This is a genomic window from Pseudomonas peli (genome assembly GCF_900099645.1).
GTDB lineage: Bacteria > Pseudomonadota > Gammaproteobacteria > Pseudomonadales > Pseudomonadaceae > Aquipseudomonas > Aquipseudomonas peli.
In genome coordinates, this window is the sequence record NZ_FMTL01000002.1 from 1 (window position 1) to 113660 (window position 113660).

At 60.8% G+C, this 113660-nt stretch carries 105 protein-coding genes, 3 tRNA genes, 1 rRNA gene and 2 pseudogenes (1 of these 111 running past the window's edge); 67 read left to right on the forward strand and 44 right to left on the reverse strand.

The window, feature by feature from the left end:
* Positions 1 to 197 precede the first annotated feature (197 nt).
* The 4 genes from rrf (at position 198) to BLO50_RS08685 (ending at position 4024) form a co-directional block, all read left to right on the forward strand.
* Positions 198 to 313: ribosomal RNA gene (gene rrf, locus BLO50_RS08670) — 5S ribosomal RNA — on the forward strand.
* A 145-nt stretch (positions 314 to 458) separates the two neighbouring features.
* Positions 459 to 1118, forward strand: a complete 660-nt coding sequence (locus tag BLO50_RS08675; protein WP_090251379.1) for a paraquat-inducible protein A — start codon at positions 459 to 461, stop codon at positions 1116 to 1118.
* Positions 1105 to 1728, forward strand: a complete 624-nt coding sequence (locus tag BLO50_RS08680; protein ID WP_090251382.1) for a paraquat-inducible protein A — start codon at positions 1105 to 1107, stop codon at positions 1726 to 1728. The genes BLO50_RS08675 and BLO50_RS08680 overlap by 14 nt, the downstream gene beginning before the upstream one ends.
* Complete coding sequence (locus BLO50_RS08685) at positions 1721 to 4024, forward strand: PqiB family protein (RefSeq protein WP_090251384.1); 2304 nt, start codon at positions 1721 to 1723, stop codon at positions 4022 to 4024. The genes BLO50_RS08680 and BLO50_RS08685 overlap by 8 nt, the downstream gene beginning before the upstream one ends.
* Before the next feature lie 36 nt (positions 4025 to 4060).
* Here BLO50_RS08685 and mksF read toward each other — a convergent pair.
* The 3 genes and pseudogenes from mksF to mksB form a co-directional block, all read right to left on the reverse strand.
* Positions 4061 to 6911, reverse strand: a pseudogene (gene mksF, locus BLO50_RS08690) (Mks condensin complex protein MksF); the annotation flags it as partial.
* Positions 6908 to 7603: an Mks condensin complex protein MksE gene (gene mksE, locus BLO50_RS08695; protein WP_090251390.1), complete on the reverse strand. Its 696-nt coding sequence runs from the start codon at positions 7601 to 7603 to the stop codon at positions 6908 to 6910. The gene mksE and the pseudogene mksF, both read right to left, overlap by 4 nt.
* A complete protein-coding gene (mksB, locus tag BLO50_RS08700; protein WP_090251392.1) occupies positions 7600 to 8847 on the reverse strand; it encodes an Mks condensin complex protein MksB in 1248 nt (415 codons plus the stop codon). Before mksB ends, mksE begins: the two co-directional genes overlap by 4 nt.
* A gap of 276 nt (positions 8848 to 9123) precedes the next feature.
* Between mksB and BLO50_RS08705 the strand changes: the two genes are divergently transcribed.
* The 12 genes from BLO50_RS08705 (at position 9124) to BLO50_RS08760 (ending at position 23675) form a co-directional block, all read left to right on the forward strand.
* Complete coding sequence (locus BLO50_RS08705) at positions 9124 to 10182, forward strand: DUF6160 family protein (protein ID WP_090251395.1); 1059 nt, start codon at positions 9124 to 9126, stop codon at positions 10180 to 10182.
* A gap of 2 nt (positions 10183 to 10184) precedes the next feature.
* Positions 10185 to 11231, forward strand: a complete 1047-nt coding sequence (locus BLO50_RS08710) for a hypothetical protein (RefSeq protein WP_090251398.1) — start codon at positions 10185 to 10187, stop codon at positions 11229 to 11231.
* Positions 11221 to 11826, forward strand: a complete 606-nt coding sequence (locus tag BLO50_RS08715) for a DUF6160 family protein (RefSeq protein WP_338110957.1) — start codon at positions 11221 to 11223, stop codon at positions 11824 to 11826. Before BLO50_RS08710 ends, BLO50_RS08715 begins: the two co-directional genes overlap by 11 nt.
* A gap of 11 nt (positions 11827 to 11837) precedes the next feature.
* Positions 11838 to 14159, forward strand: a complete 2322-nt coding sequence (locus BLO50_RS08720) for a DUF6160 family protein (RefSeq protein ID WP_090251401.1) — start codon at positions 11838 to 11840, stop codon at positions 14157 to 14159.
* A gap of 251 nt (positions 14160 to 14410) precedes the next feature.
* Complete coding sequence (locus BLO50_RS08725) at positions 14411 to 15508, forward strand: carboxynorspermidine decarboxylase (protein WP_090251405.1); 1098 nt, start codon at positions 14411 to 14413, stop codon at positions 15506 to 15508.
* Between the two features lie 132 nt (positions 15509 to 15640).
* Positions 15641 to 16885, forward strand: coding sequence for a saccharopine dehydrogenase family protein (locus tag BLO50_RS08730; protein WP_090251408.1), 1245 nt, complete (start codon positions 15641 to 15643; stop codon positions 16883 to 16885).
* 219 nt (positions 16886 to 17104) lie between these two features.
* On the forward strand, positions 17105 to 18652 hold the full coding sequence (locus tag BLO50_RS08735) for a 2-isopropylmalate synthase (RefSeq protein ID WP_090251410.1): 1548 nt from the start codon (positions 17105 to 17107) through the stop codon (positions 18650 to 18652).
* Positions 18649 to 19470 (forward strand): energy transducer TonB, encoded by an 822-nt coding sequence (locus BLO50_RS08740; protein ID WP_090251413.1) that lies wholly within the window; start codon positions 18649 to 18651, stop codon positions 19468 to 19470. The genes BLO50_RS08735 and BLO50_RS08740 overlap by 4 nt, the downstream gene beginning before the upstream one ends.
* Positions 19471 to 19525: 55 nt before the next feature.
* The gene (gene rimI / locus BLO50_RS08745) at positions 19526 to 19978 is read left to right on the forward strand and encodes a ribosomal protein S18-alanine N-acetyltransferase (protein ID WP_090251416.1); all 453 of its coding nucleotides are present in this window, start codon (positions 19526 to 19528) and stop codon (positions 19976 to 19978) included.
* A gap of 128 nt (positions 19979 to 20106) precedes the next feature.
* Entirely contained in the window at positions 20107 to 22017 is a 1911-nt protein-coding gene (locus BLO50_RS08750; RefSeq protein ID WP_090251419.1) for a bifunctional metallophosphatase/5'-nucleotidase, read from the forward strand.
* Between the two features lie 101 nt (positions 22018 to 22118).
* Positions 22119 to 22763 (forward strand): carbonate dehydratase, encoded by a 645-nt coding sequence (gene can, locus BLO50_RS08755; RefSeq protein WP_090251423.1) that lies wholly within the window; start codon positions 22119 to 22121, stop codon positions 22761 to 22763.
* 3 nt (positions 22764 to 22766) lie between these two features.
* Positions 22767 to 23675: a DMT family transporter gene (locus tag BLO50_RS08760; protein ID WP_090251427.1), complete on the forward strand. Its 909-nt coding sequence runs from the start codon at positions 22767 to 22769 to the stop codon at positions 23673 to 23675.
* 255 nt (positions 23676 to 23930) lie between these two features.
* Here BLO50_RS08760 and BLO50_RS08765 read toward each other — a convergent pair.
* The 10 genes from BLO50_RS08765 to BLO50_RS08810 all read right to left on the reverse strand — a co-directional run bounded on the left by BLO50_RS08765 (position 23931) and on the right by BLO50_RS08810 (position 31048).
* Positions 23931 to 24007, reverse strand: a tRNA-Met gene (locus BLO50_RS08765).
* Positions 24008 to 24084: 77 nt separating this feature from the next.
* Positions 24085 to 25185: a redox-regulated ATPase YchF gene (ychF, locus tag BLO50_RS08770; protein ID WP_090251429.1), complete on the reverse strand. Its 1101-nt coding sequence runs from the start codon at positions 25183 to 25185 to the stop codon at positions 24085 to 24087.
* 33 nt (positions 25186 to 25218) lie between these two features.
* Positions 25219 to 25809 carry an aminoacyl-tRNA hydrolase gene (gene pth / locus BLO50_RS08775; RefSeq protein ID WP_090251432.1) on the reverse strand — a complete coding sequence of 197 codons (591 nt, stop codon included), beginning with the start codon at positions 25807 to 25809 and terminating at the stop codon, positions 25219 to 25221.
* A 69-nt stretch (positions 25810 to 25878) separates the two neighbouring features.
* On the reverse strand, positions 25879 to 26481 hold the full coding sequence (locus BLO50_RS08780; protein WP_090251434.1) for a 50S ribosomal protein L25/general stress protein Ctc: 603 nt from the start codon (positions 26479 to 26481) through the stop codon (positions 25879 to 25881).
* Between the two features lie 114 nt (positions 26482 to 26595).
* On the reverse strand, positions 26596 to 27537 hold the full coding sequence (locus BLO50_RS08785) for a ribose-phosphate pyrophosphokinase (RefSeq protein ID WP_090251437.1): 942 nt from the start codon (positions 27535 to 27537) through the stop codon (positions 26596 to 26598).
* 45 nt (positions 27538 to 27582) lie between these two features.
* Positions 27583 to 27657 (reverse strand) — tRNA-Gln (locus BLO50_RS08790).
* A gap of 52 nt (positions 27658 to 27709) precedes the next feature.
* Positions 27710 to 27784 (reverse strand) — tRNA-Gln (locus BLO50_RS08795).
* Positions 27785 to 27828: 44 nt separating this feature from the next.
* A complete protein-coding gene (gene ispE, locus BLO50_RS08800; protein WP_090251440.1) occupies positions 27829 to 28704 on the reverse strand; it encodes a 4-(cytidine 5'-diphospho)-2-C-methyl-D-erythritol kinase in 876 nt (291 codons plus the stop codon).
* The gene (gene lolB, locus BLO50_RS08805) at positions 28701 to 29318 is read right to left on the reverse strand and encodes a lipoprotein insertase outer membrane protein LolB (protein ID WP_090251442.1); all 618 of its coding nucleotides are present in this window, start codon (positions 29316 to 29318) and stop codon (positions 28701 to 28703) included. The genes ispE and lolB overlap by 4 nt, the downstream gene beginning before the upstream one ends.
* Complete coding sequence (locus BLO50_RS08810) at positions 29318 to 31048, reverse strand: tetratricopeptide repeat protein (RefSeq protein ID WP_090251445.1); 1731 nt, start codon at positions 31046 to 31048, stop codon at positions 29318 to 29320. Before BLO50_RS08810 ends, lolB begins: the two co-directional genes overlap by 1 nt.
* Before the next feature lie 183 nt (positions 31049 to 31231).
* Between BLO50_RS08810 and hemA the strand changes: the two genes are divergently transcribed.
* From hemA to BLO50_RS08840, 6 genes are all read left to right on the forward strand, one after another.
* On the forward strand, positions 31232 to 32527 hold the full coding sequence (gene hemA / locus BLO50_RS08815) for a glutamyl-tRNA reductase (protein WP_090251448.1): 1296 nt from the start codon (positions 31232 to 31234) through the stop codon (positions 32525 to 32527).
* A gap of 9 nt (positions 32528 to 32536) precedes the next feature.
* Entirely contained in the window at positions 32537 to 33619 is a 1083-nt protein-coding gene (prfA, locus tag BLO50_RS08820) for a peptide chain release factor 1 (RefSeq protein ID WP_090251450.1), read from the forward strand.
* 51 nt (positions 33620 to 33670) lie between these two features.
* Positions 33671 to 34504, forward strand: a complete 834-nt coding sequence (prmC, locus tag BLO50_RS08825; protein WP_090251453.1) for a peptide chain release factor N(5)-glutamine methyltransferase — start codon at positions 33671 to 33673, stop codon at positions 34502 to 34504.
* Positions 34505 to 34523: 19 nt separating this feature from the next.
* Positions 34524 to 35282: a molybdopterin-synthase adenylyltransferase MoeB gene (locus tag BLO50_RS08830; RefSeq protein WP_090254023.1), complete on the forward strand. Its 759-nt coding sequence runs from the start codon at positions 34524 to 34526 to the stop codon at positions 35280 to 35282.
* Positions 35275 to 36072 (forward strand): glutamate racemase, encoded by a 798-nt coding sequence (murI, locus tag BLO50_RS08835; RefSeq protein ID WP_244152871.1) that lies wholly within the window; start codon positions 35275 to 35277, stop codon positions 36070 to 36072. The genes BLO50_RS08830 and murI overlap by 8 nt, the downstream gene beginning before the upstream one ends.
* A gap of 89 nt (positions 36073 to 36161) precedes the next feature.
* Positions 36162 to 36677 carry an acyloxyacyl hydrolase gene (locus tag BLO50_RS08840; RefSeq protein ID WP_090251458.1) on the forward strand — a complete coding sequence of 172 codons (516 nt, stop codon included), beginning with the start codon at positions 36162 to 36164 and terminating at the stop codon, positions 36675 to 36677.
* A 141-nt stretch (positions 36678 to 36818) separates the two neighbouring features.
* Here the strand turns inward: BLO50_RS08840 and BLO50_RS08845 are convergent, their stop codons facing one another.
* The 12 genes from BLO50_RS08845 to BLO50_RS08900 form a co-directional block, all read right to left on the reverse strand.
* Entirely contained in the window at positions 36819 to 37130 is a 312-nt protein-coding gene (locus BLO50_RS08845) for a YkgJ family cysteine cluster protein (RefSeq protein ID WP_090251460.1), read from the reverse strand.
* An 86-nt stretch (positions 37131 to 37216) separates the two neighbouring features.
* Complete coding sequence (locus BLO50_RS08850) at positions 37217 to 37744, reverse strand: DUF2878 domain-containing protein (RefSeq protein ID WP_090251463.1); 528 nt, start codon at positions 37742 to 37744, stop codon at positions 37217 to 37219.
* A complete protein-coding gene (locus BLO50_RS08855) occupies positions 37737 to 39011 on the reverse strand; it encodes an SAM-dependent methyltransferase (protein ID WP_090251466.1) in 1275 nt (424 codons plus the stop codon). Before BLO50_RS08855 ends, BLO50_RS08850 begins: the two co-directional genes overlap by 8 nt.
* The gene (locus BLO50_RS08860) at positions 38998 to 39798 is read right to left on the reverse strand and encodes a DUF1365 domain-containing protein (protein WP_090254025.1); all 801 of its coding nucleotides are present in this window, start codon (positions 39796 to 39798) and stop codon (positions 38998 to 39000) included. Before BLO50_RS08860 ends, BLO50_RS08855 begins: the two co-directional genes overlap by 14 nt.
* Positions 39799 to 39815: 17 nt before the next feature.
* Positions 39816 to 41063 (reverse strand): NAD(P)/FAD-dependent oxidoreductase, encoded by a 1248-nt coding sequence (locus BLO50_RS08865; RefSeq protein ID WP_090251469.1) that lies wholly within the window; start codon positions 41061 to 41063, stop codon positions 39816 to 39818.
* Positions 41060 to 41839: an SDR family NAD(P)-dependent oxidoreductase gene (locus BLO50_RS08870; protein ID WP_090251471.1), complete on the reverse strand. Its 780-nt coding sequence runs from the start codon at positions 41837 to 41839 to the stop codon at positions 41060 to 41062. The genes BLO50_RS08865 and BLO50_RS08870 overlap by 4 nt, the downstream gene beginning before the upstream one ends.
* Entirely contained in the window at positions 41836 to 42258 is a 423-nt protein-coding gene (locus BLO50_RS08875; RefSeq protein ID WP_090251474.1) for a nuclear transport factor 2 family protein, read from the reverse strand. The genes BLO50_RS08870 and BLO50_RS08875 overlap by 4 nt, the downstream gene beginning before the upstream one ends.
* Entirely contained in the window at positions 42255 to 43694 is a 1440-nt protein-coding gene (phrB, locus tag BLO50_RS08880; protein ID WP_090254028.1) for a deoxyribodipyrimidine photo-lyase, read from the reverse strand. Before phrB ends, BLO50_RS08875 begins: the two co-directional genes overlap by 4 nt.
* A 14-nt stretch (positions 43695 to 43708) precedes the next feature.
* A complete protein-coding gene (locus BLO50_RS08885; protein ID WP_420875455.1) occupies positions 43709 to 44650 on the reverse strand; it encodes a MerR family transcriptional regulator in 942 nt (313 codons plus the stop codon).
* Positions 44647 to 45612, reverse strand: a complete 966-nt coding sequence (locus tag BLO50_RS08890; protein WP_090251478.1) for a YbgA family protein — start codon at positions 45610 to 45612, stop codon at positions 44647 to 44649. Before BLO50_RS08890 ends, BLO50_RS08885 begins: the two co-directional genes overlap by 4 nt.
* 125 nt (positions 45613 to 45737) lie before the next feature.
* Positions 45738 to 45983 (reverse strand): TIGR02450 family Trp-rich protein, encoded by a 246-nt coding sequence (locus BLO50_RS08895; protein ID WP_090251481.1) that lies wholly within the window; start codon positions 45981 to 45983, stop codon positions 45738 to 45740.
* Positions 45980 to 46972 carry an NAD(P)/FAD-dependent oxidoreductase gene (locus BLO50_RS08900; RefSeq protein WP_090251483.1) on the reverse strand — a complete coding sequence of 331 codons (993 nt, stop codon included), beginning with the start codon at positions 46970 to 46972 and terminating at the stop codon, positions 45980 to 45982. The genes BLO50_RS08895 and BLO50_RS08900 overlap by 4 nt, the downstream gene beginning before the upstream one ends.
* Positions 46973 to 47165: 193 nt before the next feature.
* Here BLO50_RS08900 and BLO50_RS08905 point away from each other — a divergent pair, with 193 nt between their 5' ends.
* The 3 genes from BLO50_RS08905 (at position 47166) to BLO50_RS08915 (ending at position 50591) form a co-directional block, all read left to right on the forward strand.
* The gene (locus BLO50_RS08905; RefSeq protein WP_090251486.1) at positions 47166 to 48068 is read left to right on the forward strand and encodes a TIGR01777 family oxidoreductase; all 903 of its coding nucleotides are present in this window, start codon (positions 47166 to 47168) and stop codon (positions 48066 to 48068) included.
* 12 nt (positions 48069 to 48080) lie between these two features.
* Positions 48081 to 49103, forward strand: a complete 1023-nt coding sequence (hemH, locus tag BLO50_RS08910; protein WP_090251488.1) for a ferrochelatase — start codon at positions 48081 to 48083, stop codon at positions 49101 to 49103.
* 156 nt (positions 49104 to 49259) lie between these two features.
* On the forward strand, positions 49260 to 50591 hold the full coding sequence (locus tag BLO50_RS08915) for a spinster family MFS transporter (protein ID WP_090251491.1): 1332 nt from the start codon (positions 49260 to 49262) through the stop codon (positions 50589 to 50591).
* Between the two features lie 55 nt (positions 50592 to 50646).
* On the opposite strand, the gene BLO50_RS08920 is transcribed toward BLO50_RS08915, so the two are convergent.
* On the reverse strand, positions 50647 to 51915 hold the full coding sequence (locus tag BLO50_RS08920) for a uracil-xanthine permease family protein (protein ID WP_090251493.1): 1269 nt from the start codon (positions 51913 to 51915) through the stop codon (positions 50647 to 50649).
* Positions 51916 to 51917: 2 nt separating this feature from the next.
* Positions 51918 to 52556: a uracil phosphoribosyltransferase gene (upp, locus tag BLO50_RS08925; protein WP_090251496.1), complete on the reverse strand. Its 639-nt coding sequence runs from the start codon at positions 52554 to 52556 to the stop codon at positions 51918 to 51920.
* A gap of 246 nt (positions 52557 to 52802) precedes the next feature.
* Here upp and BLO50_RS08930 point away from each other — a divergent pair, with 246 nt between their 5' ends.
* Positions 52803 to 53360: a hypoxanthine-guanine phosphoribosyltransferase gene (locus BLO50_RS08930; protein WP_090251498.1), complete on the forward strand. Its 558-nt coding sequence runs from the start codon at positions 52803 to 52805 to the stop codon at positions 53358 to 53360.
* Positions 53361 to 53365: 5 nt separating this feature from the next.
* Positions 53366 to 53839: a WbuC family cupin fold metalloprotein gene (locus tag BLO50_RS08935; RefSeq protein ID WP_090251501.1), complete on the forward strand. Its 474-nt coding sequence runs from the start codon at positions 53366 to 53368 to the stop codon at positions 53837 to 53839.
* Here BLO50_RS08935 and dauA read toward each other — a convergent pair.
* Entirely contained in the window at positions 53836 to 55575 is a 1740-nt protein-coding gene (gene dauA / locus BLO50_RS08940) for a C4-dicarboxylic acid transporter DauA (protein WP_169852836.1), read from the reverse strand. The two genes, BLO50_RS08935 and dauA, sit on opposite strands and share 4 nt — an antisense overlap.
* 183 nt (positions 55576 to 55758) lie before the next feature.
* Between dauA and BLO50_RS08945 the strand changes: the two genes are divergently transcribed.
* The 7 genes from BLO50_RS08945 (at position 55759) to BLO50_RS08975 (ending at position 62352) form a co-directional block, all read left to right on the forward strand.
* On the forward strand, positions 55759 to 56046 hold the full coding sequence (locus BLO50_RS08945; RefSeq protein WP_090251504.1) for a PA4642 family protein: 288 nt from the start codon (positions 55759 to 55761) through the stop codon (positions 56044 to 56046).
* 166 nt (positions 56047 to 56212) lie between these two features.
* Entirely contained in the window at positions 56213 to 56815 is a 603-nt protein-coding gene (locus BLO50_RS08950; protein ID WP_090251506.1) for a TetR/AcrR family transcriptional regulator, read from the forward strand.
* 36 nt (positions 56816 to 56851) lie between these two features.
* Positions 56852 to 57961: an NADH:flavin oxidoreductase gene (locus BLO50_RS08955; protein ID WP_090251509.1), complete on the forward strand. Its 1110-nt coding sequence runs from the start codon at positions 56852 to 56854 to the stop codon at positions 57959 to 57961.
* A gap of 183 nt (positions 57962 to 58144) precedes the next feature.
* A complete protein-coding gene (locus BLO50_RS08960; protein ID WP_090251511.1) occupies positions 58145 to 59092 on the forward strand; it encodes an alpha/beta fold hydrolase in 948 nt (315 codons plus the stop codon).
* Positions 59093 to 59258: 166 nt separating this feature from the next.
* Positions 59259 to 59765 carry a TRAP transporter small permease subunit gene (locus BLO50_RS08965; RefSeq protein WP_090251513.1) on the forward strand — a complete coding sequence of 169 codons (507 nt, stop codon included), beginning with the start codon at positions 59259 to 59261 and terminating at the stop codon, positions 59763 to 59765.
* Positions 59765 to 61090 carry a TRAP transporter large permease gene (locus BLO50_RS08970; protein ID WP_090251515.1) on the forward strand — a complete coding sequence of 442 codons (1326 nt, stop codon included), beginning with the start codon at positions 59765 to 59767 and terminating at the stop codon, positions 61088 to 61090. Before BLO50_RS08965 ends, BLO50_RS08970 begins: the two co-directional genes overlap by 1 nt.
* Before the next feature lie 209 nt (positions 61091 to 61299).
* Positions 61300 to 62352: a TRAP transporter substrate-binding protein gene (locus tag BLO50_RS08975; RefSeq protein WP_090251518.1), complete on the forward strand. Its 1053-nt coding sequence runs from the start codon at positions 61300 to 61302 to the stop codon at positions 62350 to 62352.
* 76 nt (positions 62353 to 62428) lie between these two features.
* Here the strand turns inward: BLO50_RS08975 and BLO50_RS08980 are convergent, their stop codons facing one another.
* Complete coding sequence (locus BLO50_RS08980; RefSeq protein ID WP_167354449.1) at positions 62429 to 63235, reverse strand: substrate-binding periplasmic protein; 807 nt, start codon at positions 63233 to 63235, stop codon at positions 62429 to 62431.
* Between the two features lie 318 nt (positions 63236 to 63553).
* Here BLO50_RS08980 and BLO50_RS08985 point away from each other — a divergent pair, with 318 nt between their 5' ends.
* The 11 genes from BLO50_RS08985 (at position 63554) to BLO50_RS09035 (ending at position 78710) form a co-directional block, all read left to right on the forward strand.
* Positions 63554 to 64927, forward strand: coding sequence for a glutamine synthetase family protein (locus BLO50_RS08985; protein ID WP_090251523.1), 1374 nt, complete (start codon positions 63554 to 63556; stop codon positions 64925 to 64927).
* Positions 64928 to 64966: 39 nt separating this feature from the next.
* Positions 64967 to 66355: an aldehyde dehydrogenase family protein gene (locus BLO50_RS08990; RefSeq protein WP_090251525.1), complete on the forward strand. Its 1389-nt coding sequence runs from the start codon at positions 64967 to 64969 to the stop codon at positions 66353 to 66355.
* Between the two features lie 8 nt (positions 66356 to 66363).
* Positions 66364 to 67533 carry an iron-containing alcohol dehydrogenase gene (locus tag BLO50_RS08995; protein WP_090251528.1) on the forward strand — a complete coding sequence of 390 codons (1170 nt, stop codon included), beginning with the start codon at positions 66364 to 66366 and terminating at the stop codon, positions 67531 to 67533.
* A 183-nt stretch (positions 67534 to 67716) separates the two neighbouring features.
* Positions 67717 to 68640: an ABC transporter ATP-binding protein gene (locus BLO50_RS09000; protein WP_090251530.1), complete on the forward strand. Its 924-nt coding sequence runs from the start codon at positions 67717 to 67719 to the stop codon at positions 68638 to 68640.
* Positions 68637 to 69371, forward strand: a complete 735-nt coding sequence (locus BLO50_RS09005; protein ID WP_090251533.1) for an ABC transporter permease subunit — start codon at positions 68637 to 68639, stop codon at positions 69369 to 69371. Before BLO50_RS09000 ends, BLO50_RS09005 begins: the two co-directional genes overlap by 4 nt.
* An 8-nt stretch (positions 69372 to 69379) precedes the next feature.
* Complete coding sequence (locus tag BLO50_RS09010) at positions 69380 to 71215, forward strand: GldG family protein (protein WP_090251535.1); 1836 nt, start codon at positions 69380 to 69382, stop codon at positions 71213 to 71215.
* Positions 71216 to 71503: 288 nt separating this feature from the next.
* Entirely contained in the window at positions 71504 to 71692 is a 189-nt protein-coding gene (locus tag BLO50_RS09015; RefSeq protein ID WP_090251538.1) for a 4-oxalocrotonate tautomerase, read from the forward strand.
* Positions 71693 to 71917: 225 nt separating this feature from the next.
* A complete protein-coding gene (locus tag BLO50_RS09020) occupies positions 71918 to 72127 on the forward strand; it encodes a cold-shock protein (RefSeq protein WP_090251540.1) in 210 nt (69 codons plus the stop codon).
* A gap of 135 nt (positions 72128 to 72262) precedes the next feature.
* Positions 72263 to 76309, forward strand: coding sequence for an ATP-dependent RNA helicase HrpA (gene hrpA, locus BLO50_RS09025; protein ID WP_090251543.1), 4047 nt, complete (start codon positions 72263 to 72265; stop codon positions 76307 to 76309).
* 94 nt (positions 76310 to 76403) lie between these two features.
* A complete protein-coding gene (locus tag BLO50_RS09030) occupies positions 76404 to 77210 on the forward strand; it encodes a substrate-binding periplasmic protein (RefSeq protein WP_090251546.1) in 807 nt (268 codons plus the stop codon).
* Positions 77211 to 77327: 117 nt separating this feature from the next.
* Positions 77328 to 78710, forward strand: a complete 1383-nt coding sequence (locus BLO50_RS09035; RefSeq protein ID WP_090251548.1) for a GntP family permease — start codon at positions 77328 to 77330, stop codon at positions 78708 to 78710.
* Between the two features lie 96 nt (positions 78711 to 78806).
* On the opposite strand, the gene BLO50_RS09040 is transcribed toward BLO50_RS09035, so the two are convergent.
* Entirely contained in the window at positions 78807 to 80078 is a 1272-nt protein-coding gene (locus tag BLO50_RS09040; protein ID WP_090251551.1) for a sensor histidine kinase, read from the reverse strand.
* A complete protein-coding gene (locus tag BLO50_RS09045) occupies positions 80068 to 80751 on the reverse strand; it encodes a response regulator transcription factor (RefSeq protein ID WP_090251554.1) in 684 nt (227 codons plus the stop codon). Before BLO50_RS09045 ends, BLO50_RS09040 begins: the two co-directional genes overlap by 11 nt.
* 107 nt (positions 80752 to 80858) lie before the next feature.
* Here BLO50_RS09045 and BLO50_RS09050 point away from each other — a divergent pair, with 107 nt between their 5' ends.
* The 5 genes and pseudogenes from BLO50_RS09050 (at position 80859) to BLO50_RS09070 (ending at position 85525) form a co-directional block, all read left to right on the forward strand.
* On the forward strand, positions 80859 to 82817 hold the full coding sequence (locus BLO50_RS09050; RefSeq protein WP_090251556.1) for an LTA synthase family protein: 1959 nt from the start codon (positions 80859 to 80861) through the stop codon (positions 82815 to 82817).
* Positions 82818 to 82858: 41 nt separating this feature from the next.
* A pseudogene (locus tag BLO50_RS09055) lies at positions 82859 to 83616 on the forward strand (phosphatase PAP2 family protein).
* 50 nt (positions 83617 to 83666) lie between these two features.
* Entirely contained in the window at positions 83667 to 84005 is a 339-nt protein-coding gene (locus tag BLO50_RS09060; RefSeq protein ID WP_090254032.1) for a hypothetical protein, read from the forward strand.
* A 184-nt stretch (positions 84006 to 84189) separates the two neighbouring features.
* Positions 84190 to 84885 carry a tRNA (adenine(22)-N(1))-methyltransferase gene (locus BLO50_RS09065; RefSeq protein ID WP_279615022.1) on the forward strand — a complete coding sequence of 232 codons (696 nt, stop codon included), beginning with the start codon at positions 84190 to 84192 and terminating at the stop codon, positions 84883 to 84885.
* A gap of 136 nt (positions 84886 to 85021) precedes the next feature.
* On the forward strand, positions 85022 to 85525 hold the full coding sequence (locus BLO50_RS09070) for a hypothetical protein (protein WP_090254033.1): 504 nt from the start codon (positions 85022 to 85024) through the stop codon (positions 85523 to 85525).
* Here BLO50_RS09070 and BLO50_RS09075 read toward each other — a convergent pair.
* Together BLO50_RS09075 and BLO50_RS09080 are read right to left on the reverse strand one after the other, a co-directional pair.
* Positions 85522 to 86295 (reverse strand): SDR family oxidoreductase, encoded by a 774-nt coding sequence (locus BLO50_RS09075; protein ID WP_090251561.1) that lies wholly within the window; start codon positions 86293 to 86295, stop codon positions 85522 to 85524. The two genes, BLO50_RS09070 and BLO50_RS09075, sit on opposite strands and share 4 nt — an antisense overlap.
* The gene (locus tag BLO50_RS09080) at positions 86292 to 86621 is read right to left on the reverse strand and encodes a nuclear transport factor 2 family protein (protein WP_090251563.1); all 330 of its coding nucleotides are present in this window, start codon (positions 86619 to 86621) and stop codon (positions 86292 to 86294) included. The genes BLO50_RS09075 and BLO50_RS09080 overlap by 4 nt, the downstream gene beginning before the upstream one ends.
* A gap of 117 nt (positions 86622 to 86738) precedes the next feature.
* Here BLO50_RS09080 and BLO50_RS09085 point away from each other — a divergent pair, with 117 nt between their 5' ends.
* The 6 genes from BLO50_RS09085 (at position 86739) to BLO50_RS09110 (ending at position 93229) form a co-directional block, all read left to right on the forward strand.
* Positions 86739 to 87656, forward strand: coding sequence for a LysR family transcriptional regulator (locus tag BLO50_RS09085; protein ID WP_090251566.1), 918 nt, complete (start codon positions 86739 to 86741; stop codon positions 87654 to 87656).
* Positions 87657 to 87780: 124 nt separating this feature from the next.
* Entirely contained in the window at positions 87781 to 88677 is an 897-nt protein-coding gene (locus BLO50_RS09090) for a LysR family transcriptional regulator (protein ID WP_169852837.1), read from the forward strand.
* Positions 88678 to 88680: 3 nt separating this feature from the next.
* Positions 88681 to 89583, forward strand: a complete 903-nt coding sequence (locus tag BLO50_RS09095; RefSeq protein WP_090251573.1) for a LysR family transcriptional regulator — start codon at positions 88681 to 88683, stop codon at positions 89581 to 89583.
* A 181-nt stretch (positions 89584 to 89764) separates the two neighbouring features.
* Positions 89765 to 90394, forward strand: coding sequence for a glutathione S-transferase (locus BLO50_RS09100; RefSeq protein ID WP_090251576.1), 630 nt, complete (start codon positions 89765 to 89767; stop codon positions 90392 to 90394).
* 51 nt (positions 90395 to 90445) lie between these two features.
* Positions 90446 to 92506 (forward strand): pyridoxamine 5'-phosphate oxidase family protein, encoded by a 2061-nt coding sequence (locus BLO50_RS09105; protein WP_090251578.1) that lies wholly within the window; start codon positions 90446 to 90448, stop codon positions 92504 to 92506.
* Positions 92507 to 92752: 246 nt separating this feature from the next.
* On the forward strand, positions 92753 to 93229 hold the full coding sequence (locus BLO50_RS09110; protein ID WP_090251581.1) for a nuclear transport factor 2 family protein: 477 nt from the start codon (positions 92753 to 92755) through the stop codon (positions 93227 to 93229).
* 181 nt (positions 93230 to 93410) lie between these two features.
* On the opposite strand, the gene BLO50_RS09115 is transcribed toward BLO50_RS09110, so the two are convergent.
* A complete protein-coding gene (locus tag BLO50_RS09115; RefSeq protein WP_090251583.1) occupies positions 93411 to 94154 on the reverse strand; it encodes an SDR family oxidoreductase in 744 nt (247 codons plus the stop codon).
* 141 nt (positions 94155 to 94295) lie between these two features.
* Between BLO50_RS09115 and BLO50_RS09120 the strand changes: the two genes are divergently transcribed.
* Positions 94296 to 95201, forward strand: a complete 906-nt coding sequence (locus BLO50_RS09120; RefSeq protein WP_090251585.1) for a LysR family transcriptional regulator — start codon at positions 94296 to 94298, stop codon at positions 95199 to 95201.
* 143 nt (positions 95202 to 95344) lie between these two features.
* Here BLO50_RS09120 and BLO50_RS09125 read toward each other — a convergent pair whose 3' ends face one another.
* Both BLO50_RS09125 and BLO50_RS09130 read right to left on the reverse strand, forming a co-directional pair.
* A complete protein-coding gene (locus tag BLO50_RS09125; protein WP_090251587.1) occupies positions 95345 to 97054 on the reverse strand; it encodes an amidase in 1710 nt (569 codons plus the stop codon).
* Between the two features lie 88 nt (positions 97055 to 97142).
* Positions 97143 to 97847, reverse strand: coding sequence for a glutathione S-transferase N-terminal domain-containing protein (locus BLO50_RS09130; protein WP_090251590.1), 705 nt, complete (start codon positions 97845 to 97847; stop codon positions 97143 to 97145).
* Between the two features lie 135 nt (positions 97848 to 97982).
* On the opposite strand from BLO50_RS09130, the gene BLO50_RS09135 reads away from it, so the two are divergent.
* From BLO50_RS09135 to BLO50_RS21820, 4 genes are all read left to right on the forward strand, one after another.
* Entirely contained in the window at positions 97983 to 98420 is a 438-nt protein-coding gene (locus tag BLO50_RS09135; RefSeq protein ID WP_090251593.1) for an HIT family protein, read from the forward strand.
* A gap of 118 nt (positions 98421 to 98538) precedes the next feature.
* Positions 98539 to 98964: a 3-isopropylmalate dehydratase gene (locus BLO50_RS09140; protein WP_090251595.1), complete on the forward strand. Its 426-nt coding sequence runs from the start codon at positions 98539 to 98541 to the stop codon at positions 98962 to 98964.
* 189 nt (positions 98965 to 99153) lie between these two features.
* Positions 99154 to 100488 (forward strand): FAD-dependent oxidoreductase, encoded by a 1335-nt coding sequence (locus BLO50_RS09145; RefSeq protein ID WP_090251598.1) that lies wholly within the window; start codon positions 99154 to 99156, stop codon positions 100486 to 100488.
* A gap of 77 nt (positions 100489 to 100565) precedes the next feature.
* Positions 100566 to 100709, forward strand: coding sequence for a hypothetical protein (locus tag BLO50_RS21820; protein ID WP_167354450.1), 144 nt, complete (start codon positions 100566 to 100568; stop codon positions 100707 to 100709).
* Positions 100710 to 100768: 59 nt separating this feature from the next.
* Here the strand turns inward: BLO50_RS21820 and BLO50_RS09150 are convergent, their stop codons facing one another.
* From BLO50_RS09150 to BLO50_RS09170, 5 genes are all read right to left on the reverse strand, one after another.
* A complete protein-coding gene (locus tag BLO50_RS09150; RefSeq protein ID WP_090251601.1) occupies positions 100769 to 102100 on the reverse strand; it encodes an MATE family efflux transporter in 1332 nt (443 codons plus the stop codon).
* A gap of 34 nt (positions 102101 to 102134) precedes the next feature.
* Positions 102135 to 102560, reverse strand: a complete 426-nt coding sequence (locus tag BLO50_RS09155; RefSeq protein ID WP_169852838.1) for a MarR family winged helix-turn-helix transcriptional regulator — start codon at positions 102558 to 102560, stop codon at positions 102135 to 102137.
* A gap of 92 nt (positions 102561 to 102652) precedes the next feature.
* A complete protein-coding gene (locus BLO50_RS09160; protein WP_244152872.1) occupies positions 102653 to 103381 on the reverse strand; it encodes a substrate-binding periplasmic protein in 729 nt (242 codons plus the stop codon).
* A 29-nt stretch (positions 103382 to 103410) separates the two neighbouring features.
* Positions 103411 to 104022 carry a LysE family translocator gene (locus BLO50_RS09165; RefSeq protein ID WP_090251605.1) on the reverse strand — a complete coding sequence of 204 codons (612 nt, stop codon included), beginning with the start codon at positions 104020 to 104022 and terminating at the stop codon, positions 103411 to 103413.
* A 136-nt stretch (positions 104023 to 104158) separates the two neighbouring features.
* Complete coding sequence (locus BLO50_RS09170; protein WP_090251608.1) at positions 104159 to 105232, reverse strand: alpha/beta hydrolase family protein; 1074 nt, start codon at positions 105230 to 105232, stop codon at positions 104159 to 104161.
* A 350-nt stretch (positions 105233 to 105582) separates the two neighbouring features.
* Between BLO50_RS09170 and BLO50_RS09175 the strand changes: the two genes are divergently transcribed.
* Genes BLO50_RS09175 through BLO50_RS09185 form a run of 3 tightly spaced genes read left to right on the forward strand, consistent with a single transcriptional unit; the run spans position 105583 to position 107542 of the window.
* The gene (locus tag BLO50_RS09175; protein ID WP_090254040.1) at positions 105583 to 106704 is read left to right on the forward strand and encodes a beta-ketoacyl-ACP synthase III; all 1122 of its coding nucleotides are present in this window, start codon (positions 105583 to 105585) and stop codon (positions 106702 to 106704) included.
* Entirely contained in the window at positions 106704 to 107315 is a 612-nt protein-coding gene (locus tag BLO50_RS09180; RefSeq protein ID WP_090251611.1) for an RNA polymerase sigma factor, read from the forward strand. Before BLO50_RS09175 ends, BLO50_RS09180 begins: the two co-directional genes overlap by 1 nt.
* Positions 107309 to 107542, forward strand: coding sequence for an anti-sigma factor family protein (locus BLO50_RS09185; RefSeq protein ID WP_090251613.1), 234 nt, complete (start codon positions 107309 to 107311; stop codon positions 107540 to 107542). The genes BLO50_RS09180 and BLO50_RS09185 overlap by 7 nt, the downstream gene beginning before the upstream one ends.
* A gap of 32 nt (positions 107543 to 107574) precedes the next feature.
* Here the strand turns inward: BLO50_RS09185 and BLO50_RS09190 are convergent, their stop codons facing one another.
* Positions 107575 to 108108 (reverse strand): hypothetical protein, encoded by a 534-nt coding sequence (locus BLO50_RS09190; protein ID WP_090251615.1) that lies wholly within the window; start codon positions 108106 to 108108, stop codon positions 107575 to 107577.
* Positions 108109 to 108357: 249 nt separating this feature from the next.
* Between BLO50_RS09190 and BLO50_RS09195 the strand changes: the two genes are divergently transcribed.
* Positions 108358 to 109062, forward strand: a complete 705-nt coding sequence (locus BLO50_RS09195; protein WP_090251619.1) for a Crp/Fnr family transcriptional regulator — start codon at positions 108358 to 108360, stop codon at positions 109060 to 109062.
* A gap of 175 nt (positions 109063 to 109237) precedes the next feature.
* Complete coding sequence (locus BLO50_RS09200) at positions 109238 to 109927, forward strand: Crp/Fnr family transcriptional regulator (RefSeq protein WP_090251621.1); 690 nt, start codon at positions 109238 to 109240, stop codon at positions 109925 to 109927.
* A gap of 11 nt (positions 109928 to 109938) precedes the next feature.
* On the opposite strand, the gene BLO50_RS09205 is transcribed toward BLO50_RS09200, so the two are convergent.
* Together BLO50_RS09205 and BLO50_RS09210 are read right to left on the reverse strand one after the other, a co-directional pair.
* Positions 109939 to 112065 carry a putative bifunctional diguanylate cyclase/phosphodiesterase gene (locus BLO50_RS09205; protein ID WP_090251624.1) on the reverse strand — a complete coding sequence of 709 codons (2127 nt, stop codon included), beginning with the start codon at positions 112063 to 112065 and terminating at the stop codon, positions 109939 to 109941.
* A 101-nt stretch (positions 112066 to 112166) separates the two neighbouring features.
* Positions 112167 to 112466: a hypothetical protein gene (locus tag BLO50_RS09210; protein WP_090251626.1), complete on the reverse strand. Its 300-nt coding sequence runs from the start codon at positions 112464 to 112466 to the stop codon at positions 112167 to 112169.
* A gap of 391 nt (positions 112467 to 112857) precedes the next feature.
* On the opposite strand from BLO50_RS09210, the gene pgm reads away from it, so the two are divergent.
* Positions 112858 to 113660 carry the 5' portion of a phosphoglucomutase (alpha-D-glucose-1,6-bisphosphate-dependent) gene (gene pgm, locus BLO50_RS09215; RefSeq protein WP_090251629.1) on the forward strand. Its footprint extends 850 nt past the window's final position, so the window shows 803 of its 1653 coding nt (coding positions 1-803); its start codon is at positions 112858 to 112860; its stop codon lies off the right edge, out of view.

The window sequence follows — 113660 nt, forward strand, 5'->3', positions numbered from 1 at the left end:
AAGCGCTGTGAGGCGTTGAGCTAACCAATACTAATTGCCCGTGAGGCTTGACCATATAACACCCAAACAATTTGATGTTTGTGTGTCTCTATGAAGACTGCAACAGCCGAAAATTTGTAAGCACTGCAAAACCATTTATCACATACCCAATTCGAGGTAGCGAGCCGCGCAAGCAGCACGACATCTCAGCTGAATCGCTTGACGACCATAGAGCATTGGAACCACCTGATCCCATCCCGAACTCAGTAGTGAAACGATGCATCGCCGATGGTAGTGTGGGGTTTCCCCATGTGAGAGTAGGTCATCGTCAAGCACCTATACCAAAACCCCCGATCGTGAAAACGGTCGGGGGTTTTACTTTGTGGCGCGAAAACAAACCATGCCCAGCTCAGCCTTTGATAGGCAACTAAACAGGGCGTGGCTATGATGCCTAAGCGCACTTATCCAAGGGTTCTTCTATGGCCGATCCGGCACTCTCTGAGCCACTGTCCGAGCGTGAGCTCAAGCAACTGATTGCCTGCCATGAGTGCGATCTATTACTGCGCAAACCTGGTGCGGCTGCAGGTGAGCGGGTTGAGTGTCCACGCTGTGGCTATGAGCTGTACACCCATCGCACGCATGTCATACGACGTAGTCTGGCATTGGTACTTGCAGCTTTATTGCTTTATGTGCCGGCTAATTTTTTGCCAATTATGCGTCTTAATCTTTTGGGGCAAACCACTGAAGACACGGTGTGGACGGGCGTACTCGGCTTGTATAACAGCGGGATGCAAAGCGTCGCCGTAGTGGTATTTCTTTGCAGCATGGCTGTGCCACTGCTGAAGTTGTTGTGTCAGCTGGCTGTGCTGCTGAGCATTCAACTGGATATGGGGCGCAGTTATGGCTTGTTGCTTTACCGTATTTATCACCATATGCGTGAGTGGGGCATGCTTGAGGTCTACTTGATGGGCATTCTGGTGGCCATCGTCAAGCTGGTGGATCTGGCCGAGTTAAGTATTGGTCTTGGGCTGCTGTGTTTTGTCGCATTGTTACTGGTGCAAGTCTGGCTGGAGGTGACGATGTCGCCGCATCAAATCTGGGAAGCCCTGTCGGGGGAGGATGAGCATGCGAGCGATTGATGCCGGTTTGTTGATTTGTCACGAGTGCCACCAACTCAATACGCGTCAGCCCGAGAGCCCTAAGCAGTTCTGTACGCGATGTGGCGGGCGCTTGCATGAACGCAGGCCCAATAGCCTTGTGCGTACCTGGGCGCTGCTGCTTACGGCGGCGGTGCTGTATATCCCCGCCAACCTGCTGCCTATCATGACGGTTAACTCGTTGGGTAAAGGACAGTCCGATACCATCATGTCGGGTGTTATTGAGTTGGTGAACTACGGCATGCTGCCGATTGCTGCGGTTGTCTTTATCGCGAGCATCCTAGTGCCGACATTCAAGTTGGTGGGCATTGCCCTGTTACTGTACTCGGTGCAACGGCATCAGCCGATGTCAGCGCGGCAGCGGATCCTGATGTACCGTTTTATCGAATGGATTGGGCGCTGGTCGATGCTCGACATCTTCGTCATCGCGATACTGGTCGCGGTGGTCAATTTCGGCAGCCTGGCCAGTATCGAACCAGGCTACGGTGCTACAGCTTTTGCCAGTGTGGTCGTGCTGACCATGCTGGCCGCATTAACTTTTGACCCTCGCCTGATATGGGACAACACGGATTCGGATGACGACCATGAATGATTTGCCGTTGGCCAAAGCACGCCCTGCTTCGAACTGGTCGGCTATTTGGGTGCTGCCGCTGATTGCATTATTGATCGGTGGCTGGCTCGGCTGGCGTGCCTATAACGAGGCGGGTATCGAAATCCAAGTGACCTTCGAGACGGGAGAGGGCTTGCAGGCCGGCAAAACGGAAGTGATCTACAAGGGCATGTCGATTGGTAAGCTGACTGCGATGGAGCTTGACGACAGCGGCGAGCGGCGCGGTGTACGTGCGACGCTGGAGATGGACAAGCGTGTGGAGCATCAGCTGCTCAGCAATACCCGCTTCTGGTTGGTCAAGCCGAGCGTCTCGCTCGCAGGTATTACCGGACTGGAAACGTTGGTATCGGGTAATTACATCGCGGCCAGCCCCGGCGACGGTGAGCCTACGCGCAAATTCACTGCACTCAATGAACCCCCGCCCTTGGCCGATACGGCGCCTGGGCTGCACCTGACGCTCAAGGCCGAGCGCTTGGGTTCCTTGAACCGTGACAGCCCGGTGTTCTACAAGCAGATCCAAGTCGGCCGGGTGAAAAGCTATGCCCTGCTTGAAGATCAGAATCAGGTTGAGGTGAAGGTATTCATTCAGCCGGAGTTTGCATCCCTGGTGCGCAAACATACGCGCTTCTGGAACGCCAGTGGTGTGTCTATCGATGCAGGGCTATCAGGTGTGAAAGTACGCACCGAATCGCTGGCCAGCATCGTGGCCGGCGGTATTGCCTTTGCGACGCCGGAGCATCGTAAGGACAGCCCGCCGACCGATCCGTCACTGCCATTCCGCCTGTATGAAGACTTCGATACGGCGCAGGCAGGGATTCGCGTCAACCTGACTCTGCATGAGTTTGATGGGCTGGAGCCTGGGCGTACACCGGTGATGTACAAGGGCATCCAAGTCGGTCATATGAAGACCTTCAAGATTGACGATGACCTCAGCGGTGCGCGCGTCGAACTGATGTTGGATCCCCGTACCGAAGACTACCTGGTAGAAGGTACGGATTTCTGGGTGGTCAAACCGTCGATTTCCCTAGCAGGGATTACCGGGCTCGAAGCGTTGGTCAAGGGCAACTACATCGCCATACGCCCGGGCGAGAAAGGCGGTGCGCCGTCGCGTGACTTTGCGGCCAGGCCCAAGGCGCCGCCGCTCGATCTGGCGGCGCCCGGTTTGCATCTGGTGTTGTTCAGTGAGGTGCGTGGCTCCTTGGAAATTGGCAGCCCGGTGCTGTTCAAGCAGCTCAAGGTCGGTTCGGTGCAAAGCTATCAGCTCTCACGCGACAACAAGCAGGTGGCATTCGGTGTGCACATTGAGCCGGAATACACGCATCTGGTGAACAACAGTACGCGCTTCTGGAATGCCAGTGGCATTACCCTCAAAGGTGGTTTATCCGGCGTTGAGGTGAAAAGCGAATCGCTACAAACACTGCTGGCTGGCGGGATCTCCTTTGAGACCCCGGATCCCAAAGCCGCCAAGAATGACAAGCGCGTGCAGCGCTTCAACCTCTACAGCAGCCAAGAACAGGCACTGGAGAAGGGCGTTGCACTGACCATCCGTGTCCCCCGTGGCGATGGGCTTAACCCCGGCACGGCAATTCGTTACAAGGGGCTGGATGTGGGTAAGGTCGAGCGCATTGAGCTGACGGATGATTTGCAGGCCGTGATTCTGCATGCGCGCGTTACTCAGGCAGCCCAGCAGATTGCCCGTGTTGGGACGCAGTTCTGGGTGGTCAAGCCCGAGGTGAGTTTGACCCGGGCCGCCAATCTGGAAACCCTGGTCACGGGCCAGTACATCGAAGTGCAGCCGGCTGCGCAGAAGGCTGCACTGAAACTGGACTTTACCGCCGCCGAGGCACCGCCCAAGGCCAGCGTGCGTGAGCAAGGCTTGCGTCTGGTGTTGAGCGCGGCGCGGCGTGGGTCGATCAAACCGGGTGTGGTGGTCAGTTACCGCGAAGTGCCGGTGGGCAAGGTCACCGACTTCGAGCTGGGGCCAACCTCTGATCGCGTGTTGATCCACGTTTTGATTGAACCGCGTTATGCGCCCTTGGTACGAACCGGCAGCCGCTTCTGGAATGCCAGCGGGATTGGCGTGGATGCTGGGCTGTTCAGTGGCGTGAAGGTGCGTACCGAGTCGCTGGAGGCTTTGCTGGAGGGTGGTATTGCCTTTGCCTCCCCGGATAACCCGCAAATGGGCGGCCCGGCACAGGTTGGGCAGACCTTTGCCCTGCACGATGAGGTCAAGGAAGAGTGGTTACGCTGGGCGCCGAAGATCGCGCTGGAGAAATAACCGACAAGGGCCGCAATCGCGGCCCTTGTGCTTTATGGCGGGTGAGCCAGCGTTAGGCTGGCTCGGTTGCTGCGGTTGTGATTTCTGCCTTGCTCTTGGTGCTGTCACGGCGCTGGATATATTTCCAATCCGCTTCATCGATATAGATGCCATTCGGCCCGCTGCCGCCTTCCAAGTCGATAGCCACATGGGCCGAGACCTGAGGCTTCACCGAGGCGAGAATCGGCACAAAGCCCAGTTGCAGGCTGGTTTCGATCAGCGCTTGCTGGTTCTTCTCATCGATATCCGCCGCCTCATCCAGGTAGTAAGGCAGCCGCACCTTGCCGGCCTGGTCGCGGTCCATCAGGTGCAGCAACAGGTACATGTTGGTCAGCGCCTTGATGGTCATGGTGGTGCCGTTGGAGGCGGCGCCATCGATATCTGTGTGGATCACCGGCTGGCCATGCACCTTGGTGATCTCGAAGGCCAGTTCAAACAGGTCCTTCAAGCCCAGCTGGTTATGGTTGGCAGCCACCAGGCGCGACAGGTAGTCCTTGGCTTCCTCGTTCTTGCTGTCCTGTTCGCTGCTCTGTTGCAGGTCGAACACCGAAAGGGTTTCACCTTCTTCGTATTGACCGGCGCTGTGGATGATCTGGTCGATGTGCTTGAGCGCATCCTTGTTCGGCGCGAGGACGATACGGAAGCTTTCCAAGTTGGACACTTGACGCTTGTTGATCTCGCGGTTGAACAGCGCCAGCTGGTGTTCCAGGTTGTCGTAGTCGCTGCGGATATTGCGCAAGGTACGGGCGATATCGGTAACCGCAGCGCGGCGCGCCTTGGCCAGGGTGAGGGCTTCGTCCTGACGGTGAGCGTAAGCGTTGACCAGCAGGTGCAGGCGGCGCTCGACGTCGTCTTCGCTGTCGAACTTGGCCACACCTTTCAGGCGTACTTGGGCGTACAGCGCCTCGATCTGCCCGTCGATGCGTTGCAGGCCTTGCCAGGCGTCCTGGTAGTCGTTGAGCAGCGGCAGCAGGTTGTCCAGGCTGTCGTCCACCGGGTCGGTAAACGGCGTGCCGAAGGGTAGGTTGGCGGGCAGCAGCTGGCGGCGGCGCAGGGCGTCTTCCAGGGTGCGTTCCTTGGCTTCCAGATCGGCTAGCTGACGGCCGACCAGTTGCAGCTTGGCGGAGAGCTGCTGCACGCGCTCGGTAAAGGCATCGGATGCACGCTTGAGTTCGTCCTGAGCGGCCTCCAGCTGCGCCAGCTGCTCCAGTTTCTGCGGCTCTTCCACAGTCAGGGTCTGGCTCTTGCGGAAGTCCTCCAGGGCCTTCTGCGCATCCAGCACGGCCTGGTAGAACTGCTCGGCCTGGGCCTTGCTCGCAGCGCGGTCGGAGGCTACCGCCTGCTGGGTTTTCAGCTGTTTGTATTCGCGGTCGAGGCGATCTTTCTGGTCGCGCAGGGCCGCGCGGTCGGCCAGGGCCTGCAGGGCCGGAGGCTCAATATGCGAAATGTCGATAGTCAGGCCGGGTACTTCGAACTGCTCGCCTTTAAAACCGTCGAGGATGGCTTCCAGGGATTTGACCCAGGCATCGCCGTCGGCGATCTGGATACCTTTCTCACCCAGCGGCAGGCTGAACAGCTGGCCGTTGAACAGGCGCATCAGGCGGTCTACGTCCTGCTGGCTGAATTCTTCGCGCAAGCGCGAGTAGCTGTTGTTGTCGGCGTGTTCGAGTTGCTGCTTGACCGATTTCAGGCGTTTTTCCAGATCGCGCAGGCGCTCATCCAGATCTTCTGCGGAGAACTGCCGTGACTGCGCAAGGGCGCCGGCCAGTTCGTCGTGAGCATCCTTGGCGGCCAGCAGCTGCTCTTCCAGTACCTTGGCGTCGTTGACCAGGGCAAAGCGGTTTTTCAGTACCGACAGCTCGCCGAGCCAGCGCTGGATCTCGCTGATTTCGCGCTCCATGCGCATCAGTTCCTGGGTGCCGCCACGTTGCTCGTGCTGCAGGCCGTCTTGCTCGCCACGGTAGTGTTCGGCCTGGATCACCAGCTCTTCGCGGCGTGCGCCAGCGTAGTCCTGCCAGGTGCCGAGCAGTGAGTCGAGCAGCGGCGAGAGGCGATGCAGCTTGCCGCGCAGCAGCTCGCGCTGGGCCACACCGGCAGCCAGGGCTTCGATCAAGGGGCCGGCGGTAACCAGCGCCTGATAGTCCTGCTCCATGCGCCGTACATCGCGGAAGGCTTCTTCGGTGGCGGCGATGTAGTCGACGCTGCCCGAGCGCAGGCTGTGCTCGAAGGCGTCGAGGAACAGCTGCTTAAGCTTTGCCGCGGTGATCTCGCGCATATGCAGCAGGTTGATAAACAGCGCGCGGAAGGTCTTCAGGCTCTGCTCGCTGGTGGAGCGCAGCGGGATTAGGGTCAGGTCCAGCGGAATCGAGGTGTGCCCGCCGACCAGCAAGCGGCGCAGCTCTTCGGGCTTCAGCTCGTAGGCCTTGATGCCCTCGCGCTCCAGCGCGTTGAACAGCTCGCGTTGACGCAGGCAGGTGCCGTTCTTCTGGTAGTGCTCCAGGTCCAGGGTGCCCTGGTAGGCGAAGAACTGGTGGCCGAAGCCGCCGCCCGGGCCGCGCCCGGCCACGCCGATGACATGGGGGCCGTGGGGCAGCACGACTTCGACGAGGATATAGCTGGTGTCGCTGGCGAAGTAGAACTTGCGCGACTGCTCCAGGCTGTACTTGCCAAAGCTCATGTCCGACATGCGCGCGAGAATCGGGAACTGCAGGGCGTTGATCGAGGCGGATTTCCCCAGGTTGTTGGCCCCGTAAACCGACAGCGGGTTTTCCAGCGGGAACAGGCCGAGGCTGTAGCCGGCGGTATTCAGTAGGGCAAAGCGGCGAATGCCGTAGCGTTCCTGGCTCATGCATCCATCTCCTGGGCGTCACGTTCTTCGGCCATGGCGCGGGCCAGGGCGTCTTCTTCGGATTCGTCGGCATCGTCCTCGGCGAGGCTGATGATCTCGTCTTCTGCCTCCTCATCCAGCAGCACCGGCGTCGGCAGCGGCAGGCTGCTGTGCAGCGTGGCGGCCAGGTCACGGTCTTGCTGCACCGAGAGGCACACATCTAGGAAGCGGTGCATGGGCGCGAGGAAGCGGTAGATGCCGTTGTCTTCGCTGGCAAAACCGAGCTGGGTCAGGCGGCGCATGACCTTTTCTTCCAACTCTTCCTGGGTGGTGACTTCGGCCTGGAGGAATAGGTCGCGATACTTTTCCAGTAGGGCGGGCAGCTCGTCACGGCCAAGGCTGCCGCCGTCGAGTACGGCCAGCGGATCACGGCCCTGATCTGCCAGGTGCTCGACCAGAATGAACGTGAACAATGCCAACCGCTGCGCGGTTTTGTTGACTTGGGCGCCCATCTGCTCGGGGACGAAATAGTAGAAACCGCGGCTGTCGCAGGTCAGCTCATAGCCCAGGGCCTTGAACAGGCCGCGGTACTGGTCCTGCTGGCTGGCCAGCTGGCTGTAGAGCTCCGGGTTGCTGCGGCTGATGTGGTAGCCCTTGAACAGCTCGCGGAAGATCGGGGCGAGCTGGGTCAGTTCTTTCAGGTCGATATTCATACGGTGGTCCCGGCCGGCTTGATCAGGGCAAAGGAGCTCAGGCTGACCTGATGCTCGCGGGTGAGGTAGTCGCGGCGCTCCAGGCGCTCGCGCTGAAAACGGCCATCGCGGGACAGACGCGAGAACCAGTAGAGCAATTCGTCGGTGGCGCCTTCGGGCTCCTGTTCCAGCAACCAGACCATCAGGTCAGGCAGCGGCAGGGCCTGCTCGCAGCGCTCGATCATTTCCCGTGCGGTGCGTGGCGCGCGCGGCGCTTCGCCTTTGCGGCTGGTATGAGCCTTGGGGAACTGCGCCGGCTTGGGCTCGAAACGGGCCAGGGCGTAAACATAGGCCTCGACCTGCGAAGCGGTGCCGAGGAAGGTGCTTTGCGGGCGACTGAACAGCGGCAGGGCCGCCTGCGGCACGGCGTCCAGGCCCTTCTTGCGGATCGCCGCCAGGGCCAGTGCTGCGCCGCGGGTTACGGCGTTATGCCGGCGCGCTTCCTCGCGCAGCGGCAACAGCAGCTCGCGCGCACGGCGCAGAGTTAGCTGGGCGGTGGTCTGCATTTCCAGAATGCGCGCGTGGGTGCGCAGCAGCAGGTCGTCATCCACCAGTTGGCCGAGACGTTGTTGTTCGCCGAGCAGGCGCAGCAGCACATGCTCTACGCGGTAGACGCCTTGCTCGAAGGCACCGTCGGCGGCCACCAGCTGGATCATCGGTTCAACGTATTCGTCCCAGGTGGCCAACACCTCGGCGTAGCGCTGACGCAGGGGGATTTGTCTATCTGAGGTCTTGGCCCGTTCGGCCACGGCGACCAGCGCCTGCTCGTCATTGGCCAGCTTCTTCAGCACATCGCGCACGCGCATATCGAGCAAACGCAGCTGGCGCGCCAGGTCGGCGGCATCGCGCACCTCGAAGGCATCCTTGATATAGCCGGCCAGGCGCTCCAGATGGCGCAGGTAGGCTTCGATCTCCAGGCACAGGCCCAGGCGGTGTTCGCGGCGCAGGTAGGCGAGGAAGTCGTGAATCTGCGCGTTCAGCTCGAAGCGATTGGGGCTCTTGGCCACCGGTACCAGGATATCCAGGCGGATCCACTGATCGAGCAGGGCGGTGACATCGGTCGGCGTGCCTTCAGGCAGTTGCGCGGCGAGCTGGTTGCGCAGCTCCACCAGGCTCAGGGTGCCGGCATCGAAACGCTCGCACAGCGGCTCCAGCAACGTCCAGTGTTCGGCAAGGGCGCGCAGTACGCGTTTGGGATCAATCATCGGGGCATCCGCTCCGCGGGCTTTTCGCAAAAACGCCGATTGTACTGCAAGCCGTGGCCAAGGCTTGAGTGTCAGTCATCGTCTATGCGCGCCGCTCGGGCAGATGTAACCCAGGGTGTGGTGATGGGTAACAGCCTGGTGGCTGTCTGCGACGGAATTCTCGGGTTTTCTCGACTATGGGTCGGCACATTCGGGCGTCGGGCTTTTTATAGTGCTAATCAAGGCGTGGAGTCCTCAGGGCTCTGCCACTCAAATAAGAACGACAGGGAATCCACCATGCGTCCGACTATTGGATTTGCCAAAAATGCGATCGCTTTGATCTGTGTGGGGCTACTCAGCTCGACGGCGCACGCCAAGATGGTTGAATTGGCGGACACCGAGTTGTCGGAAGTCACCGGGCAGGCCTTTATCAACCTGACGACGGACAGCAGTGCAGGGATCAACTACACCCGGGTCAATTTCGGGATGAATGTCGACACCCAGTTGAATATGAATAAATTGCAATTGGGTCAGTACAACGACTCGGTGACCCGTCCCGGAGAGGGGCTTGGTACGTCCGATATATTGATCAATAACTTTGCATTGGGCACGGTCAATGCTGACGACACCATCAACCCATTCAAGATTGCCAATCCCTTTTTGGAACTGGCCTATTCGGGCAACAAAGTGGTGGGTGTGCGCATTGGCTTTGGTGAGGCCAAGGGGTATTTGTCTGGCGATATTCAAAGTCTGACGGGCAATATTCCGGTCAAGATCGAGGGTACAGCTTCGCCTATTTATAAAGCGGCCAGCGTGGGCGAGCAGATTTTGCTTGGGTTTGCCGGGGTGTATCCGAGCACTCGTCTGGAGGCCGATGCAACCTTGGTCAAGAGTGACGGTACTTTCGATCCAGTGCGCGGCACCATGGCAGGTATGCTAAACGGGCAAACCCTGGGGTGCGTCTCTGGCTGTGGGCTGGGTGGGATTTCTGATGCCTTGTTAAGCCTGTTTGCCTCCAGTAACTGCAAGGTATTGTCGTTGGCGACCTGCTTCCCCCTGAGTAATTTCGGCTCGCTGCCAGTCGGTAATTTAAGCATTGCAGACAACGCCAATACCGCAGCGATTGAAGGTGCTGCGCGCGGCTTCTTTATTTCCATGCAAACCCAGGATGTCGCTTGGAAAAATCAGGACAGCGGCGAATTTATGACTGCGCTAAAGGGGGCGTTCATGAACATGCCGCAATATCGTGACGCTAATGGTCAATTAGTTGCCCCGATCAAAATCAACTTCGAACAGGCTTTCAATGGCATTCTCCGCCAGGACACCTGTCTGGGCACCGCCACAGTGGGGTGCTGAGCATGCTTAGGCTGACTGCGGTTGCTGTATTGATGCTGCTGTCTGGAGCTGCCCAGGCAGAGTTGCAAGCGCTGGATGATCAGGAGCTGTCTGCCGTTCAGGGCGCCGGCTTCGGCTTTGTGCTGGATGGCATTCTGCTGGATGCATCGGGCGCCACTATCACGGTCAATGACATCAACAATGCTTCAGGGCAGAACGTGCCGATTTCGGTGAAAGAGTTCTACCTGGGGGCGACCGGCAGTAATAAAGGTGCAAACCTGAATCCGGTAAATATTGGTCGTTTGGATCATCCCTTCGAGATCACTTTGGCCAAAGGGGAAACCCTGCGCACCCTGCGTGATGATGGACAGTGGGTGCAGACCACGCCGAGCAATGTCAGTGTGCTGGAGTTCAAGTTCCCTGAGCGCTTGACCGGTGCCGGTGGGCAGGCCTGTATCAGCGGATATGCCGCTGCCGGAAGCAACTGCTCCAGCCGTGCTTCGGAGCGAGTTGATCTGGGCATTCGCTTCGACTTCCAGGTTGCCGCCGGGCGTACTGACATCATCAATCTTGATTTCAGCGAACTGGTTATGGACGGCAGTTACCTGCGGCTATGGGGCGATGACCCGCGCGGGCAGTTGGTGGGTGAGGCGCGAGTGAATCTGTTCGCCAAGAGCCTGCAACTGATGTCCTGCGCTGCCGGTACGGCCAATTGCACCTCCGCTCAGGAGCAGACTGCCCGCACCCTGACACTGAGCAATGCCTTCGCCAATATTTCGCTGGGTTACGGCAAGAGCCAGCCGTTGCTGTTTGATGTCAGCAGTAACGGCCAGTTTGTGCTGGAGCTGCCAAATCCGGTTACCCGGGCCGCCAATGGCAGTGCGCGGCCTGCGGCAGAGCGTAATACGATTGCCAGTGACTTCTATGCCAACGCCCCACGCACCAATATCGTGATCGACAACCTCAAAGCCGGCACAGGTAGCTTTTCTACCGGTGGCTACAACTTTGGCTACAACGCCATCCAGGGGCTCAGCATCAACTACCTGAAGGTGACCAGCCGTGATCTCTAAAGTCTGGTTAGCCATCAGCGCGCTGCTCGCCATGCCGGCCTTTGCCGAGATGCAGGCATTGGACGATGACACCCTGAGCAGCATGAATGGCCAGGGAGGGGTTTATCTGTCCGGTGAATTCAGTATCAACAAGGATGGCGGTGTGTTGTGGAGCAAGCCGGTCAGCAATAATCCCAGCACTTGGACGGCCAGCCAGCGCAGCTGCGCCAATGCGGGTGCTACGACGCCGGAAAACTGTGGCATGCGTGTGGCAATTCGCTCCGAGGCCGACGGCGGCTGGTATGTGCTGGATAACCTCAAGGGCGTTTTCAGCTTTGAAGGCCTGACTCTGCGCACCCGTACCATCAACAGTGGTTTTAACGGTGATGGCGCCGCTTTTAATCAGGATGTGCTGGAGTTCGGTTTGCCCAATGAGGTGAAGTTCAAGGATGGCAGTTTTGCCTTTGGTGTCGCCAACCAGGGCGGCTGGCAGAACAAGTCCCTGAGCGTGGCCAATGGAGGGAATCCGTCCTACCAGCAAACCAATATCTTCTCGGCGAAGATCGACGGCACCATCCGTATGCAGGGCAACGTGCTGATCTTTCCGCAGAATTGAGGAGCAGGGCCATGCACCGTCATTTGCTATTGTTGCTCGCAGTTCTGAGTCCGCTGACGCAGGCCATGCAGGCACTGGATGATCAGGCGCTGTCATCCGTCAGCGGGCGTGACGGCATCAGCCTGCAAACCACTGGCGCTGGCTGGTCGGCGGGCAGTGTTGACTACAAACAGGATGGTCAGACCCTAAGCCTCAAAGGCGTCAGTGGCACGCCGCAAATAGCGGGTAGCAGTTCGACCACTACGCTGGATGTGGTAGGTGAGCAATTGCAGGTGCAGCACAGCGGCAGTGCTCAGGTGCTCAGCGTCGATAACATCGAGCTGGCCGGCAGCAGCAAAAGCTTTGGCGCCTTTCGCGCGTTTTTCACCCTGGGGGCCAGCCTCAAATTGAGCGGCGGCGGGGCCAGTGGCGTCAGCGGTTTCAGCCTGGATGACAGCCAACTGTCGTTGAGCGCGGCGACCTTCTATTACCGCGATAATGGCTTTGACCTGATCGTCAAAGGCCTGTCGTTCGATACTTACCTGAGCAACGCCTACCTGGACATCGTCAGCGGCGGCAGCGGTCAGGAGATCAAACTGGATCTGGGCACTTCGCGTTTTGTCGGCTCAATTGCCGGCATCGGCCTCGACCTGGCACATGGCGACCCAACTGCCGGCGTGGCGGTGACACCGGGCGCCCCCGATCTGCGTGACGTGGATGCACAACGCAGCTTCGGCAAACTGAACATGGATTTGCGCCTGGGCGGCAGCATCAGCATTGCGGGTGGCGGCGCCAGTGGCGAAGGCTTGCGGATCAAACCGAATATCACCATCGCCAACAGCCTGTTCCAGTATCAGGATGAAGGCGTACTGCGTGCTGAGAACTTTGCTGGCAGCCTGATCAGCAACTCTGGGCTGACAGTGGATCTGGAGCAGGACGGCGCGGGTAGCTACGCGAAGGTTGCCTTTCAGGACCTCAAGTTCAACGCCACCCTCGGCGGCCTGATCATGGGCAACCCGAGCAATCAGAAACTCGGTGGCCTGGCGGTGGATTTGAATTTTCTTGACCAGGGTACTCGGCAGAATTGGCTGAAACTGCGTCCGGGCGGCGACCCCAACTCCGGGCAGAAAGGCATCAGCGCCGACCTCAGCTGGAACATGGTCAACAGCTCGTTGGCACTCACCGATAACGGCAACACCATGTGGTTCAGCGGCCTGCGTACCCACGGCACCGGTCAGTTTACGTTTGATCTGACCAAAAGCTGCGCCGCCGGTGTGAGCACGAGCTGCAACGCCGGCACCAACAGCGATATAAACAGCGGCGGCTACAACGGTCATTTCGATGGCATGCGCCTGGGCTTCAAGAATGTGGTCGGTAGCTACAGCTTCGATGGTCTGCGAGTGGGTACGGCTGATGCGCCACTCCAGGGCGGCACCGAGTTGCTGGTGCTGATGGAAATTTTCCCGGCCTACGATTTCACCCTCAACGGTCAGGTCACTCTGCGCGCTGGTGGTGCTGTGGGTGATGGGCTGCGCTACAACGCCGACTTCTATATCACCGAGGCGAATGCGGCGATTACCGTGGATGAAAACGGTCGTGGCCTGTGGCTCTCAGGCAGCAGCTATGACATGCATTACCGCGAAGGCTCGCTGGACATCAGCACTAACGGTGTGGAGCTGCGCAAGGGTACGTACTGGTCCAAACTTGATGTGAACGACGTGCGCTGGGGGGATCGGCAAACCGGTAGCAGCATTGGCCGTCTGGTGCTTAAACGCTATGAGCAGGGCTCTACCCTGGCCATCAATTCGGGCGGTGCTGGTGCCTTGTGCGTCGGCGGTAGCGGTGGCACGTCGGCGGCATGTGTGGCCAGCGGCGGGCGCTGGGAGGACCGGGGCGACGAAGGCATCTCGGTCAAGCTGAAGAATGTATTCGTGCGTGATGGCTCCGGTAACCCGGCCAATAGCGTATCGAACAACGAGAAACGCAATCAGATCATCATTGAAACCGGGCGGGTGAATGGGGTGAACGGCACCGGCAGCCAGCTGGTGGTGGACAACTTCCACACCTCTGACGGCAACCCGAGTAACCCGAACGCCAATGCCTATGGGTTTAACGTCGACCTTAACCTCGATGTGGCGCCGACCAAGGTGTGCAGCAAGACCGCCTCTGGTTGCACCCCCGTCAGTCCTGATCCGCTGGGTTTTGCGGTTAACGGCCGGGTGCACTTCAAAGAAGTGAATATCGACCGGATTCAGCATGTTCACCCCACCGGCGGTGCGGTGACCTCGATGTATGGGGTTAAGCTGCAAAACGCTGATATCCGCGCCAACCTGACGGCCACGCCGATCAACTGAGCCCCCGCATCAGCGCCGCGCAGGCGCTGTATGTCGTCATGCCCCTGTCATCCTTGTTGGTCATTCTGCTGGCGCACGGTGGCAGGTGCAGGGCGCTTGCATTGAGCGCCCAATCGCCGCCAATGGTCGCTGAATCGAGGAAATATCCCCGTTGCCCTTTCGATATGTGCCGGTTGTCGGCACAATTCGCCTCCACTTTTTTGGGGGGAGCCTACTGGCTTCCCGTCAGCCGACCTTGCAGGGGCAGCGCCATGATCAAAACGCCTTACTACCTGATCGACAAACAGAAGCTGCTGGGCAATCTGGAGAAGATCGCCTACGTACGCGAGCACTCCGGGGCCAAGGCGCTGCTGGCGCTCAAATGCTTCGCCACCTGGTCGGTGTTCGACCTGATGCAGCAATATATGGACGGCACGACCTCATCGTCCCTCTATGAGTTGAAGCTCGGCCGGCAGAAGTTCGCCGGCGAAACCCACGCCTACAGCGTGGCCTGGGCCGATGATGAAATCGAAGAGATGGTTGCCAACTGCGACAAGATCATCTTCAACTCCATTGGCCAGCTTGAACGCTTCGCCGAGGCCACCGAGGGCACCATCCGTGGCCTGCGCGTTAACCCGCAGGTGAGCAGCTCCGATTACCTGCTGGCCGACCCGGCGCGTCCGTTCAGCCGCCTGGGCGAGTGGGACCCGGAAAAGATCGCCGCGGTGATGGATAAGATCAGCGGCTTTATGTTCCACAACAACTGCGAGAACGGCAGCTTCGAGCTGTTCGATCAGATGCTGACCACCATTGAAGAGCGCTTCGGCCATCTGCTGGAGCAGGTCGAGTGGGTCAGCCTCGGCGGCGGGATTCACTTCACCGGTGACGACTACCCGCTGGATCAGTTCTGCGCGCGTCTTAAGGCCTTCTCCGAGCGTTTCGGGGTGCAGGTCTATCTGGAGCCGGGCGAAGCGGCGATCACCCTAAGCTCCTCATTGGAAGTCACGGTGCTCGACACCCTTTACAACGGCAAGCACCTGGCCGTAGTCGACAGCTCGATCGAAGCACACATGCTCGACCTGCTGATCTACCGCCTCAACGCCAAGATGGAACCCTGCAGCGGTGAATACACCTACATGGTGTGCGGCAAGTCTTGCCTGGCCGGTGACATCTTTGGTGAATATCAGTTCGACAAACCTCTGGCCATCGGCGATCGCCTGTCGTTTATCGACGCCGCCGGTTACACCATGGTCAAAAAGAACTGGTTCAACGGCCTGAAAATGCCGTCCATCGCGGTCAAGCAACTCGACGGCAGCGTCGAAGTGGTGCGCGAATTTGGCTTTGACGATTACCTGTCCAGCCTGAGCTGATCCGTAGTGTGGACGGCATTTTTCGTCCACCGCTCTGAAATCACAAAGGTGGATGCAAAAGCGTCATCCACCCGACGTGCTGTAAACCCGCTCCAACTCTCTCAATAACGCAGTACCCAGGAGGTGAAACAATTGAAGAAGAATGTTCTGATCATTGGTGCAGGAGGTGTCGCCAAGGTGGTGGCCCACAAGTGCGCGCAGCACAACGACGAATTGGGTCGCATTGCTATCGCGTCGCGCAACATCTCCAAATGCCAGGCCATCATCGACAGCGTAAAGGCCAAAGGCAGCTTGAAGCAGCCGGCCGAAATCCAGGCCTATGCCCTGAATGCGCTGGATATTGAAGCAACCAAGACGCTGATTCGCGAAACCGAATCGCAGATCGTTATCAACGTGGGTTCGGCCTTCCTCAATATGTCGGTGCTGCGCGCCTGCATCGATACCGGCGCCGCCTACCTCGACACCGCCATCCACGAAGAGCCGGGCAAGGTCTGCGAAACGCCGCCTTGGTACGGTAACTACGAGTGGAAGCACCTGGCCGAATGCCAGGACAAGGGCGTGACTGCCATCCTCGGCGTCGGTTTCGACCCGGGCGTGGTCAATGCCTATGCCGCATTGGCGCAGCAGCAGTACTTCGACAGCATCGAGTCGATCGACATCCTCGACGTCAACGCCGGTTCCCACGGCAAGTACTTCGCTACCAATTTCGACCCGGAAATCAATTTCCGTGAATTCACTGGCCAAGTCTGGAGCTGGCAGAACAGCCAGTGGACCAGCAACAGCATGTTTGAAGTCAAACGCACCGACGACCTGCCAGTGGTCGGTGAGCAGAATCTGTACCTGACCGGGCATGACGAAGTTCATTCCCTGTCCAAGCACCTGAACGTACCCAATGTGCGTTTCTGGATGAGCTTCGGTGAGCACTACATCAATGTGTTTACCGTGCTGAAGAACCTCGGCCTGCTTTCCGAGCAACCGGTGAAAACCGCCGAAGGCCTCGAAGTGGTGCCGCTGAAAGTGGTCAAGGCCGTACTGCCGGACCCAGCCTCGCTGGCACCGGGCTACAGCGGCAAGACCTGCATCGGTGATCTGGTCAAAGGCACCAAGGATGGCAAGCCGGCCGAGCTATTTATCTACAACGTCGCCGACCACAAGGATGCCTATGTGGAGACCGACAGCCAGGGTATTTCCTATACCGCAGGCGTACCGCCGGTCGCAGCTGCACTGCTGGTCGCTCGTGGCGATTGGGATGTGGCGCGCATGGCCAACGTTGAGCAGCTGCCGGCCGAGCCGTTCCTCAAGCTGCTGGACGTAATGGGCCTGCCGACTCGCATCAAAGACAAGGACGGTGATCGTCCCTGGGATCAGGCGCTTTGATCGGCTGTCTCTAGCCGGACCCTAGCTCGCTCAGTTAGCTCAACGCCCGCCATTTTGGTGGGCGTTTTGCTTTCTGGCCCGTGGGAGGGGCTTTAGCCGCGACGTGGCATCGATGTGCGCCGCGCTTCCCGCCCGTGGCATTTCACGCGACAATCAACCCTTATCGACACGCGCCCCAACGTCGGGTGCGTGCTACGGCGACTCCGTGAGGAAACCAGCATGAGCAGCAACGATCGCGTCATTATTTTCGATACCACCCTGCGTGACGGCGAGCAGAGTCCCGGCGCGTCTATGACCGGTGAAGAAAAGCTGCGCATCGCCAAGGCTCTGGAGCGTTTGCGCGTCGACGTGATCGAGGCTGGTTTTGCCATCGCCAGTCCCGGTGACTTCGCCGCGGTCAAGGCGATTGCCGATAGCATCAAGGACAGCACCGTGTGCAGCCTGTCGCGGGCGCTGGATGCCGATATCGACCGCGCCGCCGAAGCGCTCAAGGGCGCCAACTCCGGGCGCATCCACACCTTTATCGCCACCAGCCCGATTCATATGCAATACAAGCTGCGCATGCAGCCGGATCAGGTGGTCGAACAGGCCGTGCACGCGGTCAAGCGCGCGCGCAACCTGTGCAGCGATGTCGAATTTTCCTGCGAAGATGCCGGCCGTTCGGAGATCGACTTCCTCTGCCGCATTATCGAAGCGGCCATCGATGCTGGTGCGCGCACCATCAATATCCCCGATACCGTTGGCTATGCGATTCCGCACCAGTACGCCGAGACCATCCGTCAGCTTCTCAACCGCGTGCCCAACGCAGACAAGGCCGTATTCTCGGTGCATTGCCACAACGACCTGGGTCTGGCCGTGGCCAACTCCCTGGCTGCCGTAGTGGCCGGCGCACGTCAGGTCGAGTGCACCATCAACGGCCTCGGTGAGCGTGCCGGTAACGCCGCGCTGGAAGAGATCGTCATGGCGATCAAGACCCGCGAAGACCTGCTCGGCGTGCACACCCGCATCGACACCCCGCATATCCTCAGCACTTCGCGCATGGTTTCCGGCATCACCGGTTTCCCGGTGCAGCCGAACAAGGCCATCGTCGGCGCCAACGCCTTCGCCCACGAGTCGGGCATTCACCAGGATGGCGTGCTCAAGCACCGCGAAACCTACGAGATTATGTCCGCGCAGTCGGTCGGCTGGAATGCCAACAAGATGGTGATGGGCAAGCACTCCGGGCGCGCCGCCTTCCGCTCGCGTCTGGACGAGCTGGGTATCGCTCTGGCCGGCGAAGCCGAACTGAATGCGGCCTTTGCTCGCTTCAAGGATTTGGCTGACAAAAAACACGAGATTTTCGATGAAGACCTGCAGGCCCTGGTGTCCGATACATTGGCCGAAGAGGCACCGGAGCACTTCAAGCTGATTACCCTGGACGTGGCCAGCAAAACGGGCGAAGTACCGCAGGCGCAGGTCGTGGTCAGCGTGGAAGGTGCCGAGCACAGTGGTAATGCCCAGGGTTCGGGGCCGGTGGATGCCACCTTCAAGGCCATCGAATCGATTGCCCGCGCCGAGGCCAATCTGCAGTTGTATTCGGTCAACGCCATCACCCAGGGCACCGACTCGCAAGGTGAAGTGACGGTTCGTCTGGAAAAGGGCGGGCGCATCGTCAACGGCAATGGCGCTGACACCGATATCCTGGTGGCCTCAGCCAAGGCCTATGTCAATGCCTTGAACCTGATGCAGGCCGGGCAGAAGGCGCATCCTCAGGCGGCTGACGTTTGATTGCAGAACTGCGCCGTCGTGCCTACCTGAGCGCCATGCAGGTGGCCAGTTGGCTGCCGCGTGTGGAGTTGCCGTTTGCTGCGCCCTCGCGCCCGGAGTTGCTGCAGCCGCTGGTTGAGGCCGAGCCTGAGCAGGAGGTAGCCGCTGCCGTGCCACAGGCGGTGGCTGAAGCTGTGCCGGCCTATGAGCCGCCGCGTGCCGAAACCGCCGTTGTCGCCCCAGTTACCCGCCCCAAGATCGAAGTGCCGCGTCCGGCGCCTCATGGGCGTATGGCTAAGGTGGAACCGGCTACAGTCGACGCCGAAACCCAGGTCACGTCCCTGCCAACGCCCGTCGCACCACCGCGTTTTGCCCTGCAATTGCTGCGTGCTGGCGCCTGTGCAGTACTGGTCGAATTGCCCACCGGTGAGCCACTGCAAGGGCGCGATCCGGCGTATCTGCTGCTCAAGGATCTGTTGCGTGCCGCCGGTCTGCCGGACAGTCCGCAGCTGATTGGCGAGCCGGTGCGCTGGCCGCTGCTGGTGCGCGGGCAGATCGACCAGGGTCCGCAAGCGGCGCTGGAATATGTGCAGAGTTTTGTCGGCGCGCGGCTGGAAGAGCAGGAGCCGTGCAGTTGCCTATGGCTGGTGGGGCTGCCGGCGATTCGTTTTGCCGGGGAAGCCACTGCCGACGCCTACAACCGCGAGCTGCAGGTCGAGGGGCTGGGCGCTGCCTGGGCGCTGCCGGGCCTGGAACTGCTGATGGATGAGCCAGAACGCAAGCGTGAGCTGTGGCAAGCCATGCGCCGCGTGCGTCAGCGCTGGTTGGCTGCCAATTGAAGACATCTTTCCCGGCCGCTTGGCTGGGTTTCTACCGTTTGCCGAGTCAACCTGAATGAGTGATGCAATCAGCTTCCGCCCGATGACAGCGGCGGACATCGATGCGGTGCTGAAAATCGAATATGCCGCCTTCAGCCACCCTTGGACGCGCGGCATCTTTACCGACAGCCTGACCGCTTACAACTGCTGGGTGATGTTTGAAGGCCAGCAGCAGGTCGGCCACGGCGTGATCCAGATCATCATGGACGAGGCACACTTGCTCAATATCACCGTCAAGGCGGAAAGCCAGGGGCGTGGTCTGGGTTTAAAACTGCTCGAACACCTGATGCAGGAGGCCCAGAAGCAGGGTGCCAATGACTGTTTTCTGGAGGTGCGCGCGAGTAATCAGGTGGCCTACCGCCTGTATGAGCGCTACGGCTTTAACGAGGTTGGCCGGCGCCGCGATTACTACCCAGCCGTCGGTGGCCGTGAGGATGCCTTGGTGATGGTCTGCCCGCTGTTTGACTAGATCCCTGTTCGGCCATGCACTGACACGATTGGCTACCGTCGGCGGCGCTATTCGCCGCTGACCTGGCTCCGGGCTTGTCGCATACTCCCGGCAGCCGCGTTTATCGCCCATTGCCCTAAGGATCTGTCATGCGCCTGTCTGCTTCGTTGCTTGCAGTGTTCTGCTTATTCGCCACCGCTCAGGCCACCAGTGCCGAGCGCAGTTTTACCATCCTGCACACCAACGACTGGCAATCACGCCTGCTCGGTTTTGGCCCGAACAACGAATATTCCCCCGCGACCACCGGCGATGACGATACCGTCGGCGGCGTCGCTCGCCTGGCCACCTTACTGGAGCAGCGCCGTGCCGCTGCCGGTGAGCAGCCAGTGCTGCTGCTTGATGGGGGCGACTTCAGCATGGGCACGCTGTTTCACACCGTGACCCGCGAAACCGGTGGCGAGCTGCGCCTGATGACCGAGCTGGGCTATGACGCAGCGACCCTGGGCAACCACGAATTCGATTTTCGTCCGGCCGGGTTGGCCGCGATGATCAGCTCGGCGCACAAGATCAAGGGCGATGCGCTGATGCCGCTGCTGTCGAGCAACCTCGGCTTCGATCCCGCGCGCAAGGAAGACGACAGCCTGCAGGCCCACTTTGAGGCCGGACGTATTGCGCCGTACAAGCTGATCGACAAGGGCGGCATTCGTTTTGGCCTGTTCGGCCTGCTCGGCAACAACGCCGTGGCGGTCAGTCCGATGATCAAACCGGCGGTGTTTGCCGATCCGGTCGCGACTGCCCAAGCCATGGTCGCCAAGCTGCGCGAGGAGGGTGCCGAGGTGGTGATTCTGCTTTCGCACATGGGGGTGGTGCAGCAGGAAGACGGCAGCTGGCGCGGTGAAGAGGTCGAGCTGGTCGAGCAGGTGCCGGGCATCGATATCGTCGTTGGCGGTCACTCGCACACGGCTCTGGCGCAGCCTGTGCTGGTCAATGGGCGCACGCCTGTGATGCAGGCCGGCTCCGAGATTCAGCACTTGGGTGAGCTGCGTATGCGGCTGCCGGCGGATGGCAAACCGCAGGTGGTCGATTACCAGCTGCACCCGATCAATGATCAGATTGCCGGCAACGCTGCGGTAACTGCCAAGGTTGAGGACTTTAAGCAGGTGGTCAGCGCGCAGATGCTCGCGCCCAAGGGGTATACCTTCGACCAGCCGCTGGCCAAGGTCGACAAAACCCTGACCCGCGCCCATGACGATCCGATTCTCGGCAATCTGGTTACTGACGCGCTGCGTCAGGCGACGGGCAGTGATGTGTCTTTTACTGGTAACGGCACTATCCGCGACAACCTGATCATGGGCCGGTATGGCGTGCAGGCGGTGTCTGACCTGTTTCGCATCGCTCCGCTGGGTGTTGGCGAGCTGGATGATGCGCCGGGTTATCCGCTGATCAAGGTGTACGTCAGTGGCCAGGAGCTGAAGAACCTGCTCGAAGTACTGCTGCTGGCCTATCAGGTGCGCGAAAGCAAAAGCTATTACCCGCGTGTGTCCGGCCTGCGCTTCAGCTACAACCCTTGGCGTGTGCCGTTTGATCGGGTCAGCCGGATTGAACTGGGCGACCCGATCAAGGGGTACACGCCGCTGGACCTGGCCGATCAACGGCTCTACAGCATCGGCGCCACCAGCTATGTCGGCAGCTTTACCTGGCTGGTCAGCGACCTGACCAAGGGCCTGCTCAGCGTGCAGCCCAAGGATGCCGAGGGGCGGCCATTGGCGGCGATCAAGGATGCAATCATTGATGCTGATCCGCAGCAGCCCGGCGTGCAGGAATATAAAGAATGGCAGGGGCTACTGGACCATATTCGCAGCCTGCAGGATCTGGATGGCGATGGCCTGGCTGATATCCCGACCCAGGGCGCGGCCGCTGAGCAACGCATGCTGCGTGTGCCCAGTCTGAAACCTGTTGAGCTTTACCGTTACGCCGGGCCGCTGCAATGGGGCGTGAGCCTGGTGCTGTTGGCGGGTGTGTTGCTGATTCTCTGGTTGTTGCGTCGCCGTCGCGCTTGATCATGCCCGCTGCCGTCTGTTTGCGGTGACGGAAGCCACTCGCGCTTGTCAAAAGTCGGTGGCGCTCCTATGGTGCGCATCGACGAATCCGGGAGTGACGCATGAGCGATTTACAGCACCTCTTCGACAACAACGTGCGTTGGGCCGAAGCGATCAAGGAAGAAGATCCCGAGTTCTTCGCCAAGCTGGCCCAGCAGCAGGTGCCCGAGTACCTGTGGATCGGCTGCTCCGATGCGCGGGTGCCGGCTAACGAGATTGTCGGCCTGCTGCCGGGCGATCTGTTCGTGCACCGCAACGTCGCCAACGTGGTGCTACACACCGACCTCAACTGCCTGTCGGTGATCCAGTACGCGGTCGATGTGCTCAAGGTCAAACATATCCTGGTTACCGGGCACTACGGTTGTGGCGGCGTACGCGCATCGATGCAGGACACCCAGTTCGGCCTGATCGACGGTTGGCTGCGCAGCATTCGCGACCTCTACTACGAGCACCGCGAACACCTGGCGCAGTTGCCCGGCGAAGAAGAGCAGGTCGATCGCCTCTGTGAGCTCAACGTGATCCAGCAGGTGGCCAACGTCAGCCACACCACCATCGTGCAGAACGCCTGGCATCGTGGGCAGCCGCTGGCGGTGCATGGCTGCATCTACGGCATCAAGGACGGCCGCTGGAAGAACCTTAACGTCACCGTCAGTGGCATGGAGCAGCTGCCGCCGCAATACCGCCTGCGCCCGCTCGGTCAGCGCTGAGGTATGTCGTCTTCCGTGCGTATCGCGCTGGCCGGCCTGCTGCTGGCGACGCTGTGTTGGTCCGGCAATGCCCTGGTGGCGCGAGCGTTTGCCGGTGAGATTCCTCCGTTTGCCTTGTCATTCTGGCGCTGGAGCCTGGCGCTGGTGCTGCTGTTGCCCTTCGTGGCCAAGCCGCTGTGGCAACACCGCGCTGCACTGCGTGCGGCCAGCTGGCGCTTGCTGGTGCTCGCCGGTGTCGGCATCGCCGGGTACAACAGCCTGCTGTATGCCGCTGCGCAAACCACCGCTGCAATCAATATCACCCTGGTCAACACCTGTCTGCCACTGATGACCTTTATCGGCGCGGGCCTGCTGCTTGGCGAGTGGCCGCATCGGCGCGCGTGGTGGGGTATGGCTGTGGCCGCAGGCGGATTGCTGGTGTTGATCAGCAAAGGCAGTTGGGCCAGCCTCAGCGGTCTGGCCTTCAATAAAGGCGATCTGATTATGCTGCTGGCGGTGGCTGACTGGGCGCTCTATTCATTGCTGCTGCGGCGTTGGGCCAGCTACCTGCTGCCTATCCCACCGCTGGCCCTGCTTGGCGTACTGATGCTGCTGGGCGTGCCGCTGATTCTGCCGTTCTATCTCTACGAGCTGGCTCACGGCGCAAATTTCAGCGTGACGCCACATAACCTGGCTGCCATCTGCTACACCGCGATCTTTGCCTCACTACTTGCTTACCTTGCCTGGAACCACGCTATCCGCATTCTCGGTGCGGCCAAGGCCGCACTCTCCAACTACTTGATGCCAGTATTTACTGCACTACTGGGCTGGCTGCTGCTAGGGGAGGGGTTGCAAAGCTACCACTGGATCGGGGCTGCGTTGATCTTCGCTGGTCTGTTGCTGGGCACGCAGGTGCTCGCAAAAAATCGCTGAGTGATCACGTAGAGGTCCTCAGGCAAGCAAATACGCGCGGTTGCTAGAGGTGTGGTGGCTGCGGGGCAAAGACAGACACTGGACGTTTTAATTGTCGGGATGCCCGAGCACCAAGATACGAGCCGCTAGAAGTACGTCGCTTCTACGCAAGATGAATATCAGCAAGGGCGGGGGAGAGTAGTTGGAATGTAGTCTGTTTGTAGTCTGCCCGGAAAACAAAAAAGGGCTTAGCTTTCGCTAAACCCTTGTTTTGTTTGGTGGCTACGCAGGGACTTGAACCCCGGACCCCAGCATTATGAATGCTATGCTCTAACCAGCTGAGCTACGTAGCCGAGTGGCGCGCATTATTCGCGTCTTGGGGTTGGGTGTCAACCCTGTTCTGCGAAAATTTCTGCGCGCGATCAATCGCTTACACGTTAAAGCGGAAATGCATGACATCGCCGTCTTTCACGATGTAGTCCTTGCCTTCCAAGCGCCACTTGCCGGCTTCTTTGGTGCCAGCTTCGCCTTTGTATTGGATGAAGTCGTTGTAGGCGATGACTTCGGCGCGGATAAAGCCTTTTTCGAAGTCTGTGTGGATCACGCCAGCAGCCTGCGGAGCGGTGGCGCCGACGCGGACGGTCCAGGCGCGGACTTCCTCGACGCCGGCGGTGAAGTAGGTCTGCAGGTTGAGCAGTTCGTAGCCCGCGCGGATTACTCGGTTCAGGCCGGGTTCTTCGAGGCCCAGGGCTTCGAGGAACATGTCTTTTTCTTCGCCATCATCCAGCTCGGCGATTTCTGCTTCGATCTTGTTGCATACCGGCACCACGGGAGCGCCTTCGGCGTCGGCAATGGCCTGGACGATGTCGAGCAGTGGGTTGTTCTCAAAGCCGTCTTCAGCGACGTTGGCGATGTACATCACCGGCTTGCTGGTGAGCAGGTGGAAGCCACGTACCAGTTGCTTCTCGTCATCACCCAGGGTCTTCATCAGGGTGCGCGCTGGCTTACCTTCGCTGAAGTGGGGGATGAGCTTTTCCAGCAGGGCTTTCTGTGCCACAGCTTCTTTGTCGCCGCCCTTGGCATTGCGCGTGGTCTTCTGCAGTTGCTTTTCGCAGCTGTCGAGGTCGGCGAAGATCAGTTCGAGGTCGATGATTTCGATATCGCGCTTGGGGTCGACGCTGTTTGCAACGTGAATCACGTTGTCGTCTTCAAAGCAGCGTACTACGTGGGCGATGGCGTCGGTCTCACGGATGTTGGCGAGGAACTTGTTGCCCAGGCCTTCACCCTTTGATGCTCCCTCTACCAGGCCGGCGATATCGACGAATTCCATGGTGGTGGGCAGGATGCGCTTGGGGTTGACGATGGCTGCCAGCTCCGCAAGGCGTGGGTCAGGCATCGGCACGATGCCGCTGTTGGGCTCGATGGTGCAGAACGGAAAGTTCTCGGCCGCAATACCGGATTTGGTGAGGGCGTTAAACAGGGTGGACTTGCCGACGTTGGGCAGGCCGACGATGCCGCAGTTGAATCCCATGGTGTTGTCCCTCGCGCGAATGGCGGTAAAGAGTTAGGAGGTGGCTTTCTGGCTGTGCAGCTTGTGCATGGCTTTGCTCCAGTCGCCTGCGAGTATTTCCGGCAGGGTGCCCAGGGCAAAGTCGATGCTGGTGTCCAGCAGTTCCTGTTCGCTGCGTGGTGCGCGGCCGAGGACGAAGTTGGAAACCATGCTGCTGTGCCCGGGATGGCCGATGCCAAGCCGCAGGCGGTAAAAATTATTCTGATTACCGAGCTGGGCGATGATGTCGCGCAGCCCGTTATGTCCGCCGTGCCCGCCACCCAGTTTGAGTTTGGCGACGCCGGGGGGCATATCGAGTTCGTCGTGGGCCACCAGAATGGCTTCCGGCGGGATGCGGAAGAAATTCGCCAATGCCGCTACGGCCTGGCCGCTGCGATTCATAAAGGTGGTGGGGATCAGCAGGCGAACATCGCGGCCCTGATGGCTAAATTTGCCAACCAGGCCAAAATACTTTTTTTCGAGGCTCAGGTTGATGCGCTGGCTGTCAGCCAGGCGCTCAACGAAAAGGGCTCCTGCATTATGCCGAGTCTGGTCGTATTCAGGGCCGGGGTTACCCAGGCCAACGATCAGTTGTACGGCAGTCATGTCAGGAGCCCTTTTGTGGAAATAGCTCGGCAGAATCGCATACCGAGCTGGTTTCCGACACTGCGAGGATTACTCGGCAGCGCCTTCGTCTTTAGCAACGCGGGAGGCGTGGATGTTAGCCACTGCCAGGTCGTTACCGTGAGCCAGTGCAACCAGCTCAACGCCTTTCGGCAGTTTCAGGTCGGCCAAGTGAACAATCTGACCCACTTCAACGGCAGCCATGTCGACTTCGATGAATTCAGGCAGGTCTTTCGGCAGGCAGGAAACTTCTACTTCAGCCAGGACGTGGGACACTTCGCCGCCTTGCTGCTTAACGCCAACCGAAGTTTCTTGGTTGATGAAGTGCAGGGGAACGATAGCGGTCAGTTTCTGGCCAGCGACTACGCGAACGAAGTCAGCGTGCAGCACGTAGCCTTTGGCTGGATGGCGCTGCAGGGCTTTGATGATCACGCTTTCGTTGCTGCCGGCTACGTTCAGGCTCAGCACGTGGCTGTAGGCTGCTTCGTTTTCCAGCAGTTTGGCCAGTTCTTTGGCCAGCAGGCTGATCGATTGTGGAGCTTTTTCGCCACCGTAAATTACGGCAGGAACCATGGCTACGTTACGACGCAGGCGGCGGCTCGCACCTTTCCCCAGGTCGGAACGCACTTCGGCATTCAGGGCAAATTCAGTCATTTCACTTCTCCAAAATAACCAAACCGTCCGTTACGCTTGCGACCAGCGACGGGACGGTTGGTTGAAAAGCCTTGCCGTCAGGGCAGGGCGTTTGCGCTCAGGGCGTGTACCGAATTAACGGAACATCGCGCTGATCGATTCTTCATTGCTGATGCGGCGAACCGCTTCAGCGACTACCGGGGCGATGTCCAGCTGGCGAATACGCGAGCAGGATTGCGCAGCGGCGGACAGCGGAATGGTGTTAGTCACCACCAGCTCGTCGAGTACGGATTTTTCAATGTTTTCGATTGCGCGGCCAGACAGTACAGCGTGTGTGGCGTACGCGAAGACTTTCGAGGCGCCGTGTTCTTTCAGCGCTTTGGCGGCGTGGCACAGCGTGCCAGCGGTATCCACCATGTCGTCGACCAGGATGCAGGTACGACCTTCAACATCACCGATGATGTGCATCACTTCGGAGTGGTTGGCTTTTTCGCGGCGCTTGTCGATGATCGCCAGGTCAACACCCAGGGACTTGGCAACAGCGCGTGCACGCACTACGCCGCCGATGTCCGGGGAGACAATCATCAGGTTTTCAAAACGCTGGTCTTCGATGTCGTCCACCAGTACTGGGGAGCCGTAGATGTTATCTACCGGAATATCGAAGAAACCCTGGATCTGATCAGCGTGCAGGTCGACGGTGAGAACCCGGTCGATCCCTACAACGGTGAGCATGTCAGCCACAACTTTGGCGCTGATTGCCACGCGAGCGGAGCGCGGGCGGCGATCCTGGCGGGCATAGCCGAAGTAGGGGATAACTGCAGTAATTCGGGTCGCTGATGAGCGGCGGAAGGCATCGGCCATCACTACCAGTTCCATCAGGTTATCGTTGGTTGGCGCGCACGTCGGTTGAATCAGGAAGACGTCTTTACCGCGGACGTTTTCGTTGATTTCAATCATGATCTCGCCGTCGGAAAACTTACCGACAGAAGCATCACCTAGGGGAATGTGCAGCTGACGTACGATACGTCGCGCCAGATCGGGGTTAGCGTTCCCCGTAAAAACCATCATCTTGGACACGCGCAGTACCTGCCGGCTCGGGGTATACCTGGATGAGTACAGAAATGGCAGGGGCGGCTGGATTCGAACCAACGCATGCCAGGATCAAAACCTGGTGCCTTACCGCTTGGCGACGCCCCTGTATCCTGTGTAACCGAATGCTTTGAGTTGTGTATCCGCTCCAGGGCGGAAATGGCAGGGGCGGCTGGATTCGAACCAACGCATGCCAGGATCAAAACCTGGTGCCTTACCGCTTGGCGACGCCCCTATTACCGTACAACTCTGTGCTCTTAAATTACTAAGAGCGAACATTCACTTCCTGACCAATGTTTCGAGCTTGCGGTGCAACATCGAAATGTTACGGCCTTTGGCAATAAAACTTGGCAATGTGGCTGGAAGTTGGCGGGCGACTTTATCAGCATCGTCCTGGTTTGGGAAGCTCCCAAACACACAAGCTCCAGTACCGGTTAATCTAGTTGGAACAAATTTGTTCAACAAGATCAGAGCGTTACGAACTTCTGAATAACGCTTCGTGACCACCGGCTGGCAGTCATTACGACCACCCCCCTCAAGAAGGCTGCGAACTTTAATGGGCGGCGTATCCCGTGTCAACTCAGGGTCGGAGAAAATTTCCGCTGTGCTGACAAGTACTTGCGGAATGGCGACAAGAAACCAGGGTTCGCTCAGGGTCACCGGTTGCAGCTTTTCACCGACGCCTTCGGCAAATGCCGCGTGACCGCGCACGAATACCGGTACGTCGGCGCCCAGGCTGAGGCCCAGGGAAGCCAGTTGGTCTTCGCTGTAGTTCAGCTGCCACAGATGGTTGAGGCCGAGTAGGGTAGTCGCGGCATCCGAGCTACCGCCGCCAATGCCGCCGCCCATGGGCAGGCGCTTGTCCAGCCAGATGTCGGCACCCAGTGTGCAGTTTGCGTGCTGTTGCAGTAGGCGCGCGGCACGAACGATCAGGTTGCTGTCGTGGGGTACGCCGTCGATGGTCGTATGTAGGTGAATTTCACCGTCGCGGCGCAGGGCAAAGCCCAGCTCGTCACCGAAGTCGAGAAACTGAAATAGGGTTTGCAGCTCGTGATAGCCGTCGGCGCGGCGACCGAGGATATGCAGCATCAGGTTGAGCTTGGCCGGTGCCGGCAGAATCAGTTCGGCAGCGGCGGGTATGGCCGGTGTGGTCATTGGCCGAGCTGGCGCGGTTGCCAGTCCTTGATTACCAGGGTGACTTGCAGGTCAAAGCCGCTGAGCTTGATGCGCTCCGGCAGCCAGAAACCATTCTGCTCGGCATAGCTGAGGTACTCGACATGCCAGCCATCTTGGCTCAACTGCGCCAAGTGGCTTTGGCTGTCGAGGTTCAGGCGGCTTTTGCTGTCTGGCGAAGGCAGGCCGCGAATCCACCAGAACAGGTGTGAAACGGGCAGGTTCAGGCCCAGTTGGTCGCGCAGCAGTTGTTCTGGTGATTCAGCCTGGTAGCGGCCCTGGTTGGCCACTTCCAGTTGAATGGCGCCTGGGCGCCCGGTCAGGCGAGCGGCGCCGCGACCCAATGGGCCGGACAGGCGGATGTCGTAATAGTCCTGGCGTTGTAGCCAGAAAAGAGTGCCGCTGCCGGAGTCTTTCGGTGCACGGATACCGACTTTGCCATTGATCTGCCAGGCATCCAGGCCGCTGATCTGTTGCTTGTGCGCTTGCCAGCTTTGCGCGTTGCCCTGGCCTTCAAGGGCTTCGCGGGAGGTCAGGCCGGCGCAGCCTGCCAGTAATGTAATCAGGCTGAAAACTATCAGGTGGCGCGCAAGCATCAAAGCGTCTCTGCTCCGGTCAGGCGCAGCAGGGTGCTGCGCAGGATTGGGCTGTCGGGTTGTTGTTTCAGGGCTTCACGCCAGAGTTTGCGCGCTTCTTTCTGTTTCCCTTGTGCCCACAGTACTTCACCCAGGTGGGCGGCGACTTCGTGGTCGGGAAATTCCTGCAGAGCTCTGCGCAGTAGGCGTTCAGCTTCATCCAAATTGCCCAGGCGGTAATTCACCCAGCCGAGGCTGTCGAGTACTGCAGGGTCTTCAGGGTTGAGTTGGTGCGCCTGCTCGATCAACTGTTTGGCTTCGGCGTAGCGCGTGGTGCGGTCGGCCAGGGTGTAGCCCAGTGCATTGAGTGCCATGGCGTTGTCTGGTTCGCGCTCGAGTATAAAGCGCAGATCACGCTCCAGCAGGGCGAGGTCATCGCGCTTTTCCGCGAGCATGGCGCGGGTGTAGAGCAGGTTGAGGTCTTCGGGGAACTGTTCCAATGCTTGTTGGATCAGCTGCCAGGCGCGTTCGGTGTCCTGCTGCTTGGACCAGGCTTCGGCTTCGATCAGGTACAGCTGGATGGCATAGTCAGGCTGGCTTTCGCGAGCTTGACGCAGGCGCTCGGCGGCCTCTTCAGCACGCTGTGCCTTGAACAGCAGTTCGCTTTGCCGGGCTTGGGCCGGCAGGTAATCGTTGCCGGGGCCGACCAGGGCGTACTCGATCAATGCGCTGGCGGTATCACCGAGTTCTTCATAGGCGCGGGCCAGGTTGTAATGCGCGGCTTCACTGTGGCTGCCGCGTTCGACCAGTTCTTCGAGGTAGACGATGGCCTCTTTCCAGGCTTTGGCTTCCAGGCAGACCAGTGCTAGCGAAAAGCGCAGGTCATCATCATCAGGGTTCTGTTGCAGCAGTGAGGCAAACTCGCCTTTGGCTTCGTCCAGGCGGTCTTCGGCCACCAGCAGACGTGCATAGGTGAGGCGCAGGCGCTTGTCGTCTGGGTATTGCTCGATGCCTTTTTCCAGCAGCGGCAGGGCTTCATCGTTGCGCTCAAGGCTTTGCAGCAGGCGGGCATGCAACAGGATTGAGGCAATGGGGCGGTCTTTGCTGGGTTGCTGCTCCAGTAGCTCCAGGGCCTCCAGCGGTTGGCCATTCTGTTGCAGCAGCAGGGCTTTGCCAAATTGCAGCTGGCTGTTGTCCGGGTACTTTGCCTGCAGGCGGTTGAAGCTTTGTAGCAGGCCGGCACGGGTGTCCGGGTCAGTTTCAGCTGCGGACAGGGCAAGGAAATCGAAGTGCGTATCACCCTGACGCTGCAGCACCTGCTCCATAAAGGTCATGGATTCGTCGTAGCGGCCGGCACGCGCCAGCTGCACGGCGGCGGCCCGCTGCGCATCGATATTCTCGGGTGCGGTCTTGGCCCACAGCAGGCTGGTTTCCAGCGCGGGCTGCTCGGCCCCCAGGTACTCGGCTATGCGAAAGCCGCGCTCAGCGACGCCAGCATCCTGGGTGGCATTGGCCTGCTCTACATAGTTTTCCAGGGCAATGTCGAAGCGGTTGCGCTGACCTGCCAGTTCCGCGACCAGCAGCGACAGCAGGGTTTCCTGGCTGAAGTTGCGGTAAACCTGCGGTTGCGTTTCGGGGGCGACAACAGCCGGATCTTCCACCGGTGGCGTGCCATCCGGGGCAGAGGGAGCAAAGGTCTGACAGCCACTTAAAAATGCAGCGGCAGTCAGCAACGCGAAGGATCTATTCATAGGAAGAGTATGTGGCCAACCTGCGGTTTGGGCATCATGACACAAGCGCTGGGGCAAGCCCATGGGCTGCAATGATGCGGATTAAGAGATAAACCTGGCTATTGGGACAATCGGCCGCAGTGGTTGTTCTCGCTTTGCCGAAGTAGGACAATTGCCGGCTTACACTCCCTGTCAGCGACGTGCATGGCCTTTATTGCCCTCGGTATCAACCACAAAACCGCCTCGGTGGACGTCCGCGAACGCGTGGCTTTCACTCCTGAGCAGTTGGTTGAGGCGTTGCAGCAGCTCTGTCAGCGCACCAGCAGCCGGGAGGCGGCGATTCTTTCGACCTGCAATCGCAGTGAGCTGTATCTCGAGCAGGATGAGCTGAGCGCTGACGAAGTGCTGGCCTGGTTGGCCAACTACCATCGTTTGAGCCTCGAAGAACTGCGTGCCTGCGCCTATATCCATGCCGATGATGAAGCCGTGCGTCATATGATGCGCGTGGCCTCGGGGCTGGACTCCATGGTGCTTGGCGAACCGCAGATTCTCGGCCAGATGAAGTCGGCATTTGCCGTGGCCCGTGAAGCCGGCACCCTCGGCCCGCTGCTGGGTCGCTTGTTTCAGGCCACCTTCAGCACCGCCAAGACCGTACGCACCGACACGGCGATCGGCGAAAACCCGGTATCCGTGGCCTTTGCCGCGGTCAGCCTGGCCAAGCAGATTTTCGCTGACCTGCACCGCAGTCAGGCGCTGCTGATCGGCGCCGGTGAAACCATCAGCCTGGTTGCCCGCCATCTGCACGATCAGGGCATCAAGCGCATCGTCGTCGCTAACCGTACCCTTGAGCGCGCCAGCAGCCTAGCCGAACAATTTGGCGCGCATGCCGTGCTGCTTTCGGAAATCCCTGATGAACTGGTCAACAGCGATATCGTGATCAGTTCCACTGCCAGCCAGCTGCCGATTCTCGGCAAGGGCGCGGTCGAGCGCGCGCTGAAGCAGCGCAAGCACAAGCCGATCTTTATGGTCGACATCGCCGTACCGCGCGATATCGAGCCGGAAGTCGGCGAATTGGACGACGTTTACCTCTACACCGTCGATGACCTGCATGAGGTGATCGCGGAAAACCTCAAAAGCCGCCAGGGCGCGGCCCAGGCCGCCGAAGAGCTGGTCAGTGTCGGCGCCCGCGACTTCATGCAGCGCCTGCGCGAGCTGGCTGCAGTGGATGTGCTCAAAGCCTATCGTCAGCAGGCCGAGCGCCTGCGCGACGAGGAGCTGAACAAGGCCCTGCGTCTGCTCAACAATGGCAGTTCTGCCGAGGATGTATTGGCGCTGCTGGCCCGCGGCCTCACCAACAAGCTGCTGCATGCGCCCAGCGTGCAGCTGAAAAAATTCTCTGCTGACGGCCGCGTCGATGCGCTGGGCGTGGCCCAAGAACTGTTTGCCCTCGACGAGGGCGCGCCGCCTGCTTCTACCCATAGCAGTTCGGCTAATAAATAAAGGTCTGCAATGAAAGCGTCACTGATCAATAAACTCGACCTGTTGCAGGATCGTTTCGAAGAGCTGACCGCGTTGCTCGGCGATGCCGAAGTGATTAGCAACCAGCCGCAGTTTCGCGCCTATTCCAAGGAATACGCCGAACTTGAGCCGGTGTACCAAGCGTTCAGTGCATTCCGTAAAGTCCAGTCCGACCTTGAAGGCGCCCAGGCGCTGCTCAAAGATAGCGATCCTGACATGCGTGAAATGGCCGAAGAGGAAGTCGCCGAGGCCAAGGAGCAGCTGATCGAGCTGGAGGCCATGCTGCAGCGCATGCTGCTGCCAAAGGACCCCAACGACGGCCGTAACGTGTTCCTTGAAGTACGCGCCGGCACTGGTGGCGACGAGGCGGCGATCTTCTCCGGTGATTTGTTCCGTATGTACTCGCGTTATGCCGAGAAGCAGGGCTGGCGTGTGGAAGTGCTGTCGGCCAGCGAAGGCGAGCATGGCGGCTACAAAGAGGTCATTGCCCGGGTCGAGGGCGACAACGTTTACGGCAAACTCAAATTCGAGTCCGGTGCGCACCGCGTGCAGCGCGTGCCGGAAACTGAATCCCAGGGTCGCATCCACACCTCGGCGTGCACCGTCGCCGTGCTGCCCGAGCCGGATGAGCAGATGGCCATCGACATCAACCCAGCCGATCTGCGTGTGGACACCTACCGCAGCTCCGGTGCCGGCGGCCAGCACGTTAACACCACCGACTCGGCGATCCGCATCACCCACATTCCCACCGGCACCGTGGTGGAATGTCAGGAAGAGCGCTCGCAGCACAAGAACCGCGCCAAGGCCATGGCCTGGCTTGCGGCCAAGTTGAAGGACCAGCAGGAAGCCGCCGCGCACAAGGAAATTTCCGACTCGCGCAAATTGCTGGTGGGCTCAGGTGACCGCTCCGAGCGCATTCGCACCTATAACTTCCCGCAAGGTCGGGTCACAGATCACCGTATCAACCTGACCCTGTATTCGCTCAACGAAGTGATTGCCGGCGGCGTCGAGGCGATTATCGAGCCGCTGCTGGTCGAATATCAGGCCGATCAGCTGGCCGCGCTGGGCGATTGATGCGGGTTTGAGCATGCCCCGGAGTGCATCCGGGCTACGGAAATAAAGCCCATGGCCACTATCGAATCCCTGCTCAACCACGCCGAACTACCCGACTCGCCGACCCCGCGGCTGGACGCCGAGCTATTGCTCGCCCACGCCCTAGGTAAGTCGCGCAGCTATCTGCATACCTGGCCGGAGCGCGAACTTGAGGCCGAGCAGCTTGAGCGTTATCAGGCCGCAATCGTTCGGCGTCAGGCCGGCGAGCCGGTGGCCTATATCCTCGGTCAGCAAGGTTTCTGGAGCCTGGATCTGGAAGTTGCCTCACATACCCTGATTCCGCGGCCGGATACCGAACTGTTGGTGGAAACCGTGCTCGCGCTGCTGCCAGCCACGCCTGCTGCGCTGCTTGATCTCGGCACCGGCACCGGTGCGATTGCTCTGGCCTTGGCCAGCGAGCGCCCGGCCTGGCGACTAACCGGGGTTGATCGCGTGGCGGAGGCGGTGGCCCTGGCCGAACGCAACCGCGCGCGGCTCAGCCTGAACAATGCCAGCTTTATTGCAAGCCACTGGTTTAGCGCCCTTGCTGGCCAGCGTTATCAGCTGATTGTCAGCAACCCGCCGTATATCGCCGCCGATGATCGCCACCTGGCCGAAGGCGATGTGCGCTTCGAGCCGAGCAGCGCGCTGGTAGCCGGTGCGGATGGGCTGGACGATATCCGACTGATCATCCAGCAGGCTCCGAACTATCTTCAAGCGGGTGGCTGGTTGCTGCTGGAACATGGCTTCGATCAGGCGGCGGCAGTGCGCGAGCTGCTCAGCGCGCGCGGTTTTAGCGCGGTGGAAAGCCGGCGTGACCTGGGCGGCCATCAGCGCATCAGTCTGGGACGCTTCGATAATGAGTGACGCCATGAGTGCGCAGGACATGCTGAATGACGAGGAACTGCTGCGCTATAGCCGGCAGATTCTACTGCAACAGATCGATATCGCCGGCCAGCTGCGCCTGAAAAACAGCCGTGCGCTGATTATCGGCCTCGGCGGCCTGGGTTCGCCGGTGGCGCTTTACCTGGCCGCCGCTGGGGTCGGTGAGTTGCATCTGGCGGACTTTGATACGGTCGACCTGACCAACCTGCAACGGCAGATCGTCCACGACACCGCCAGCATCGGCCTGAGCAAGGTCGACTCGGCGAGCAAGCGCCTGCTGGCGATCAACCCCCAGCTGCGCCTGCAAGCGCACCGCCAGGGCTTGGACAGCGACTCCCTTGCTACCGCAGTGGCGGCAGTCGATCTGGTGCTGGATTGCTCGGACAACTTCAGCACCCGCGAGGCGGTCAACGCCGCGTGTGTGGCGGCCAAGGTGCCGCTGGTCAGTGGTGCGGCGATCCGCCTGGAAGGCCAGCTGTCGGTATTCGACCCGCGCCGCGATGACAGCCCCTGCTACCACTGCATCTACGGTCACGGCAGCGAGGCCGAGCTGACCTGTAGCGAAGCCGGTGTGGTCGGCCCATTGGTTGGCCTGGTCGGTAGTTTGCAGGCGCTGGAAGCCTTGAAGCTGCTGGCGCAATTTGGCGAGCCGCTGGTAGGGCGTCTGCTGCTGATCGATGCGCTTGGTAGCCGTTTCCGCGAGCTGCGGGTCAAACGCGATCCGGGCTGCAGCGTGTGTGGAGTGGCCAGCGGTGAGTAACGCGCCGATTGGTGTGTTCGACTCCGGCGTCGGCGGCTTGTCGGTGCTGGGCGAGATTCGCGCGTTGCTGCCGAATGAGTCGCTGCTCTATGTGGCCGACAGCGGCCATGTGCCCTACGGCGAGAAGAGCCCGGAATTTATTCGCGAGCGCTGCCGGGTGCTGGCCGAGTTTCTGCTTGCCCAGGGCGCCAAGGCGCTGGTGCTGGCCTGCAACACCGCCACGGTGGCGGGAGTGGCCGAGTTGCGTGAGCTGTATCCGCAGCTGCCGTTGGTGGGCATGGAGCCGGCGGTCAAACCTGCAGCTGCCGCCACGCAGAGTGGCGTGGTCGGTGTGCTGGCCACCACAGGCACGCTAAAAAGCGCCAAGTTCGCCGCCTTGCTCGACCGTTTTGCCAGCGATGTGCGGGTGATTACCCAGCCTTGTCCGGGGTTGGTCGAGCGTATCGAGGCCGGCGAGCTGGATAGCCTTGCCACCCGCGAGCTGCTGCAGGGCTTTGTCGCACCGCTACTGGCCGAGGGCTGCGACACTCTGATTCTCGGCTGTACCCATTACCCCTTTATCAAACCGTTGCTGCGCAGTTTGGTGCCGGACTCGATCAGCCTGATCGACACGGGCGCGGCGGTGGCGCGGCAAGTCCAGCGCCTGCTGACCAGCCATGATCTGCTCGCCAGCGGTCCGGCTCTGCCAGCACAGTTCTGGTCGAGTGGTGATCCCGCAGCCATGCAGCGTGTGTTGCCTTTGCTGTGGGGCGAGGCGGCGCTAGTCAGTGGCCTGCCTGGCACGGTTTAGCCATAAGTCGGCTTTCTCGGTAGCTAAAGATTTCTATACTCTCAAGCAGTGTCAGCAAGCTTCTACTTGGGCGGATAAGGATTATTACCATGAGAAAAGTCATGACTCTGGCTGCGTTGGCAGTCTTGGCTTGGGGGCAAGTCAGTGCAGTGCAGGCGATGGATCTAAGCGTGGCGGTCGGCCAAACGGGCGACTCGACCATGACCTACCGCCTGGGCACCCAGTTCGATTTCAACCAGAGCTGGTTTGTCAGTGATGTCGGTCACTTGACTGGCTATTGGGATGCTGCTTACACCTACTGGGACGGTGACGAAACCTCTAGCAACCACAGCCTCTCGCTCAGCCCGGTGTTCGTCTACGAGTTTGCTGGCGAGCGCGTCAAACCCTATATCGAAGCCGGTATCGGCATTGCCGCTTTTAGCAGCACCGAGCTGGAAGACAACGACCTGGGCTCGTCTTTCCAGTTTGAAGACCGCATCGGTTTCGGCGTACGTTTCGCCGGGCAGGAAGTCGGCTTGCGCGCCCTGCATTACTCCAACGCCGGGCTTAAACAACCTAACGACGGCGTTGAGAGTTATAGCCTGCATTACCGCATGAGTTTCTAGCGGTTTGAGCTGTTAAAAAGCCGGATTGTTATCCGGCTTTTTTCTGGCCTGCCGTCCATGGCGGTCACCCCTACGGAGTCATCGCTGTGCGACGTTAAAAACGTTCCTGGCGATATTGTGTGCCTGCAGTAAACCGCGCACTCAGCGGTAGATGCTGCTCATGCCCTTGCGCTCGTCCAGGCATTCGGGGGAGGCGGTTTCGAATTCGCGGCAGATCAGTGGGCGCACTTCGTAAATGGTGCAACGCATGGTGTCGCGGTCCAGTGCGGCGCACCAGCCGTCGTCCAGGCGCAGCATGACTTCGCCGCCCCAATCATCGGTGTCGATATAGCGGGGCGGCACGCCAGTGTCGGTGATCAGCATGACTTCGAGCTGGCAGCAGCAGGCGGCGCAGTTGCTGCAGCTGACTGCGGGTTCGTCGGCGAGTTGGGTATGCGGGATGTGTTGACTCATGCCGCGCAGTGTACGCCATCAGCATTACGCCGGCGCTTAAGGCCGACGTAGGGCGTTGTCCATCGGCGTTGTGTGGCGCTTGCCGGCTACGCCGACTGGCGTGTGCGCAAGCGTTGCTCGTACTGGCTGCGATAAAGTTTGGCGAAGCCATGCAGCACGGGCATCACCACGGCCCAGATCGCGCCGATCAGCAGCAAGCTTTGCCAGGTGCCGTAGGGCAGGCCGACGCCTGCGATCTGCGCGCCGCCGTAATAGGACAGCGGTGCGCCAATCGCACCGAGCAGGCTGCCGCGCCACCAGGGTTGCGCGGTCCAGGCCAGGCAGTGGTTGAGCGTGGTGGCCATCAGCAGCCACAGGCTGGCCAGCCACAGCGGGATCAATGTGCGTGGCTCGCCGAAATCGAACACGCCGAGGTTGAGCAGGAAGCTGTCCAGCGCGCTGCCAGCGAGAAACACCGTGATCAGCAGCTTGCCTTCTGCCGCCCAGCTGCTGGTCCACAGCAGGTGCACCGCCAGCATCGCTGCCACACTCAGCAGCCATAGGCTGTCGCCGCCGAAGACGCAGGCAAACCAGCCAAGCTGAAATAGCAGGGTGTTGACGATCAATTTAGGCATTGAAGTTTCCCAGTAGCGGAGCTGGACGTGCCGCCGGCTTGGCCAGCAACAGCTGTGCGGTGCCGATGGTGCGCTCGATAAAGCCGCCCTCGCAGTAGCACAGGTAGAACTCCCACAGGCGGAAGAAGTAGTCGTCATAACCCTGCTGCTCCAGCTTGTGCCGTGCCTGGCGCAGGTTGTCGTGCCAGATGCGCAGGGTGCGCGCATAGTGCAGGCCGAAATCTTCCATGTGGTGCAGGTTCATGTCGGTTTTGGCGCTGATGATTTCCAGCATTTTATTCACCGACGGCAAGGCGCCACCGGGGAAGATGTAGCGTTGAATGAAGTCCACCGCGTTTTTCGCCTGCTCATAGCGCTGGTCACGGATGGTGATGGCCTGCAGCAGCATCAGGCCGTCGGGCTTGAGCAGGTTGGCGCATTGCTGGAAGTAGGTGGGCAGAAAACGATGGCCAACGGCCTCAATCATCTCGATTGACACCAGCTTATCGAACTGCCCGCTCAGGTCGCGGTAATCCTCTAGTAGCAGGGTGATCTGCCCTTGCAGGCCTTGCTCCTGAATGCGTCGTTCGGTGTAGGCGTACTGCTCACGCGATAAGGTGGTGGTGGTCACCTTGCAGCCGTAATGGGTCGCGGCGTAGATCGCCATGCTGCCCCAGCCCGTGCCGATTTCCAGCAGGTGGTCGCTGGGCTTGAGGGCAAGCTTCTGGCAGATACGCTCTAGCTTGTTCAGTTGCGCCTGCTCAAGGCTGTCATCGGCGCTGCGAAACATGGCCGCCGAATACATCATGGTCGCGTCGAGGAACTGCTCGAACAGGTCGTTACCCAGGTCGTAATGCGCCGAGATGTTCTTGCGCGAGCCCTTGCGGGTATTGCGATTGAGCCAGTGCAGGCCCTGGATCAGCGGACGACCCAGCTGAGCCAGGCCGCTTTCCATGGCGTCGAGGACGTCGAGATTGCTGACGAATACGCGGATCACCGCGGTCAGGTCCGGAGTGGTCCAGTAACCGTGGATATAAGCCTCACCTGAGCCGATCGAGCCATTGCCGGCCACCAGCCCCCAGACCGCACCATCCTGCACCTGGATCTCGGCACTGAGGCTGGAATGGGCATCGCCGAACTCCATGCGTTCATCACCTTCAACGATCACCAGCTGGCCATGGCGCAGTTGTTTCAGCTGGCGCAGTACCGCACGGCGCAGCAGGCTGGCACCAATGCCGCTGCCGGCACGCACCACATGTTTGGCGGAGGTCAGGCTAGAGCTTTTCATGGAGGGCGTCCTTTGATGCGGGGCGGGCGACGCGGAAATCACCTTCAGCGGCCCGGTGGGTGAACAGGGGAATACGTTTGAGCAGCAGACGCAGGGCTTGCCAGTAAATGGCGGCCACGGTCTTGCCAGTCATCCAGGGAAATTGCAGCAAATAGCGGTGTAGGCTGGCGCGGTTGAGTTCAGTGCGTTGCAGGCTGAGGCTGGCGTCGAAGAGTTTGTCTTCGCCTTGCCAGTCGGCCATATGAATGCCCAGACGCTCACCGGCCGGGCTGAAACTCATGCGGTATTCCAGCTCGCGCGGCAGAAAGGGTGAGACGTGAAACGCCTTGGCCACAGCAACATGCAGGTGCCCCTCACCTTCGGCCGGCAGCACGTAGTGATAACGCTCACGGAAGGGCGTGTTGCTCACTTCGCAGAGAATCGCTGCCAGGCGGCCATCGGCTTCATGGCAGTAGAAAAAACTCGCCGGGTTGAAACTCAACCCCCAACTGCGCGGCTGGGTTAGCAGGCAAATGCGGCCCAGGGGCGTGCGGCCCAGCGCTTCAGTGACGCGTTGGCGCACGGCGTCGATGAGGCTGGTACCAGCACCGGTGAACTGCGGCAAGTAGTCGGTTTCGCGAAAGGCAAAAGGCGCAAAGCGGCCACGCCCGGCTAGGGGCGACAGCGCGAGCACGGCGTCCTGCTCGCTCAGGTCGAGGTAGAGCAGGCCCATGCGATAGCGGAAGTTATGCAGCCGCGGGGCAAAACGCCGGTGCTGCACCCAGCCGCTGTACAGGGCGCTGTTCAGTGCCGTGGTGCTGTTCACTAGAGTGCTTCGCCGAATTCACGAGCCACGCGCAGCGCGCTGACCACGCCATCTTCGTGGAAACCATTGGCCCAGTAAGCACCACAAAAGTAGCTGTGGTTGGCACCGAGCAGCTCTTCCCAACGCGCCTGTGCGGCCATGCCGGCCAGGCTGTATTGCGGGTGGGCGTAGGTGTAGCGCGCCAGGATTTTGCTTGGGTCGATGGCGGCGGTCTGGTTCAGGCTGACGCAGAAAGTCGTGTCGCTCTGAATGCCTTGCAGGATGTTCATGTCGTAGGTGACGGCGGCCGGCTGATCCACTGGGCCGCCGAGGCGGTAGTTCCAGCTGGCCCAGGCCAGTGGCCGTTTCGGCAACAGGCGGGTGTCGGTGTGCAGCACCACGTCGTTATCGGCATAGGGCAGTGCACCGAGGATGGCCTGTTCGGTTGAAGTCGGCGCAGCCAGCAACGCCAGGGCCTGGTCGCTGTGGCAGGCAAACACCACTTTGTCGAAGCGCTCGCTGCCGGCAGCGCTGTGCACGGTCACACCGTCGCCATCGCGTTCAACCCGGGTGACTGCGCAGTTCAGGCGGATATGTTGCTTGAACGATTCGGTCAACGGCGCCACATAGCTGCTGGAGCCGCCTTCGATCACGCACCACTGCGGGCGGTCGCTGACCGACAGCAAACCATGGTTTTTGAAGAACCGCACAAAGAACTGCAGCGGGAAACCGAGCATGTCATTCAGCGACATTGACCAGATTGCTGCACCCATCGGCACGATGTAATGCTGGATAAAACGCTCGCTGTAGCCATTGGCCTTGAGGTAATCGCCCAGGGTCATGTCACTGGCGATGCGTTGCTGATTAAGGTCGTTCAGCGCCTCGCGGTTGAAGCGCAGGATGTCACGCACCATGCCCCAGAATTTCGGCGACAGCAGGTTACGACGTTGAGCGAACAGGCTGTTGAGGTTGTGGCCGTTGTATTCCACGCCGCTGATGGGGTCGCTGACCGAGAAGCTCATCTCGGTAGCCTTGAAGCCCACGCCGAGCTGACTCAGTAGGCGGATGAAGTTGGGGTAGGTCCAGTCGTTAAACACGATAAAACCAGTGTCCACGGCATAGCTCTGGCCATCGACTTGTACGTCCACGGTATGGGTGTGACCGCCAATCCAGTCACTGGCTTCAAACACCGTGATGGCGTGGTTACGGTTGAGCAGGTAGGCGCTGGTCAAACCGGCGATACCGCTGCCGATAATGGCGATCTTCATTGGCTGTCCTTAGTCTTGGCTTCAGTGCGGGCCATACGGGCGCCGATGGCCACCTGCAAACTCTTGGGCAAATGGCCCAGCAGTTTGAGCATGGCGATAAACGTGCCCGGGAAATTGATTTCAAACGGCTGCTGGTGCAGGCGCTCGGCGATATAGCGCGCGGCTTTTTCAACCGGCCAGCGCATCGGCATGGGGAAGTCATTTTTCTGCGTCAGCGGGGTGTCGACAAACCCGGGGCTGACTAGGGTGACGGCTATATTCTCGGCGTGCAGGTCGATGCGCAACGCTTCCATCAGGTAGCGCATGGCGGCCTTGGAGGCACCGTAGGCTTCTGCACGTGGCAGTGGCATGAACGTCACCGAGCTGCCCACCCCTACCAGCTGAGCGCGGTTACCCAGGCGCAACAAGGGCAGGGCGGCTTCGATGCAGTAACTGGCCGAAAGCAGGTTGGCGCGCATCACGCGTTCGACCATCGCCGCCTCGAAGGCGCTGACCTCGACATATTCGCAGGTGCCGGCATTAAGGATGGCGCAGTCCAGCGCCCCCCATACCTGGGCAATGTGCTCGCCGATGGCGCGTACTTGGGCGGCATCGCTGAGGTCGCCGGCCACCACCAGTACTTGCTGCGGATAGCGCTTGGCCAGTGCCTGCAAAGGCTCAAGGCTGCGCGCACTGAGGGCCAGGCGATGACCCTGTTCGAGTAGCTGTTCTGCCAGTGCGGCGCCGATGCCACTGCTGGCGCCGGTGAGCCAGATGCGCCGTGCGTTCGCGTTCATGCCAACCTCCGTTTCAGCCAGCGAATTGCCGAGCCGAGTAAGGGCAGATGCTCGTAGAGCAGGCTGCCGGCGTCGAAATAGTCACGGTGACGATAGACCTTGTCCTGCCACAGCAGGTGCGAGCAACCTTCCACGCGGATCAGTTGGCCGCCAGCGAGGCGTGGGTGGCGGTAACTCATGGTCCAGCGCAGGTAGCCTTCACCGTCGCGCACCTGGTCAAAACCGTAGAAGTCAAAGCGCAGTTCGCTGACGTTAGCGTACATGTCGCCGAAGTAACGCTGCATATTGGCCAGGCCGCGCACCTCATGCAGCGGGTCGCAGAACAGCGCGTCGTCGCTGTACAGCTGGCCCAGGCGATCGAGATTGTCTTTGTTCAGCCCGGCAAAGTCTTGGGCGAACTGACGTAGAAAGTCGCTCACAGGGCCTCCTCGCCGGCAAAGTGCGGCAGGCTTTTGAATGCGGCCAGCGCGCGCGCGCGGCTCTTGCTCAGATCGACAATTGGCGTCGAATAGTCGGCGATACCAAACAAACCACCCATCCCAGCAGGGTTGTGGATATTGGTTTTGTTCAGCCCCACCAGTTCAGGCAGCCATTGGCGGATAAAACGGCCATCTGGGTCGAATTTCTGTGACTGGCTCAGCGGGTTGAAGATGCGGAAATACGGCGCCGAATCGGTGCCGGTGGAGGAACTCCATTGCCAGCCGCCGTTATTGGCCGCCAGGTCGCCGTCAATCAGGTGGCGCATAAAGAATCGCTCGCCCTCGCGCCAGTCGATCAGCAGGTTTTTGGTGAGAAACATGGCCACGATCATACGCAGGCGGTTGTGCATCCAGCCAGTAGCCAATAGTTGGCGCATGGCCGCATCAATGATCGGAAAGCCGGTACGCCCTTCCTGCCAGGCTTTCAGCTCCAGCGGTGCATCACGCCAGGCTACGGCCTCGGTTTCCGGGCGGAAGGCTCGGTGCATGGACACGCGCGGGTAGCCCACCAGGATATGCTTGTAGAACTCGCGCCAGAGCAGTTCGTTGATCCAGGTAATCACCCCCACGTTGCCGCTGTCGAACTCGCCCTGATTGACCTGCAAGGCTGCATGCAGGCATTGGCGTGGCGAGATTACGCCAGCAGCCAGGTAGGCGGACAGCTGGCTGGTGCCGGGCTGTGCGGGGAAGTCGCGGGCGCTTTGGTAGAAGTCGATCTGCTGCGCGGCAAACGCATCCAGACGCCGCGCGGCCTCGGCTTCTCCGGCGGGCCACAGGTCACGCAAGTCCGTCGGGGGCAGGGCGAAGCCGGTAACGTGCTCAGGGATCGCATCCTGTTGGATCGCCAGCGGCGCCTGCGCCTTGGGCGTGGCGACCAGTGCCGGCAGGGCCGTGTGCAGGCGTTGATAGCAGACCTTGCGGAACTGGCTGTACACCTGGAAGTAGCCACCGGATTTGGTCAGTACACTGCCAGGCTTAAAGAACAGTTGATCCAGGTGGCTGCGGAAATTTATACCCAAGCCATCAAGCGTCTTCGCTACGGCCTGATCGCGGCGGCTTTCATGCACGCCATACTCTTCATTGACCTGCACGCTGCCAATTTGCAGCTGTTGGCACAATTCGCCAATCACTTGAGGCGCAGCGCTCCAATCGTCGGCCTCACGCACCAGCAATGGCACGTTGAGTTTGCTCAGCTCGGTGGCCAGTTCGTTTAGGTTGCGCAGCCAGAAGTCGACTTTGCTCGGCGCGTCATCGTGCGCCAGCCATTGGCTGGGGCTGATCAGGAACAGCGCCACGGTTGGCCCACTGCTCATGGCGGCGGCCAGGGCGCTGTTGTCCTGCACGCGCAGGTCGGTACGAAACCACATCAGTTGCAGCATGGTATTTCCCATCAGCTGTGCAGCAGGTTGAGATCGGTAAGGCTGTGCAGTGCAGCCAGAGGGTCCGCTGCCAGGCTCAGCTCAGCATTCTGCGCGGTGATCGCCACCAGCTCCTCGGCGTGAATCTGTACCACCTGGCCGACCAGCAGGCAGGGGCAGTCGTAACCGCCGAGCAGGCGTTGCAGGTGGGTGCTGTTCAGCGCCTGACTGGAATACAGCAACACCGCACGCGGTTGAATGTGCTCAACCGCCAGGGCGAGTTCGGTGGGTGGCAGTGGCCAGTCAAAGACCTCCACTGGGCAGCCGGCGCTGCTTGCCAGCCAGGCGGTCAGCCACAGGCCAGGGGCCATCGGTAGGTCGGAGACGTTGATCAGCAACAGCGACGCGCCGTTGTACTGGCGGTTGTTGTGGTACAGGCGCGCGCCAAGTTTGCTGCGCAGCCAGGAATAGAAAAACACCCGCTCAGCCTGTGCGCCGAACTGGTTGCGCCAACGCAGTTCCAGTTCCTCAAACAACGGCAGAAGCAGCTGTTGGCATAGGGTATGGGGCGGATACAGCGCCAACTCGCTGTTGAAACAGTCGTCCAGGCGGCGCTCGTTGAGGTTGCAGATCGCTTCCTGCAGCTGCTGGCGCCGCGCGTCCCATTGCGAGCTGGCTTCGGCAAACGCCGGTTGGCCAGCGCGTAGCAAGCCTTTGACTTGGCTAACCGACACGCCACGATTCAGCCAAGTCAGAATCGCCTGGATGCGTGTGACGTGCTCATCGGCATACAGGCGATGCCCTTTGGGGGTGCGGTGCGGCACGATCAGGCCATAGCGCCGCTCCCAGGCACGTAAGGTAACGGCGTTAACGCCGGTAATACGCGCCACATCGCGGATCGGCATAAAGCCTTGGGCAATGGCCGCCTGGTAGTCGTCGGCGGCTGCGCCGTCATTCATGGGTTCAAGGCTCATAGCGCATTACGCAGGCTGAGGTTTTCCGGGTGGGGCTGCAGGTACACCTGCTGCGCAATATAGGTATCAGGATGGCGACGGAAGTGGTGCTTGAGCAGGGTCATGGGCACCACTAGCGGCACTACACCATGACGGTATTGACCGATCAGCTGCTGCATTTCCTGCTTTTCGTCGCTGCTCAGTGATTGCTTGAGGTAGCCACTGAGATGCTGCAACACGTTGCTGTGGGTGCGACGGGTGGCGCAGCTTTTCAGGGCGCTCATCAAATCGCTGAAGTAGCGCGGTGCCAGTTCGTTGAGATCTTGCTGGCCAAGGTTGCCGAGCATGCGACCCAGGTGTTTGTACTGCACCGGGTTGGTGGCCATAAGCAGGTATTTGTAGCGCGAGTGGAAGTCGATCAGGCTTTTGCGCGTCAGGCCATCGCGTAACAGCTGTTGCCATTCGGAGTAAGCAAACACGCGGGTGATGAAATTCTCGCGCAGGATTGGATCATTCAGGCGACCATCTTCTTCCACGGGCAGGTTAGGGTGCCGCGCACAAAATGCCTGGGCAAAGATGCCGCGCCCGGGTTCGCTGGGGCGACCGTTTTCCTGGTAAACCTTGACCCGGTGCAAGCCGCAAGACGGCGACTGCTGCATAAAGATGTAGCCGCAGATATCGGTCAACTCACCGGCCATGCGTTCACCGTAGGCGGCCAGCGGTGCGGTGACATCCACCTCACGACTGACCGTGCCTACGGCGCGTGGCGCCTGAGGATCACCGACCAGGCGGATGGGCTCGCGGGGTACGCCCATGCCGATCGCCACTTCTGGGCAGAGCGGGGCAAAGTCAAAGTACTCACTGAGCGTGCGGCTGCACAGGCGTGATTCCTTGTGGCCGCCGTTGTAGCGTACCTCGGTGCCGAGCAGGCAAGCGCTAATGCCCAGTTTGGGTTTGCCAGTGGCGTGTGGTGATGGGCTCATGGGCAACCTCTGATGTGCGACTTGTACAGATCCTGTTGGATGTACAACTTGTCTTCATCATAGGTTTGTAATTGTACAAGTCAATATCTTTGTACAACTACTGTAGGGTTTTGTGTGTAAGGCTGTTACGTCCAGCCCATGCGCCAGTGCTCGGGGTTTTCCAACACACGCCAGTCCAGCCGCTGACAGCGTTGATTGAGCACCGCTTGCAGTTCGATCTGCAGCACCGTGCCTTCCTCGTCGCAGAACAGCTCGGTGACAAGAAAGTGCTTCTCACGGTTCTGCGGCAGCACCGCTGTCCATTTCGACAACAGCAACTTGCGCGGGTTGAGCCGGTGCTTCGCCGGTGCGTTGTGCGCGCGAGCGGTCATTGCAGGTGCTCAATCAGGCGGCGAGCAGCTTCCTGGCCGCTGAGCCAGGCGCCTTCAACCCGGCCGGACAGGCACCAGTCACCGCAGGCGTAAATGCCCAGGTCGGCATCGGCCAGTACGCCCCACTGGTGCGCGCTGGCGGGGCGCGCATAAAGCCAGCGGTGCGCCAGGCTAAAGGCGGGGGCGGGCACGGCGCAGCCGATCAACTCGGCGAAGGCGCCTAGCAAGTGTTCGGTGACGGCTTCCTTGGGCAGATCCAGGTGCTGTTTGGTCCACTGGCTGGTGGCGTGCAGCACCCAGGTGTCGAGATGGGTGTCGCGGCTGGGTTTGCTGCGGTTACGTGCCAACCAGTCGAGCGGGCTGTCTTGCACGAAGCAGCCTTCGACGCGGGTTTCCAGCGGGGTGTCGAAGGCCAAGGCCACTGCCCAAGTTGGGTCCATGGCCACGCTCGCTGCCGCGCCGGCCAGCTTTGGGGCGCTGGAGAGCAGTGCTGTGGCTTGCGGCGCGGGGGTGGCGACGATTACATGGCTGAACGGCCCATGGCTGTTGCCTTCGGCGTCCTGCAGGTGCCAATGCTGTTCGCCGCGGAATACTTCGGTGATGCGGCAGGAGAAGGCTACTGGCAAGGCGCCAAGCATCGCGCGAGTAATTGCACTCATGCGCGGGCTGCCGACCCAGCGCACTTGTTCATCCGGCGAGGCGCTGAGCTGGCCGTTGTTGAAGTTGTAGAGGCTGGGGGTCCACTCGGCGACCCAGCCACGCGCTTGCCACTGCTGCACCACCTCGACAAAACGACGGTCGCGGGCGGTGAAGTACTGCGCGCCCAAATCCAATGCGCCGGCATCGCTACGCTTACTGGCCATACGGCCACCGCTGCCGCGGCTCTTGTCGAACAGTTGTACGGGGTGCCCGGCGGCATGCAGCGCCTGCGCGGCAGACAGCCCGGCGATGCCGGTGCCGATGATGGCGATGGGGTGAAGAGCGGTCATGGTCTACCTCGTGTTTTCAAGCGTTAGGCTACGCTTTAGACAAAAGCTATACAATATCGTTTTTGTGTATAAGCTATGCCGGAGTCGATCCTGCCTTTCTATAGTTAAGACAACCTGCAGCCGGATTGAAGCCACAAACGCGATTAATCCGTCGGTGGTCACCTATTGAGCACGGTCATACGAGGGCATTTCTATGCACATTCTTCTGACGGGCGGAACCGGTTTGATCGGGCAAGCGCTGTGCCGACACTGGTTGCAGCAAGGCCACCAGCTGACGGTGTGGAGCCGAAGGCCCGAACAGGTCGCGGCGCTCTGCGGGAGCGCGGTGCGCAGTATTGGTCGGCTCGAAGAGCTGGGTGAAGAACCGCTGGATGCCGTGATCAACCTGGCCGGCGCACCGATTGCCGACCGGCCTTGGACGCGTAAACGCAAGGCACTGCTATGGGCCAGCCGGATTGGCCTGACCGAACAATTGCTGGCCTGGCTGGAAAGCCGCGCGCACAAGCCGCAGGTGTTGTTGTCCGGTTCGGCAGTTGGCTGGTATGGCGACGGTGGCGAGCGTGAATTGCATGAAGATTCGCCGCCGGTCAGCAAGGATTTCGCCGCCCAACTGTGCGGTGCCTGGGAAGAAACCGCCCTGCGCGCTGAGGACTTAGGCATCCGTGTGGTGTTGCTGCGCACGGGGCTGGTGCTGGCTGCTGACGGCGGGCTGCTCAAGCGCCTGCTGTTGCCGTTCAAGCTTGGCCTGGGTGGCCCGCTCGGCAATGGCCGGCAGTGGATGCCGTGGATTCATCTCAGCGACCAAATCGCCCTGATTGATTTTCTCCTGCAGCAGGACTCTGCGCGCGGTCCTTATAATGCCTGCGCGCCGACGCCGGAGCGTAACCGCGCCTTCAGCCAGGCCCTGGGCCGCGAGCTGCATCGCCCGGCCTTTATGCCGGCCCCTGCGTTTGCTCTGCGCATGCTGCTGGGTGAGCTGTCGGTGCTGCTGCTCGGTGGCCAGCGTGCGATGCCGACGCGCTTGCAGGAGGCTGGCTTCAGTTTTCGTTTTACTCATTTGGATGTGGCCCTGGCAGATTTGCTCGGCCACCACTGATTAGGACTTTGCATGACCGATCACGCCTTGCTGTTGGTAAACCTGGGCTCGCCGGCCTCCACTGATGTGGCCGACGTGCGCCGTTACCTCAACCAGTTTCTGATGGACCCCTATGTCATTGACTTGCCTTGGCCGCTACGGCGTTTGCTGGTTTCGCTGATTCTGATCAAGCGTCCGGCTGCCTCTGCACATGCCTATGCCTCGATCTGGTGGGAAGACGGCTCGCCGTTAGTGGTGCTGAGCAAGCGCCTGCATCAGGCGATGAAGGCGTCCTGGACCCACGGTCCGGTGGAGCTGGCCATGCGTTATGGCGAGCCTTCGCTGCAAACCGTGCTGACTCGCCTGGCTGCTCAGGGCATCAAGCAGGTCACGTTGGCGCCGCTGTACCCGCAGTTTGCTGACAGCACCACCACTACGGTGATCGAAGAAGCCAAGCGCGTGGTGCGTGAGCAGCAGCTGCCGATTCGCTTTTCCATCCTGCCGCCGTTCTACGATCAGCCGGAATACCTGGATGCCTTGGTGGATAGTGCCAAGCCCTATCTGGAGCAGGATTTTGACCATTTGCTCCTAAGCTTTCACGGCCTGCCGGAGCGTCACTTGCACAAGCTCGACGCCACTGGTCATTGTCTGAAGGGCGATGATTGCTGCCGTACGGCCTCACCTGAGGTGTTGGCCAATTGTTACCGCGCTCAGTGCTTGCGCAGCGCCGAGCTGTTTGCCCAGCGCATGGGGCTTAAACCCGAACAGTGGTCGGTGTCGTTCCAGTCGCGGTTGGGCCGCGCCAAATGGATCGAACCTTACACTGAGGCGCGTCTCGATGAGTTGGCCAAGCAGGGCGTGAAGAAGTTGCTGGTGATGTGCCCAGCCTTTGTCGCCGACTGCATCGAAACCCTGGAGGAGATCGGCGATCGTGGCCGTGAGCAGTTTGTTGAGGCTGGCGGCGAGAGCCTGCAGCTGGTGCCGTGTCTGAATGATCATCCCAGCTGGGTCACTGCCCTTAAAACCCTCAGCGAGCGTGCGCCGCTACAGCTCTAGAGAAATATGCTGTGACGGTTATTCGCCCGAAAGGATGCCGCGCATTCGCCTGGCTAATAACACCTACGAGCGATACTCAGCGCCCTGCAACTCAGCCTAAGCTGGCAGTTCTTTCAACCGTCGTGCACCGCACCAACGGTGCCGAGGAGACTGCCAGTGCTCAACAACAATAACGGCTATCCCTCTTCCACCCGTGGCTGGGTGACTGTCGCCATCCTGATGGTGGCGTACGTGCTGTCGTTTATCGACCGGCAGATTCTCAATCTGCTGGTCGGCCCGATCCGCCGTGACCTGATGATCAGCGACACGCAGATGAGCCTGTTGATGGGCCTGTCCTTTGCGTTGTTCTACACCGTTTGCGGGATTCCCCTGGGCCGTCTGGCCGATACCAAGAGCCGTCGTGGCTTGATTGCCTTTGGCGTGCTGTTCTGGAGTGCCGCCACTGCTGCCTGCGGCATGGCCAAGCTGTACTGGCAATTTCTGCTCTGCCGCATTGGCGTGGGCGTTGGCGAGGCGGCGTTGTCGCCAGCGGCCTACTCGCTGATTGCCGACAGTTTTCCGGCTGAACGCCGCGCTACCGCCATCAGCGTATATTCCATGGGGGTTTACCTCGGTTCCGGGCTGGCCTTTCTGCTCGGTGGCCTGGTGATTCAGTTCGCCTCGGCTCAAGGCGATGTGGTGCTGCCGATATTGGGTGAAGTACGGCCCTGGCAATTGATCTTTCTGATTCTTGGCGGCGCGGGGATTCTTTTCACCCTGCTCCTGCTGGCGGTCAAGGAGCCTGCACGTCGGGGCGTCGGGGCTGGTGTCGCGGTACCGCTGGCCGATGTTGGCCGGTATATCCGCGCCAACCGGCGTACCGTGCTCTGCCACAACTTCGGCTTTGCCGGCCTGGCGTTTGCCGGTTATGGCAGCGCCGCCTGGATTCCGACTTTCTTTATTCGTACGTACGGTTGGGATGCCGGCCAGGTCGGTATTGTTTACGGCAGCATCGTGGCGGTGTTCGGTTGTTTGGGCATTGTTTTCGGTGGCCGTCTGGCGGATTGGATGGCTAAGCGCGGCAGCAGCGACGCCAATATGCGTGTCGGCCTGTATGCGGCCGTTGGCGCGGTGCCTTTTGTGCTGGCCTTCCCGCTGATGGAAACGGCGCTATGGGCGGCGATTCTGACTGCGCCGACGGTGTTCTTCCTGAGCATGCCATTTGGCGTCGCACCAGCTGCGATTCAGGAAATCATGCCCAACTCGATGCGCGGCCAAGCCTCGGCAATCTACCTGTTTGTGATCACCCTGATCGGCTTGGGCATCGGTCCGACGGCGGTGGCGCTGGTGACCGACTATGTGTTTGCCGATGACATGGCGCTGCGTTACTCGCTGCTGATCGTCACCAGCATTGCCGTGTTCAGTTCGATTGTGCTGCTGAGCATGAGCCTCAAGCCTTACCGCGAGAGCGTGGTGCGGTTGCAGCAGTGGTCAGCTCAGTCCGCCTGACGTACCCCAAAAATAAAAAAGCCCCGCAGTTGCGAGGCTTTTTAGTGGGTGCGAGTTACAGGTCTGGCTCTTCCAGCACGGTCTTGCTGCGCCAGCCTTGGCCGCCTGGCAGCACCAGGTTAAGCACCAGGGCGCAGATGGCGCACAGCGAGATGCCGGAGAGGGCGAAGTCGCTGTTGCCGATCACCATGCCGCCGATGCCGAACACCAGAGTCACCGAGACGATGATCAGGTTGCGCGCCTCTGACAGGTCGACCTGATGGCGGATTAGAGTGTTCAGACCCACCACCGCGATAGAGCCGAACAGCAGGCAGAGGATGCCGCCCATCACCGGTACCGGAATGCTTTGCAGCGCGGTGCCGAACTTGCCGACGAAGGCCAGGCCGATGGCGAAGCAGGCCGCCCAGGTCATGATCTTCGGGTTGTAGTTCTTGGTCAGCATTACCGCGCCAGTAACTTCTGCATAGGTGGTGTTCGGTGGGCCGCCGAACAGCCCGGCCGCCGAAGTGGCCAGGCCGTCGCCGAGCAGGGTGCGGTGCAGGCCGGGTTTCTTGATAAAGTTCTTGCCGGTTACGCTGCCGATCGCCACTACCCCGCCGATGTGCTCGATGGCCGGAGCCAGCGCCACCGGGACGATGTAGAGGATCGCGCCCCAATGCAGCTCAGGCGTCACGAACGCCGGAATCGCCAGCCAGGGTGCGGCCGCGATATTGCTGGCGTCTATCACCCCGCAGAACGCCGCGACGATGCAGCCGACGATGATCCCCGCGAGGATCGGCACCAGGCGCAGCAGGCCACGGCCCATGGCCGCGACCAGCACGGTGGTGATGAGCGCCGACATGGAAATCAGCATGGCGGTTTCATACGGCACCAACTGCGCGCTGCCGTCTCCAGCTTTGCCCATGGCCATGTTCACCGCCACCGGCGACAACGCCAGGCCGATAGAAATGATCACCGGCGCGATGACTACCGGCGGCAACAGGCGGTCGATAAAGCCCGCGCCTTTAACCCGCACCACGGCGCTGAGCAGGATATACACCAGGCCCGATGCGACGATGCCGCCGAGCACGGCCGGCAGGCCAAACTCGCCTTTAGCCGCGAGAATCGGGGCGATAAAGGCAAAGCTGGAGGCCAGAAAAACCGGCACCTGGCGTCCAGTCACCAGTTGGAACAGCAGGGTGCCGATACCCGCGGTGAATAGCGCTACGTTGGGGTCCATACCGGTGATCAACGGCATCAGCACCAGGGCGCCAAAAGCCACAAACAGCATCTGCGCGCCGGAAATGCCCTGGCGCCAGAGTGGATCGTTGTATTCGTCCTGCATGCTTACGCGTCCTTCTGTTTGGTGCCGAAGATCTTGTCGCCGGCATCACCGAGGCCGGGAATGATGTAGCCGTGCTCGTTCAAACGCTGATCGATGGACGCGGTGTAAATGGTCACGTCAGGATGCGCATCGTTGACCACCTTGATGCCTTCTGGTGCAGCCACCAGGACCATGGCGCGTATTTCCTTGCAGCCGGCTTTTTTCAGCAGGTCGATGGTGGCGACCATCGAGCCGCCGGTGGCGAGCATCGGGTCGATGATCATCGCCAGGCGCTCGTCGATTTCCGAGGCGAGTTTTTCCAGGTAGGTGTGCGCTTGCAGGGTTTCCTCGTTGCGCGCCACGCCCACGGCGCTGACCTTGGCACCTGGAATCAGGCTGAGCACGCCTTCGAGCATGCCGATGCCGGCGCGCAGGATCGGCACCACAGTGATTTTTTTGCCGGAGATTTTTTCCACCTGCACGGTGCCGCACCAGCCCTCGATCTCGTAGTTTTCCAGGGGCAGATCCTTGGTCGCTTCATAGGTCAGCAGCGCACCGACTTCCTGAGCCAGCTCCCGAAAATTCTTCGTGCTGATATCGGCGCGGCGCATCAGGCCGAGTTTGTGACGGATCAGCGGGTGGCGGATCTCGAGGATGGGCATGGCGGGGTCTCCGGCAGGACGGGTAAAAAACTGGCCTAGATTAAAGCATTGGCTATGCCAAGTGCTGAGCCAAGATGGCCTAATGTCGCTAAATAGCGCCTAACGTGTCGTGGCTTGCGGGTAATTGCCGCAGTTGGTCTGCCGGGGCTTGCTCTGCATGACGCAGATGCGTACCTTTGCCGGCTTTTATTTTGACGCATTGATCAGCTTTCTGGTCTGGCCGTCCCGCTCCCAAGAGGAAACAGCATGTCCGTCGATCTCGCGCATATCCGCCAAGTTATGGCTGAAGCCGATTGCCTGCACAGCAATGCCGAGGTCGAGGTGGCCATCGACGCCATGGCGGCGGCCATCAACAATGAGATGGCCGACAGCAACCCTGTGGTGTTCTGCGTGATGAACGGCGGGCTGATCTTCTCCGGCAAGCTGCTGCCCAAGCTCAACTTCCCGCTGGAATTGTCCTATCTGCACGCCACCCGCTACCGTAATGAAACCAGTGGCGGCGAGCTGTTCTGGAAGGCCAAGCCGGAAATCTCCTTTATTGACCGTGACGTGCTGATCATCGACGACATCCTCGATGAAGGGCATACCCTCGGTGCAATCATCGATTTTTGCCGTCACGCCGGCGCCAAGAACGTGCGCATCGCCGTGCTGGTAGATAAAACCCACGACCGTAAAGCACGCCCGGACCTCAAAGCCGATTACGTCGGTATGTCCTGCGTTGATCGCTATGTTTTTGGCTATGGCATGGACTACAAAGGCTACTGGCGCAATGCGCCGGGTATCTACGCGGTTAAAGGGCTGTAAGACGTATGAGTGGGCCGCGCTTTCTTGATCAGACCCTGTTCGGCGCACTGGCCGAGCAAGCGGCGGCCAGCCCACGGCAACGCCAGCACCATAATTTTCACCAGATGGACGAGCCTTGCCATCGCATGGCGGTCGGGCTACAGCCGAATACCTATATCCCGCCGCACCGTCATCTCTCGGCGGACAAGGCCGAAGCGCTGCTGGTGCTTAAAGGTCGCCTTGGCTTGCTGATTTTCAATGACGCCGGTGAGGTGCTGGATAAGCGCGTGCTGGAGGCGGGCGGTGCCTGTGTTGGCGTTGACCTGCCGCCTGGGGTGTTTCACGCCCTGGTGGTGCTGGAAGCCGATAGCATTCTGTTCGAGTGCAAAGCCGGGCCCTACAAACCAGTGGGCGAGGGCGAGCAGGCCAGCTGGGCGCCGCGTGAAGGCGAGCCTGGTGTGGCCGAATACCAGGCCTGGATGCACGCGCAATTTATCTAGCCCGCTGATTCCCCATCGACCTTTGGTGCCAGCCAGCGCAGCGCCTTTTCCCTGGCCTGGGCCAGATCGCGTACATAGGCCAGCTGTCCTTCAACGCGTACTATCCCGGCGCGGCGCAATTGCAGGCGCACCTGCGGCGTCGGTCCGCTCAGCACCAACGCGACGTGCTGCTCGCGATAGTCGCGCAGCACATTGTCCAGTGCGGCAATGGCGGTCATGTCCAGCAGCGGTACGGCGCTGATATCGACGATCACCACCTTCACTCCAGGGGTAAAGCGCCTGAGTACGCTCAGGGCCTTTTCCGCTGCGCCGAAGAACAGCGGCCCGCGAATGGCATAGGCCAGCACATGCTCGGGTAGGTCATTAAGCGCCTGGTGGAAGTGCTTGGGCAGCGCTTCGGTGTCGGTCAGGTCACTCATGCGTTTGATAAACAGCCCGGCGGCCAACAGCAGGCCGACGCCCACGGCCAGCACCATATCGAACAGCACGGTGAGAATCAGGCAGGTCAGCAGCACCAGCACATCACTGCGCGGGGCGATGCGCAGGGTGTGGTGCACATGCCGCGGCTCGCTCATATTCCACGCCACCACCAGCAGCAAGGCCGCCAGCGCCGCCATTGGCAGGTAGCTGAACAGGGGCGCGAGAAACAGGATGGCTATCAGTACTACGCCGGCGTGGGCGATAGCGGCCAGCGGCGAGTAAGCCCCGGCGCGCACGTTGGCGGCGCTACGGGCTATCGCGGCGGTGGCGGTGATGCCGCCGAGCAGCGGTGCTACCAGATTGCCGATGCCCTGGCCGATCAGCTCGCCATTGGGGTCGTGCTTGCTACCGGTCATGCCATCGGCAACCACCGCGCAGAGCAGCGATTCAATCGCCCCGAGCATGGCGATGGCAAAGGCCGGGGCGAGCAGTCGGCGGAACAGCTCAAAGCTCACCACCAGCGGTTGGCCATCGGCCCCCGGTAAGTGCCAGGGCCAGATAAAGCTCGGCAGAAACGGTGGAATACCCGGATGCTCAACGCCATCCAGGCTGTAGCTGAAGCGCTCGCCAAGGGTCGCCACGGGAATCTGCAGGCTTTCCAGCAGCAGCCCAAGCAATGCGCCGACTGTCAGCGCCACCAGATGCCCGGGTATTTTCGGCACCCAGCGTGGCCAGATCAGCAGAGTCGCCAGGCAGACCAGCGCCACCAGGCTGTCGCCCAGTTGCAGGCTGGGCAGGGCGTGTAGCAGGCCATTGAGCTGTTCCATGTAGTTGTTCGGCTGGCTGCTGAGCTGCAGGCCGAACAGGTCTTTGATCTGCAGGGTGGCGATGACGATACCGATGCCGGCGGTAAAACCCAGCGTAACCGGGTAAGGGATAAACTCGATCAAGCGTCCGGCGCGCATCAGTCCGAGGGCAATCAGGATCAGTCCGGCCATCAGTGTGCACAGCAGCAGGCCGCCGATGCCGAATTGCTGAGTGACCGGCAGTAGAATCACTACGAAGGCGGCGGTCGGCCCGGAGACGTTAAAGCGCGAACCACCAAACAGAGCGATCAGCGTGCCGGCCACCAGCACCGTATACAGACCATGCTGCGGCGCCACACCGACGGCAATTGCCAGGGCCATGGCCAGCGGAATGGCGATGATTCCCACCGTTAAACCGGCGCTCAGGTCGCTGCGCAGGTTTTTCCAGCCATAGCCGGCGCGCAGGGTCTGGCGCCAGGCGGAGAACAGCGGCGGTAAGGGCAGCGACATAATGACTCCCAACTCGATAGGCGCAGTATAGGGTTTGAGTGCGGTGGGCTGTGTTGACCTAAGTCGGCTGTGCGCCAGCCTCAACGCGTGTTAAACCCTGTGGTTGCCCGGCATCCGTTGAGCCCTTGCCCGCCCCAGAGGTACACTGCCGCCCCCGTGTGGCCTGGTTAGCTGGAGTGAGTGATGCGTAAAGACAAGAAACAGGTGATTGGCGAAGAGATTGGTGACGAGCCGATCAAGCTGTTCCTCAGTGTGGAACCGGCCGATGCCACGCCACCGTCGCTGCACAAGCTGGTCAAGGCCTACCGCGGCCTGCGTATCGATGACTTCGAGCGCTTTGTCGGCTTCTTTGTCGCCGCTGGCTACGACCTGAATGCCAAGGATGCCCAAGGCAATGACTTTATCGCGCTGATCCAGGATCAACGCTTTGCCGAACCCTATATTGAAGTGATCAAGGCTGCTCGCGGCTAATAAGCCAAGTCAGCGCTTGCAGCGCTGATTAAGGCTCACGCCTGCCCACAAAGCCGCGATCTGTTCGCGGCTTTGTCGTTTCTAAAACCCGCTCTGCTTCTTACTGATAATCACGCAAATCAATAGTGCTGGGCGAGGCGAGACGACCGGTCATATTCTTGCCGGCATGAACTCCAGCATTCGACTCGACAAGCGTGACCTGATCCTCGCCAAAGGCGCCGAGGTGATGACCCGTCGTGGTTATCACGGCGCCGGCGTGCAGGAAATCGTGCAGGCGGCGGGGGTGCCGAAAGGCTCCTTTTATCACTACTTCGCCAGCAAAGAAGACTTTGCCCTGCAGGCCTTGCAGCAGGTCTATCAGCCACGCCTGGCGCGTTATGCCGAAGCCCTGGCCAATCCTGCCTTGAGTCCGCGCGAGCGCATCCTCGGTTATTACGCCGAACTGGTGGAGCACTTCGCTCGCCAGGAACGTCTGGAATACCACTGCTTTATTGGCAGCCTGAGCTTCGAGATGGCCGAGCTGTCGCCGACTCTAGGCGCGCAGGTCGATGCGATTCTGCAGGCCTCGGCGGACACCCTGCAGGCCTGTCTGGAACAGGCGCAGGCGGTTGGTGAGCTAGCTGCCGATGAGGATTGCCGCAACCTGGCGAGCTTTATCGCCAATGCCTGGCAAGGCGCGTTGACCCGACTCAAGGTGGCGAACAATACCCGCGCCCTGACTGACTTTATCCAACGCCTGCAGCTGTTGTTGCAGGCCTCACCCCTTTAACCAGTAGCGGCGCTCTGGCCGCCCCGAGGAATGATGATGACCGATCCCGTTAAAGCGCTGTTCCAACCCTTTACCCTGGGCAACCTGGAGCTGCCGACCCGCGTGGTCATGGCGCCGATGACCCGTTCCTTCTCCCCGGGCGGCGTACCCAACAGCAAGGTCATCGAGTACTACCGTCGCCGCGCGGCTGCCGGCGTTGGCCTGATCGTCACCGAAGGCACCACGGTTGGTCACAAGGCTGCCAACGGTTACCCGAATGTGCCGCGTTTCTACGGTGAAGACGCCCTGGCCGGTTGGAAAAAAGTTGTTGAGGCGGTGCACGCTGAAGGCGGCAAGATCGTTCCGCAGCTGTGGCACGTGGGCAATGTGCGCAAGCTGGGCACCGAGCCGGACGCCGGCGTGCCAGGTTACGGCCCGAGCGAGAAAATCAAAGAAGGCAATGTGGTTGTGCACGGCATGACCCAGGACGATATCAACGAGGTGATTGCCGCCTTCGCCCAAGCCGCCAAAGATGCCAAGGCTATCGGCATGGATGGCGTGGAAATCCACGGTGCCCACGGCTACCTGGTCGACCAGTTCTTCTGGGCCGGCAGCAACCAGCGCACCGATGAATACGGCGGTGACCTAGCGCAGCGTTCGCGTTTTGCCATTGAGCTGATCAAGGCGGTACGCGCCGCAGTAGGCCCAGAGTTCCCGATCATCTTCCGTTTCTCGCAGTGGAAGCAGCAGGATTACAGCGCTCGTCTGGTGGAAACCCCGGAAGCCTTGGAAGCCTTCCTCAGGCCACTGTCTGACGCCGGCGTGGATATCTTCCACTGCTCGACTCGGCGTTTCTGGGAGCCAGAGTTCGACGGTTCCGAGCTGAACCTGGCGGGTTGGACGCGCAAGCTGACTGGCAAGCCAACCATCACCGTCGGCAGCGTCGGCCTGGACGGCGAGTTCCTGCAGTTTATGGTCAACACCGACAAGGTCGCCGAGCCGGCCAGCCTGGAAAACCTGCTGGAGCGTTTGAACAAGCAGGAATTCGACTTGGTGGCCGTGGGCCGCGCTCTGCTGGTCGACCCGGATTGGGCGGTCAAGGTGCGTGATGGCCGCGAGCAGGACATTCTGCCGTTTAGTCGTGATGCGCTGACCAGCCTGGTCTAATACCCCATTTTATCGTGTGCGCCGCAAAACGGCGCAACACTCCTCAAGCCCCGGCACATCGGGGCTTTTTTTCGTCTGCGCTTTGGCTGGTACGCGGGCACCCCACATTGATGCAGAGCACTCAGCAGGCAAGCGCCGCGTCGTTGGCTAGTATTGCCAGTGCCCCGCCATCAGGTACCGACTATGAAACGTGTTGTGCAGATATCCGTATCCCTTGTTCTGCTGTTGCTGATCAGCCTGGCCGCTGCGGTTGCCTGGAACTGGGCGCCGGATCGCTCCCTTGCCGACCTCAAGCCACGCTGGGCCTTGCCGCCATCCGAGTTTCTGGCCATCGATGGCATGCTCGTGCATCTGCGTGATCAGGGCCCACGGGATGACCCCGCGCCGATTGTTTTGCTGCACGGCACCTCGGCCAGCTTGCACACCTGGGAAGGCTGGGTAGCAGCGCTGCAGACTAAGCGTCGGGTGATCAGTCTCGATCTACCGGGTTTTGGCCTGACCGGACCGTTCCCCGATGGCGATTACCGTATGTCCCACTACAGCGCCTTCCTTACCCATGTGCTGGACCAGTTGCAGGTGCCGCGAGCGGTGGTGGCGGGCAACAGTTTTGGCGGGCAACTGGCCTGGCAGTTTGCCCTGGACCATCCGCAGCGGGTCGAACGGTTGGTATTGGTGGATGCTGCCGGTTACCCGCGCAATGCCACCTCCATTCCCATCGGTTTTCGCCTGGCGCAGACCCCCGCGCTGGCGCCGCTAATGGCCAACCTGCTGCCCCGGCAGATGATCGAGGCGAGCATTCGCAACGTCTATGGCGACCCGAGCAAGGTCAGTGATGAACTGATCGACCGCTACTACGAACTGACCTTGCGTGCCGGCAACCGTGAAGCCTTGCGTCAGCGTTTTATCCAGGCCGAAGCCGGGCAGGGCTTCACGCGCATCGCTGAGCTCAAGGTGCCGACCTTGATTATCTGGGGCGGCCGCGATGAATTGATTCCGCCGGACAACGCCGAGCGCTTCAAACGCGATATCCAGGGCAGCCGCCTGGTGCTGTTCGACGACCTGGGGCATGTGCCCCAAGAAGAGGACCCCGCGCGCACCGTCGCGGTGCTGATGGGCTTTCTAGAGGGCTAGCCGGAGTTTTCCGCAGTTTTTGACTGCACACTAAGCTGCTGATATTTCGAGAGAGATTGGCTGCATAAAAGAGCTGGCGTGCTTTGTGCTAACGCTGTCGGTGCCAGTTGGCTTTACGCCATCTTGGTCTAGGCTCTCGGAATAACAATTATTCGGCAGGTGCGGTATGCCCAAGGCCATCAGGCTGTTTGTGCACGCAGTGGAGGCGCTCAACCGCGTTGTCGGGCGCTTCGCCATGTACCTGATCTTCGCCATTCTCGGCGTGCTGCTGTACTCCTCCATCAGCAAGACCTTCTTTGTGCCGGCCGCCTGGACGCTGGAGTCGGCGCAGTTTCTGATGGTCGCCTACTTCCTGCTTGGCGGCGCCTATTCGATGCAGCTCGATGCCCATGTGCGCATGGACCTGTTCTATTGCAACTGGTCGCCACGTACTCGTGCAGTCGTCGATGTGATCACCATAGGCTTTCTGATTTTCTACCTAGTGTTCTTGCTCTATGGCGGTATTTCTTCAACTCAGTACGCCCTTGAGTACAACGAAACCAGCTACTCGTCGTGGTCGCCACCCATGGCGCCGATCAAGATTCTGATGTGCATCGGTATCGCCCTGATGCTGCTACAGGCCATCGCTACCCTGTTCAAGGACATCGCCGCCGCGCGGGGGGAAACGCTGTAATGGATTACGAGCTGATCGCCCTGCTGATGTTCTCCTCGATGATGTTGCTGCTGCTTACCGGCAAGCGTGTATTCGGTGCCATTGGTTTTGTTGCCGTGGCCGCCGCCCTGTTGTTGTGGGGTGATGGCGGTTCGGAAATGGCCTTCAGTGCGGCCATGAAACTGATGAAGTGGTATCCGTTGCTGACCCTGCCGTTGTTCGTGTTTATGGGCTATATGCTCTCCGAATCTGGGCTGGCCGAAGACCTCTACAAGATGTTCCATGTCTGGATGGGCCCGCTCAATGGCGGCCTGGCCATCGGTACCATCGGCCTGATGGTGGCGATCTCGGCCATGAACGGCCTGAGTGTGGCCGGCATGGCCATCGGCGCCAGTATCGCGCTGCCGGAGCTGCTGCGCCGCGGTTACGACAAGATCATGGTCACCGGGGTGATTCAGGCTGGCAGCTCGCTGGGCATCCTTATTCCACCGAGCGTGGTGCTGGTGCTGTACGGCATGATCGCCCGCCAGCCGGTCGGCCAGCTGTGGCTGGCTGGGGTGTTTCCCGGCTTGCTGATGGCGGGGCTGTTTATTCTCTATATCGCCATCCGTTGCCGCTTGCAGCCCGAGCTGGGGCCGGCTTTATCCGAAGAGGAACGTGGGCAGATCAGCCGGCGCGAGAAGCTGCTGCTGCTCAGGGCCGGCATTGCGCCGTTATTTATCTTCTTCTGCATGACCGGGCTGTTCCTCATGGGCATCACCAGCCTGGTGGAGAGCTCGGCGGTTGGCGCTGCGGCAGCCACCCTGATGGCGCTGGTCAAGGGCCGTTTAACCCGCAGCGTGATGGAGGAAACCCTGCGCAAGACGCTAGGTATCAGCTGCATGTTTATGTGGATCATCCTCGCCGCGCTGTGCTTCGGCGCGGTGTTCGACGGCCTCGGTGCGGTCAAAGCGATTGAAGCGCTGTTTCTCGAAGACCTCGGCCTGGGGCCTTGGGAAGTGCTGATCCTGATGCAGGTGTCGTTCATCCTGATGGGCATGTTCCTTGATGACACCGCCATGCTGGTAATCGTCGCTCCTTTGTATATCCCGCTGGTCGGTGCACTGGGCTTTGATCTGGTTTGGTATGGCGTGCTTTACACCATCACCTGCCAGATCGCTTATATGACCCCGCCCTTCGGTTACAACCTGTTCCTGATGCGCGCCATGGCTCCGCCGGAAGTCTCGCTGCGCGACATCTACGTTTCGGTGACTCCATTCGTGCTGATCATGATCCTGGCCTTGGTGCTGGTCATGGTCTTTCCGCAGATCGCCCTGTGGTTGCCGCAGTGGCATTACGGCGGATAAGCACATGAATTTCAGCTGTAGGCCAGCGCAGTCGTACCGATAAAGCCAGTGAGGATTGCTACGGTGCCGTTCCGCTGATGCCGTGCGCAATCCTCAAGGGCTTGTGAGTCATCAGGTACAGGTTGCCCCTCTGAAAACCCTGCCAGCGCCCCGTGGGTCAGGCAGTGCGGTTGTATGCCATCTGAATCGACAAGCCTGGAGATAACAGCATGAGTACGAGACGCAGTTTTCTGAAAACCGCCGCGGTAGCAACCGGGGCAGCAGGGGCAACGGCATTGGGGTCGGCGCATATCTACGCCGCCGAGCCAAAGAAAATCGTCTGGCGCCTGCAAACCTATGCCGGCGCTGCCTTGGGCGAACATGTGATCAAACCGTCCATTGATGCCTTCAACAAGGCCGCCAATGGCGAGATGGAAATCCAGCTGTATTACGCCGACCAACTGGTGCCCACCGGCGAGCTATTCCGCGCTATGCAGAAGGGCACCATCGATGCGGTACAAAGCGATGACGACTCCATCGCCGCGCCCGTGGATATCTCGGTTTTTGGCGGCTACTTCCCGTTTGCCACCCGTTACAGCCTGGATATTCCGGTGTTGTTCAACCAATACGGGCTCAATGAAATCTGGGCCGAAGCCTATGGCGAGGTCAAAGGCGTGACCTGGCTCGGGGCAGGCGCCTGGGACCCGTGCCACTTCGCCACGGTCGAGCCGATCACCAAGCTTGAGCACCTCAAGGGCAAGCGCATTTTCACCTTTCCCACTGCGGGTAAATTCCTCACCCGCTTTGGCGTGATCCCGGTGACCCTGCCTTGGGAAGATGTCGAGGTAGCGATCCAGACCGGAGAGCTGGACGGCATTGCCTGGTCCGGCATCACCGAGGACTACACCGTCGGTTGGGCCAACGTGACCAAGTACTTCCTCACCAACAACATCTCGGGCGCCTGGTGCGGCTCCTACTTCGCCAACTCGGACAAATGGGCCGAGGTTCCCGAGCACCTGAAAACCCTGTTCAAACTGTGCATGGACAGCTCCAACTACTACCGCCAGCACTGGTACTGGGGCGGTGAAGCGCAACTGCGGGTTGAGGGCGGCAAGCTACAGCTGACCTCAATCCCGGCCGATGAGTGGGCCACCGTTGAGGCCGAAGCTCAGGTGTTCTGGGATGAAATCGCCAAGACCAGCCCACGCTGCGCCCGTGTGGTGGAAATCTTCAAGAAGTACAACGCACTCATGGCCAAGGCCGGCGCGCCCTATCGCGGCTAGTGCTGTGTTGCTTGCAACTTACGCCTGCAGCGCAAGATGCGGGCGTATTTTTTTGCGTGGCAGGCAGGCGGCTCAGTCAGTGCGCGTAGCGATTGTGCAGGGCCTGGAAGCGACCATCCTGCTGCACACGTTGCAAAGCAGCGCGCCAGCGCGCGATGTCCTGCTCCGGCATGCCACGGGACAGGGCGATAAAGCCTTCATCGCGGCCCAGTTGCACGGCGCTTGGGCGCACCTTGTCGGCCGCGACGCCCGCCTCGCGCAGCCTCTGCGCCAGCTCTGAGTCAGCCGAGGCAACCAGCGCGATCCGGCCGGCTGCGAGCATGCTGAAGCAGGTGTTGTAAGTGTTGTTGCGCTTTAGTTGGGTGAACGCCATGGCTGTCAGGCGTTCGTCATGGGAGCTGCCGTTGAGTACGCACACCGGCAGGTTCTTGGCATCCTCCAGGTTGTGGATACCGGTGGGCCGTTGGCTGTTTTCGTAGAGCCAGTCCGTCTCTTCCCAGATGGGCCCGACCCAGTGCGCCAGCGGCAGGCGTTCCGGGGTTTTGGCAAGGTTGAAGAGCACCACATCGTCACGCTGTTGCAGTTGCGCCAGACCACGCGCCAAGGGCACTTCCTGGATTGGCAGCGGTTCGGCCATATCAGTCAGCAACTCGCGCACCAGCTCCAGAAAGAACGCCCGCTTGCCGGCATGTTCGCGTCCGCGTAACTGGCCGTCGATCAGTACGGCTTGGCTATCCAGGCTGTGGGTGTAGATCAGCCAGTCACGTGCCAAGCAGGCCGTAGGCGCAAGCCAGGCAGCGAGTACCAGCGCAACTGCGGCGGCAACTGCTGTGCGATGCCGAGTCTGGCCGGGCGCTGGCAGGGTGCGGGGCATCGGGTTCAAACAATCTCCGGTATGGCTTCTGGCGGCCACCTGGCGCATGCAGCCAAGTGTTCGGCGGACGGTGATCTGTGCTTTTACAGCAGAGCAGTGCCTGCCGTCATCTGTGATGCAACGCGTGCGAGTTGTTTTGCCTAATTGACCAGCCAACTTGGCAAACCTGTACCACACTGATGGAGCTTTTTGCCGGGTGTTCTAACAGGCGTTGTGTAGTCGTCAGGGCGCGTTGTGTAGTGGTTGTGGGGATGCGCTTGAGACGCTGTTGTTGCCTGCAGGACTGACACCGGATGTCGGCCATAACAACAATAGACAGGTGCATTTATGCTCAATCCGCGAGACGTGAAAACCGTTCAGGATGCCAAGCGTATTGTCGAAGAGCGCGGCCTCAGCCATATCAAGGTTGGGGTGTTCGATAACGATGGCGTGATGCGCGGCAAATACCTCAGCCGCAGCAAATTCTTCTCTGCCCTCGACAGCGGCTTTGCCTTCTGTGATGTGGTGCTCGGCTGGGACGTGAAGGACCAGCTCTATGACAACGCTCAATACACCGGCTGGCACACCGGCTACCCGGATGCGCCGGTGCGGGTGCTGCCTCATACCTGCCGCGACTTACCCTTCGAGAACGGTATGCTGCTTTTTATCTGCGAGTTTGCCGAGGCAGCGGAAAAGGTCTGCCCACGCGGCACCCTGCGCCGGGTGATTGAGCGCTGCAAAGCCATGGGTTTCGATGCCTTTGCTGCGCTGGAATATGAGTTCTTCATGTTCGATGAAACCCCGGAGTCGGCCCGCGAGAAGGGTTTTCGCAATCTCAAACCGTTCACGCCGGACTGGTTTGGCTACTCGATGATTCGCAACTCGGTGCATGCCGAGTTGTACCACGAGATCCTGGAAATGGCCGAGCGCATGGACTTCCCCATCGAAGGCCTGCACACCGAAACCGGCCCCGGCGTGCTGGAGGCGGCGATTGCCTATGACCGTGCCGAAGCCGCAGCCGACAAGGGCGCGCTGTTCAAGACTTTTATGAAGGTGCTTGCCCAGCGCAACGGCCTGATGGCCACCTTTATGGCCAAGTGGTCGGGCAAATATCCGGGGCAGAGCGGGCATATCCATGTGTCGCTGCGTGATCTGGCCAGCGGCAAGTCGGCGTTCTATGACCCGAGCCAGGCGCACAACATGAGCAAGATCCAGCGTCACTTTCTTGCTGGCCAGCAGCGCCTGATGCCGGAATTCCTCTGCATGGTCGCGCCAACGCTGAACAGCTACCGGCGGCTGATTCCCGGTTTCTGGGCGCCCACCGATGCCACCTGGGGTGTTGAAAACCGTACTGCTGCGTTGCGGGTAATCCCCGGGAGCGATAAATCCCAGCGTCAGGAATATCGCCTCGGCGCGGCGGACGGCAATCCGTTTCTGGCCCTATCGGTGGCGCTCGGCTCCGGTCTGTATGGCGTGATGCAGCAGTGGGAGCCGACCGAGCCGGTGGTAGGCAACGCCTACGCCATGAAGCACCCGGAAGAGCTGGCCCTGCCGCGCACCCTGTGGGATGCGGCGCAACGGCTGAAGGCTTCGACGGCGGCGCGGGAGTTGTTTGGCGATGAGTTCGTCGAGCATTTCGCCGCCAGCCGCGAGTGGGAAGAGCGCGAATACCGCCGTCATGTCAGCGACTGGGAACTGGATCGCTACTTCGAAATTATCTAGCGCGCGGCCCCGGCTGATTGGGCTTATGGAGTCTTTTCAATGAGCAAACTGCAATGCATTTCCCCCATCGATGGCTCTGTGTATGTCGAGCGTCATCTGGCCTCCAACCCCGAAATTCAGGCGGCTCTAGCCAGGGCCGAGCTGGCGCAGCAGGCCTGGAAGACCACCCCGTTGGCCGAGCGCATCGCCATCGGCCGCAGGGCTATTGCGGCCTTCGCCGCCAAGGAAACCCAGCTGGCTGAAGAGCTGTGCTGGATGATGGGCCGGCCGATCCGCTATGCCGCAGGCGAAGTGCGCGGCTTTGTCGAGCGGGCCAGCTATATGGCGGACATTGCCGAGAGCGCCCTGGCCGATATTCAGGTGCCAGAAAAGCCCGGTTTTATCCGTTTTATCCGCCGTGAACCGCTGGGTGTGGCGCTGGTGATCGCCCCCTGGAACTACCCCTATCTGACTGCAGTGAACGCGGTGATGCCGGCGCTGCTGGCGGGCAATGCAGTGCTGCTCAAGCATTCAGCGCAAACCCCGCTGTGCGCCGAGCGTATGGTCGAAGCCTTCAGCGAAGCTGGCTTGCCGGACGGAGTATTCCAGTACCTGCACTTGAGCCACGGTGAAACCGAGGCGCTGATCCAGGCGCCGACTATCGCCCACGTCGCCTTCACCGGTTCGGTGCCCGGCGGCACCATGGTCGAACGGGTGGCGGTGGGGCGCTTTCTCAGCATCGGCCTGGAACTGGGCGGTAAGGATCCAGCTTATGTTCGTGCTGACGCCGATCTGGCCCACGCGGTGGAAACCACCATTGATGGGGCGTTCTTCAACTCCGGGCAATCCTGCTGCGGCATCGAGCGCATTTATGTGCACGAATCGCTCTACGACGCCTTCGTCGAGCAGGCGGTGGCGTTGGTCAAACAGTACAAACTCGGCCGCTCCGATGACCCGGACACCACGTTAGGCCCACTGGTGCGCGCCGAGGCGGCGGATTTCGTCCGTGGGCAGATTCACGATGCCATTGAGCAGGGCGCCACTGCCCATCTGGTGCCGGCCGACTTTGCTATGGACCATCCAGGCTCGCAGTATCTGGCGCCGCAGGTGCTGACCAACGTGAATCACGGCATGCGGGTGATGACCGAAGAATCCTTCGGCCCAGTGGTAGGCATCCAGAAGGTCAAGGATGACGAGGAAGCCCTGGCGCTGATGAACGACAGCGAGTTTGGCCTGACGGCCGCGATCTTCAGCCGTGACGTGGATGCCGCCATGGCCCTGGCCGAACGGGTAGAGGCGGGCACGGTGTTTCTCAATCGCTGTGACTACCTCGACCCTGCACTGGCCTGGACCGGGGTGAAGAACTCCGGGCGCGGCTGCACCCTGTCCAGCGTCGGCTTCGAGCATGTCACCCGGCCGAAATCCTTCCACTTCAAAACTCAGCTGTGAGGCGCGCCATGGACCTGAATCATTACCGCATGAACTGGAATTACCCGACCTCGGTGCGCGTCGGTGTGGGCCGCATCAACGAGCTGGCAGCGGCTTGCCGGCAACTGGGCATGAGCGCACCGCTGCTGGTCACCGACCCTGGCCTGGCCACTTTGCCGATGATCGACCGCGCGCTGTTGCATTGCCGCGACGATGGCCTCAAGGCCGGCTTGTTTCATGGCATCAAGGGCAACCCCACCGGACAGAACGTGATGGACGGGGTGGCCGCATTCAAAGCCGGCAAGCATGACGGGGTGATCGCCTTTGGCGGCGGCTCGGCGCTGGATGCCGGCAAGGCCATCGCCCTGATGGTCGGCCAGGATCGGCCCTTGTGGGATTTCGAGGACATCGGCGACAACTGCAGCCGCGTCAATGTTGCCGGCATGGCCCCGGTGGTGGCGGTGCCGACCACCGCCGGCACCGGCTCTGAAGTGGGTCGTGCCTCGGTGATCACCGATGATGCCGTACATATCAAACGCATTATCTTCCACGCGCGCATGCTGCCGGCGCTGGTGATCCTCGATCCCGAGCTGACCCTCGGCCTGCCGGCCAACATCACTGCCGCCACTGGTATGGATGCGCTGTCGCATAACCTGGAGGCGTTCTGCTCACCGCTGTTCCACCCCATGGCCGAAGGTATTGCCCTGGAAGGCATGCGCCTGGTGCAGCAGTATTTGCCGCGCGCGGTGGCGCAGGGCAGCGATGTTGAAGCGCGGCTACAGATGCTGGTGGCCTCGAGCATGGGCGCCACCGCATTCCAGCGTGGCCTGGGCGCCATGCATGCGCTGGCCCATCCGCTCGGTGCGCTGTACGACGCCCACCACGGCCTGCTCAATGCAGTACTGATGCCTTACGTGCTGGTTGCTAACCGCGAACGTATCGAGCCGCAGATGGAGAAAATGGCTCGCTATCTGAACCTGGCCAAGCCAGGTTTTACGGGCGTGCTGGAGTGGGTGATGGCGCTGCGTGAGCAGGTCGGTATCCCGCACAGCCTGAGCGAAATTGGCATTGATGACGCGCGCATCGAGCAGGTTGGACAGATGGCTGAGGTCGACCCCTCTGCCGGCACCAACCCGATTGCCTTTACCGCTGCGCAATACAGTCAGCTGTTTGAAAAAGCCCTGCGTGGCACCCTCTAATCTCTGGCCTTACCAGCGCTGCTCGCTTGGGCGAGCAGCGCTGTAGCGAACAGATACATGACCCGCCGGTTCTTCGCTTGCGCTGCCTGCGCGTGACTCCTTATATTCCCCCGGCATTTAAGCGCGCCCGGCTTGCGCCTGCCCGGCTGCAAGCAGGGTCTGTTACCGCAATGGTGAGAGGCCATGATCGAAATAAAAAACCTAACCAAGCGTTTTGCGCAGCACACGGCTGTTGACGACCTGTCCTTCAGTGTTAAGCCCGGTGAAGTGCTGGGCTTTCTCGGCCCCAACGGTGCCGGCAAATCCACCACCATGAAGATGCTCACCGGCTTTCTCGCGCCGACTTCAGGCAGTGCCAGCATCCTCGGTTTCGATATCCAGAAAGACACCCTCAAGGCCCAGCGGCAGATCGGTTATCTGCCCGAAGGCGCGCCGTGCTACGGTGATATGACGGTGCGCAGCTTCCTCGAATTTATCGCCGAGGTGCGCGGCTTCAAGGGCGCCGAGAAGCGTCAGCGGGTGGCCAAAGCAGTCGCTCAGGTCGAGTTGGACGCCGTGCTGGAACAGTCGATCGAAACTCTGTCGAAAGGCTTCAAGCGTCGCGTCGGCCTGGCCCAGGCGATTCTGCATGATCCCAAGGTGCTGATCCTCGACGAACCCACCGACGGCCTCGACCCCAACCAGAAGCACCAAGTGCGCAAGCTGATCCAGAGCCTGGCCCACGACAAGATCGTGATCATTTCCACCCACATCCTCGAAGAAGTGTCCGCTGTGTGCACCCGCGCGGTGGTGATCGCCCACGGCAAGCTGCTGGCCGACGGCACGCCGCTGGAGCTGGAGAGCCGCTCGCGTTATCACCAGGCCGTCACCCTGGTGGCTGCCGAGCCGCTCGATCAGGCCGCGCTGGCTGCGCTGCCGGGCGTGGCCGGGGTGGAAGAAAATACCCTGGAACACAGCCTGAGCATCCTCGCCAAACCGGGTGAAGTGATCTTCCCGCAGGTCAACGCGCTGATCGCGGAGCGCGGCTGGCAGGTCAAGGAATTGAATGTCGAACGCGGGCGGCTGGACGAAGTGTTCCGCAGCCTGACCCGTGGGGAGGTGGTATGAGTCAGTTGTCGGTGGTCTTTAAGCGCGAGCTGGCGAGCTACTTCGCCACGCCGCTGGCTTACGTGTTTATCCTGATTTTCTTGGTGCTGTCCGGGGTGTTCACCTTCTACCTCGGCGGCTTCTTCGAGAGCGGCCAGGCCAATCTCGCACCGTTCTTCAATTTCCACCCTTGGCTGTATCTGTTTCTGGTGCCGGCAATTGCCATGCGCCTGTGGGCCGAAGAGCGCAAGAGCGGCACCATCGAACTACTGATGACCCTGCCCATCACCCGTTTCGACGCGGTCACTGGCAAGTTTCTCGCCGCCTGGGTGTTTGCCGGTTTGGCGTTGCTGCTGACCTTCCCGATGGTGATCACCGTCAATTACCTGGGTGAGCCGGACAACGGTGCGATCATCACCGGCTATATCGGCAGCTGGCTGCTGGCGGGTGCTTATCTGGCGATTGGCTCGTGCATGTCGGCCCTGGCGAAAAACCAGGTAATCGCCTTTATCCTGGCCGTCAGCGTGTGCTTCCTGTTTATCGTCAGCGGCTTCCCCATGGTGCTCGACGGTTTCAGTGGCTGGGCGCCGCAGTGGCTGGTGGATGCCGTGGCTTCGCTGAGCTTCCTGACCCGTTTCGATGCGATCAGCAAGGGCGTGATCGACCTGCGCGACCTGCTGTATTTCCTCACCCTGATTGCTGCCTGGTTGGCGGCGACAGCGGTGGTTATCGACCTGAAGAAAGCTGACTGAGGCCGCCCATGAAAAAGCTGATGGTTTCCAGCGCCGGGCTTGCACTCATTGCCCTGGCGTTTCTCGCCTTCAACCTGTTCTCCAGCGTCAGCCTTAGCGGCGTGCGTCTGGATCTGACCGAGCAGAAGCTCTACACCCTCTCCAGCGGCACCGAGCAGATTCTTGCCGAGCTGGATGAGCCGGTGGAGCTGAACTTCTTCTACTCCGACACCGCGACCAAGGACCTACCGGCGCTGCGCACCTACGCCAAGCGCGTCGAGGAAATGCTCAAGGCTTATCAGCGTGAGGCGGGCGACAAGCTCAAGCTGACGATTATCGACCCGGCGCCGTTTTCCGAGGACGAAGACAAAGCCGCCGAGTTCGGCTTGCAGGGCATTCCGCTGCAGCAGGGCGGCGACTCGATCTACTTCGGCCTGGCCGGCAAGAATGCCGAAGGCCTGACCCAGGTGATCCCGTTTTTCGCCCTGGATCAGGAAGAGTTCCTCGAATACGAACTCAGCCGTCTGGTGCAGAGCCTGGCCAAGCCCGAGCGCCCGGTTGTCGGCGTACTGTCTGGCTTGCAGGTCAACGGCGGTTTCGACATGGCCGCGCGGCAGCCGACACCGGCCTGGATGCTGATCGAGGAGATTCGTCAGCTGTTCCAGATCGAAAGCCTCAAGCGTGATGTCGACCTGATCCCTGAAAAGGTTTCGGTACTGCTGCTGATCCACCCTAAGCAGCTGCCTGAGCAGACCCTGTACGCGATTGACCAGTTCGTCCTGCGCGGCGGCAAGTTGCTGACCTTTGTCGACCCGTTCAGCGAGGCCGATACCCAGGCCGAAATGCCCGGCGAGATGGTCATCGACAAAGCGTCCGATCTGCCCGCGCTGTTCAAGGCCTGGGGCCTGCGCATGGTGCCGGATCAGGTGCTGGGCGACGGCTCATATGCCATGTCGGTGAGCATGGGCGAGGGCCAGCGCCCGGTGCGTCACGCTGCCTGGCTGAGCCTGCCGAAGAATGCCCTGGACAAGGACGACATCAGCACCGCTTCGCTGGAAACCATCACGGTGGCCACTGCCGGCATGCTGGAGCCGCTGGACGGCGCGAAAACCCAGTTCATCCCGCTGGTGCGCAGCTCGCAGTACGCCATGCCGTTTGATGTCAAACGCTTCGGCATGCTGGCCAACCCGGAAGAGCTGATTCGCGAACTCAAACCCACCGGCGAGCGTTACACCCTGGCCGCGCGTATCAGCGGCCCGGCGCAAACGGCTTTCCCAGAGGGGATCGAAGGGCAGAAGGATGGCCTCAAACAGGCCGACAACATCAACGTGATCGTCGTGGCCGACACCGACATGCTCACCGACCGCATGTGGGTGCAGGTGCAGGACTTCTTCGGTCAGCGTATTCCGCAGCCGTGGGCGGACAATGCCGGTTTCGCGATCAACGCCCTGGACAACCTGGCCGGCTCCGAAGCGCTGATCAGCGTGCGTTCTCGCGGTCGCTTCACCCGGCCGTTCGAGGTGGTGGACGCCATTCAGCGTGACGCCGAGGTGCAGTTCCGCGAGAAGGAGCAAGCCCTGCAAACGCAACTGGCTGATACCGAGCAGAAGCTTGCCGCTCTGCAGCAGAACCAGGACCCGAGCAAAGCCCTGGAGCTGACGCCCGAGCAACAGGCTGCGGTGCAGCAGTTTGTGCAGCAGAAACTGGCGATCCGCAAGGAGCTACGCGACGTGCGTTACCAGTTGAATGCCGATATCGAGGCCCTGGGCAGCACGCTCAAGTTCCTCAATATCGCTCTGGTGCCGCTGGTGTTGACCCTCGGCGTGCTGGCGCTGTGGTTGTGGCGTCGGCGCAAGCACGGCTAAGAACCTGTTCAAAGTCTGCTGCGCGTCGGCCCTGCTGCGTTAAAACAGGCTCGGAATGCTCATGTACACCCGTACACTCCGCTTCCTCGCCTGTTTTTGCCTTGCATGGCTCTAGCTCGCGAGCCTTGGAATAGGTTCTAAACCCGTCTGTACCTGCAAAGGGCCGCTTGATGCGGCCCTTTGTTTTTCTGTCTTCCCGGTCAGATAATGCCCGCGCGCCTATGCGCCAAGCGGATCGCCGTGACCGATCTAACCAGTCCTGTTTCATCCGTTATGAGGATTAATTAGATGCCTACCCTCCTGGTCAAAATATTCGAAGGTCGCAGCGATGAGATCAAGCGCGAGTACGCCAAAGCCCTGACCGACGCCTCAACCAAGGTGCTCGGCTGCGATGCCAGCGCGGTGGATGTGATCTTCGAGGAAGTGAAAAAGGGCGACTGGGCCACTGGTGGCGTGATGTGGTCTGAGCGCGACTAGCGTTGAACCTGGGGTGGGTTATCCGTTGCACGGTGAGCCCATCCTGTTGCCTGCTTTCTTCTCCGTAAATATCGCTGCATAGCTTGTCCTGTATGGCCTGTAGCCTGCCGGCAAAAAGACCTTTTCAGGCATAAACGCTGTTTTATACTCGGCCTTCGGTGATGGCCGGGCACTCGCCTGCAGGCCGCGCCAAACAATAAAAACTGCACGCTGGAGATACAGGTAATGGCTGAGCGCGAGACAGGCACCGTCAAGTGGTTCAATGATTCCAAGGGTTATGGCTTTATTCAGCGCGAGAGCGGCGCGGACGTGTTCGTGCATTTCCGTGCGATCCGTGGCGAAGGTCATCGCACCCTGCTCGAAGGGCAGAAGGTCGAGTTCGCCGTGACCCAGGGCCAGAAAGGCTTGCAGGCTGACGACGTGTCCGCCGTTTAAGCCCTCTCCCGCAGTAGAAAAGCCCATCACCGATGGGCTTTTTGCTTTCTGTCCTTTGGTCGTTTTCCCCTAGGCAAAAATGCGACAATCGCCGCCTTCCTGCTCGTCCCCTTGACCCCATCCCGCGATTACCCGATGACCGACGCCACGCCCGCCGTTGACCAACTGCTGAAAAATCTCGACCAGACCCTGCTGGGCGACCGTCATCGCCTGCGCCGCCAGTTGCATGAGCTGCGCAAGCAGACGCCGGTGGACGAAGCCAAGCTGGCGCAGTGGCTGCAGCGTTTCGAGGCGTCCCGTGCCAAGGTCGAGGCGCGCCGGTTGAGCGTGCCACCGATGCGTTACGACGATGCGCTGCCGATTGCCGCCAAGCGCGATGAAATTAAAGCCGCCATCGCCGCGCACCAAGTGGTGGTTATCGCTGGGGAAACCGGTTCAGGCAAGACCACTCAGTTGCCGAAGATCTGCCTGGAACTGGGCCGTGGCATACATGGACTGATCGGCCACACCCAACCACGGCGCCTGGCCGCGCGCAGCGTGGCCACCCGAGTAGCGGAAGAAATTGGCACGCCGCTGGGCGAGCTGGTCGGCTATCAGGTGCGTTTCGAGGACCAGAGCAACGAGCGCAGCCTGATCAAACTGATGACCGACGGCATCTTGCTGGCCGAAACCCAGCACGACCGCTATCTGGAAAAGTACGACACGATCATCGTCGACGAAGCCCACGAACGCAGTCTGAACATCGACTTCCTGTTGGGCTTTCTGAAAACCCTGCTGGTGCGTCGCCCTGACCTGAAGCTGATCATCACCTCGGCGACCATCGACCTGCAGCGCTTCTCCGAGCACTTCGGCGGCGCACCTATTGTTGAGGTGTCCGGCCGCACCTTCCCGGTGGACACCTGGTACCGGCCGCTGGCGGCTGAGCAGGACGAAGACGGCAACCGCGTCGAGGAAGACCTCTCCGTCGATCAGGCGATCCTCGCCACCCTGGATGAAATCAGCGCCTTCGAGAAAACCGAAGGCAAGCGACCCGGCGATGTGCTGGTGTTTCTGCCCGGCGAGCGCGAGATTCGTGATGCCGCCGAGGTGTTGCGTAAGGCCAACCTGCGCCTGACTGAAGTGCTGCCGCTGTATGCGCGCCTGACCCCGGCCGAGCAGCAGAAGATTTTCGCGCCCATGGGCGCGCGCAAGATCGTCCTGGCCACCAACGTTGCGGAAACCTCGCTCACCGTGCCGGGCATCCGTTATGTGATCGACAGCGGCACGGCGCGCATCAGCCGCTACAGCTACCGCGCCAAGGTGCAACGTTTACCGATTGAGGCCATCAGCCAGGCCAGCGCCAACCAGCGTAAGGGCCGCTGCGGGCGGGTCGAGCCAGGCATCTGCATCCGCCTGTACAGCGAGGAAGACTTCAACGGCCGCCCGGCCTTTACCGACCCGGAAATTCTGCGCACCAACCTGGCGGCGGTGATTCTGCAGATGCTGCATCTGCGCCTGGGCGAGATCGAGGCCTTCCCCTTTATCGAGCCGCCGGATGGCAAGGCCATCAGCGATGGCTTCAACCTGTTGCAGGAACTCTCGGCGGTTAACCGCGAAGGTCAACTGACGCCGCTGGGCCGCCAGCTGGCGCGCCTGCCTGTGGATCCACGCTTGGGCCGTATGGTGCTCGAAGGCGCCAAGCAGGGCAGTCTGGAAGAAATCCTGATTATCGCCAGTGCGCTATCGGTGCAGGATGTGCGCGAGCGCCCGTCCGACCGTCAGCAGGCTGCCGACCAGGCCCATGCGCAGTGGAAGGACGTCGATTCCGACTTCGCTGCGTTGATCAACCTGTGGCGCGGTTTCGAGGAACAGCGCCAGACTCTGGGTTCCAGTGCGCTGCGCAGCTGGTGCCGGAAGAACTTTCTTAACTATCTCAGGCTGCGCGAGTGGCGCGATGCGCATCGTCAGTTGGTACTGATTACCCGTGATTTGCAGCTTTCGCCTAGTAATAAAGCGCCGGGTAGGAGCGAGCTTGCTCGCGATCAGCAATCTGCAGGTCAAGCCGCGATAGCTGCGGATCGCCAGCTGTCAGCGGCTCAGAAAGAAAAAGAACTGGCCGAAAAAGATCAAGCCGCCCAACGCGCCAAAGGCTACGCCGCCGTGCACAAGGCGATTCTCGCCGGTTTGCTCAGCCAGATTGGCCAGAAAACTGAAGACGGCGATTACCTCGGCGCCCGTCAGCGGCGCTTCTGGGTGCACCCATCCTCGGTGATCGGTCGCAAGAAACCCAGCTGGCTGATGGCCGCCGAGCTGGTGGAAACCACCAAGCTCTTTGCGCGCATGGTGGCGAAGATCGAGCCAGACTGGATTGAGCCGCTGGCCGGTCACCTGATCAAGAAAAACCACCTGGAACCGCACTGGGAGAAGAAGCGCGGCCAGGTCGTGGCCTATGAACAAATCAGCCTGTACGGCCTGATCGTGGTCGGCCGCCGTGCGGTGCATTTTGGTCCGATTGATCCCGTGGCCTCGCGCGAGCTGTTTATCCGCGAGGGCTTGGTGGGCGGCGAAATCAACTCGCGCGCCAAGTGCCTGACGGCCAACCGTCAGCTTCTGGAAAAACTCGACGAACTGGAAGCCAAGGCACGCCGGCGCGACATTCTCGCCGACGAGGAAACCCTGTTCGCCTACTACGAGGCGCGCCTGCCGGCGAACATCTACCAGAGCGCCACCTTCGACAGCTGGTACAAGACGGAAAGCGCGAAGAATCCGCAGCTGCTGATCATGCGCGAAGAGGATGTGCTCGCCCGCGATGCCAAGGAAGTCACCGCTGCGCAGTACCCGGACACCCTGCGTCTGGGCGAACTGACCCTACCGCTTTCGTATCACTTCGAGCCTAACCACCCGCGTGACGGCGTGACCCTGCGCGTGCCCGCGCCGTTGTTGCCGCAACTGCCGCCTGAGCGCCTGGAATGGCTGGTGCCGGGTCTGCTGGAGGCCAAGTGCATGGCCCTGGTGCGCGGCCTGCCCAAGGCGCTACGCAAGAACTTTGTGCCGGTGCCGGATTTTGTCGGCGCCGCCCTGGGCAAGATCAGTTTTGCCGACGGCAGCCTGCCCGAGGCCCTGGGCCGCGAGCTGACGCGCATGACCGGTACGCGGGTCAGCGACGAGGCCTGGGCCGAGTCCGCCGCGCAGCTTGAGGGTCATCTGCGGATGAATATCGAAGTGGTCGACAACCAGGGCAAACCCCTGGGCGAGGGCCGCGACTTGGCCGAGCTGACCGCGCGTTTCAGCGAGGCCACCCAGGCCGGTCTAGCCCTGCCGAAAACCGCCAAGAGCCAGCAACCGGTAGAGGCTAAGGCCTTTAGCGAAGTGGCGGCGAAGACCCAGCAGCAGGTTGCGGGTCTGTCCATGACCGTCTACCCGGCGCTGGTGGAAGAAGCGGGTGTGGTCAAGGAAGGGCGCTTCCCGACCCTGGCCGAAGCCGAGTTTCAGCATCGCCGTGCCCTGCAGCGTTTGCTGCTGCAGCAACTGAGCGATCAAGCCAAATTCCTGCGCGGCAAGTTGCCGGGTTTGACCGAGCTGGCGCTGCTGTACCGTGATATGGGCCGGGTCGATGCGCTGGTTGAGGATATCCTGCTGGCCAGCCTCGACAGCTGCATCCTTGAAGGCAGCGAGCCGCTGCCGCGCGACGGTGCTGGCTTGGCGGCTCTGGCCGAGCGTAAGCGTGGCGACTGGACCGGCGAGGCCGAACGCCTGGCCAAGCTGACCCTGGAAATCCTCAAGCTCTGGCACAGCCTGCAGAAACGCTTCAAAGGCAAGATCGACCTGGCTCAGGCCATGGCGCTGAATGACATCAAGCTGCAGCTGAGCAATCTGGTGTATCCCGGTTTCGTCCGCGAAACCCCGGCGCAGTGGCTCAAAGAAGTGCCGCGCTACCTCAAGGCAATCGAACAACGCTTGGACAAGATCGCCGGCCAGGTGCAGCGCGACCGCGTGTGGAGCAGCGAGCTGGCGGGTTACTGGGAGCAGTACCAGGCACGCCTGGGCAAACACAGCCAGGAAGGCAAACGCGACCCGCAGCTGGTGCTGTACCGCTGGCTGCTGGAGGAGTACCGCGTTTCGCTGTTCGCTCAGCAGCTGGGCACCAAGCTGCCAGTCTCCGACAAGCGTCTGAGCAAGCAGTGGAGCAGCGTCGAAGCTTAAGCGCCCCTCTAGCATTGGCCTGAATCGGCGGCTTGCTTGATCACCGGAAGGTACTGCTAGACTCAGGCCACATCCCGTCGTGCCCGCGTGAGTGATGATCTTGATTGCAGTCGATGTACGCCGCTCGTCCTTGCTGCGCCTCCGCTTGTTGTTTGCCCTGTTGCTGCTGGCCTGTTGGCCGGGTCTGGCGGCAGCCACCTGTGAGAAGACGCTGCGCTGGGACGATGACCCGCCGTTCAGCATGCAAACGGTGGATGGCGCGGTGGTTGGCATCGACGTTGAAATCAATCGTGCGGCGCTGGCCCGTTTGGGCTGCCAGATCAAACTGCGCAAACTGCCCTGGGCGCGGGCGCTCAAGGAGCTGGAACTAGGCCGTCTGGATATTCTGCCCGGCGCCTTTCGCCGGCCAGAGCGTGAGGTCTATGCGCATTTCTCCGGCCCGGTGCTGCCGCCCTCGCGCAATATTCTGTTTATGCATGCCCCAGCACTGCAGCGCTGGCCCATCACTCAGCTGCTGGAGCTGCAGCACAGCGAATTCCGCCTGGGCGCACAGATCAACGTGGTCTACGGCGCAGACTACGCACAACTGATGGATGATCCGGCGTTTGCCGCGCGGGTGGTGCAGGTGGCCAACCGCAACAACCTCTGGCGCATGGTCGGCAAGGGCCGTATTGATGGTGTGATTGCCGACGAAAACACCGGTGCCTACGAAATCCAGCAACTGGGCCTCAGCGAGCGGATCAAGCCCACGGCTGTGGTGGTGTCCAGCGATGCCGCCGAGATTGCATTCAGCAAGCGCTCAATCGAGCCTGATTTTGTCCAGGCCTATGCCGATGCGCTGCGCGAATTGGTAGCGGATGGCCGTTATGAGCGGATTGTGCAGCGCTATATACAGCCGTAAACGTGACCTGCTGAAAAATAGGCAGCGCTATCGCTATTGATTTAACGGCACTGTTACTTGCTCCGCCGCCTGTGTGATGCTGTGGCAAGACAACAATAAATAACAAGGAGCGCAGTTATGTTGGGAGATTTAGGGCTGTTTGTTGGGCTTGCGTTGCTCATCTGGATGGCGTTGCGCGGTGTCAATATTTTAATTGCCGCGCTGCTGTGTTCGTTGGTGGTGGCGTTAACCAACGAGCTGGAAGCCCCCAAGGCTTTGCTCGAATATTTTCCCTTCGGGCCGTTAGGGGCGTTCACTTTCGCCGGCAAGTTCTTTGTACTTTTTCTTTGTGGCGCGATCTTCGGCAAAGTCATGGCCGCCAGCCAAGCGGCCAGCAGCATTGCTCAAGCGATTACCCGGAGCCTGGGAATTCAACGCACCCTATGGGTAAGTATGGTGGTCTGTGCTCTGCTGACCTATGGCGGTGTGGTGGTGTTCGTGGTGATTTTCACCATGTACCCACTGGGCATTACCTTGATGCGCGAGGCCAACTTGCCCAAACGGCTGTTCTGCGCGGCGACGGCTTTGGGTTCTGGCACATTCACCATGACCGCATTGCCGGGTTCGCCCTCGATCCACAACGTGATCGCCTCCAGCGCCCTGGGCACCGATCTGTTCGCCGGTGCCTGGCTTGGCCTGCTGGCCAGCGCAGTGATGATCATCCTGGGTATGGCCTATGTGCAGCGCGAGTGGCGTATGGCCCGTGCCCGGGGCGAGGGCTTTGAGAGCAATGCTCAGGATTTGCGCATGCAGCAGTTGGCAGGGGAGCCCGGTACAGGCCCGCATTGGGGCATGGCTTTGCTGCCGATTCTCGTGGTGCTGGGCGTCATCATGTTGCCACGTTTGCTGTTGCTCAGCGGCGGGGTGACGGCGGGTGAGGGCATGCTCGGCCAATTGCTGAACTTCAGTCAGCGCCAGCCCATTATCTGGCCGAGCCTGGCCCTGACAATTGCCACGCTGACGGCCATTCTGCTGTTCCCGGCGCTACGGCGTAATACCGTGGCGATGCTGGGGCAGGGCGCCGATGACTCCATCATGCCGCTGCTCAATACTGCAGCAGTGATCGGCTTTGGTGGCGTGGTCACCCAGACCGCGGGCTTCGGTCAGTTCGTTAACTGGGTACTGTCGGTGGACATGCCGCCGCTGCTGTCCATTTTCGCCTCGGTCAGCGTGGTGTCAGGCATTGTCGGCTCGTCTTCCGGCGGCCTGCAGATCTTTATGCAAACCCTGGCCCCCAAGTATCTGGAAATGGGCGTGGAGCCTGAGGTGCTGCACCGTATCGCCACCATTGCCGCTGGCGGCCTGGACTCGCTGCCACATTGCGGCGCGGTGATTGCCATGTTGATGATCATGGGGCTGAACCATAAACAGGCTTACAAGGACATCTTTGTGGTGACGGTACTGATCCCCGTGATTGCCGTATTTGTCTGCATCGGCGCATTAGGCCTGATGGCTGCTTGATAAGGCCGTTCCCGCACGTGCTCAGCCAATTCCGCTGCCCCGCTGTTGGCTGATGCCCTAAGGCGCACGAAGCTGGCGTGCGCCCGATGATCGGGGTTAGGCGTCCGTATTGAATGCCACCGTAAAACAGCTGCCGCCTTCCTCCAGGTTGCGTACCGAGATCATCCAGCCCTGTTTGCTGCAGATCCGTTTAACCAGTGAGAGGCCCAGGCCAAGCCCTTCCCCGCGCGCCTCAGCGCCCCGTACAAAAGGCTGAAAAATCTGCTCATGTTGCTCCGGGGCAATGCCCATGCCGCTGTCTTCCACGCGAAAACCGCCGGTGGTCAGCACCAGGTGCACAAAGCCTCGCTCGGTGTAATGCAGGGCATTGCGCAGCAGGTTAGCCATGACTGTATTGAGCAAAACCGGGTTGTAGAGGCCCGCATCCGGCCCCTCCTGGCGGCATTGAAAGTCCAGGCCCTTTTCAGTGAGCAGCGGTCCCCAGCGATTGGCTTGTTCCGTCGCCACATCTGCCAGGCTGCTGTTCGCCACAAAGGCACTGGCGTTGGCTTTATCGCGCGCCAGTTGCAGGAAGGTCTGCACCAGGTCGCGCATTTCTTCACTGGCCCGGCTGATGCGCTCAATCTGCTCGCGCTCACGCGGCGGCAAATGGCCTTCGGCCAATAATTCGCAGGAGGTGGCAATGATCATCAAGGGGGTGCGCAGTTCGTGGCTGACATCACTGGTGAACAGCCGCTCGCGCTCCAGCGATTGGCGCACCTGGCCCAGGGTGCTGTCGAAGGCCGCCGCCAGTTGACCCACTTCATCGTCGGGGTATTCGGGGGCAAGTGGTGGCGCCAGCACATGCAGCTGGTCGCGGTGGCGAACCTGCTGTGCCAGCCGACTCACCGGGGCCATGACCTTTCGAGCCATGATCAACCCAAGCCCCCAAGCACCGACCACGGTGAGAAGAAAACCCGCTAACACGACGTCGAACAGGGCTTGCTCATGGGCTTCGAATTCGTGCTGTTCCTGCGCCAGGAGATGGGTCTGGCCATTCATTTTGCGGCTGAAGACGTAGAACGCTTCGGTGCCATCAACCACTTCGGTAAAGCCGGCCGGCAAATCGGCGAACCGCGCGGGTATCGGGTACTGCGGCTGTTCGGAGCTGAAAAACTGGGTCATGGAGTCGAGCCTGGGCGGGCGCCCATGCTGAATATCTTCCTCAAGCACCTTGCCCAGTTCTCGGTTCAACTCCTCGGAAACCAGGTTCTCTTCAATGAAGTGCACCACGGCCACGATGCTCAGCGAAAACAGGCCGCTGACCAAGGTGGTCATCAGCACGAAGGCAATCAGAATGCGCCTGGAAAAAGGCTGTTTAGACACCATCGGTCTGCTCCGCCAGTCGATAACCGACGCCATGCAGGGTGTGTAGCAATGGGCACGCGAACGGTTTATCGAGGACCTGGCGCAGCTGATGAATGTGGCTGCGCAGGCTGTCGCTATCCGGGCAATCATCGCCCCACAGTGCATCCTCCAAGGCTTCGCGACGAACCACTGCGGGACTTTTCTGCATCAGTACGGCCAGTAACTTGAGGCCCAGGGGGTTGAGTTTGAGCGGTTGCCCCGCCCGGCTGACATGCAGGGTGTCGAGGTCATAGACAAGGTCGGCGACTTTCAACTGGCGCTTGCGGCTGCCCTGGCTGCGCCTCAGGATCGCCTCAATCCGCGCCACCAGCTCAGACAGCGCAAACGGTTTGATCAGGTAATCGTCAGCCCCGGCCTGCAAACCTTGTAGCCGATCATCCAGGGCGTCGCGAGCGGTGAGCATCAGGATCGGTACCTCATTGCGGCCGTCCTCGCGCAGCCGTTTGCACACCTGATAGCCGTCAATGCCTGGCAGCATGATGTCCAGCACGATCAGGTCATAGTGTCCGGTACTGGCCAGGTGCAAACCGCTCAGGCCGTCTTGTGCACAGTCAACGCTGAACCCCTTGAGCTGCAGGTAGTCGAGCACGTTGGCGAGGATGTCGCGGTTATCTTCGATCACTAGGATGCGCACAGATAGAACTCTTTCTCTGGTTTTGACACTTTCTTCACACCCCGTTGACGCCTGGCTCACAGGCCTCGCCACAGACTGCGGCTCGTTCATCCAGCAAGGATCATACGATGCCTCAGCTTCATTACGCCCAACTGCGCTACCTGTCCATCATCGTGCTGGCCTGGCTGTCGGTGTTCGTCCTGACGCGCAGTCTACTGCTGCTCAGTCACCTGGCCGCTGCGGATGTCAGCCTGCTGCAATGGGTCGGTGTCTACGGGGTTGGCCTGGTCTACGACCTGAGCTTTTTGCTGTATGCCACGTTGCCCCTGGCGCTGTACCTGCTGGTGTGTCCGGCCCGACTATGGTGTCGGCGCTGGCATCAACGCCTGCTGCTTGGCCTGGTCGGCGTCAGCGTGTTTGCGATGCTGTTTACGGCGGTTGCCGAATGGCTGTTTTGGGATGAGTTCGGCGTGCGGTTCAACTTTATCGCCGTGGACTACTTGGTTTACTCGGAAGAGGTGATCAACAACATCCTCGAGTCGTACCCGATCTATCCGCTGATTGCGTTGCTCGCGGTGATCGCCATGGGGGTCAGCGTTGCATTGTATCGGCCGGTGGAAGCCGCGCTTCAGGCACCACTCATGCCCCGCGGCCGTGCCTGTGCAGCCCTGGTAGCGCTGTGCGTGCTGGTCGGGTTGGATGGTCTGTCGGTTGGTCAGGACAGCCCGCGTGGCCTGGGTGGTAATACCTATCAGCGGGAGCTGGCCAGCAACGGGCCGTTTCAGTTCTTCGCGGCTTTTCGTAATAACGAACTGGACTACCCGCAGTTCTATGCAACGTTGCCGGCGCCGGAAGTGGCCAGCCTGTTGCGCGAGGAGGTGAGCGAAGCCAATGCCCGCTTTATCGGTCACGACCCTCAGGACATTCGCCGGTTGATCGACAACCCCGGTCAGCCACAGGTGATGAACGTGGTGCTGGTCACCATCGAAAGCCTCAGTGCCAAATACCTGGGCAGCTTCGGCGATGCGCGAGGCCTGACGCCCAATCTGGATGCCCTGCGTCAGCAGAGCCTGAGCTTCAGTAACTTCTACGCCACGGGCACACGTACCGACCGCGGATTGGAAGCGATTACCTTGTCCATACCGCCTACGCCTGGCCGTTCAATCGTCAAGCGTATTGGCCGTGAATCCGGTTATGGCAGCCTGGGTCAGCAGTTCAATGCCCTTGGTTATGACAGCGTATTTATCTACGGCGGGCGCGGCTACTTCGACAACATGAATGCCTTCTTCAGCGGCAATGGCTACCGCGTTGTCGACCAGAGCAGCGTGGCGGAAGGCGATATGACCTTCAAGAACGCCTGGGGCATGTCCGATGAGGATCTTTACCAGCAAACCCTCAAGGTCGCCGACGCGGATCATGCCCAGGGCAAACCTTTCTTCCTGCAACTGATGACCACCTCCAACCACCGGCCTTATACCTATCCCGATGGGCGCATCGACATCCCGTCTGGCGAGGGTCGTGAAGGCGCGGTGAAGTACACCGACTACGCGATCGGCCAGTTCTTGCAGCAGGCCAGAGCTAAACCCTGGTTCAACCAGACGGTCTTCGTCTTTGTGGCTGATCACACGGCGGGCAGTGCAGGCCAGGAAGACCTGCCGGTGGCGAACTACCACATCCCGTTGTTTATCTACGCCCCAGCCCTGATCCAACCCCAGGCATTCACTGAAGTGGCGAGCCAGATAGACCTGGCACCCACCCTGCTGGGATTGCTCAACATCGATTACAGCTCAACCTTTTTTGGCCGCAACGTATTGCGTAAAGATCGCGCCCCTGGGCGGGCGCTGATTGGTAACTACCAGCACCTGGGGCTGTTCGACGGTCACGACCTCGCCATTCTCAGCCCGCGCCGGAGTATGCGCAGGCATGACGACGCGCTTGGGTTGAGCCACGAGTCTTCAAGTACGGTCCGCGACAGTTTGCTGCGCCGGGATATCGCCTACTACCAGGGCGCCAGCCACGCGTTTCAAAAACGCTTGATGGCGTGGCAACCCTCAGCCCTGCCTGAAGCACAGCTCAGCAACCGCTAATCCCCGCACTGCCTCGGCAGTGCATTGACTGGAGTGCAGTGATGGCAGTCGTACGCACGGCCCATACCAATCGCTACTTTGATTTTCGCCTTGCGCTGGGCATTCCCTTGGTGCTGATGGCGCTGCTCCTACTGCTGGACCCCAGTGGCGTGGACTTCGCACTGGCGCATCGGTTTTATGAGCCGGGGCTGGGTTTGTCGGTCGGCATAATTTCTGGCTGGAAGACATCCTGCATGATCGCGCCAAACAGGGCGTGATCATTCTGGGCGTTCTGTCGATTAGCGGCTTGTTACTGAGCTTGGTGGTTAAGCAATGGCGGGCATGGAGCCTGCCGCTCGGCTATCTGGTGCTGTCTCTGGCGGTATCGACCAGCATTGTCACACCGCTGAAAAAGCTGACCGCGATGCAATGCCCCTGGAGCTTGACCGAGTTCGGTGGCGAAGAGGCGTTCAGCCCGCTACTGGGTGAGCGGGCCGTTACAGACCACCCTGGGCGTTGCTGGCCGGGTGGCCATGCGTCTGCCGGTTTCTCGCTGATTGCGCTGTTCTTTGCCCTGCGTGATCGCTACCCGCGATGCGCCCGGGTCGCACTGACGCTGGCATTGGGCCTGGGTACGATTTTTTCTATTGGGCGGGTGATGCAGGGCGCGCATTTCGTTTCGCACAACCTGTGGACCCTGCTCTTCGACTGGCTGATCTGCACGCTCTTTTACCGCTGGCTGCTGTATCGGCCGAGTGCGGTCTGTGACGCATCGCCAGCGCAACTCCCCGTCCATCCCTGGCGGAGCGATACCTTATGAGCGGCAACCCTGGCAGTACTGTCCGCTTCGTATACCGGCATGGCGTAAGCATGCTGACTGTCAGTGTGCTCATCTGCCTGTTAAGTGGCTGCCAGAGCACGCGCGAGGCCATGATCGCCGAAGGGTATCCAGCCCCATTTGTTGATGGGTTTGAAGCCGGTTGCAGCAGCGGTCGGCAAGCGGCTGGGGCATTGTCCGACTTCCGCAAAGATGTTCCACGCTACCTGCAGCAACCCCTCTACGCACAAGGTTGGGATGACGGCTTTCGCCAATGTCAGGCCGCGCTGGAGAGCGCCATCGAACGTGAACTGCACGATAGCGACAGGCGCGACCGGGAGTGGCGTCGGCATGTTGACCAGGCCATGGCTAAAGCCCTGCGCAGCAGCTGAAACTGGCTATCGAAGCGCCTGCTGTGCACCGCCCTGTGGGGTTAAGACCGTCTATCAGTGAGGTGCTTTAGCCGTGGCTCGCTGAGCGCTGGTCGCCGAAAGTTGCCATGCACGCTGTGGCTCGACAAAATCGCGCACCGATTCGGCCCAATGGCCGGGTGGCGATGTTGAGAAGAGGCTGGAGTTGAACGAGCAGACACTATCCATGCGCCTGGAACGCGTGGCAGCGCATGTGCCCGCTGGGGCGCGGTTGGCGGATATTGGCTCGGATCACGCCTATCTCCCGGTGGCCTTGATGCGCCGTGGGGTTATCAAGGCTGCGGTGGCGGGGGAGGTGGCCGTGACGCCGTTTTATACGGCCGAGCGCAGCGTGCGTGAGAATGACTTTGCCCAACAGATCAGCGTGCGCTTGGCCGATGGTTTGGCGGCGATTGAGGCGGGCGATGCCATCACGGCGATCAGCATCTGCGGGATGGGCGGTGAGCGGATTCGCGACATCCTCGACAGCGGTAAAGCTCGTCTGACGGGCCAGGAGCGGTTGATCCTGCAACCTAACGGCGGCGAGCAGCCGCTGCGCCAATGGCTGATGGACAATGGCTACCGCATCCTCTGTGAGGAAGTGCTGCGGGAGAACCGCTTTGCCTACGAAATCATCGTGGCCGAGCGCTCTGGCCCGGTGACTTACAGCGCCGAGGAGCTGTACTTTGGCCCGCTGCAAATGCAGGCGCGCAGCCCGGCGTTCCTGGCCAAGTGGCAGCGCCTGCTGCGCCTGAAGCAGCAGACCCTGGCTGACTTTGCCCAGGCGCGGCAGACGGTGCCTGAGGCGAAAGTGCAGCAACTCACTCAGCAGACGCAGTGGATTATGGCGTTGCTGGCGTAAGCCGGATTAACGCCGCAGCGCGCCGTGACAAAGAAATTGTCCCTTTGCAGCCGCATGCGGCCAACACTGAATACAATTTGCCCAGCATCATCCCAGTGCCATGAACATGGCTGCACCGGACAAGGAACTCGCCAATATGGCTTCCCCAGACAAACAGCAAAAACGCGCCCAACGGGCTAAAACCAAGGCCAAGCAGAATCGTATGGGCAAGCCCAAGGCCAATGTGATTCACCCGGTGTTGGCCAACCCGCTGATCAACGAGCCGTTCGATGATGTTGACATCGACCTGAGTACCTTCGATTTCAATGATATCGAGGAAAACGGCTTCGACCCCGCGCACTTCGATGACCTGTTCCAGGCGATGAAGATGGCTGAAGGCATCAGCCTGCTGGCGATGTGCCTGGTGTTTCTGCAATACCCGGTACTGGAGCTGGTGGTCGCAGAAGAGGCGGAGGAGGCCGCGACCGACTTTATGATGGGCCTGCTGATCGTCTATCGCGGGATGTTCCACGATGAAGACGAGGACGCTGCGGTGGGCTGGATCGGCAGTGACGCGTTTCAGCATGCCTACAACGAAGCCTCGCTGATCCTGCAGCAAAAGAACGCGCGCAGCAGCGCCCGTTCTGAGTACAACCGCTAGGCAGTTGGCACGGTTCCGCCATCAATCACAAACTCGCTTCCGGTGATCGATGCCGCACGAGGTGAGGCCAGGAAGGCAATCAGCTCCGCCACCTCTGCAGGCTTGGCCGGGCGGCCGAGCGGAATGCCGCCAAGGGCATCCATGATGATGCGTTTGCCGCCCGCGTAATCGGTGCCGGCCTCCTGCGCCAATCGCTCGGCCAAGGCCACCGACGCTTCGGTCTCGATCCAACCCGGCGACACCCGCACCACCCGCACGCCTTGCGGCGAGACTTCTTTCGACAGGCTTTTGCTGTAGGTCGACAGCGCCGCCTTGGCGGCAGCGTAAGCCGTGGTGGCTTCGGGCAAGGGCAAGCGGTTCTGAATTGAGGTCACATGGATGATCACCCCGCTCTGGCGCTTTAGCATTGCAGGGAGCAGGGCGCGATCAAGGCGCACGGCCGGCAGCAGGTTAAGGTCGAGTTCGCGTTGCCACTGCGCGTCGTCCAATACCGCAAAGCCGCCACTGGGTGCCGATGAACCGCCCAGGACGTGGACGATGATGTCCACATCGCCCAGCCGTTGCTGCGCTGCGGCCACCAGGGTTTCGCAGTCTGCCGGGTTCGTGAGGTCGGCCTGAACGAATTGCTCCGCAGGTAGGTCGCTGCTGGCCTGCCGAGCGCATGTCAGCACCTGTGCGCCCTCGGCAAGCAACAGCTCGACCAGCGCGCGGCCGACGCCTTTGGTGCCGCCGGTGACCAGCACGCGTTTGCCGCTCAGGTCGAGGTTCATGGGGCTATCTCCAGTGAGCGGATCTGGCCGTCCTCAAGCCGGAACACATGATTCAGCATCACCGGGCTGCCAGGGAAGTTGCCGACCAGCCGCGCCGTGACGCTCAGCGAATCGTCACTCTGCGTCGTTGTCTGCGGTTCGACACTGTAGGTGAAGGCCCGGCGGGCTTCCTGTTGCCAGGCTGCGATGGCGGCAATGCCCTGGTGCGTGCGGTTTTCGTCGGTCACGCTGGCGTGCGCGCAGAAGCAGGCGCCAAGGCGCGAGATGTCGGCGCCATTGCTGACAGCAAAGTAGGTCTGTACGGCGTCAGGCAGGTGCAGGTTCATGGCCTGATCTCCTCTCACAGTGGGTTGGGGTTTACGACTGTGATCTTGCCGCTCGCTTGATAGTTTGCTCAACTGGGATAGATGTTAACGACCTATCCCGAATATCAGGACAATTACATGGCAGATTCACGCCTTGGTCTCAATGAGCTGGAAGCTGTGCTAGCCGTGGCACGGCGGGCGTCCTTTCGCCAGGCAGCCATCGACCTGGATGTGTCGACCACGGCATTGAGCAACACCATTGCCAAGTTGGAGGCGAGCCTCGAAACGCGGCTGTTCAATCGCACCACCCGCAGCGTGTCGCTGACCGAGGCGGGGGCGATGTACCTGGAGCAAGTCGGCCCGGCTCTGCAGGAAGTGCGTGCGGCGCTGGAAGCGGTGCGTTCGCACAATGCCGGGCCGTCGGGTGTGTTGCGCATCAATGCCTTCGCCAGTGCCGCCCGCGCCGCGTTGCTGCCGCTGGTGCTGGAGTTTCTACAGCGTTACCCGAAGGTGCATATGGACCTGGTGACCGAAGGCCGCCTGGTGGACATCGTCGCGGATGGTTTCGATCTCGGCGTGCGAGCAGAGAGTCTTGTGCCCAGCGACATGATCGTGATTCCAATCGGCCCGCCGCAACGCTACGCGGTGGTCGGCTCGCCCGCCTACTTCGCCCAGCACGGTCGTCCGCATAATCCGGCGGATCTGCTCAAACATCAGTGCATCCGCATCCGCCTACCCAATGGGGCGATTTACCCCTGGCATTTCGAGCGTGCGGGGGAAGTGACCCGGCTGGATGTGACTGGCCAACTCACCCTGGACGAGCCGAGTGTCGCCAAGGCGGTGGTGCAGGAAGGCGTGGGGCTCGGTTTTTTTATGCAGCAGGATGTGCAGGCCGAACTCGACGCCGGGCAATTCGAGCGGGTGCTAGAGGCGTGGACGCCGCCCCGCGACAACCTATGCCTGTACTACCCGAACCGGCGCAACCCCTCCGCCGCGCTCAAGGCATTCACTGCGTTGGCTCGAGGTCATCTGCCGAGCAAAGACCAACGCGGATGATCCACCCGTTGTCTGCCACCGCGTGGTGGTCGGCCGCGGCACGCAAGCGCTACGCTAGGGCCTGCTAGGCCATTCTTTAGGTCAGTCTCAACGTTGGGCGGTTAGCGTGGACAGGTTTCAGGAAATGAAGGTGCTGCTGGCCGTTGCCGAAGCAGAAAGCTTTGCCGGCGGAGCCCGGCTGGTTGGGATGTCGCCACCCAGCGTGACCCGGGTGATTGCCGGTTTGGAGAAGCGCCTGGGCACGCTGTTGCTGGCGCGCAGCACGCGAAGCCTGCGCCTGACCGAAGCGGGGCGGCGTTATGTGGAGGACTGCAAGCGCATCCTGCTGGAGCTGGAGGAGGCCGAAGAGTTGGCCACCGGCAGCAGCATTCGGGCACGGGGCAACCTGACCGTGACGGCGCCGGTGATGTTCGGTGAGCTGTACCTGATCCCGCTGATTACCGAGTACCTGTCGGCGCACCCGCAGGTGACGATCAATGCGCTGCTGGTGGATCGTCTGGTGAACATGGTGGAGGAGGGCGTCGACGTCGCTATCCGCATCGGTCAGTTGCCGGAAACCGGCCTGCAGGCCATCAAGGTCGGGCACATCCGCCCGGTTATCTGCGCAGCGCCGGCCTTTCTCGAACGCTTTGGTCGACCGCAGGAACCCAATGAGGTACTGGCCGCGCCCATCGTGATGTCCTCGGCCAGCAGCCTGCTCACCGATTGGCAGTTCAACCTGGGCACCAGTTCTCTGACCCTGCATCCCAAACCGCGTCTGCTGGTGAGTTCCAATCAGTCGGCGATCAACGCCGCATGCCTGGGTTGGGGCCTGACGCGGGTGTTGTCGTATCAGGTGGCCGAGTTAGTCGCCAAGGGTGAGCTGGAGATCATTCTGGAGCCCTTTGAAGCAGCAGCACTGCCGGTGCATGTGCTCTATCAAGGCGGCGGACGAGTACCCGCCAAGGTGCGCACCTTTGTCGATTTCTGTGCCAGTCGTTTCCTACAAGACCCGGCGCTGCAAAGGGGCGAAGGTGCTTAAGCCATGAGTCGCTATCGGCAGATGCAGGTATTCGCCGCCGTGGTGCAAGCCGGTAGTCTGGCCGCGGCCGCGCGCCAGCTTGAGCAGTCGCCCGCGGCCGTTATGCGCAGCATCGCCGCCCTGGAAACGCGCCTGAACAACAAGCTGTTGTTACGCGGGCCGCGCGGCGTCGAGCTAAGCCCGGCAGGCGAGCAGTTTGCCGTCAGTTGTCGGCAGATTCTCGAGCACACCGCTGTTGCCGAGCGCTCTGCCGCCGGCGTGCATGCGTGCCCCGCTGGTCGGTTGACCTTGTCGTTACCGCTGCTGATGGATCAGCAGGTACTGATGCCAATTGCCCTCGATTATCTGACGGCGTTCCCTGAGGTGCAGCTGGTCACCCAGGCCTGCGAAGGCGTGCCCAAACTGCTTGAGGAGAATATTGATGTTGCCCTGGTGGTGGGCCATCTACCGAACTCGTCCGGGTTTGCCATGCCGGTGGGCAGGGTGCGGCCGATTGTTTGCGGTTCTCCCGCCTACCTGGCCAAGTGGGGACGCCCGCAAACGCCTGAGGACCTCAAAGCGCACCGTACGGTGTTGACCACCGCCAGCGGCCAGCAAAGCGAATGGCGTTTCCATGGCGAACGCTCCACACGCTTGGTGAAACCCTTGCCGGTACTGACGTGCACCACTCAGCGCGCCGCCATCCATGCCGCGACCCTGGGGCTGGGGTTGATTCGCTGCATGAGCTACGAAGCGCACCATGAATTGCAGAGCGGGTTGCTTGAGCCGGTGTTGAACGACTTTGCCAGCCAGGCCTTGCCCGCACAGTTGATCTACCGCGACGGCCGCCGGGCCGAGGCGCGTGTGCGCACCTTTATCGACTTCGCCACGCCAAGGCTGCGGGCTCATCCGGCATTTCTAGACTGACAGGGCGCCGCGACCGTGCCTGTGTGTGGTCGCATTCTTTTATAAAACGGAATTATGCATTGCTCTGCATGGCGATTCTGCTTAGCCGCGAGCAGGCGCAGCATGAACCTACCAGCGCAAAAGCCGCCCAGCTTGGGTGACGCAGCGCTGATTCATCTGACCCTCTACAAGGAGCCGCACCATGTCTCAGCCAGCCATCAAACTCTATCGCCACCCACTGTCCGGCCACGCCCATCGCGTTGAGCTGCTGCTCTCACTGTTAAAGCTGCCCACCGAACTGGTGTTTGTCGACCTGGCCAACGGGGCGCACAAAAAACCTGAATTCCTCGCCATCAACGCCTTTGGCCAAGTGCCGGTGATCGATGACAACGGCACCATTCTCAGCGACTCCAACGCCATTCTGGTTTATCTGGCGAAGAAATATGGCAAGGGTGCCTGGCTGCCGGAAGAGCCCCTCGCGGCAGCAAGCATTCAGCGTTGGCTGTCGGTGGCAGCGGGTCAGCTGGCTTACGGCCCGGCATCGGCTCGGCTAATCACTGTGTTCGGTGCACCCTTGAATGCCGAGGATGTGATCGCCCGTTCCCATGCCCTGCTCAAGGTGATGGACGGCGAGCTCGCCAACAGCCTGTTCCTGGCAGGCGCAACCGCAAGCATCGCCGATGTCGCCAACTACACCTATATCGCCCATGCCCCGGAAGGCAATGTCTCGTTGCAGGCCTACCCGAATGTGCGCGCCTGGTTGGAGCGGGTAGAGGCACTTCCCGGGTTCGTGCCGATGCAGCGTACCGCCGCAGGTCTACAAGCCGCCTGAGTCGCCGCAGGCTGCCGGGTTTCCCGGCAGTCTCATTGAGGAGCGCATTGCATGGATCATCTGCCTAAACACCGCCGCTCACCCTGGCATGCCGGGGAAAAAACGCTTCAGGACATCTATAGCGTCGCCGAACACATGGAGGTGATTGGGCAGAAGGTTATTCGCGATTACATGCCCGACCAGCACCGCGAGTTCTACCAGCAACTGCCGTTTATGGTCGTCGGTGCAGTCGATGCGCAGCAGCGGCCCTGGGCGACCCTGCTGGAGGGGCCGGAAGGCTTCGTCACCTCGCCTGATCCGCAGCAGTTGCTCCTGGCCGTACAGCCTGATGCGCAGGACCCGGCCGCTAGCGGCCTGCAAGCGGATCAGGCGATTGGCTTGCTCGGCATCGAGCTGCACACGCGCCGGCGCAACCGCATCAACGGGGTGATCCAGCAGGTTTCTGCTGATGGCTTGGCCGTCGCGGTCGAGCACTCCTACGGCAACTGCCCCAAGTACATCCAGGCGCGCTCTTATACCCGCTCATCGGTGCTGTCGCAGCAGCGCGCCGCGCGCGAGAATTTCACCGCGCTGAATGACCGCACCACCGCGATGATCCGTGCGGCCGACACCTTTTTTATCGCCAGCTACTTCGACCATGACGCGAATAATCGCTCGGTGGACGTGTCGCACCGCGGTGGCCGCGCCGGCTTTGTCAAAGTCGAAGGCAACCGGCTGACCATTCCCGATTACGCCGGCAACCTGTTCTTCAATACCCTGGGTAACCTGCAGGCCAATCCGGTTGCGGGGCTGTTGTTTGTCGATTTCGTCACCGGCGACATCCTGCAACTTACCGGCCGCACCGAGCTGATCCTTGATAGCCCAATGATCGGCGCGTTTGAAAGTGCCGAGCGCCTGTGGACCTTCGATGTCGAGCAGGCAGTATTACGCCCGGCGGCAACCTCGCTGCGCTGGGCCTTTCATGACTACGCACCGACCAGCCTGGCCACCGGCACCTGGGCAGAGGCGGACGCGAAGCTGCGCCAGAGTGAGCAACGCCGGCAGTGGCAACAGTGGCGCGTGACCCAGGTGCAGCAGGAAAGTCAGGACATTCGCTCGTTTTATATTCAGCCGCTGGATGGCGCGGCGGTAGCGTTTACTTCGGGCCAGCACGTGCCGGTGCGTCTGTACATTCCAAGTGTTGAGGTGCCACTGATCCGCACGTACAGCGTTTCCAGTGCACCGTCTGACGGTCAGGTGCGCATCAGCGTCAAAGCCCAGGGGCCGGCTTCGCACCACCTGCATAGCCAGGTGCAGGTGGGTGATCTGCTGGAAGTTCGCCCGCCCATGGGTAGCTTTACCCTGATCGAAAAAACCGAGCGCCCGGTGGTATTGATCGCTGCCGGGGTGGGCATTACGCCCTTGCTCTCGATGTTCCGCGAGCTGGCTGCGCAGAATAGTCAGCAGCAGCGGCAACGCCCTGTGCATCTGTTTCAAAGCGCCCGAACCCCGGAAGACTTGCCGTTCCAGGCCGAACTCAAGGCGCTGCAACAGCGCGATAGCGAGCACCTGCATATCCACCGCGCATTAAGCAGCCCAGGCACTGAGGCGGTTGTGGGGCGTGATTTTGAAATAACCGGTCGTCTCGACTTTGCCCAGGTCAAGGCACGGCTGCCGCTGGATGATTACGACTTTTACCTGTGCGGCCCCGGCGGCTTTTTACAGGCCATGTACGACGGGCTGCGGGCGCTGAACATCCCGGATGAGCGCATCCATGCCGAGGCATTCGGCCCTTCGACACTGCAACGTTTAGCGGTTGAACAGCCTGCTGCACCGGTTCAGTTACCTGCCGCCAGCGCCCCCGTGCCGGTTTATTTCTCCTCGTCGGCGAAAGAGGCACGTTGGGTACCGGGCAATGGCAGCTTGCTGGAGCTGGCCGAGAGCCGTGGTCTGAGCCCTGACTTCAGCTGCCGAGGTGGTTCGTGCGGCACCTGCAAAACGCGCCTGGTCAGCGGCCACGTGCATTACCCCAATCCACCGGCTCAACTGCCAGAGGGCGACAGCGTGTTGATCTGCTGCGCCGTACCGGCAGCGCTGGACGGCGCTATCCAACCCCTGGTGCTTGATCTCTAGCGAGGTGCTGCAACATGAACCGCGAAACAGTGAACTGTTACGACGCGCCCGACGCATCGAGTGAAACCCCCGGGCACTGGGAGGTGAGTTATTTACTGCCGCAGTTGCTGCCTGGTTCTGAGTACTCGGGCTACGACGTGAATGCTGCGCTAATGGGTGTGTTGAAGCGGCTATTTGCCGCCTTACGGACACCACGCGTCATGCCATCTGTCACTCCATCCCTCACCACGTGCAGGAGCCAGCGCCATGTCTACCGCTGAAATTCGTCAACCGGTTCCGCCCTTTACCCGGGAGTCCGCCATCTTAAAAGTCCGCCTTGCCGAAGATGGCTGGAACAGCCGCGATGCGGCCAAAGTGGCCATGGCCTATACCCTGGACACCCAATGGCGCAACCGCGCCGAATTCGTCACCAGCCGTGCCGAGGCGCAGGCGTTTTTGCAGCGCAAATGGAGCAAGGAGCTGGAGTACCGCTTGATCAAGGAGCTGTGGGCGTTTACCGATAACCGCATCGCCGTGCGTTATGCCTACGAGTGGCACGACGACTCGGGCAACTGGTTTCGCTCCTACGGCAATGAGAACTGGGAATTCGCCGAAAACGGCCTGATGGCGCACCGCTTTGCCTGCATCAACGACCTACCCATTCAAGAGTCCGAGCGCAAATTCCGCTGGCCATTGGGGCGGCGCCCTGATGACCATCCGGGGCTTTCGCAATTGGGCCTATAAGTCCAACCGACTCAGAAGGGCTGAGCGCTGCATGGAAGGGGCCGTCATCGAGCGCCTACCTGAATAGCCGTAGCAACGTGATGCCCCTTGCAGATGCTGGTGCGCATCCGTTTGCTTACCATCGCGTCTTCCTGCGCTTGCTGGTTTTCCAGCAGAGGCGCCCGCAGGCGCCTTGCTTGGTTTAGAAATCCTGCACGGTTGGGCGCAGTACGATTTCGTTGATGTCGACATCGGCAGGCTGCTCGATGGCGAAGGCGATGGCGCGTGCCACTGAGTCGGCGGGAATGGCCTGCTGGTAGAAGTCGACCACGAAATCACGGCTGGCCTGGTGGGAGCTGCCGAACTTGAGTTCAGAGTCGACGGCGCCCGGCTCGATGGTGGTGGTCCGAATACGACCACCCACTTCATGGCGCAGCCCCTCGGAAATGGCCCGGACCGCGAACTTGGTACCGCTATAAACCGTACCACCCGGGCTGAAGACCTTCAGGCCCGCGACCGAGGCAATATTGATGAAATGCCCACTGTTCTGCTGCTGGAACACTGGCAGTGCGGCTGCTACCCCGTAGAGCAAGCCCTTGATATTGATGTCGATCATGCGGTCCCACTCGTCCACCCGCCCTTCGCTCAGCGGGGCGATGGCCATCAGACCTGCGTTGTTGACCAGCACGTCGAGGCGGCCGAAGGTGTCTATTGCGCCCTGGATCAGCGCCTTGACGTCATCCTGGGAGGTGACATCGGTCTGGTAGGCCACCGCTTGGCCACCAGCGGCTACCAGCTCTGCAACCAACGCATCCAGTTTGTCCTTGCGGCGTGCCGCCAGGACTACACGCGCACCTTTTTCTGCCAGATGGCGGGCCGTGGCCTCGCCCAAACCGCTGCTGGCGCCAGTGATGATGACTACTTTTCCGGAAATATTGTTGCTCATGCTCTGAACCTCATCGTGACAGGTTGAACGACGCCGGGAGATGTCCCTGGCTTGCGAGCACAGTAGAGCCACTGCGAATCTCAATAAATGGAAATGTTTGGATTAAGCTATTCCTTATTTTGGAATAAAGGCGGGTAACACATGCTCAATCGCATGGAGATGGTCAGGATCTTCTGCGCCGCTGCCGAGTCCGGCAGCTTCCGTGCAGCCGCCAGCCGCCTGGGTATTTCACCGCAGAGCGTGACGCGCGCCGTTCAGGCGCTGGAAGCCGAGCTGGGTGAGCCACTCTTCCACCGCAATACCCGTCAGGTGCATATCACCGCCTTTGGCCAAGGCTATGCACAGGAAGCCCGTTTGGCCCTCGAGCACTTCGATGCACTGTTTCGCTCGCATCGCAGTGAACCTGAGCTTTCAGGCCGTATCGGGATTACCGCGCCGCAAACTATTGGCCGGCACTACCTGATTCCGTTTCTGCAGCCGCTGATGGCGGCTCATCCACACTTGCAGTTCCACTTGCGGCTGGAAGACCAGATGACGGACTCGGTGGAGGCGCAGATCGACATTGGCATTCGGGTCGGCTTGATACGCGACCGTCGCTACGTTGCGAAGGCACTGGCACCCGTGCCCATGCATGTGGTTGCCAGCCCGGAGCTGGTCGAGCGGATTGGCTCACCGCGCTCGATTCAGGCGCTTGACGCTTGCCCACTGTCCGCGTTGATCGACCAGCGCAATGGCAGGCCCTGGCCTTGGCTGTTCGCCGATGGCCAGAGTTTCACTCCCCGGCAACCCGTGTTGATTTGCGACGATGCTGATACCGAGCTAGAGGCGATTGTGTCCGGCACCTGTTTTGGTCAGATTCCCGCCTACCTTGCCAACCCATTAATCCGCAGCGGCAAGCTCATAACCGTGCTGGATGAGCTTGCTCCACCGCCCTGGGACCTGTTCATTTATCGCCCGCAACAAGGCCCAGTTTCACGCCGCGTACGCCTGGTGTTCGATCACTTGACTGAGGCATTTCGCGACCCACAGCGTTTTCCTCGCAGCTGAGTTACCGCCGGGGTTGGGCTGCTCATGCGTGTCTTCGGTTGTGTGAATAATTCTGCAAGTTGTATCAGCCGACCACTGTAGAGGGGCACGCCGGCGTATTCCTCTCAAAGCCGCTCATGTGAGCGGCTTTGTTGTCTGCGGCGTTAGCCGCGCGACAGCGGCGGTGTGCGTGGCGGCACCAAGCGCTTCGAGCCGGTGGACTCGAACGCAGCGGCAAAGCGCAGCAGAGCCGAGTCGTCATAGGCGCGACCAGCGAAGGTCAGGCCAACGGGCATGCCGATATCGGCCATCACGCCCATCGGCACGGTGACGGTGGGCACGCCCAGATGACGGGTCGCCAGGTTGCCGTTGGCTACCCACACACCGTTGCTCCAGGCGATATCCGCAGACGCGGGGTTTACATCGGCATCCGCCGGGCCGACATCGGCGACGGTGGGGAACAGCACGGCGTCGAGGCCAAGGTTATCCATCCAGTCTTCCAGGTCGAGCTTGCGGGTGTGTTCCAGGCCGCGCAGGCCATCGGGCAGGGTTTCGATCTGGTCCCAGGTCTTCAGGCCTCGCTTGGCCATGTTGACGTATTCGTCCATACCGGCGGCCAGGTCGCCCTCGCGGTTGGGCAGGGTGCCGGGGTCGTGGGGGAATATCTGCGGGCCATCGACGTCGGCCAGTTTGTTTAGCTTGGGGTCGCCGTTGGCGCGTAGAAAGTCGTCAAAGGCCCAGCCGCTCAGTTCCCACAGCTCGTCATGCAAAAACTCCGGGGTGACGATGCCGCGGTTGTACACGGTCGGCGCGCCGGGGCGATCGCCTTCGCAGTTGGAGACCAGCGGGAAGTCCACTTCGATGACTTCGGCGCCGGCGGCTTCCAGCGCCTTGCGTGCGGATTCCCACAGGTCGATCACTGATGCGCGGGTGTGGATACGCTGGCCGGTCGGGCCGCCGATGCCGGGGTTTTCGCTGGTGCCGGCGACGTCATCCTTGTTGATAAACATACGTGGCACGCCAAAGCGTTTGCCAGCCAGGGCATCGGCCTTGGCGGCCAGGTCGGCGTAGGTGGCTGGACGCACCTCGGAGGCTTTCGGGATCGATATCCAGGGCTGCAGGCGCCACAGATCGCCACGGTTGTCCGGGTCGTCGGCGACCACGATATCGAGTATTTCGAGCAAGTCGGCCATGGTTCGCGCATAGGGCACCACCACGTCCATGGTCGGCGTCAGCGGCCAGTTGCCGCGCACCGAAATCACTCCGCGCGATGGCGTGTAGGCGCACAGACCGTTGTTCGAGGCCGGGCCGCGACCGCTCGACCAGGTCTCTTCGGCCAAGCCGAAGGCAGCAAAGCTCGCGGCAGTGGCGGTTCCGGCACCGTTGGATGAGCCGGAAGCGAAGGGCGCGGTGAGGTAATCGGCGTTGTACGGGCTCTCCGCGCGACCATAGACGCCACGCTGCATGCCGCCGTTGGCCATAGGCGGCATATTGGTTTTGCCCAGGCAGATGGCTCCGGCGGCGCGCAGACGCTCGACGGTAAAGGCATCGCGATAGGCGACCAGGTCCTTGAAGGCTGGGCTGCCAGAGGCGGCGGTCAGGCCCTTGACCAGGTAGCTGTCTTTGGCCGTGTAGGGAATGCCGTCGAGTGGGCCAAGCGTTGCACCACGGGCGCGGCGTTGATCGGATGCCTGGGCTTCCTTCAGCGCATCGGGGTTGTGCACCACCACTGCGTTGAGCTGAGTCGGGGTGCCGGCAGCATCGTAGGCGTCGATGCGGGCGAGGTAGGCCTGCACCAGTTCGACCGCCGTGGTCTGGCCGGCTTCGAGCGCGGCGCGCAGTGAAGCAATGGAAACCTCGGTTACCTCGATCATGCTGTCACCGCTGGCTGTTGAAGAGGGTTGTTCATATCGGTTCTCGTGGTGCTGTTCTTATGCGTTGACTGGGCTGCTGGCGTCTATTTTAGCCGCGCGCTGGCGTGGCCAGGCCCTTCATGACTGCCGGGCGAGCGACAAAGGCCTGCAGCACCCGCTGCACATTGCTGAAACGCTCGAACTCCACCAACTCTCCAGCCTCGTAGAAACCCACCAGGTTTCTGACCCAGGGGAACACGGCGATATCGGCGATGCTGTAGTCCTCACCCATGATCCAGCTGCGGCCTTGCAGGCGTTGTTCGAGCACGCCGAGCAGGCGCTGGGATTCGGCGACATAACGGTCGCGCGGGCGTTTGTCCGGGTAGTCTTTGCCAGCGAATTTATGGAAGAAACCCAGCTGGCCGAACATCGGGCCGATGCCGCCCATCTGCCACATCAGCCACTGCAGGGTTTCGTAGCGCGTGGCGGGGCCCTGGGCCAAGAGCTGGCCGGTTTTCTCTGCCAGGTAGATCAGAATCGCCCCGGACTCGAACAGCGCCAGCGGTTTGCCACCTGGGCCGTTGGGGTCGAGGATCGCCGGGATCTTGTTGTTGGGGTTGAGCGAGAGGAATTCTTCGCTGAGCTGATCGTGAGTGTCGAAGCTGACCAGGTGCGGCTCATAGGCCAGGCCGATCTCTTCCAGCATGATCGAGGCTTTGACGCCGTTGGGCGTGGGCAGCGAATACAGCTGCAGACGCTCTGGGTGCTGGGCAGGCCATTTTTGCGTAATGGGGTAAGCGGAAAGGTCTGACATGGGCGCTCCGGATTAAGGTGGCGAAAGGCGCAGGATAACGGTGATTGGCCATTTGGTCAGGTTGCAGATTTTTCCCCGCGTGCAGAAATCGGTATGGTTGGGGCCATCTCAACCCCAGCCCACTGGAGAACCCCGATGAGCCTGCACGGCGAATACGACAACCAGAATATCTTTGCCCAGATCATCCGCGGCGAAGCCCCTTGCTACAAGCTCTACGAGGATGAGGACGTACTGGCCTTCCTTGATGTGTTTCCGCAGTCCTTCGGCCATACCCTGGTGATTCCCAAGCGCTCGGCGGCGCGCACTATTCTGGAAATCGACAGTGACAGCCTGAGCAAGGTGATGGCCGTGGTGCAGAAGCTTACGGGTGTGATCGTCGATGAGCTGGAGCCTGCCGGGGTGCAAGTGGCGCAGTTCAATGGCGCGCCAGCCGGGCAGACGGTGTTCCATATTCATATGCATATCGTGCCGCGCTATGCCGGCGAGACGCTCAGCGTACATGCCGGTGGCAAGGCGACTCCGGAAGAGCTGGCGGCGCTGCAGGCGCGTCTGCTCAAGCGCATCGCCGGTTGATAAAAGCCTGCTTGCGGCGGCGCAAAAGTCTGTACTTGAGGCCGGCCGCGCCAGGGGCAATACTCAAGCCGTTTTGGCTGTTCCCCTTTGCTGTTTTCTGCGCCCATGGAGGGCTCCCATGCGATTGATTTGTGCCGTTTTACCGCTGTTGCTGTTGGCCGGCTGTTCGTCCTGGAAGCCCGCGCCAGAGGATGTCAAACCTGTGCCGGCAGACCGTTTACTGGGCTATCAGGCGCCGCTGGGGCAGGGCGGACAGTTGCAGGTCAATCGCGACTTCGGCGGCATGGGCGGCGGCTGCTATGTAGCGGTGCTGGTCGACCGTAAGGTGGCCGCACGCATTGGCGTGGGTGAGCAGGTGCGTTTTCATGTGCCGGTCGGCACACGGGTGCTGAGCATTGGTATCGACGAGATGGACGACACCCTGTGCGGCATGGGCCGCCTGCGTCGTGAACTGGCCGTGAAAGTTGAGCCGGGCTCGATGCAGAACTTCCGCATCGTCAGCGATAACCGTAAAGGTTTCGACATCCTGCCAGTTACTCAGTAACCCTCAGTTAGCCGGTGCCCTTTCAGGCGCCGGCTACTTCTGCCGTCTGCATCGGCCCGCGCATCACCCGGATAACCTTCTTTTCTGATGTGCGCTGGCGCTCAGACTGGCGGCAATCTGTTACTGCGTATGGCCGTGCGGGCAAGCGGCAAGGGTAGAATCCGCTCGGTTAATTAACGGAGACGGGTCGTGAAGGGATTGCCGATTGCCATTGTCGGTGCTGGTACGGCGGGGTTGGCCACGGCGCTGTTCCTCGTTCGTCAGGGTTTCAGCGTGCGCCTGCTGGAGCGAGTGCCGCAGCTGCAGCCGGTGGGTGCTGGGGTGTTGTTGCAACCTTCGGGGCTGGCGGTGCTGCAGCAGTTGGGCCTATTTGCCGAGTGCAGCGGCCTGGGTGCTCCTGTCAGTCGCTTGTACGGCACCTCGGCCAATGGCCGGGTGATTCTCGATACCCGTTACGCGCATTGGCAGCCCGGCAGTTTCGGCATGGGCATTCACCGCAGCGTATTGCTCACGGCCTTGCTCAACGCGGCGCGGCACGCCGGTGTGCAGGTTGAAACCGGCGTGCATATCAGCCGTTTCAGCCAGCACGGCAGCCATGTGCAGTTGTATCGCCAGGACGAACAGGGCGTGGAGCAGCCATTCGGCGAGTTCGCCGCGCTGGTGCTGGCTGATGGCGTGCGCTCGGCACTGCGTGGGCAGATGAAGGTCAAGCAGTGGCTGCAGCCTTACCCTTGGGGCGCGTTGTGGAGCATTGTGCCGACCCCGGCTTTGTCGCCAAACGCACCGGATACCACGGACCTGCGGCAGTGGTATCGGGACTGCGCGCAGATGTTCGGCATCATGCCCACTGGGCGTACTCACTTGAACCGCGAGCAAGCGCTGAGCAGTTTGTTCTGGAGCCTGCCGGTGGCGCAGTTCGGCGCCTGGCGTAAAGCCGGCTTGGCTGCCTGGAAAGCCCAGGTGCTGCAACTGGCGGGCAGCGCTGCCGAACCCTTTGTTGAACTGATCGAACGTCCCGAGCAACTGAGCCAGGCGGTGTATGCCGATGTGCGTATGCAGCAGTGGCACGACGGCCGGGTGATCGCCATCGGCGACTGCGCCCACGCCATGAGCCCGCAACTGGGCCAGGGCGCGAATATGGCGCTGGTGGATGCGGCTGCCTTGTCCGCCGCAATCACCACACAACGCACCCCAAACGACTGCGACTGGTCAGCGGTATTCGCCGCCTATGCCAGTAGCCGGCGTGATCACCTGCGTTATTACCGCCAAGCCAGTCGCCTGCTCACGCCACTGTTCCAATCTCACAGCCGCAGCCTGGCCTGGCTGCGTGACAGCGTGCTGTTGCTGGCTCGGCACAATTCATTTGGCCGTGCGCATGCAGTCAGCACCTTGGTGGGTGGGCGCAGTGGTTGGTTACTGAAGGGTGTCGAACGGCCGTTGCAGGTCTGGAATGGCCAACCTGAGGCGCGGGTTTTAGATGAATGTGCGCCCCCTGCAAATACTGCGCAGCTGTCGGTGACCTGAGCCCTATGTGACCGGCCGCGAGTGCTGCACGCTTTGTTAATCTGCCGACTCATTTCAATTTGTAGCGAGGGATCGCCGTGTCGTTCCGTGTTGTGCTGAGTGGCCGGGCCTTGCCTGGGTATACGCCTGAGCAGATTGCTCAGCATTTACAGACGCAGCTGAAGTTCTCTGATGCCCAGGTGAAGGCCTTGCTGCCGCCGGCACGGCGTGTGGTCATTTGAAGGCTGTAAGTGACGCACTTGCTCGTGCGTCACTTACAGCGGCTGCTTAGGTTTTGCGCTTAGGGAGCGCTATCGAGCGTTTTTAGCTGCTGCAACTGGCGCCGCAACATCCAGATCACCACCAGGCTCAGGCAGACGTTGGATAGCGGCAAGGCCAGCCACACGCCGTTAAGCCCCAGCAGCAGTGGCATCACTGCGAGGAAGGGCAGTTGGATCAGCATATTGCCCACCGTCACCAACGTAGCGTTTCGCGCCTGGCCCATGGCCTGGAAGAAGCTCGCCGCGAGGATGATAAAACCATCAAGGAACATGGCGAACAGATGCAGGCGCAGGCCCAACACGCTGGCGTCCAGCAGGGCTTGGTCGCTGCCGCTAAAAATTCCGGCAAACAACCTGGGCAGGATTAACAGCGCTGCAGTCATCAGCACGCCGCTGCCCACAGCGGTGAGCAGGCCCAGGCGTAGCACTCGGCGTACTTTATCCGGCTCGCGGGCACCGTAGAAGTAACTGACCAGGGGCTGCATACCGCCGCAAACGCCTTCTGCAAACATGTAGTAGAAGGCCATCAGGTAGCCGGCGATGGCATAGGCGGCCACCTGCAAGGGGCTGCCGTAGTGCATAAACAGCAGGTTGTGCAGCACCACCACCAGGCTCATGTAGAGGTACATCAGCATGCTGGAGAAACCGGTGGTGAGCACGTCCAGGCTCTTGCGCAGGTTCAGCGTGCAGGCGGCCAGGGGCATCTGCAGCGGGTTATGTCGGCTGCAGATAAAGCCCAGGCAGATCAGCACCGACAGGCTCTCGCCGATCACCGTGGCAAGGGCTGCGCCGTGCAGGCCCCATTGCCAGACGATGATAAACAGGTAGTCGAGTGCCACGTTGGTGAGCGCGCCCATCAGCATGGCCAGGGTAGCCAGGCGTGGTGCGCCGAGGTTGCGTACCAGCAGGGGCAGGGCGATGGAACCGAATACCAAAGGCGCGGCCCAGCCGATCACCCGCAGGTAGTCATTGCCCAGTTGCGCCAGGTCGTTCTCGGCGCCTTGCATGGCCATAAATTCTGGGCCGATCAGTACTACCAGCACGCCTGTGGGAATGCCCAGCAGAACCAGTAGCCAGATGGCTTGAGCCAGATAGCTGCGCGCCTCCGGCCACTGTGCGGCGCCCTGGGCCAGGGAGCATTGAGCGCCGCCGCCCATGCCGATCATCATACCGATGGCCAGCATCAGCCCAGACAGCGGCCAGGCCATGTTGATCGCCGACAAGCCGGTGGCACCCATGGCATGACCGATAAAGATGCCATCGACGACCATGTACAGGCCACTGATCATCAAGGCGGCGATGGCCGGGATGCTGTAGCGCCAGAAGGTGCGGGTGATGCTTTGACTGTTCATAAGGTTTTCACGGGTAAACGGTTGCGCGGCTGGGTCAGCCGATTTCGAGGGTCTGGCAGGCTTTGGCCAGCAGCTGGCTCAGCTGCTGCATTTCTTCAGGGCTGAGGTTTTGTTCAAGGCTGGCGGCGGTTTGCACGTAGACGTCGCGCTCTTCCTGTTCCAGCGCGTTGGATTTGGCCGTGGCCAGCAGGCGCATGGCGCGGCCGTCCTCACTGCAGGGCAGGCGCTGCAGGTATCCGCGTGCCTCCAGCTTGCTGGCCATGGCGCTGGCACTGGCCTTGCTGACGTTCATCCGTTCGGCCAGTTCGGTCAGGCGCAGGCCGTTTTCGGCGGACATCAGGGCATACAGGTAGTCCAACTCGCTGTTGCTCAGTTCCATGCTGCCGCTGTGTTGGGCGTACTGCCGCCAGTGGTGCCACATGTGCCATTGCAGGCGTTTAAGGCTGTCGGTGATCGGCATGCTTGCTCTCCGTTATATTTCGTTAGGCTAACTAACTAAATAAGACGTGGCAAGCTGTGGACGATAAGCGGCGCGTGCGTAGGGGGTTGAGGTCAGCGATAGCGGGCGAGTATTTCGTCGAATTCGCCAGCCTGTTTCATCTGCACCATGGCGCGCAGTAGGGCCATGGTCGGGACATCCGGGGCATCGCGGACGATGCAGGCGATGGGATCGCTGGCCACTTCGCTCAGGTGGTGCAGTTTCTCCCCGGGCGCCTGGTGGCGGTTGAACCAGTGCAGGGATAGTTCATTGCTGATGGCATAGCGGTTTCGCCGAGCGCTGAGTTTGAGCAGCACCTGATCCTGGGTGCGGGCGTCTTCACGCTGGATCTGGCCGCTGGCGAACAGCGGCTCCAGGCGCGGATAGGTGAAGCCGAGGACGGTGCCCAGGCGCTCATTGAGCAGTTGCTCGGGCTCCAGTTTCTCGGGCGTAACACCTGCCAGCACATCACGCTGCGTCATAAAGGGCAGGCTCCAGATATAGCGATGGTGGCCACTGTTGACCCAGTTCGGGCTCACGTAACAGCGCACATCAATGTCGCCGGTATCCAGCGCGTGCTGCACGCGCATACGCGGCATCACCACCATTTCTGCCTTGCGCCCAACCTTGGCGGCCAGACGCTGATGCAAGTCGACCAGGATGCCTTCCACTGCCTTGCCGTCTTCGATACGCACCATGGGCATGGCCCAGCTGTCATTGATCGAGAAGCGCAGCGCGCGCTCGGCGGCGAATGATGTGCCGCTCAGGGTGAGCAACAGCAGGGCAGGTAACAGCTTGGACACCAAGGCAGATCCTTTGCGCTGTAGGCGCTTCAGCGGGTCATCGGCAGGGCTGCGCCCATCAAGGCAAACAGCCCGCCGCAGCAGCGATTGAAGCCTTTGCCACTGCGTTGCAGCCAGGGCCGCACGCGATGGGCCATGCGTGCCAACAGGTATTCGACGCTGCCTTCGACCACGGCAAAGGTCAGCGCCATGATGGCGAACTGCAGTAAGAGGTCACCGCGTGGGTCGAGAAACTGCGGCAGAAAGGCGCCGAAAAACAGGATCACCTTGGGGTTGGACAATGCCGATAGCAGGCCCTGGCGAAACAGCTTGAAGCCGCTGCTCTCGGCTGCTTTTTCGGCCATCGCGAGGTGCAGTGGCGGCGCGCGCCAGAGCTGAATGCCGAGCCAGATCAGGTAGGCGCCGCCGAGCCATTTGAGGATGGTGAGGGCCTGCGCCGAGGCTTGCAGCAGGGTGCCGATACCGAGCATCGACAAGGCCATCAGCAGGGTAAATCCCAGCACGCCGCCGCTGACGGTAAACAGGGTTTTGCGGTGGCCATACAAGGCGCCATGGCTGAGCGCGAGCAGGCCATTAGGGCCTGGAGTCAGCGACAGGCCAAACACTGCCGTAAGAAAGATTAGCCAGGTATGCAGGGCCATAAGACAGGTATCCAGAAACGCAAGAGTGCAGGGCCTGCGCGGCCCTGCGAGCCTCTGTTTTTTCATGCTGTGCCCAGATAGTCAAGCCGGCTTGAGTCGCACGGTCGCATTCATCAGCCTGGGCGGCGCATGGGGATCAGCGATTGGCCTCCTTAAAGTTATCGTCTGAGGGTTCCTTGCTGTAGGCGCCCTGATCCTGAACCAATTTCTTGCTGCCATTCATCAAGGTATTGATGCGGCTGTCGCTGGTTTTGGCAGAGGCGGCCTGGTTGCTGGTGCCGCTGATCAGCGGCGGGTTGTTGCTGAACGACCACAGGTAGTGCCAGACCGCCGCATTGTGCTTCTCGGTCAGTTGCGTGGCGTTGAAGTACCAGGGCTTGAGTTCGCTGAAGGCGGTCATGTTCATCAGCCCAGTGTTGCTGTCGCCGATAAAACCGGTGCTGCTGGCCCCGGAGGTGCGGTAGGTCTCGAAGATCACACCTTTGGTTTTTAGCTCGCTGACATAGGTGCGGCAGACTTCGCCGACCCACTTGTTACCCAGGTAGCTTTTCGCGTTGTTGGAGTAGAACGGATCGAGCAGGGCGACGCGCTTGGGCAGCAGTTTGCTGTTGATGGTTCCGGCAGTGACGGCATCGCTGATTTTCTTGGTCAGGACGATGGCCATCTGGTTCCCCAGTGAGTGACCGGCGATGCGGATGTTGCTGCCGCTGTAGCCGGCCAGGTTAGCTTTGTAACTGTTGAACAGCAGGTCGCTAGCCGATTGGCTGGGGCCTGTGGTGTATACCCCGCTGCTGTTGCGCCAACGCATGGCGCGTGGGCCGCTGGCGGTCCAGATCTTGGCCTCGGCATCTTTGACTTCGCCTTCATCGGCGAACTGATTCCAATACAGCACGCCCATGTTGTAGCCCGCTGCCAGCCAAGCGTTGGCAAGATCCAGATCGGGGCCGCCGGCATCCTTACGGTTGAAGGTTTCGCGGTTCTTCTTTTGCGTCGAGCCGTTCTGCCAGCCGTGGATGTAGATCAGTGTTGGTTTACTGGCCACGTAATAGGCATTCGTCTGGCCAGGCACGGCTTTTTGCCAGCTATCGCCGTAGCCAAACCAGTACAGGCCGTGGTCAAGATTCTGGAAGGTGCTGTCGGGGAATACACCCACGGCGGCCTGGCTCAGGGAGGTAAAACTCAGCACCAGCAATAGAAGCAGCTTGCGCATGACGGAAACCTTTCTTGTTATTAGGGAAAGGCGAGCATATAGATTGTCCGACAATCATCTATCCCCCGGACGGGTGAGGTCGCACCGTCTCCGATCAAGGCACTGGGCGGGATGTGTCTTGCGCGACGTTGTGAGCATCTTTGCCTCAATAGTCCGCAGTATGTTGCAGGTCCCAGACGTGCTGAGCGGACGAAGCACCCCAGGCTGTGGCAAACTCCAAGGCTCGTAACAGGACGTTTCATGGATCGAGTTTGCTGAGCCTGTCAGCCGTTTTTTTGCCCATGGCCTAGCCTGCCAGGGTGTATTGCATAACTGGCCGCTGCCTGCGGCGAAGAACAAGAGGAATGACTGTGCATAACGTCGTGATCAGTGGTACCGGCCTCTATACCCCGGCAAACAGTATTTCCAACGATGAGTTGGTCGAGTCGTTCAACGCCTTCGTCCAGCAATTCAATACCGACAACGCCGCGGCCATCGCCAGTGGTGAAGTCGAAGCGCTGAGCGAGTCGAGCAGCGGCTTCATCGAAAAAGCCTCGGGCATCAAGAGCCGCTTTGTCATGGACAAGGCCGGCATTCTCGATCCCAAGCGCATGGCGCCGCGCCTACCGGAGCGCAGCAATGAAGACTGGGGCATCCTCTGCGAAATGGCCGTAGGCGCCGCCAAGGACGCCATGGCTCGCGCCGGCAAGACTGCCGCCGATATCGATGGGGTGATCGTGGCCTGCTCCAACCTGCAGCGCGCCTACCCGGCGGTGGCGATTGAAGTGCAGGCCGCACTGGGCATCCAGGGTTTCGGTTATGACATGAACGTGGCCTGTTCCTCCGCCACCTTCGGTATCCAGGCTGCGGCCAACAGCGTGCAGCTGGGCCAGGCCCGCGCGATTCTGATGGTCAACCCGGAAATCTGCACCGGCCACCTGAACTTCCGTGACCGCGACAGCCACTTTATCTTCGGTGACGCCGCCACGGCGGTAATCATCGAGCGTGCCGACCAGGCCACCTCGAACTACCAGTTCGATATCGTCGGCACCAAGCTGATCACCCAGTTCAGCAACAACATCCGCAACAACTTCGGCTTCCTCAACCGCTGTGCGGAAGAGGGCGTCGGCGCGCGTGACAAGCTGTTCGTTCAGGAAGGGCGCAAGGTGTTCAAGGATGTCTGCCCGATGGTTGCCGAGCTGATTGCCGCGCACCTGGCCGAGAACAAGCTGAACGTCGGCGATGTGAAACGCTTCTGGCTGCATCAGGCCAACCTCAACATGAACCTGCTGATCGCACGCAAGCTGCTTGGCCGCGATGCTGAGCCAGGCGAAGCACCGGTGATTCTCGATACCTACGCCAACACCAGCTCGGCCGGTTCGGTGATCGCCCTGCACAAATACCAGGAAGACCTGCCGAGCGGCGCCCTCGGTGTGCTCAGCTCGTTCGGCGCAGGTTATTCGATTGGTAGCGTGATCCTGCGTAAGCACTAATGGATTACCCAGCCGATCAGGCGCTGCTGGCCCGTCTGCGGGCGGGCGAGCAGAAGGCCTACCGCGAACTGGTTGCCACCTATCAGGGGGCAATGCGCGCGGTGGCCTTTGCCATTGTCGGCAGCCGTAATGCCGATGAAGTGGTGCAGGACGCCTGGCTGGCCGTGGTGCGCAGCCTCGATGGCTTTCAGGCGCGCTCCAGCCTGAAGACCTGGCTGCTGACCATCACCGCCAACACCGCGAAAACCCGTCTCAAGGGCAATCGCCGTGAAGTGCTGCTCGACGACATTCCCTCGCCCCACGGCAGCATTGGTGATGAGCGATTTAGCTCGGATGGCCATTGGCTGCTGGCGCCGCATGCCTGGCATCACGACTCCCCGGAAGCCCTGCTGACCGAGGACGAATTACGCGAATGCCTGGAGAAAACCCTGGCCAGCCTGTCCGAGTTGCAGGGCAGCGTGCTGCACCTGCGTGAGCGTGAAGGGTTGGAGTTGGAAGAAATCTGTAATCTTTTGCAGGTCTCGCTCTCCAATGTGCGGGTGCTGCTGCACCGCGCGCGTCTCAAGGTATTCGCCACCCTGGAGCATTTTGAGGAGACTGGCCAATGTTGAGTTGTAAGGAGTTGGTGGCCCACTCCAGTGAATTTATTGATGGTCAGTTGGGCCTGGGTAAACGCATGTCCGTGCGCTTGCACCTGGCGATGTGTCAGCACTGCCGGCGGTTTATCAAACAGATGCGTCTGAGTCAGGCGGTACTGCGCCAACTGCCGCCCGGGCAGAGCGCCGAGCTGGACGCTTTGGCGGCCAAGCTGGCTGAGTTACGCCGCAACCATTCCTGATCGCCAGGCCGATGGCCTGGCGCACTTCTCGTTTACTCGGCTTCTTGCGCGGCTTTAAGTGCTTCATAGGCCGGCGCGGCGTAGATGCCGACTTCCACTGCCAGCTCCATCACCCGCGCCAGGTCCGTGCTGTACACCAGTACGGCTTGCAGCTCGTCATCCAGCGGCTCGCTGAAATCCAGCAACACATAACCCTTGGTTTCCGGTGACAGGCTGGACAGTTGCACCTGAATGCGATTCAGCGCTTTCAGCGGCTCGACCTTGGCCAGTTGCTTGGCTTTGAGTACAAAGCTCACCTCTGGTCCGAACGATTCGGTGATCTGCTGGAACAGCGCGTCATAGCTGTCGGCCTGAAACAGCACAGTCTCCGGCAGGCTGCCGACCACCACCCATTCGCCGAGTGGAATGGGGAAGCTGTCGTCGAAATTGATGTCCGGGTTGGCGGCGAGAAACGCCTGCGGATCGGCGTAGGCCTGGGCGGCTTCATCGGCGATGCGCGTGACTTCTTCCGGCAGCATGCAGCCCGAGCTTATTTTGCTGATCAGTTCTTCAAGCTGGGCTTTCATTGGGTTCATCCTGCGGCAGAAAAGAGGCCGGCAAGGATAGCCGCAAATGGCTGTAGAAGCTGCATATCGGCCTATTTCTGGCCTGCACGAAGGACAGCGTACCGCTGCTTGCAGCGGCTCAGCATAGGGGCTGTCTGTGCGCTACCGTACAGATATAAAAACAGATTGGATTATGCTGCTGTGTGCAGTTAAGGCTCTGTAGCGAGCGCATATCAATCGCCAACAGGCCTTAGAAGACCGGAGACAGTGATGTCCGCAGCCCCCAACCCGCAGCAAAACCACCTGCTTGCCGCCTTAACTAACGAAGTGCTGGAGCGTCTGTTGCCGCACCTTGAGTTGGTGGATATGCCGCTGGGCATGGTGCTCTACGAATCAGGCGATACCCTGCGGCATGTGTACTTTCCCACCGATTCGATTGTGTCCCTGCTGTATGTGATGGAAAGCGGTGCGTCGGCGGAAATTTCCGTGGTGGGTAATGACGGGGTGATTGGTGTGGCGCTGTTTATGGGCGGTGAAAGCACCACCAGTCGCGCCCTTGTACAAAGTGCTGGCAGCGCTTACCGGGTACTCGGCAAACGCTTCAAGGAAGAGTTCAACCGGCATGGCGACATGCTGCAGCTGATGCTGCGCTACAGCCAGGCGCTGATTACCCAGATGGCGCAGACGGCGGTGTGCAACCGCCATCACTCGATTGATCAGCAGCTGTGCCGCTGGCTGTTGTTGTCGCTTGATCGGTTGAGGGACAACAAGCTGGCCATGACCCAGGAACTGATCGCCAATATGCTCGGCGTGCGCCGCGAGGGCGTCACCGAGGCCGCCGGCAAACTGCATCGCCAAGGCGTAATTGATTACAGCCGCGGGCTGATCACCGTGCTCGATCGCGCCAAGCTGGAAAGCCTGAGCTGTGAGTGTTACGCCGTGGTCAAGCGCGAAACCGACCGCCTACTGCCTTAAAGCCAGCGCATCCAAAGCCCCAATCTGTTACGCGCGCGGTTAGCCATTTAATGGCTTGGCTTGAGTGCCGCAGCGCACAGAGCTTTGCCAAATGCTCAGGCAGACTGCAGCGGCGATAGCGTCAAGCACCGTTGTCGTGCCATGTTTTGGCAAGCGTCGTGCTCGGGACAAGTGAATGTCTGTTAAAGCACCGCTGCAAATCTTCAGCCGTCTGATCGAAGGGCTGCCCAGCAAACAACGCAAACAACTGCTGAATGGCTGCGAACCGGTGGACCTGGTTTTCGGCAACGTGTTGCATGAAGCCAACCAGCCGATTCGCCATGTGTATTTTCCGCTGAGTGGCTTTGTCTCGCTGGTGACCACCCTGGATGGGCATCAGCCTCTGGAGATGGGCCTGATCGGCAATGAAGGCATGCTGGGCGCAACCCTTGCCCTGGGCATTGGCCAGGCGCCTATGCGCGCGGTGGTGCAGGGTTCGGGCAGTGCCTTGCGTATCAGCAGTCAGTTATTCAAGCAGGAGCTGTTGAGTAGCCCGGCGCTGCTACGTGCGCTCAAGCGCTACCTGTATGTGGTGATGACGCAGCTGTCGCAGAGCGCAGCCTGTACGCATTTCCATGAAATCGAGCCACGCCTGGCGCGTTGGCTGCTGATGACCCACGACCGTGCGCATGCCGATAACTTTCACCTGACCCATGAGTACCTCGCTGACATGCTTGGCGTGCGCCGCAGTGGTGTATCGATTGCCGCTGCAGCCATGCAGGCACGCGGATTGATCAGCTATAGCCGAGGTGAGATTCATATCCTTGATCGCGCCGGGTTGGAGTTGGCCGCCTGCGAGTGTTATGCCGCGCTGCAGGCCGACTAACGCGCGCAGTTTTAACCCAGGGTGCCCGTTGTCTGGTAAAGCGTATTGATCGGCGAGCTGATGCCGCTGCGCAGCAGATTGGCAAACTGCTCCGCGCTGACCGGGTGGCTGAACAGAAAGCCCTGGCCTTCGCTGCAGTGATGGCTGCGCAGAAACTCCAGCTGCGCGGTTTCTTCGATCCCTTCGGCGATTACTCGCTGTTTCAGGCTGTTGCCCATGGCGATCACGGCGCTGACGATAATGCCGTTGCTGTTGTGGATGTCCTGCACAAAGGAACGATCAATTTTCAGTACATCGATGGGGAACTGGTTGAGGTAGCTGAGGCTGGAGTAACCGGTGCCGAAATCGTCCACCGCCAGTTGCACGCCGAGGGTCTTGAGTTGCTGCAGGATCGTGGCGCTGGCCTGGGCGTCGCGCATCAGCACGCTTTCGGTGATCTCCAGCTGCAGGTTGTTGGGTTTAAGGCCGGTGACCCTCAGGGCGCTTTCTACGCTGTCGACAAAGTCCTTGCGGCGAAACTCCAGGGCCGAGATGTTCACCGCCACCGAATCCAGGGCATAGCCGCAGTTCTCCCAGCGTTTGGCCTGGGCGCAGGCTTGCAGCAGCACCCAGCGGCCCAGTGGCACGATCAACCCGCAGGCTTCGGCCACCGGAATAAACCGCGCCGGCAGAATCATGCCCCATGCCGGGTGCTGCCAGCGGATCAGCGCTTCGGCGCTGGTGATTCTGCCGCTGTGCAGGTCGATCTTCGGCTGGTAGTGAAGGATAAATTCGCTGTTTTCCATGGCCGTGCGCAGGTGCGCTTCGATCAACTGGCGTTCAACTGCGTGAACATTCATCTCCTGGCGGAAAAACTGGTAGTTGTTGCGGCCTTCTTCCTTGGCCAGGTACATCGCTGTGTCGGCATTCTTGATCAGGCCTTCGGCATCCGTGGCGTCGTTGGGGTAGGTGCTGATGCCGATGCTGGAGGTAATGTGCAGTTGCTGCTGGCCAATGGTGTGGCTCATGGCCAGGATACTGAGGATTTTTTCGGCGGTGCGCGCGGCATCGTCGGCCGAGTGGCTTTCGCTCAGCAGCACCACAAACTCATCACCGCCCAAACGGCTGACCGTGTCAGAGCTGCGCACGCAGTCGCTCAAGCGCAGCGCTACCGCTTGCAGCAGCTGGTCGCCGACGCCGTGGCCAAGCGAATCATTGATGTGCTTGAAGTTATCCAGGTCGAGAAACAGCACCGCCAGATGGCTGCTGCGGCGCTCGGCCAGAGCGATCGCCTGGTTGATACGGTCATTGAGCAAGGCGCGGTTGGGCAGGTTGGTCAGGGCGTCATGCTGCGCCAGATGGGCCATCTTTTCGGTCATGGCGTGGGCGGCAGTCATGTCGTGGAAGACCATTACCGCCCCCTTGAGGCGTCCGGCCGAATCATGGATCGGCGCGGCGGAATCTTCGATGGCGGACTCGCTGCCATCGCGGCGGATCAGTATCGTGCCTGCCGCCAGCAGTTTGCTCTCATCGTGCTGCAGCACCTTGACGATGGGGTTGGCCACCGCCTCGCGGCTTTTATCGTTGACCAGGTGCATCACGCTGTCGATCGGTAGGCCATGGGCTTCGTCGAGTTGCCAGCCAGTCATATGTTCGGCGGCGCTGTTGAGGTAGTCGACGTTGCCCTGCAGGTCGGTACTGATTACCGCATCACTGATCGAGTTGAGGGTCAGTGATGCGCGGGCTTTTTCGACGAACAGCGCCTCTTCCACGGCCTTGCGCTGGATGATATTGCGCAGCGATTGCGGCACCAGGTAACTGTTGAAGTGGCCCTTGGACAGGCAACCCTGGGCACCACGCTGAATGGCGTCCCAGGTTTGCTGGTCATCCTCCAGGGTGCTCAGCGTGAGGATCGGAATGCTGGAGGCGAGGACGAACAGCTGATCGAAGGTGGCCAAACCCTGGCTGTCCGGCAGATCGAGATCAACCATGATCGCGTCGATGGGCTCTTTGCGATGGCTTTCCAGGCGCTGCAGGGCCTGCGCAAGGCTGGTCACCCACTCAATCAGGAACGGGCCGTCCTGGGCTCTATCCAGAACATCTTCCAAGGTCGCGGCATCGTCACTGTTGCCGGTAATGATCAGAACGCGATTAGCCATGATGCCTATTCCTCCGTGAACAACATTACGCGGTGCGGGTGAGGCGCCTGCGTTGCCGATATGGCGTTAAGCATCGTGGGAGGTGCTGTGTGGTTGCGCGCTCAGAAGCGCAGCCGTGGCGGTGGCGGCTGGTCGTACTGCGGCGCGTTTACCGGCAGGCTGATCCAGCGGTCGTATAGACGCGCCTTGCTGCTGGTGCGTTCAGTATTCTCTGGTTCCGGTTGCAGCCTGGCGTTGTGCAGGTTGTTGCGCTGCGCCGGTTCTGTGGTTGTCACGTGCTGTGGCGCGCGGCCGAACACTTCTGGCGCAAATAGCTCGGCAGAGGCGTTGCCAGCCAGCAAGGCCGGCAGGATCAGGGCGATGCTGCCGGCTATCGCGTGGATGTATCCGAGCCTATGCATGTCATCCCTCCCCGTTTATGGACGTGTCTCACGTGCCTTCTCCAACGCACAACGTCCGGCCGCGAGCTGACCCGCGCTAACGTCGACAACTGCAATAGGTTTACTGCCCGCTAAGCGGGCTTTCGCTCAGGATGCGCAGCATGGCCAATCAGCGGGCCAAGCCGTTCGGGTGTGGGGGCGGGTTGGCGCTGGGTTGGTCTGTCCATGGTCACCTCTGAGCAAGTCCCATGCGGGCGCAAATACGGGGGCTGAGTATTAGATACGCTGCTTGCAGGGGCTTGTCAGTGCGCTATCGCACCTAGCGCGCTTCGATATAAAGCCTCTCGGGATTACCCGGTCGGGCTGCTAGACTGGCGCACTTTTCACCGTCCGATCATTTTTGGAGCCTGTTGTGAGCCCGCGTATTCACCCTTTGGCCGGTCAGCCGGCACCTGCGTCCCTGTTGACCGAGATCTCTGCGCTGCTGGCGGCCTATTACGATCTGCAGCCGGACCTGAGCGTGGCCAGCCAGCGCGTGGCATTCGGCACCTCCGGGCATCGCGGCAGCTCCCTGGCGCACAGCTTCAACCAGGCCCATGTGCTGGCGATCAGCCAGGCGATCTGTGATTACCGGGCGGCTCAGGGCATCAGCGGTCCGCTGTTTATCGGCGCCGATACCCATGCGCTGTCGCAGCCGGCGCTGGACAGCGCGATTGAAGTGCTGGCAGCCAATGGCGTGCAGACCATGATCTCTGCTGGCGGTGAGTTCACCCCGACGCCGGCAATCAGCCAGGCCATCCTGGTGCACAACCAGGGCCGCAGCTCGGGCCTGGCCGATGGCATCGTCATCACCCCCTCGCACAACCCGCCGGACAGCGGCGGTTTCAAGTACAACCCCACCAACGGCGGCCCGGCTGACAGCGATATCACCACCTGGGTGCAGAACCGCGCCAATGCGTTGCTTGAAGGCGGCCTGCGCGAGGTCAAGCGCATGCCCCTGGCGCAGGCGCGGCAGGCGGCCAATGTGCAGGAATACGATTACCTCGCCAGCTATGTGAATGACCTGGGCAACGTCATCGACTTCGCGCCGATCCGCGCGGCGGGCCTGCGCCTGGGTGTCGACCCGTTGGGCGGCGCCGGCGTGCATTACTGGGGCCGCATCGCCGAGCAGTACGGCCTCAATTTGGACGTGGTGAGCGAGATTATCGATCCGCA

Coding starts and splice junctions, on each gene's coding strand:
- BLO50_RS09000 (WP_090251530.1), top strand. CDS start 67,717: ATGATCGAAATAAAAAACCTAACCAAGCGTTTTGCGCAGCACACGGCT.
- BLO50_RS08950 (WP_090251506.1), top strand. CDS start 56,213: ATGAACTCCAGCATTCGACTCGACAAGCGTGACCTGATCCTCGCCAAA.
- lolB (WP_090251442.1), bottom strand. CDS start 29,318: ATGCTTGCGCGCCACCTGATAGTTTTCAGCCTGATTACATTACTGGCA.
- BLO50_RS08855 (WP_090251466.1), bottom strand. CDS start 39,011: ATGAAAAGCTCTAGCCTGACCTCCGCCAAACATGTGGTGCGTGCCGGC.
- BLO50_RS08985 (WP_090251523.1), top strand. CDS start 63,554: ATGCTCAATCCGCGAGACGTGAAAACCGTTCAGGATGCCAAGCGTATT.
- BLO50_RS08780 (WP_090251434.1), bottom strand. CDS start 26,481: ATGACTGAATTTGCCCTGAATGCCGAAGTGCGTTCCGACCTGGGGAAA.
- BLO50_RS09210 (WP_090251626.1), bottom strand. CDS start 112,466: ATGCATAGGCTCGGATACATCCACGCGATAGCCGGCAGCATCGCCCTG.
- BLO50_RS09195 (WP_090251619.1), top strand. CDS start 108,358: ATGTCCGCAGCCCCCAACCCGCAGCAAAACCACCTGCTTGCCGCCTTA.
- BLO50_RS09170 (WP_090251608.1), bottom strand. CDS start 105,232: ATGCGCAAGCTGCTTCTATTGCTGGTGCTGAGTTTTACCTCCCTGAGC.
- BLO50_RS08870 (WP_090251471.1), bottom strand. CDS start 41,839: ATGAACGCGAACGCACGGCGCATCTGGCTCACCGGCGCCAGCAGTGGC.
- hemH (WP_090251488.1), top strand. CDS start 48,081: ATGACCGATCACGCCTTGCTGTTGGTAAACCTGGGCTCGCCGGCCTCC.
- BLO50_RS09035 (WP_090251548.1), top strand. CDS start 77,328: ATGTTGGGAGATTTAGGGCTGTTTGTTGGGCTTGCGTTGCTCATCTGG.
- dauA (WP_169852836.1), bottom strand. CDS start 55,575: ATGTCGCTGCCCTTACCGCCGCTGTTCTCCGCCTGGCGCCAGACCCTG.
- BLO50_RS09015 (WP_090251538.1), top strand. CDS start 71,504: ATGCCTACCCTCCTGGTCAAAATATTCGAAGGTCGCAGCGATGAGATC.
- ispE (WP_090251440.1), bottom strand. CDS start 28,704: ATGACCACACCGGCCATACCCGCCGCTGCCGAACTGATTCTGCCGGCA.
- BLO50_RS09120 (WP_090251585.1), top strand. CDS start 94,296: ATGCTCAATCGCATGGAGATGGTCAGGATCTTCTGCGCCGCTGCCGAG.
- BLO50_RS08810 (WP_090251445.1), bottom strand. CDS start 31,048: ATGAATAGATCCTTCGCGTTGCTGACTGCCGCTGCATTTTTAAGTGGC.
- hemA (WP_090251448.1), top strand. CDS start 31,232: ATGGCCTTTATTGCCCTCGGTATCAACCACAAAACCGCCTCGGTGGAC.
- BLO50_RS09130 (WP_090251590.1), bottom strand. CDS start 97,847: ATGTCAGACCTTTCCGCTTACCCCATTACGCAAAAATGGCCTGCCCAG.
- BLO50_RS09075 (WP_090251561.1), bottom strand. CDS start 86,295: ATGAACCTCGACCTGAGCGGCAAACGCGTGCTGGTCACCGGCGGCACC.
- BLO50_RS08760 (WP_090251427.1), top strand. CDS start 22,767: ATGTCGTCTTCCGTGCGTATCGCGCTGGCCGGCCTGCTGCTGGCGACG.
- BLO50_RS09070 (WP_090254033.1), top strand. CDS start 85,022: ATGGCTTCCCCAGACAAACAGCAAAAACGCGCCCAACGGGCTAAAACC.
- rimI (WP_090251416.1), top strand. CDS start 19,526: ATGAGTGATGCAATCAGCTTCCGCCCGATGACAGCGGCGGACATCGAT.
- BLO50_RS08845 (WP_090251460.1), bottom strand. CDS start 37,130: ATGAGTCAACACATCCCGCATACCCAACTCGCCGACGAACCCGCAGTC.
- BLO50_RS09060 (WP_090254032.1), top strand. CDS start 83,667: ATGCTGACTGTCAGTGTGCTCATCTGCCTGTTAAGTGGCTGCCAGAGC.
- BLO50_RS09010 (WP_090251535.1), top strand. CDS start 69,380: ATGAAAAAGCTGATGGTTTCCAGCGCCGGGCTTGCACTCATTGCCCTG.
- BLO50_RS08960 (WP_090251511.1), top strand. CDS start 58,145: ATGAAACGTGTTGTGCAGATATCCGTATCCCTTGTTCTGCTGTTGCTG.
- BLO50_RS08995 (WP_090251528.1), top strand. CDS start 66,364: ATGGACCTGAATCATTACCGCATGAACTGGAATTACCCGACCTCGGTG.
- BLO50_RS09115 (WP_090251583.1), bottom strand. CDS start 94,154: ATGAGCAACAATATTTCCGGAAAAGTAGTCATCATCACTGGCGCCAGC.
- BLO50_RS09125 (WP_090251587.1), bottom strand. CDS start 97,054: ATGATCGAGGTAACCGAGGTTTCCATTGCTTCACTGCGCGCCGCGCTC.
- BLO50_RS08935 (WP_090251501.1), top strand. CDS start 53,366: ATGAGTGGGCCGCGCTTTCTTGATCAGACCCTGTTCGGCGCACTGGCC.
- BLO50_RS09100 (WP_090251576.1), top strand. CDS start 89,765: ATGTCTCAGCCAGCCATCAAACTCTATCGCCACCCACTGTCCGGCCAC.
- BLO50_RS08865 (WP_090251469.1), bottom strand. CDS start 41,063: ATGAAGATCGCCATTATCGGCAGCGGTATCGCCGGTTTGACCAGCGCC.
- ychF (WP_090251429.1), bottom strand. CDS start 25,185: ATGGGATTCAACTGCGGCATCGTCGGCCTGCCCAACGTCGGCAAGTCC.
- BLO50_RS09150 (WP_090251601.1), bottom strand. CDS start 102,100: ATGAACAGTCAAAGCATCACCCGCACCTTCTGGCGCTACAGCATCCCG.
- BLO50_RS09205 (WP_090251624.1), bottom strand. CDS start 112,065: ATGGCTAATCGCGTTCTGATCATTACCGGCAACAGTGACGATGCCGCG.
- BLO50_RS09095 (WP_090251573.1), top strand. CDS start 88,681: ATGAGTCGCTATCGGCAGATGCAGGTATTCGCCGCCGTGGTGCAAGCC.
- BLO50_RS08725 (WP_090251405.1), top strand. CDS start 14,411: ATGATCAAAACGCCTTACTACCTGATCGACAAACAGAAGCTGCTGGGC.
- BLO50_RS09110 (WP_090251581.1), top strand. CDS start 92,753: ATGTCTACCGCTGAAATTCGTCAACCGGTTCCGCCCTTTACCCGGGAG.
- BLO50_RS08685 (WP_090251384.1), top strand. CDS start 1,721: ATGAATGATTTGCCGTTGGCCAAAGCACGCCCTGCTTCGAACTGGTCG.
- BLO50_RS08900 (WP_090251483.1), bottom strand. CDS start 46,972: ATGACCGCTCTTCACCCCATCGCCATCATCGGCACCGGCATCGCCGGG.
- prfA (WP_090251450.1), top strand. CDS start 32,537: ATGAAAGCGTCACTGATCAATAAACTCGACCTGTTGCAGGATCGTTTC.
- BLO50_RS08735 (WP_090251410.1), top strand. CDS start 17,105: ATGAGCAGCAACGATCGCGTCATTATTTTCGATACCACCCTGCGTGAC.
- BLO50_RS09085 (WP_090251566.1), top strand. CDS start 86,739: ATGGCAGATTCACGCCTTGGTCTCAATGAGCTGGAAGCTGTGCTAGCC.
- BLO50_RS09090 (WP_169852837.1), top strand. CDS start 87,781: ATGAAGGTGCTGCTGGCCGTTGCCGAAGCAGAAAGCTTTGCCGGCGGA.
- BLO50_RS09080 (WP_090251563.1), bottom strand. CDS start 86,621: ATGAACCTGCACCTGCCTGACGCCGTACAGACCTACTTTGCTGTCAGC.
- BLO50_RS08965 (WP_090251513.1), top strand. CDS start 59,259: ATGCCCAAGGCCATCAGGCTGTTTGTGCACGCAGTGGAGGCGCTCAAC.
- BLO50_RS09140 (WP_090251595.1), top strand. CDS start 98,539: ATGCGATTGATTTGTGCCGTTTTACCGCTGTTGCTGTTGGCCGGCTGT.
- BLO50_RS08830 (WP_090254023.1), top strand. CDS start 34,524: ATGCTGAATGACGAGGAACTGCTGCGCTATAGCCGGCAGATTCTACTG.
- BLO50_RS09190 (WP_090251615.1), bottom strand. CDS start 108,108: ATGAAAGCCCAGCTTGAAGAACTGATCAGCAAAATAAGCTCGGGCTGC.
- BLO50_RS09135 (WP_090251593.1), top strand. CDS start 97,983: ATGAGCCTGCACGGCGAATACGACAACCAGAATATCTTTGCCCAGATC.
- BLO50_RS08945 (WP_090251504.1), top strand. CDS start 55,759: ATGCGTAAAGACAAGAAACAGGTGATTGGCGAAGAGATTGGTGACGAG.
- BLO50_RS08970 (WP_090251515.1), top strand. CDS start 59,765: ATGGATTACGAGCTGATCGCCCTGCTGATGTTCTCCTCGATGATGTTG.
- BLO50_RS09200 (WP_090251621.1), top strand. CDS start 109,238: ATGTCTGTTAAAGCACCGCTGCAAATCTTCAGCCGTCTGATCGAAGGG.
- BLO50_RS09105 (WP_090251578.1), top strand. CDS start 90,446: ATGGATCATCTGCCTAAACACCGCCGCTCACCCTGGCATGCCGGGGAA.
- BLO50_RS08905 (WP_090251486.1), top strand. CDS start 47,166: ATGCACATTCTTCTGACGGGCGGAACCGGTTTGATCGGGCAAGCGCTG.
- BLO50_RS09040 (WP_090251551.1), bottom strand. CDS start 80,078: ATGGTGTCTAAACAGCCTTTTTCCAGGCGCATTCTGATTGCCTTCGTG.
- BLO50_RS08990 (WP_090251525.1), top strand. CDS start 64,967: ATGAGCAAACTGCAATGCATTTCCCCCATCGATGGCTCTGTGTATGTC.
- BLO50_RS08720 (WP_090251401.1), top strand. CDS start 11,838: ATGCACCGTCATTTGCTATTGTTGCTCGCAGTTCTGAGTCCGCTGACG.
- BLO50_RS09005 (WP_090251533.1), top strand. CDS start 68,637: ATGAGTCAGTTGTCGGTGGTCTTTAAGCGCGAGCTGGCGAGCTACTTC.
- BLO50_RS08680 (WP_090251382.1), top strand. CDS start 1,105: ATGCGAGCGATTGATGCCGGTTTGTTGATTTGTCACGAGTGCCACCAA.
- BLO50_RS08885 (WP_420875455.1), bottom strand. CDS start 44,650: ATGAGCCTTGAACCCATGAATGACGGCGCAGCCGCCGACGACTACCAG.
- BLO50_RS08890 (WP_090251478.1), bottom strand. CDS start 45,612: ATGAGCCCATCACCACACGCCACTGGCAAACCCAAACTGGGCATTAGC.
- BLO50_RS09050 (WP_090251556.1), top strand. CDS start 80,859: ATGCCTCAGCTTCATTACGCCCAACTGCGCTACCTGTCCATCATCGTG.
- BLO50_RS08975 (WP_090251518.1), top strand. CDS start 61,300: ATGAGTACGAGACGCAGTTTTCTGAAAACCGCCGCGGTAGCAACCGGG.
- BLO50_RS09180 (WP_090251611.1), top strand. CDS start 106,704: ATGGATTACCCAGCCGATCAGGCGCTGCTGGCCCGTCTGCGGGCGGGC.
- BLO50_RS08840 (WP_090251458.1), top strand. CDS start 36,162: ATGAGAAAAGTCATGACTCTGGCTGCGTTGGCAGTCTTGGCTTGGGGG.
- BLO50_RS08850 (WP_090251463.1), bottom strand. CDS start 37,744: ATGCCTAAATTGATCGTCAACACCCTGCTATTTCAGCTTGGCTGGTTT.
- prmC (WP_090251453.1), top strand. CDS start 33,671: ATGGCCACTATCGAATCCCTGCTCAACCACGCCGAACTACCCGACTCG.
- BLO50_RS09165 (WP_090251605.1), bottom strand. CDS start 104,022: ATGGCCCTGCATACCTGGCTAATCTTTCTTACGGCAGTGTTTGGCCTG.
- can (WP_090251423.1), top strand. CDS start 22,119: ATGAGCGATTTACAGCACCTCTTCGACAACAACGTGCGTTGGGCCGAA.
- mksB (WP_090251392.1), bottom strand. CDS start 8,847: ATGATTGATCCCAAACGCGTACTGCGCGCCCTTGCCGAACACTGGACG.
- BLO50_RS09030 (WP_090251546.1), top strand. CDS start 76,404: ATGATCTTGATTGCAGTCGATGTACGCCGCTCGTCCTTGCTGCGCCTC.
- BLO50_RS09020 (WP_090251540.1), top strand. CDS start 71,918: ATGGCTGAGCGCGAGACAGGCACCGTCAAGTGGTTCAATGATTCCAAG.
- mksE (WP_090251390.1), bottom strand. CDS start 7,603: ATGAATATCGACCTGAAAGAACTGACCCAGCTCGCCCCGATCTTCCGC.
- BLO50_RS08955 (WP_090251509.1), top strand. CDS start 56,852: ATGACCGATCCCGTTAAAGCGCTGTTCCAACCCTTTACCCTGGGCAAC.
- BLO50_RS08895 (WP_090251481.1), bottom strand. CDS start 45,983: ATGACCGCTCGCGCGCACAACGCACCGGCGAAGCACCGGCTCAACCCG.
- BLO50_RS08750 (WP_090251419.1), top strand. CDS start 20,107: ATGCGCCTGTCTGCTTCGTTGCTTGCAGTGTTCTGCTTATTCGCCACC.
- BLO50_RS08920 (WP_090251493.1), bottom strand. CDS start 51,915: ATGCAGGACGAATACAACGATCCACTCTGGCGCCAGGGCATTTCCGGC.
- BLO50_RS08930 (WP_090251498.1), top strand. CDS start 52,803: ATGTCCGTCGATCTCGCGCATATCCGCCAAGTTATGGCTGAAGCCGAT.
- upp (WP_090251496.1), bottom strand. CDS start 52,556: ATGCCCATCCTCGAGATCCGCCACCCGCTGATCCGTCACAAACTCGGC.
- BLO50_RS08710 (WP_090251398.1), top strand. CDS start 10,185: ATGCTTAGGCTGACTGCGGTTGCTGTATTGATGCTGCTGTCTGGAGCT.
- BLO50_RS08675 (WP_090251379.1), top strand. CDS start 459: ATGGCCGATCCGGCACTCTCTGAGCCACTGTCCGAGCGTGAGCTCAAG.
- BLO50_RS09185 (WP_090251613.1), top strand. CDS start 107,309: ATGTTGAGTTGTAAGGAGTTGGTGGCCCACTCCAGTGAATTTATTGAT.
- BLO50_RS09155 (WP_169852838.1), bottom strand. CDS start 102,560: ATGCCGATCACCGACAGCCTTAAACGCCTGCAATGGCACATGTGGCAC.
- hrpA (WP_090251543.1), top strand. CDS start 72,263: ATGACCGACGCCACGCCCGCCGTTGACCAACTGCTGAAAAATCTCGAC.
- pth (WP_090251432.1), bottom strand. CDS start 25,809: ATGACTGCCGTACAACTGATCGTTGGCCTGGGTAACCCCGGCCCTGAA.
- BLO50_RS08705 (WP_090251395.1), top strand. CDS start 9,124: ATGCGTCCGACTATTGGATTTGCCAAAAATGCGATCGCTTTGATCTGT.